This is a genomic window from Mesorhizobium sp. M0923, from assembly GCF_040319365.1.
Classification (GTDB): domain Bacteria; phylum Pseudomonadota; class Alphaproteobacteria; order Rhizobiales; family Rhizobiaceae; genus Mesorhizobium.
Genome location: NZ_JAMYNW010000001.1, coordinates 1 through 113,335 on the forward strand (window position 1 = coordinate 1; position 113,335 = coordinate 113,335).

At 63.2% G+C, this 113,335-nt stretch carries 106 protein-coding genes, 1 tRNA gene and 2 riboswitches (1 of these 109 cut by a window edge); of the genes, 59 read left to right on the forward strand and 48 right to left on the reverse strand.

Going from position 1 to position 113,335, the window contains the following annotated elements; translation table 11 throughout:
- The 7 genes from NKH89_RS00005 to NKH89_RS00035 all read right to left on the reverse strand — a co-directional run.
- Positions 1–216 (reverse strand): SAM-dependent methyltransferase (locus tag NKH89_RS00005; protein WP_352908284.1); only part of this gene is annotated, 216 nt, incomplete at its 3' end.
- Entirely contained in the window at positions 213–866 is a 654-nt protein-coding gene (locus NKH89_RS00010) for a precorrin-8X methylmutase (protein WP_156948158.1), read from the reverse strand. The genes NKH89_RS00005 and NKH89_RS00010, both read right to left, overlap by 4 nt.
- The gene (cobG, locus tag NKH89_RS00015) at positions 863–2,332 is read right to left on the reverse strand and encodes a precorrin-3B synthase (protein WP_023720755.1); all 1,470 of its coding nucleotides are present in this window, start codon (positions 2,330–2,332) and stop codon (positions 863–865) included. The genes NKH89_RS00010 and cobG overlap by 4 nt, the downstream gene beginning before the upstream one ends.
- Complete coding sequence (locus NKH89_RS00020) at positions 2,329–6,063, reverse strand: cobaltochelatase subunit CobN (protein WP_352844441.1); 3,735 nt, start codon at positions 6,061–6,063, stop codon at positions 2,329–2,331. Before NKH89_RS00020 ends, cobG begins: the two co-directional genes overlap by 4 nt.
- Positions 6,064–6,081: 18 nt before the next feature.
- On the reverse strand, positions 6,082–7,134 hold the full coding sequence (gene cobW, locus NKH89_RS00025) for a cobalamin biosynthesis protein CobW (protein ID WP_023720753.1): 1,053 nt from the start codon (positions 7,132–7,134) through the stop codon (positions 6,082–6,084).
- Complete coding sequence (locus tag NKH89_RS00030) at positions 7,131–7,565, reverse strand: DUF1636 family protein (protein ID WP_352908285.1); 435 nt, start codon at positions 7,563–7,565, stop codon at positions 7,131–7,133. Before NKH89_RS00030 ends, cobW begins: the two co-directional genes overlap by 4 nt.
- A gap of 38 nt (positions 7,566–7,603) precedes the next feature.
- A riboswitch (cobalamin riboswitch) is annotated at positions 7,604–7,807 on the reverse strand.
- 29 nt (positions 7,808–7,836) lie between these two features.
- Entirely contained in the window at positions 7,837–9,036 is a 1,200-nt protein-coding gene (locus NKH89_RS00035; protein ID WP_023720751.1) for a winged helix-turn-helix domain-containing protein, read from the reverse strand.
- 336 nt (positions 9,037–9,372) lie between these two features.
- Here NKH89_RS00035 and NKH89_RS00040 point away from each other — a divergent pair, with 336 nt between their 5' ends.
- The 23 genes from NKH89_RS00040 (at position 9,373) to NKH89_RS00150 (ending at position 32,610) form a co-directional block, all read left to right on the forward strand.
- Positions 9,373–9,738: an NADH-quinone oxidoreductase subunit A gene (locus tag NKH89_RS00040; RefSeq protein ID WP_023720750.1), complete on the forward strand. Its 366-nt coding sequence runs from the start codon at positions 9,373–9,375 to the stop codon at positions 9,736–9,738.
- Positions 9,729–10,310: a NuoB/complex I 20 kDa subunit family protein gene (locus NKH89_RS00045; protein WP_023720749.1), complete on the forward strand. Its 582-nt coding sequence runs from the start codon at positions 9,729–9,731 to the stop codon at positions 10,308–10,310. Before NKH89_RS00040 ends, NKH89_RS00045 begins: the two co-directional genes overlap by 10 nt.
- Before the next feature lie 5 nt (positions 10,311–10,315).
- A complete protein-coding gene (locus tag NKH89_RS00050) occupies positions 10,316–10,918 on the forward strand; it encodes an NADH-quinone oxidoreductase subunit C (RefSeq protein WP_023720748.1) in 603 nt (200 codons plus the stop codon).
- Entirely contained in the window at positions 10,919–12,109 is a 1,191-nt protein-coding gene (locus NKH89_RS00055) for an NADH-quinone oxidoreductase subunit D (RefSeq protein WP_023720747.1), read from the forward strand. It abuts the gene before it with no gap.
- Positions 12,106–12,513, forward strand: a complete 408-nt coding sequence (locus NKH89_RS00060) for a hypothetical protein (RefSeq protein ID WP_352483044.1) — start codon at positions 12,106–12,108, stop codon at positions 12,511–12,513. The genes NKH89_RS00055 and NKH89_RS00060 overlap by 4 nt, the downstream gene beginning before the upstream one ends.
- A gap of 35 nt (positions 12,514–12,548) precedes the next feature.
- Positions 12,549–13,619 (forward strand): NADH-quinone oxidoreductase subunit NuoE, encoded by a 1,071-nt coding sequence (gene nuoE / locus NKH89_RS00065; RefSeq protein WP_352496386.1) that lies wholly within the window; start codon positions 12,549–12,551, stop codon positions 13,617–13,619.
- A gap of 10 nt (positions 13,620–13,629) precedes the next feature.
- Positions 13,630–14,934, forward strand: coding sequence for an NADH-quinone oxidoreductase subunit NuoF (nuoF, locus tag NKH89_RS00070; RefSeq protein WP_352496387.1), 1,305 nt, complete (start codon positions 13,630–13,632; stop codon positions 14,932–14,934).
- A gap of 78 nt (positions 14,935–15,012) precedes the next feature.
- Positions 15,013–15,708 (forward strand): helix-hairpin-helix domain-containing protein, encoded by a 696-nt coding sequence (locus tag NKH89_RS00075; RefSeq protein ID WP_352483048.1) that lies wholly within the window; start codon positions 15,013–15,015, stop codon positions 15,706–15,708.
- 74 nt (positions 15,709–15,782) lie between these two features.
- Complete coding sequence (gene nuoG / locus NKH89_RS00080) at positions 15,783–17,864, forward strand: NADH-quinone oxidoreductase subunit NuoG (RefSeq protein ID WP_352483050.1); 2,082 nt, start codon at positions 15,783–15,785, stop codon at positions 17,862–17,864.
- A 2-nt stretch (positions 17,865–17,866) separates the two neighbouring features.
- On the forward strand, positions 17,867–18,910 hold the full coding sequence (gene nuoH / locus NKH89_RS00085) for an NADH-quinone oxidoreductase subunit NuoH (protein WP_352483051.1): 1,044 nt from the start codon (positions 17,867–17,869) through the stop codon (positions 18,908–18,910).
- A complete protein-coding gene (gene nuoI / locus NKH89_RS00090) occupies positions 18,910–19,401 on the forward strand; it encodes an NADH-quinone oxidoreductase subunit NuoI (RefSeq protein WP_023676622.1) in 492 nt (163 codons plus the stop codon). Before nuoH ends, nuoI begins: the two co-directional genes overlap by 1 nt.
- A 118-nt stretch (positions 19,402–19,519) precedes the next feature.
- Positions 19,520–20,140: an NADH-quinone oxidoreductase subunit J gene (locus tag NKH89_RS00095; protein ID WP_352483053.1), complete on the forward strand. Its 621-nt coding sequence runs from the start codon at positions 19,520–19,522 to the stop codon at positions 20,138–20,140.
- A gap of 1 nt (position 20,141) precedes the next feature.
- Complete coding sequence (gene nuoK / locus NKH89_RS00100; RefSeq protein WP_023676620.1) at positions 20,142–20,450, forward strand: NADH-quinone oxidoreductase subunit NuoK; 309 nt, start codon at positions 20,142–20,144, stop codon at positions 20,448–20,450.
- A 10-nt stretch (positions 20,451–20,460) separates the two neighbouring features.
- Positions 20,461–22,434: an NADH-quinone oxidoreductase subunit L gene (gene nuoL, locus NKH89_RS00105; RefSeq protein WP_023720739.1), complete on the forward strand. Its 1,974-nt coding sequence runs from the start codon at positions 20,461–20,463 to the stop codon at positions 22,432–22,434.
- Positions 22,434–23,939, forward strand: coding sequence for an NADH-quinone oxidoreductase subunit M (locus NKH89_RS00110; protein ID WP_352908286.1), 1,506 nt, complete (start codon positions 22,434–22,436; stop codon positions 23,937–23,939). The genes nuoL and NKH89_RS00110 overlap by 1 nt, the downstream gene beginning before the upstream one ends.
- A gap of 17 nt (positions 23,940–23,956) precedes the next feature.
- Entirely contained in the window at positions 23,957–25,393 is a 1,437-nt protein-coding gene (nuoN, locus tag NKH89_RS00115; protein ID WP_023720737.1) for an NADH-quinone oxidoreductase subunit NuoN, read from the forward strand.
- 4 nt (positions 25,394–25,397) lie between these two features.
- Entirely contained in the window at positions 25,398–26,219 is an 822-nt protein-coding gene (locus NKH89_RS00120) for a biotin--[acetyl-CoA-carboxylase] ligase (protein WP_023720736.1), read from the forward strand.
- A gap of 84 nt (positions 26,220–26,303) precedes the next feature.
- Positions 26,304–27,974, forward strand: coding sequence for a ribonuclease J (locus NKH89_RS00125; protein ID WP_352908287.1), 1,671 nt, complete (start codon positions 26,304–26,306; stop codon positions 27,972–27,974).
- A 97-nt stretch (positions 27,975–28,071) separates the two neighbouring features.
- Positions 28,072–28,476, forward strand: a complete 405-nt coding sequence (mce, locus tag NKH89_RS00130) for a methylmalonyl-CoA epimerase (RefSeq protein ID WP_352483057.1) — start codon at positions 28,072–28,074, stop codon at positions 28,474–28,476.
- Positions 28,473–28,757 (forward strand): DUF1467 family protein, encoded by a 285-nt coding sequence (locus NKH89_RS00135; protein WP_352590101.1) that lies wholly within the window; start codon positions 28,473–28,475, stop codon positions 28,755–28,757. The genes mce and NKH89_RS00135 overlap by 4 nt, the downstream gene beginning before the upstream one ends.
- A 561-nt stretch (positions 28,758–29,318) precedes the next feature.
- Positions 29,319–30,647 carry a proline--tRNA ligase gene (gene proS, locus NKH89_RS00140; RefSeq protein ID WP_352908288.1) on the forward strand — a complete coding sequence of 443 codons (1,329 nt, stop codon included), beginning with the start codon at positions 29,319–29,321 and terminating at the stop codon, positions 30,645–30,647.
- Positions 30,644–31,930 carry a lipoprotein-releasing ABC transporter permease subunit gene (locus NKH89_RS00145; protein ID WP_352791256.1) on the forward strand — a complete coding sequence of 429 codons (1,287 nt, stop codon included), beginning with the start codon at positions 30,644–30,646 and terminating at the stop codon, positions 31,928–31,930. Before proS ends, NKH89_RS00145 begins: the two co-directional genes overlap by 4 nt.
- Positions 31,927–32,610 carry an ABC transporter ATP-binding protein gene (locus NKH89_RS00150; RefSeq protein WP_352908289.1) on the forward strand — a complete coding sequence of 228 codons (684 nt, stop codon included), beginning with the start codon at positions 31,927–31,929 and terminating at the stop codon, positions 32,608–32,610. The genes NKH89_RS00145 and NKH89_RS00150 overlap by 4 nt, the downstream gene beginning before the upstream one ends.
- A gap of 404 nt (positions 32,611–33,014) precedes the next feature.
- Here NKH89_RS00150 and lipB read toward each other — a convergent pair whose 3' ends face one another.
- A complete protein-coding gene (gene lipB, locus NKH89_RS00155; RefSeq protein ID WP_352814647.1) occupies positions 33,015–33,758 on the reverse strand; it encodes a lipoyl(octanoyl) transferase LipB in 744 nt (247 codons plus the stop codon).
- Between the two features lie 177 nt (positions 33,759–33,935).
- Here lipB and NKH89_RS00160 point away from each other — a divergent pair.
- A tRNA-Leu gene (locus NKH89_RS00160) sits at positions 33,936–34,020 on the forward strand.
- A gap of 143 nt (positions 34,021–34,163) precedes the next feature.
- Here NKH89_RS00160 and NKH89_RS00165 read toward each other — a convergent pair.
- Complete coding sequence (locus tag NKH89_RS00165; RefSeq protein ID WP_352908290.1) at positions 34,164–34,985, reverse strand: phosphatase PAP2 family protein; 822 nt, start codon at positions 34,983–34,985, stop codon at positions 34,164–34,166.
- 429 nt (positions 34,986–35,414) lie between these two features.
- On the opposite strand from NKH89_RS00165, the gene NKH89_RS00170 reads away from it, so the two are divergent.
- Together NKH89_RS00170 and NKH89_RS00175 are read left to right on the forward strand one after the other, a co-directional pair.
- A complete protein-coding gene (locus NKH89_RS00170; protein ID WP_023720727.1) occupies positions 35,415–35,732 on the forward strand; it encodes an ArsR/SmtB family transcription factor in 318 nt (105 codons plus the stop codon).
- Positions 35,729–36,211: an SRPBCC family protein gene (locus tag NKH89_RS00175; RefSeq protein WP_031194498.1), complete on the forward strand. Its 483-nt coding sequence runs from the start codon at positions 35,729–35,731 to the stop codon at positions 36,209–36,211. The genes NKH89_RS00170 and NKH89_RS00175 overlap by 4 nt, the downstream gene beginning before the upstream one ends.
- Positions 36,212–36,408: 197 nt before the next feature.
- On the opposite strand, the gene NKH89_RS00180 is transcribed toward NKH89_RS00175, so the two are convergent.
- On the reverse strand, positions 36,409–36,630 hold the full coding sequence (locus NKH89_RS00180; protein WP_156948157.1) for a hypothetical protein: 222 nt from the start codon (positions 36,628–36,630) through the stop codon (positions 36,409–36,411).
- Positions 36,631–36,928: 298 nt separating this feature from the next.
- Between NKH89_RS00180 and mgtE the strand changes: the two genes are divergently transcribed.
- A complete protein-coding gene (gene mgtE, locus NKH89_RS00185) occupies positions 36,929–38,326 on the forward strand; it encodes a magnesium transporter (protein ID WP_036245326.1) in 1,398 nt (465 codons plus the stop codon).
- A gap of 139 nt (positions 38,327–38,465) precedes the next feature.
- Positions 38,466–38,852, forward strand: a complete 387-nt coding sequence (locus tag NKH89_RS00190) for a MerR family transcriptional regulator (RefSeq protein WP_023676566.1) — start codon at positions 38,466–38,468, stop codon at positions 38,850–38,852.
- A gap of 19 nt (positions 38,853–38,871) precedes the next feature.
- On the opposite strand, the gene NKH89_RS00195 is transcribed toward NKH89_RS00190, so the two are convergent.
- Together NKH89_RS00195 and NKH89_RS00200 are read right to left on the reverse strand one after the other, a co-directional pair.
- Positions 38,872–39,378, reverse strand: coding sequence for a methyltransferase family protein (locus NKH89_RS00195; RefSeq protein ID WP_352495929.1), 507 nt, complete (start codon positions 39,376–39,378; stop codon positions 38,872–38,874).
- Between the two features lie 16 nt (positions 39,379–39,394).
- Positions 39,395–40,393, reverse strand: coding sequence for a heparan-alpha-glucosaminide N-acetyltransferase (locus tag NKH89_RS00200; RefSeq protein WP_352844408.1), 999 nt, complete (start codon positions 40,391–40,393; stop codon positions 39,395–39,397).
- Between the two features lie 246 nt (positions 40,394–40,639).
- Between NKH89_RS00200 and NKH89_RS00205 the strand changes: the two genes are divergently transcribed.
- Entirely contained in the window at positions 40,640–41,839 is a 1,200-nt protein-coding gene (locus NKH89_RS00205) for an MFS transporter (protein WP_352495931.1), read from the forward strand.
- Here the strand turns inward: NKH89_RS00205 and NKH89_RS00210 are convergent.
- Entirely contained in the window at positions 41,818–43,011 is a 1,194-nt protein-coding gene (locus NKH89_RS00210; protein WP_352495932.1) for an aromatic ring-hydroxylating oxygenase subunit alpha, read from the reverse strand. The two genes, NKH89_RS00205 and NKH89_RS00210, sit on opposite strands and share 22 nt — an antisense overlap.
- 140 nt (positions 43,012–43,151) lie before the next feature.
- Positions 43,152–43,347: riboswitch (cobalamin riboswitch) on the forward strand.
- Positions 43,348–43,383: 36 nt separating this feature from the next.
- On the opposite strand from NKH89_RS00210, the gene NKH89_RS00215 reads away from it, so the two are divergent.
- Genes NKH89_RS00215 through cobO form a run of 4 tightly spaced genes read left to right on the forward strand, consistent with a single transcriptional unit; the run spans position 43,384 to position 45,500 of the window.
- A complete protein-coding gene (locus NKH89_RS00215; protein WP_023720718.1) occupies positions 43,384–43,563 on the forward strand; it encodes a CbtB domain-containing protein in 180 nt (59 codons plus the stop codon).
- Between the two features lie 15 nt (positions 43,564–43,578).
- Positions 43,579–44,361, forward strand: a complete 783-nt coding sequence (locus tag NKH89_RS00220) for a CbtA family protein (RefSeq protein WP_352495933.1) — start codon at positions 43,579–43,581, stop codon at positions 44,359–44,361.
- Positions 44,354–44,875 (forward strand): bifunctional adenosylcobinamide kinase/adenosylcobinamide-phosphate guanylyltransferase, encoded by a 522-nt coding sequence (gene cobU / locus NKH89_RS00225; RefSeq protein ID WP_352483069.1) that lies wholly within the window; start codon positions 44,354–44,356, stop codon positions 44,873–44,875. The genes NKH89_RS00220 and cobU overlap by 8 nt, the downstream gene beginning before the upstream one ends.
- A gap of 1 nt (position 44,876) precedes the next feature.
- On the forward strand, positions 44,877–45,500 hold the full coding sequence (cobO, locus tag NKH89_RS00230; protein ID WP_352483070.1) for a cob(I)yrinic acid a,c-diamide adenosyltransferase: 624 nt from the start codon (positions 44,877–44,879) through the stop codon (positions 45,498–45,500).
- 439 nt (positions 45,501–45,939) lie between these two features.
- Here cobO and cbiB read toward each other — a convergent pair whose 3' ends face one another.
- The gene (cbiB, locus tag NKH89_RS00235) at positions 45,940–46,911 is read right to left on the reverse strand and encodes an adenosylcobinamide-phosphate synthase CbiB (protein ID WP_352495935.1); all 972 of its coding nucleotides are present in this window, start codon (positions 46,909–46,911) and stop codon (positions 45,940–45,942) included.
- Between cbiB and cobD the strand changes: the two genes are divergently transcribed.
- A complete protein-coding gene (cobD, locus tag NKH89_RS00240; protein ID WP_352484504.1) occupies positions 46,910–47,968 on the forward strand; it encodes a threonine-phosphate decarboxylase CobD in 1,059 nt (352 codons plus the stop codon). The genes cbiB and cobD overlap by 2 nt on opposite strands.
- The gene (locus NKH89_RS00245; protein ID WP_023719902.1) at positions 47,965–48,474 is read left to right on the forward strand and encodes a tyrosine phosphatase family protein; all 510 of its coding nucleotides are present in this window, start codon (positions 47,965–47,967) and stop codon (positions 48,472–48,474) included. Before cobD ends, NKH89_RS00245 begins: the two co-directional genes overlap by 4 nt.
- On the opposite strand, the gene NKH89_RS00250 is transcribed toward NKH89_RS00245, so the two are convergent.
- The gene (locus NKH89_RS00250) at positions 48,475–49,278 is read right to left on the reverse strand and encodes a creatininase family protein (RefSeq protein ID WP_023719903.1); all 804 of its coding nucleotides are present in this window, start codon (positions 49,276–49,278) and stop codon (positions 48,475–48,477) included.
- Between the two features lie 108 nt (positions 49,279–49,386).
- Positions 49,387–49,770, reverse strand: coding sequence for a RidA family protein (locus NKH89_RS00255; protein WP_352484505.1), 384 nt, complete (start codon positions 49,768–49,770; stop codon positions 49,387–49,389).
- A gap of 276 nt (positions 49,771–50,046) precedes the next feature.
- On the opposite strand from NKH89_RS00255, the gene NKH89_RS00260 reads away from it, so the two are divergent.
- From NKH89_RS00260 to NKH89_RS00285, 6 genes are all read left to right on the forward strand, one after another.
- Positions 50,047–51,051: an ABC transporter substrate-binding protein gene (locus tag NKH89_RS00260; RefSeq protein WP_023719905.1), complete on the forward strand. Its 1,005-nt coding sequence runs from the start codon at positions 50,047–50,049 to the stop codon at positions 51,049–51,051.
- A 3-nt stretch (positions 51,052–51,054) separates the two neighbouring features.
- Positions 51,055–51,897 (forward strand): ABC transporter ATP-binding protein, encoded by an 843-nt coding sequence (locus NKH89_RS00265; protein WP_352908291.1) that lies wholly within the window; start codon positions 51,055–51,057, stop codon positions 51,895–51,897.
- A complete protein-coding gene (locus NKH89_RS00270) occupies positions 51,884–52,735 on the forward strand; it encodes an ABC transporter permease (protein WP_352495936.1) in 852 nt (283 codons plus the stop codon). Before NKH89_RS00265 ends, NKH89_RS00270 begins: the two co-directional genes overlap by 14 nt.
- Positions 52,736–52,752: 17 nt before the next feature.
- Positions 52,753–54,051 carry a cytosine deaminase gene (locus NKH89_RS00275; RefSeq protein WP_352495954.1) on the forward strand — a complete coding sequence of 433 codons (1,299 nt, stop codon included), beginning with the start codon at positions 52,753–52,755 and terminating at the stop codon, positions 54,049–54,051.
- Positions 54,051–55,448 carry an FAD-binding oxidoreductase gene (locus tag NKH89_RS00280; protein ID WP_352495955.1) on the forward strand — a complete coding sequence of 466 codons (1,398 nt, stop codon included), beginning with the start codon at positions 54,051–54,053 and terminating at the stop codon, positions 55,446–55,448. Before NKH89_RS00275 ends, NKH89_RS00280 begins: the two co-directional genes overlap by 1 nt.
- A gap of 202 nt (positions 55,449–55,650) precedes the next feature.
- Positions 55,651–56,232 carry an NAD(P)H-dependent oxidoreductase gene (locus NKH89_RS00285; RefSeq protein ID WP_352495937.1) on the forward strand — a complete coding sequence of 194 codons (582 nt, stop codon included), beginning with the start codon at positions 55,651–55,653 and terminating at the stop codon, positions 56,230–56,232.
- Position 56,233: 1 nt separating this feature from the next.
- Here the strand turns inward: NKH89_RS00285 and NKH89_RS00290 are convergent, their stop codons facing one another.
- From NKH89_RS00290 to NKH89_RS00310, 5 genes are read right to left on the reverse strand one after another with little or no spacing between them, the layout of a single operon-like run.
- Positions 56,234–58,708 carry a GcvT family protein gene (locus tag NKH89_RS00290; RefSeq protein WP_352640492.1) on the reverse strand — a complete coding sequence of 825 codons (2,475 nt, stop codon included), beginning with the start codon at positions 58,706–58,708 and terminating at the stop codon, positions 56,234–56,236.
- Entirely contained in the window at positions 58,705–59,886 is a 1,182-nt protein-coding gene (locus NKH89_RS00295; protein ID WP_023719911.1) for a pyridoxal phosphate-dependent aminotransferase, read from the reverse strand. Before NKH89_RS00295 ends, NKH89_RS00290 begins: the two co-directional genes overlap by 4 nt.
- The gene (locus tag NKH89_RS00300) at positions 59,886–60,785 is read right to left on the reverse strand and encodes a homocysteine S-methyltransferase family protein (RefSeq protein WP_352590136.1); all 900 of its coding nucleotides are present in this window, start codon (positions 60,783–60,785) and stop codon (positions 59,886–59,888) included. Before NKH89_RS00300 ends, NKH89_RS00295 begins: the two co-directional genes overlap by 1 nt.
- On the reverse strand, positions 60,782–63,235 hold the full coding sequence (locus tag NKH89_RS00305) for a GcvT family protein (protein WP_352908292.1): 2,454 nt from the start codon (positions 63,233–63,235) through the stop codon (positions 60,782–60,784). The genes NKH89_RS00300 and NKH89_RS00305 overlap by 4 nt, the downstream gene beginning before the upstream one ends.
- A gap of 13 nt (positions 63,236–63,248) precedes the next feature.
- Positions 63,249–63,842: a helix-turn-helix domain-containing protein gene (locus tag NKH89_RS00310; protein ID WP_352908293.1), complete on the reverse strand. Its 594-nt coding sequence runs from the start codon at positions 63,840–63,842 to the stop codon at positions 63,249–63,251.
- A 273-nt stretch (positions 63,843–64,115) separates the two neighbouring features.
- Between NKH89_RS00310 and NKH89_RS00315 the strand changes: the two genes are divergently transcribed.
- Complete coding sequence (locus NKH89_RS00315; protein WP_023719914.1) at positions 64,116–64,814, forward strand: nitroreductase; 699 nt, start codon at positions 64,116–64,118, stop codon at positions 64,812–64,814.
- 20 nt (positions 64,815–64,834) lie between these two features.
- Here NKH89_RS00315 and NKH89_RS00320 read toward each other — a convergent pair whose 3' ends face one another.
- The 4 genes from NKH89_RS00320 to NKH89_RS00335 form a co-directional block, all read right to left on the reverse strand.
- Positions 64,835–65,422, reverse strand: a complete 588-nt coding sequence (locus tag NKH89_RS00320) for a sarcosine oxidase subunit gamma (protein ID WP_023719915.1) — start codon at positions 65,420–65,422, stop codon at positions 64,835–64,837.
- Complete coding sequence (locus tag NKH89_RS00325) at positions 65,415–68,411, reverse strand: sarcosine oxidase subunit alpha (RefSeq protein WP_352908294.1); 2,997 nt, start codon at positions 68,409–68,411, stop codon at positions 65,415–65,417. The genes NKH89_RS00320 and NKH89_RS00325 overlap by 8 nt, the downstream gene beginning before the upstream one ends.
- Positions 68,408–68,704, reverse strand: coding sequence for a sarcosine oxidase subunit delta (locus NKH89_RS00330; RefSeq protein WP_023719917.1), 297 nt, complete (start codon positions 68,702–68,704; stop codon positions 68,408–68,410). Before NKH89_RS00330 ends, NKH89_RS00325 begins: the two co-directional genes overlap by 4 nt.
- Positions 68,705–68,795: 91 nt before the next feature.
- The gene (locus tag NKH89_RS00335) at positions 68,796–70,055 is read right to left on the reverse strand and encodes a sarcosine oxidase subunit beta (RefSeq protein WP_023719918.1); all 1,260 of its coding nucleotides are present in this window, start codon (positions 70,053–70,055) and stop codon (positions 68,796–68,798) included.
- A gap of 216 nt (positions 70,056–70,271) precedes the next feature.
- On the opposite strand from NKH89_RS00335, the gene NKH89_RS00340 reads away from it, so the two are divergent.
- The 7 genes from NKH89_RS00340 to NKH89_RS00370 all read left to right on the forward strand — a co-directional run bounded on the left by NKH89_RS00340 (position 70,272) and on the right by NKH89_RS00370 (position 79,652).
- Positions 70,272–72,761 (forward strand): mechanosensitive ion channel family protein, encoded by a 2,490-nt coding sequence (locus tag NKH89_RS00340; RefSeq protein ID WP_352484517.1) that lies wholly within the window; start codon positions 70,272–70,274, stop codon positions 72,759–72,761.
- Between the two features lie 156 nt (positions 72,762–72,917).
- The gene (locus NKH89_RS00345) at positions 72,918–73,181 is read left to right on the forward strand and encodes a hypothetical protein (protein ID WP_023676533.1); all 264 of its coding nucleotides are present in this window, start codon (positions 72,918–72,920) and stop codon (positions 73,179–73,181) included.
- 268 nt (positions 73,182–73,449) lie between these two features.
- Entirely contained in the window at positions 73,450–76,011 is a 2,562-nt protein-coding gene (locus tag NKH89_RS00350) for a GcvT family protein (protein ID WP_352856330.1), read from the forward strand.
- Between the two features lie 96 nt (positions 76,012–76,107).
- Entirely contained in the window at positions 76,108–76,959 is an 852-nt protein-coding gene (locus NKH89_RS00355; RefSeq protein ID WP_352908295.1) for a DUF1194 domain-containing protein, read from the forward strand.
- A gap of 111 nt (positions 76,960–77,070) precedes the next feature.
- Positions 77,071–78,021: an ABC transporter substrate-binding protein gene (locus NKH89_RS00360; RefSeq protein ID WP_352908296.1), complete on the forward strand. Its 951-nt coding sequence runs from the start codon at positions 77,071–77,073 to the stop codon at positions 78,019–78,021.
- Between the two features lie 72 nt (positions 78,022–78,093).
- Positions 78,094–78,870, forward strand: coding sequence for an ABC transporter permease (locus NKH89_RS00365; protein ID WP_352484520.1), 777 nt, complete (start codon positions 78,094–78,096; stop codon positions 78,868–78,870).
- Positions 78,867–79,652 (forward strand): ABC transporter ATP-binding protein, encoded by a 786-nt coding sequence (locus tag NKH89_RS00370; RefSeq protein WP_352791112.1) that lies wholly within the window; start codon positions 78,867–78,869, stop codon positions 79,650–79,652. Before NKH89_RS00365 ends, NKH89_RS00370 begins: the two co-directional genes overlap by 4 nt.
- Before the next feature lie 32 nt (positions 79,653–79,684).
- Here the strand turns inward: NKH89_RS00370 and NKH89_RS00375 are convergent, their stop codons facing one another.
- From NKH89_RS00375 to NKH89_RS00385, 3 genes are all read right to left on the reverse strand, one after another.
- Positions 79,685–80,623 (reverse strand): GlxA family transcriptional regulator, encoded by a 939-nt coding sequence (locus NKH89_RS00375; protein ID WP_302895626.1) that lies wholly within the window; start codon positions 80,621–80,623, stop codon positions 79,685–79,687.
- 348 nt (positions 80,624–80,971) lie between these two features.
- The gene (locus NKH89_RS00380; RefSeq protein WP_198030510.1) at positions 80,972–81,118 is read right to left on the reverse strand and encodes a hypothetical protein; all 147 of its coding nucleotides are present in this window, start codon (positions 81,116–81,118) and stop codon (positions 80,972–80,974) included.
- Positions 81,119–81,440: 322 nt separating this feature from the next.
- Complete coding sequence (locus tag NKH89_RS00385) at positions 81,441–81,626, reverse strand: hypothetical protein (protein ID WP_023719925.1); 186 nt, start codon at positions 81,624–81,626, stop codon at positions 81,441–81,443.
- 230 nt (positions 81,627–81,856) lie between these two features.
- Between NKH89_RS00385 and NKH89_RS00390 the strand changes: the two genes are divergently transcribed.
- Entirely contained in the window at positions 81,857–82,756 is a 900-nt protein-coding gene (locus NKH89_RS00390) for a LysR substrate-binding domain-containing protein (RefSeq protein ID WP_023676521.1), read from the forward strand.
- 6 nt (positions 82,757–82,762) lie between these two features.
- Here NKH89_RS00390 and NKH89_RS00395 read toward each other — a convergent pair whose 3' ends face one another.
- The 10 genes from NKH89_RS00395 to NKH89_RS00440 form a co-directional block, all read right to left on the reverse strand.
- Entirely contained in the window at positions 82,763–83,746 is a 984-nt protein-coding gene (locus tag NKH89_RS00395) for an alpha/beta hydrolase (RefSeq protein WP_023719926.1), read from the reverse strand.
- A gap of 269 nt (positions 83,747–84,015) precedes the next feature.
- Positions 84,016–84,198, reverse strand: a complete 183-nt coding sequence (locus tag NKH89_RS00400) for a hypothetical protein (protein WP_023719927.1) — start codon at positions 84,196–84,198, stop codon at positions 84,016–84,018.
- A gap of 188 nt (positions 84,199–84,386) precedes the next feature.
- Positions 84,387–86,456 (reverse strand): ASKHA domain-containing protein, encoded by a 2,070-nt coding sequence (locus NKH89_RS00405; RefSeq protein WP_023719928.1) that lies wholly within the window; start codon positions 86,454–86,456, stop codon positions 84,387–84,389.
- A gap of 113 nt (positions 86,457–86,569) precedes the next feature.
- The gene (locus NKH89_RS00410; protein ID WP_023719929.1) at positions 86,570–87,544 is read right to left on the reverse strand and encodes a methyltetrahydrofolate cobalamin methyltransferase; all 975 of its coding nucleotides are present in this window, start codon (positions 87,542–87,544) and stop codon (positions 86,570–86,572) included.
- Positions 87,545–87,624: 80 nt separating this feature from the next.
- Complete coding sequence (locus tag NKH89_RS00415) at positions 87,625–88,716, reverse strand: methylenetetrahydrofolate reductase (RefSeq protein ID WP_023719930.1); 1,092 nt, start codon at positions 88,714–88,716, stop codon at positions 87,625–87,627.
- Positions 88,713–89,336, reverse strand: a complete 624-nt coding sequence (locus NKH89_RS00420) for a methylenetetrahydrofolate reductase C-terminal domain-containing protein (protein WP_023719931.1) — start codon at positions 89,334–89,336, stop codon at positions 88,713–88,715. Before NKH89_RS00420 ends, NKH89_RS00415 begins: the two co-directional genes overlap by 4 nt.
- Complete coding sequence (locus NKH89_RS00425) at positions 89,329–89,631, reverse strand: virulence factor (protein ID WP_023719932.1); 303 nt, start codon at positions 89,629–89,631, stop codon at positions 89,329–89,331. The genes NKH89_RS00420 and NKH89_RS00425 overlap by 8 nt, the downstream gene beginning before the upstream one ends.
- Before the next feature lie 236 nt (positions 89,632–89,867).
- Positions 89,868–90,779, reverse strand: coding sequence for a fatty acid desaturase (locus NKH89_RS00430; RefSeq protein ID WP_245278621.1), 912 nt, complete (start codon positions 90,777–90,779; stop codon positions 89,868–89,870).
- A 47-nt stretch (positions 90,780–90,826) separates the two neighbouring features.
- Positions 90,827–91,609 carry a formyl transferase gene (locus tag NKH89_RS00435; RefSeq protein WP_023719934.1) on the reverse strand — a complete coding sequence of 261 codons (783 nt, stop codon included), beginning with the start codon at positions 91,607–91,609 and terminating at the stop codon, positions 90,827–90,829.
- Positions 91,610–91,691: 82 nt separating this feature from the next.
- Positions 91,692–92,267 carry a DUF4893 domain-containing protein gene (locus NKH89_RS00440; protein WP_023719935.1) on the reverse strand — a complete coding sequence of 192 codons (576 nt, stop codon included), beginning with the start codon at positions 92,265–92,267 and terminating at the stop codon, positions 91,692–91,694.
- A 121-nt stretch (positions 92,268–92,388) separates the two neighbouring features.
- Here NKH89_RS00440 and NKH89_RS00445 point away from each other — a divergent pair, with 121 nt between their 5' ends.
- Positions 92,389–93,303 (forward strand): NAD-dependent epimerase/dehydratase family protein, encoded by a 915-nt coding sequence (locus NKH89_RS00445; protein WP_023719936.1) that lies wholly within the window; start codon positions 92,389–92,391, stop codon positions 93,301–93,303.
- Between the two features lie 4 nt (positions 93,304–93,307).
- On the opposite strand, the gene NKH89_RS00450 is transcribed toward NKH89_RS00445, so the two are convergent.
- Complete coding sequence (locus tag NKH89_RS00450) at positions 93,308–93,937, reverse strand: DUF1638 domain-containing protein (RefSeq protein WP_023719937.1); 630 nt, start codon at positions 93,935–93,937, stop codon at positions 93,308–93,310.
- Between the two features lie 64 nt (positions 93,938–94,001).
- Here NKH89_RS00450 and NKH89_RS00455 point away from each other — a divergent pair, with 64 nt between their 5' ends.
- Positions 94,002–94,142: an entericidin A/B family lipoprotein gene (locus tag NKH89_RS00455; protein WP_023676507.1), complete on the forward strand. Its 141-nt coding sequence runs from the start codon at positions 94,002–94,004 to the stop codon at positions 94,140–94,142.
- 81 nt (positions 94,143–94,223) lie between these two features.
- Here the strand turns inward: NKH89_RS00455 and NKH89_RS00460 are convergent, their stop codons facing one another.
- Positions 94,224–94,922 (reverse strand): cobalamin B12-binding domain-containing protein, encoded by a 699-nt coding sequence (locus NKH89_RS00460; protein WP_023676506.1) that lies wholly within the window; start codon positions 94,920–94,922, stop codon positions 94,224–94,226.
- Positions 94,923–95,230: 308 nt separating this feature from the next.
- Here NKH89_RS00460 and NKH89_RS00465 point away from each other — a divergent pair, with 308 nt between their 5' ends.
- Positions 95,231–96,805: a trimethylamine methyltransferase family protein gene (locus NKH89_RS00465; protein ID WP_023719938.1), complete on the forward strand. Its 1,575-nt coding sequence runs from the start codon at positions 95,231–95,233 to the stop codon at positions 96,803–96,805.
- Between the two features lie 89 nt (positions 96,806–96,894).
- Positions 96,895–97,581, forward strand: coding sequence for a hypothetical protein (locus NKH89_RS00470; RefSeq protein ID WP_352590155.1), 687 nt, complete (start codon positions 96,895–96,897; stop codon positions 97,579–97,581).
- Between the two features lie 45 nt (positions 97,582–97,626).
- Here NKH89_RS00470 and NKH89_RS00475 read toward each other — a convergent pair whose 3' ends face one another.
- Positions 97,627–97,911 (reverse strand): hypothetical protein, encoded by a 285-nt coding sequence (locus tag NKH89_RS00475; RefSeq protein ID WP_352590158.1) that lies wholly within the window; start codon positions 97,909–97,911, stop codon positions 97,627–97,629.
- 305 nt (positions 97,912–98,216) lie between these two features.
- Here NKH89_RS00475 and NKH89_RS00480 point away from each other — a divergent pair, with 305 nt between their 5' ends.
- Positions 98,217–98,777: an RNA polymerase sigma factor gene (locus NKH89_RS00480; RefSeq protein ID WP_023719942.1), complete on the forward strand. Its 561-nt coding sequence runs from the start codon at positions 98,217–98,219 to the stop codon at positions 98,775–98,777.
- A gap of 2 nt (positions 98,778–98,779) precedes the next feature.
- On the forward strand, positions 98,780–100,900 hold the full coding sequence (locus tag NKH89_RS00485; protein WP_352495950.1) for a vWA domain-containing protein: 2,121 nt from the start codon (positions 98,780–98,782) through the stop codon (positions 100,898–100,900).
- Positions 100,901–101,047: 147 nt separating this feature from the next.
- Here NKH89_RS00485 and bmt read toward each other — a convergent pair whose 3' ends face one another.
- Both bmt and NKH89_RS00495 read right to left on the reverse strand, forming a co-directional pair.
- Positions 101,048–102,064 (reverse strand): betaine--homocysteine S-methyltransferase, encoded by a 1,017-nt coding sequence (gene bmt / locus NKH89_RS00490; RefSeq protein WP_023719944.1) that lies wholly within the window; start codon positions 102,062–102,064, stop codon positions 101,048–101,050.
- Positions 102,065–102,152: 88 nt separating this feature from the next.
- Positions 102,153–102,995 carry a helix-turn-helix domain-containing protein gene (locus tag NKH89_RS00495; protein ID WP_023719945.1) on the reverse strand — a complete coding sequence of 281 codons (843 nt, stop codon included), beginning with the start codon at positions 102,993–102,995 and terminating at the stop codon, positions 102,153–102,155.
- 228 nt (positions 102,996–103,223) lie between these two features.
- On the opposite strand from NKH89_RS00495, the gene NKH89_RS00500 reads away from it, so the two are divergent.
- Entirely contained in the window at positions 103,224–104,234 is a 1,011-nt protein-coding gene (locus tag NKH89_RS00500) for a fatty acid desaturase (RefSeq protein ID WP_031194273.1), read from the forward strand.
- Positions 104,235–104,317: 83 nt separating this feature from the next.
- Complete coding sequence (locus NKH89_RS00505) at positions 104,318–105,118, forward strand: phosphate/phosphite/phosphonate ABC transporter substrate-binding protein (RefSeq protein WP_023719947.1); 801 nt, start codon at positions 104,318–104,320, stop codon at positions 105,116–105,118.
- A 107-nt stretch (positions 105,119–105,225) separates the two neighbouring features.
- Here the strand turns inward: NKH89_RS00505 and NKH89_RS00510 are convergent, their stop codons facing one another.
- The 5 genes from NKH89_RS00510 to NKH89_RS00530 all read right to left on the reverse strand — a co-directional run bounded on the left by NKH89_RS00510 (position 105,226) and on the right by NKH89_RS00530 (position 112,998).
- Entirely contained in the window at positions 105,226–106,539 is a 1,314-nt protein-coding gene (locus tag NKH89_RS00510; RefSeq protein WP_023719948.1) for a M24 family metallopeptidase, read from the reverse strand.
- A 25-nt stretch (positions 106,540–106,564) separates the two neighbouring features.
- Positions 106,565–108,136, reverse strand: a complete 1,572-nt coding sequence (locus NKH89_RS00515; protein ID WP_352908297.1) for a glycosyltransferase family 39 protein — start codon at positions 108,134–108,136, stop codon at positions 106,565–106,567.
- 86 nt (positions 108,137–108,222) lie between these two features.
- Positions 108,223–110,808: a GcvT family protein gene (locus NKH89_RS00520; RefSeq protein ID WP_352908298.1), complete on the reverse strand. Its 2,586-nt coding sequence runs from the start codon at positions 110,806–110,808 to the stop codon at positions 108,223–108,225.
- The gene (locus tag NKH89_RS00525) at positions 110,805–111,290 is read right to left on the reverse strand and encodes an endonuclease domain-containing protein (RefSeq protein ID WP_352590169.1); all 486 of its coding nucleotides are present in this window, start codon (positions 111,288–111,290) and stop codon (positions 110,805–110,807) included. The genes NKH89_RS00520 and NKH89_RS00525 overlap by 4 nt, the downstream gene beginning before the upstream one ends.
- A gap of 130 nt (positions 111,291–111,420) precedes the next feature.
- Positions 111,421–112,998 (reverse strand): trimethylamine methyltransferase family protein, encoded by a 1,578-nt coding sequence (locus tag NKH89_RS00530; protein ID WP_352484532.1) that lies wholly within the window; start codon positions 112,996–112,998, stop codon positions 111,421–111,423.
- A gap of 210 nt (positions 112,999–113,208) precedes the next feature.
- Here NKH89_RS00530 and NKH89_RS00535 point away from each other — a divergent pair, with 210 nt between their 5' ends.
- Positions 113,209–113,335: the 5' portion of an MFS transporter gene (locus tag NKH89_RS00535; protein ID WP_352484533.1), read on the forward strand. Its footprint extends 1,034 nt past the window's final position; the window shows 127 of its 1,161 coding nt (coding positions 1–127); the start codon lies at positions 113,209–113,211; its stop codon lies off the right edge, out of view.

Genomic DNA, 113,335 nt, shown 5'->3' on the forward strand with positions numbered 1-113,335 from the left:
CTCGGTGGTCACCGGATAGAGCAGCGGCAACTCTATCAAATCAGGGCGAAAATGGGTTCCGACGATGGCACGCGCGTTGCTGTTGTTGCCGCGCTTGGCGAAATGCGCAACGACATCGGCCTCCGCCAGCGCGCGCACTGCCTTCAGCGTCAAGAGTTCTGGGTCGCCAGGACCGGTGCCAACGCCGACCAGCCGACCTCTTGCGATCGCATTCATAGGCCCGGCCTCGCCAGTGCGTTGAGTGCGGCGGCGGTCATGGCGCTGCCGCCCAGCCGGCCGCGCACGATGGCGTAAGGCACGCCATAGGAATTTTCGGCCAGCGCATCCTTCGATTCGGCGGCACCGACAAACCCGACCGGCATACCGATGATCGCCGCCGGCTTCGGCGCACCATCGCGCAGCTTTTCCAGCAGATAAAACAGGGCGGTCGGCGCATTGCCGATGGCGACGACCGAACCGGCCATGCGCTCGCCCCACAAATCGATCGCCGCGGCCGAGCGGGTGTTGCCGATTTTTCTCGCGATGTCGGCGGTCCGCGGATCGCGCAGCGTGCAGATCACTTCGTTGCCGGCCGGCAGCCGCGCGCGCGTGACGCCATGCGAGACCATCTGTGCGTCGCAGAAGATCGGCGCGCCGGCGCTCAACGCTGTGCGCGCAGCGGCGACGAAATCGCGTGAGAAAACGAAATGCCGCGCAGCCTCGACCTGGCCGCATGCATGGATCATGCGGATAGCGACGTCGGCCTCGGCTTCGGAAAAGCGCGACAGGTCGGCCTCGGCGCGGATGATGGCGAAGGAGCGCTCATAGATCGCTGTGCCATCATGAATATAGTCGTAGGTGATGGGGTTCTGGGCGGGCATGCTCATTCCTGTCGGTAAGCTTTGACGACGCCGGCCGTGCCAAGCCTTGCAAGGCAGGCGGCGGCAGTCTGGCCTCGAAGTCGTTTTCTGCGGATTGCCGCTGCAATGCCGCCGATGCCGCGCGAGGCGTCATCGCCCGGCCTGTATCCGGCAGGAAACATCTTAGCCGTCCCGTCCACGACAAGTCCGGCTCCGTTTTCGCTACCGACCAATGTCAGCGCCGCCGGACCGGGATGGGCGCAGCCCTTGGCGCAGCCGGAGATGTGCAGCGTCAAGGAAGAATCGAAGATGTCGCGGTTTTCCACGGCGATGGTCTCGGCGATTTCGCGCGTCGCGATGCGGCCGGAGGCACAGGCGGGAGCACCCGGGCAAGCGGCGATCCTGGTGCGCGGGTCGGCGGCGTCGGTGACGAAGCCGAGGGTTGCGGCGGCTTGGTGGAGCGGCGGGCAGGCCGCTGGCGCGAGGCCGAGGAAAACCAGCGCGCGGCCCGGCGCCAGGCGGATTTCGGTGGCGCCAAGGGCCAGCGCGCTCTGCGCGAGAGCGATGATCTGGTTCGCCGGCATGCTGCCGAAGGGTAGGCCGATGCCGAGGGCGGTTCCGGCTGCAGCCAAGTCGAAAACTCCGATGGGCCGGCGATCCTTCGCGCCCCCCTCTGTCCTGCCGGACATCTCCCCCACTTGGGGGGAGATCGGCAGCTTCGCCGGTGGCTCACTCTTAGCATGCTTATCGATTGGCGAAAGCTGAGATGAGGGCGCAATCTCCCCCCAAGTGGGGGAGATGTCCGGCAGGACAGAGGGGGGCGCGAAGGATCGCCAATTTGCCAGAGATCTCAGCTGTCTTTCTGTCAAATCCCGCGCATGGGCATCGCGCCCCTTTTCGGCAACCATCCTTAGGATCGCAACGGCGATGTCGCAGGCCGCATCTTCCTCGGCCATGACGAGTAGCGTCGCAGTCTGACCGCCGCCGGCGATAGCCACCTGCCATTGCGTCCCCGCATCGGTCCGCACCGCAGCCAGCCTGGCATCGGCCGTCACTGCATCCAAGGTCAGCTGTCCGCCACCGTCGACAATCACCGAGACCTTCGGGCCAAGACGCTGCGTGACGCCGGCGTCCTCGATTGCCGCCCGAATCCGCTCCGCTAGCGGGCGCGGATCGGCGATTTCCTGCGGGTCGAGCCCGGCCAGCGGACCAGTCTCGACCGGCACGCCGGTGCGAACGGCAACACCCAGCGCATCGACCTCCATCGCCAGCAGCCGGGCGCTTTCGGGCGTCAGGCCGCGTATCTGCAAGCTGCCGCGGGCGGTCACTTCCATAATGCCGTTGCCGTGGCGCAGGGCGGATTCGCAGAGTCCGATCAACGACTTCGGCAACAGTCCTCCAGCGACCGGATTGAGCCGCACCAGCAGCCCGTCGCCGGTTTGCATCGGTGCCGACAAAGCAGGGCAGGCGCTGCGTCGGGAGAAAGCGTTCATGCCGCCACCCCAAGCGCCTGGGCTTCGGCAATCAGTGCGGCGAGATCGTCATCGATCGAATTGCGCAGCGGATGCCACAGACCGCGCCGTCGTGCCGACATGAAACGTTCGGCCATGACCTTCGCCGCCGACGGGTTCTCGCGCAGGATGAAGGCGCGGACAACGGGGTCGCCGAGATAGGCGTCGTGCACGGCCTCGATCAGCGCGCCAGATATGGCATGAGTGGTCTCGGCAAAGCCGACAAGCCGGTCGACCGTCTCGGCGAATTCCGAGGCGCCGCGCGGCCCGTGGCGCATCTGGCCGGCAATGAAGCGCGGATTGACGGCGCGTGCCCGTACGACGCGGGATACGGCGTCCCCAACCGAGCGTGGCTTGGGCTTTTGCGGATCCGTGGTGTCGAGCACGATCACGTCAGCGTTTTTGCCGAGCGCGGCAAGCGCTGCCGAAAAGCCGCCGATAAAGGCGACGTCGGCCGAGCCTTCGAGGATGTCGCGGCCGGGATCGTCGCCGGTATGAACCAGAAGGTCGGCCTCAGCGATGCGGCCCTCAAAAGCGCCGGGCGCCGAAATGCCTTCGCCCTCGGCGCCGCCATAGGCATGCGAGGTGGCGGCGAGATAGGCGCGGCCGATCTCTTCGCGCGCGGCCCAGTCGCCGCTTGATAGCAAGTCCTCGATGCCGGCGCCGTAAGTGCCGGGCGAGGTGCCGAATATGCGCGGGCTGATCTTGCCGTCTGCACGGGTTCTCGCCGCCAGCGGGTTTTCCGAATCGTCCTCGTCGCGGGTCGCGACGGCGTTGGCGGCGGCATCGATCAGCGCGATCTGGGTTGGGAACATGTCGCGGAACAGGCCGGATATGCGCCAGGTGACGTCGACGCGCGGGCGGCCGAGCGTTGCCGGCGGCAGCACCTCGATGCCGGTGATGCGGCCGGTGGCGGAATCCCATTGCGGCCGGCAGCCCATCAGCGCCAGGCCTTGCGCGATCTCCTCACCGCCGGTGCGCAGCGAGGCCGAGCCCCAGAGGTCGATGACCAGCGAGCGCGGCCAGTCGCCATGCGATTGCATGTAGCTGCGGACGACTTCTTCCGCTGCCACCTTGCCCAGATCATAGGCGGTCGGCGTCGGCATGGTGCGTGGGTCGGCGGTAAACAAATTGCGGCCGGTGGGCAGCACATCGCGCCGGCCACGCGCCGGTGCACCGGCCGGACCGGCGGCGACATGGCGGCCGTCGAGGGCCGCGATGAGTGCTACTTTCTCGGCTGCCGCACTCTGCTCGCGCAAAGGATCGGTTTCGCCCTCAGGCGAGCGACCGTAGATATGCAGGCCGTCCTTGATGGCGAAATCCTTGAGATCGCAGAGCCAGGCGTCGATGCGGCGCAAGGCTTCGTCGGCTGCGTCGGTCCTGGCGACGCCGGCCTCTGAGGCGAGGCCGGTCTTTTCCGCAGTCTCGACGATCAGCTTCGCCAGGCGGTCGCGGCGGCGGCGGTCGAGCCCGTCGGCCTGGGCATATTCGTCAACCAGTCGCTCGAGTTTATGCTGCTCTTCGTCCAGCCCGGCGCCGGTCAGCGGCGGCGGCAGATGGCCAAGCGTGACGGCGGCAATGCGTCGCTTGGCTTGTGCTGCCTCGCCGGGGTTGGAGACGATGAAAGGATAAATGACGGGCAGGGGGCCGGTGACGATTTCGGGAAAGCAGTTTTCGCTGAGCGCCACGGTCTTGCCGGGCAGCCACTCCAGCGTGCCGTGGGCGCCGACATGGATAATTGCATGGATGCCGAGCGACTTACGCAGCCACAAGCCAAAGGCGATCAGTGCATGGCGCGGCGGCAGTGTCGGGTCGTGATAGTCGGCGCGGCGGTCGGCTGAGCGCCCGCGATCAGGGGCGAGGGCTACGGTGATATTGCCGAAGGTGGCGGCGCGGAAGGGGAATTTTGCGGTGGTGGGCGCTTGGACACCCCCCTCTGCCCTGCCGGACATCTCCCCTTCAAGGGGGAAGATTGGCAGTTCGGCTGCCGGCTCTCCCTTAACGCCCTTGGTAGTTGGCGAAAGCAGAGACAACAGCGCAATCTCCCCCCTTGAAGGGGAGATGTCCGGCAGCACAGAGGGGGGTGCCTCGCGCGAACCTGTCTCATCATCCGTATTCCCCCATGCGGCCTCCACCGCAGCGATGGCCGCCGGCGGCAATTCCTTCGAGAAGGTCAGATAATCCTGCAAAGCCAGTCCCTGGTCGGCTGGCTCCAGCACCTCCAGCAACTGACGCGGCGTTTGCGGAATCCCTTCAACGGCGTAGCCCTGTTCGCTCAGGTCGTGCAGCATCGCCAGCACGCTGGACGGCACGTCGAGACCGACGGCATAGCCGGTGCGGCCGGGCGCGCTCGGATAGTCGGGGATCAGGATGGCGAGCTTGCGCTCCGCACGCGGCGTCCGCTGCAGACGCACGAAGGCCTCGATACGGTTCGCGACCTGCGCCACGCGGTCAGGCTCTGGCCGGTTGGCGAAGGCGCGGAAGGCCAATGCCGGATCGATCTCGCTTTCGCTCTTGAAGGAAATGGCGCCGGCCAGGATGCGGCCGTCGAGCTCGGGCAGGACGACATGCATGGCAAGGTCGGCGGGCGCCAGGCCGCGCTGGTTGTTCTGCCAGATGTCGCGGCGGGTGGTCGCGACGACGACCTGGAACACCGGCACTCCGGCGCGGTCGAACAGCGTCTCGACGCCGGGTTCGGCGCCCGAGGCGAAAGCTGTGGCGGTGATGATGGCGGCAGGGTTCAGCGCGGCAAACGCGGTTTCGACAACGGCGAGCGATGCCGCGTCCTTGAGGCTGGAGACGAAGATGGGGACCGGCGCTATGCCACGCTGCCCGAGCGCCTCGACAAGCGCATCGATGGGCGCGACATCGGCGGCGAGCAGCATCGAGCGGTAGAACAGGATGGGGATGATGGGGGCGGGTTCGGCGGACGGTAGATTTAGGCTGCGTTCCGTCGCGCCCCCCTCTGTCCTGCCGGACATCTCCCCCACAAGGGGGGAGATCGCCTGGTCATCGTCGCCTTCGTCAATGTTCGATGTTGCAGAAGTCGCGAGACGGTCAGTGACAGCCGATCTCCCCCCTTGTGGGGGAGATGTCCGGCAGGACAGAGGGGGGCGCGAAGGAATGCCGACGCTTGATAAGTCCATTCTTTCTATAACGCCGCGTCCCGGCTCGTAAAATCCCGCCTTTGGCACGCTGACAGGTTCAGCGACCGCCGCACCCGATCCGGCGAGACTTGCCAACCTCTGCACCAGCGCCGTCATATTCGCCGGGCCACCTTCGCGGAAATAGTCGAGCAGACCATCAAGTTCCTGGCGCGGCAGCGTCGAGCCTTCGATCAGCCGCAAATCCTCGTCGTGGCTCTCGCCCGGTAGGAGCGCCAGCTTAATACCGCGATTTCGCGCGACAACGGCAAGCTGGTCGCAGCCGTAGCGCCACCAGTCGTAACCGCCGAGGATGCGGACCAGGACGACCTTGGCGTGGCGGGCGACGCTGTCGATCCAGAGGTCGACGGACATCGGGTGGCGCAGGTCGCGCAAGGCGGCGAGCCGCATCGACGGCAGGCGGTCCGCATCTGCCTTCCACGCCGCCGCCAGCCCGGCGAGGTCGCTGTCGGTGAAGGACAGCGCCACGACATCCGCAGGCGTTTGCCTGAGATCGACAGGCTCGGCGAGATCGTCGAGCGAGGCGGATGTGGTGGTGAGGATGTGCATCGCGGCTCGTACCTGGGATCAGCCGGCGAGGATACGCTCGATCGCCGGGCGGTTCAGCCCTTTCAGGCCGATGACGACGAGGCGCGAGCGGCGATCGTCTTCAGCGGTCCAGGCGCGGTCGTAATAGTGGTTGACGCGCGGACCGACGGCCTGCAGCAAGAGCCGCATCGGCTTGCCGCCGACGTCGACGAAACCCTTGACGCGCAATACGTTTTCTTCCTCCGCCGCCGTGGCGACGCGTTGTGCCAGCTCGTCCGGATCGGACACCGACGCAATGTCGATGACGAACGAGTCAAAGTCGTCATGTTCGTGGTCGAGCTCGTCGTCGTGATGGGTCTTGCGGTTCTCGATGTCGTCCTCGACGGCGAGACCAAGGCCGAGCAGCACCGACGGATCGACCTTGCCTTGCGAGGTCGGCACGATCTTCACCGCCCGCGCAACATGCTTGCCGATGACGGCATTGGCGCGCGCCGCGCCGGCTGCGTCCAGCAGGTCGCTCTTCGACAGGATGATCAGGTCGGCACAAGCGAGCTGGTCTTCGAACACCTCCTCGACAGGATCGTCATGGTCGAGCGTCTCGTCCTGCGCGCGCTGCGCCTGCAGGGCGTCCATGTCGTTGGCAACGCGGCCATCAGCCAGCGCCGGCCCGTCGACGACGGCGATGACGCCATCGACCGTGACGCGGCTTTTCACCGACGGCCACTGGAAGGCCTGGACCAGCGGCTTGGGCAGGGCCAGCCCGGACGTCTCGATCAGGATGTGGTCGACCTTCGGCGTCAGCGACAGGATCTGGTCGAGCGCGGGGACAAAGTCGTCGGCGACAGTGCAGCAGATGCAGCCATTGGCCAGCTCGACGATGTTTTCCTCGGGGCAAGTGTCGATGCCGCAGCCCTTCAGGATCTCGCCGTCGATGCCGATATCGCCGAACTCGTTGACGATGATGGCCAGGCGCTTGCCTTTGGCGTTTTCGAGCAAATGGCGGATCAGCGTCGTCTTGCCGGCGCCGAGAAAGCCGGTGACGACGGTGCAGGGGACGCGCGAAACGTTGGCGGCCGAATCTGGGGAAGTCATATCAAGTCCTTCAAAAGGTCGAGGGGAGGGATGCGGGCAACCAAGCCGCGCTTCAGGCAATCGGGACGGCCGCGCCACGGAATGAGGCCGTCCGTCGAAGTAGCGAACAGCTTTGCCCCCGTCACCAGATCGGTGCCGCTGGTCGTGGTCAGGTCGCCGAAGACATAGCTCCAGCAGCCGTCGCGCAGCATCGCGGCGCTGAGCCGGCGCTTGCAATTGCCGAGGCATTCGACGGTGCGGATTTTAATGTTTTCGCTGGAAGCGGCGCGGCGCGTGTGCTCGGCGAGCAGTTCGCCGGCGCGGGGATAAGCGTCCGAACCGGTCTCGTCACGGCAGGACGAGCAGACGATGACGGTAACGCCGGCCGGGGAATCACCATGGCCGGACAATAAATCCGCTGTCTCAGCCGGAAAACTGTTGTCGCGTTCCAAATCAGGCTCCTTGCCCGGAAAACCCGCCAGGCGATCGGATTCTTATGTCCTAGACGGCAGGTCTCCTGGCTCGCGGGTCATCGCCTGGGTGCCGCCTTCCCGGGAATATCCCAGTGGTTTTCGGCCTTGGCTCGTCGCTTACAGTTGCGGGGACAGCCGCGGATTTGAAATCGAGATTTCGCACCGCATTCCCTCTTGGCCCTTGCCGTTGCGGGCAGGGGACCGTCTGGAACGGATTTAGGCTTGTGAAGGCAGTCGTGTCAACGCACGTCTATGACGCGGCGATATCTGCGAGCGGCTGGCCGAGGTCGCCGGCAGCCGTCACCTCGATGCGCTCGAGCCCGAGCCAACCCTGCATCTGCTTCAATTCCTCGAAAAGGGCGGCGGCAGTTTGCGGCGGGGCGCCGGGCTCCGAATAGGCGGCATGGACGCGCAATACGCCGGCCGGGCGGTCGGCCCTGAGGTCGACGCGCCCGACGATGCTGTCGCCGAGCAGGAACGGCAGCACATAATAGCCATACTGGCGCTTTTCGGCCGGCGTGTAGATCTCGATGCGGTAGTGGAAGTCGAACAACCGCTCGGTGCGCGACCGCTCGAAGACGACGGGATCGAACGGCGCAAGCAAGGCGCGCGCCTCGATCCTGCGCGGCAAACGGGCGTCCTTGTGGAGATAGGCTGTTTTGCTCCAGCCTTCGACGCTCACCGGCAACAGGTCGCCAGCCTCGACCAGTTCCTCGATGCGGCCCTTGATGTCGGCGGGCGAGAGGCGGAAATAGTCGCGCAGATCGCCCGCCGTGGCGACGCCATGGGCGCGGGCGGAGATGCGCAGCAGTTCGCGGTGGGCGTCCGCGGGGGACGGAACTGGCAAAGCGAGTACCGTTGGCGGCAGCACGCGCTCCGGCAGATCGTAGAACCGCTCGAAACCACGCCGGTGCGCCGTGGTGATGCGGCCCGCCCAGAACAGCCATTCGAAGGCATGCTTGGCATGGCTCCAGCCCCACCAGCCGCCCGAGCCCTTCTGGCCTTCGAAAGCCGACGCCGCGATCGGGCCTCGTTCAGCGACCTCGCGATAGATGTCCTCAATGTAGGCGGCGTGCTCGCGGCCCCATTTTGCCAGTCCGCTGTACATTTCCTCGCCGCGCTCGGCCCGCCGCATGCGCCAGCGCATCAGCGGATAGGTCTCGACGGGCAAGAACGAGGCTTCATGCGCCCAATATTCGAAGACCATGCGCTTGCGTGTCACCGCGGCGTCGTCGAGCAGCGCCAGCTTGTAGGGGCCAAGCCGCGAATAGAGCGGCATATAATGGGCGCGAACCACGGCGCTGACGGAATCGATCTGCAGCAGGCCGGTACGTGCAAGCACCCGGGCCAGATGCCGGCGGTCAGGCGTGCCGCTGGGGCGCGGGTCATTGAATCCCTGTGCCGCAAGCGCAATGCGACGGGCCAGGGCAAGCGAGATTTTTTCTTTCATGAAGGCGGTATCCGGACGATGTTAGACAGAGAAAATGACCTGCGATTCCGCCCCATGCTAGCAAGGTTTTGGCGGCATCTATGTCAGGAGAGAAAAGTGGAGTGAAAAGTGAAGGAAATCAAACAGGAGCGGATCGGACCAGTTTTCCCGGATATGCCGTCCAGCACCGCGATTTGAACAAGGTTTGACTTGCTTCGCCGAAAGCGCTGCGCTAACCCTCGCCGCGTTGCAGCATAGAGCCCCCTTAAAACGGTTCAGTGGTTAATCTGTCACGCTTCCGCAAGTGGGTCCGGTGCTGTAATCAGAGTGGATTGGCCGCCAACGGAAAACTGCAGCATGAACGCACTTTTAGGTTCGTACCTGCCCATCGTCCTGTTCATCGGCGTGGCGCTGGTCGTCGGCCTGGCGCTGCTCGCCGCACCGTTCCTGGTGGCTTACCGCAACCCCGATCCGGAAAAGCTTTCCGCCTATGAGTGCGGCTTCAACTCGTTCGACGACGCCCGCATGAAGTTCGACATCCGCTTCTACCTGGTGTCGATCCTGTTCATCATCTTCGATCTGGAGGTGGCCTTCCTGTTTCCTTGGGCAGTGTCGTTCAGTCAGATCGGCATGCTCGGTTTCTGGTCGATGATGGTGTTTTTGGCGGTGCTGACCATCGGCTTTGCCTATGAATGGAAAAAAGGAGCGCTGGAATGGGATTGAACGACAGTTCCGGCACGCTCGTCGCGCCGAAGCCCAAGGGCCTCATCGACCCCAACACCGGCAGACCGGTGGGGGAGGATGATCCGTTCTTCCTGGAGATCAACAACGAACTCGCCGACAAGGGTTTTCTCGTCACTTCGACCGAGGCGCTGATCACCTGGGCGCGCAGCGGCTCGTTGATGTTCATGACCTTTGGCCTCGCCTGCTGCGCCGTCGAGATGATCCACACCTCGATGCCACGCTACGACAGCGAGCGTTTCGGTGTCGCGCCGCGCGCGTCTCCGCGCCAGTCCGACATCATGATCGTCGCCGGCACGCTGACCAACAAGATGGCGCCGGCGCTGCGCAAGGTCTACGACCAGATGCCGGAGCCGCGCTACGTCATCTCGATGGGCTCCTGTGCCAATGGCGGCGGCTATTATCATTATTCCTATTCGGTGGTGCGCGGCTGCGACCGCATCGTGCCGGTCGACATCTACGTGCCCGGCTGCCCACCGAGCGCTGAAGCGCTGCTCTACGGCATCCTTCTGCTGCAGAAGAAGATCCGCCGCACCGGCACGATCGAACGGTGAGCGGCATGACCCAGGCGTTGAATGACCTCTCGACCTATCTTGGCGAGAAGCTGACCGGCCGGATCGGCGAAGCGGTGCTCGCCTATGGCGAACTCACTATCTCGGTCGAGCCGCGCGACCTGATCGAGGTGGTGACCTTCCTGCGCGACGACCCGAAATGCCAGTTCATTTCGATCATCGACGTTTGCGGCGCAGATTATCCGTCGCGGGCAAAGCGCTTCGACGTGGTCTATCACCTGCTGTCGCCGAGGCAGAATATCCGCATCCGCATCAAGGTCCAGGCCGACGAAGAGACGCTGGTGCCGTCGATCACCGGCATATATCCCGGCGCGGACTGGTTCGAGCGCGAGACCTACGACCTCTATGGCGTGCTGTTTTCGGGCCATCCCGATCTGCGCCGGATCCTGACCGACTACGGCTTCGAGGGCCATCCGCTGCGCAAGGACTTTCCGCTGACCGGCTTCGTCGAGGTGCGCTACGACGACGAAGCCAAGCGCGTCATCTACGAGCCGGTCGAGCTCAAGCAGGAATTCCGCAATTTCGATTTTCTGTCTCCGTGGGAAGGTACGGATTACGTGCTTCCGGGAGATGAGAAGGCAAAGCAGTAAATGGCTGAAACCTCCGTTCGCAACTTCAATATCAATTTCGGCCCGCAACACCCTGCTGCGCATGGCGTTTTGCGCCTTGTGCTGGAGCTTGACGGAGAAGTCGTCGATCGCGTCGATCCGCATATCGGGCTTTTGCATCGCGGCACGGAAAAGCTGATCGAGCACAAGACTTATCTGCAGGCCGTGCCCTATCTCGACCGGCTCGACTATTGCGCGCCGATGAACCAGGAGCATGCCTTTGCGCTCGCCGCCGAGCGGCTGCTCGGTATCGAGGTGCCGAAGCGCGGGCAGCTTATTCGAGTTCTCTACTCCGAGATCGGCCGCATTATGTCGCACATCCTCAATGTGACGACGCAGGCGATGGATGTCGGCGCGCTGACGCCGCCGCTCTGGGGTTTTGTCGAGCGCGAAAAGCTGATGGTGTTCTATGAGCGCGCCTCGGGCTCGCGCATGCACGCGGCCTATTTCCGGCCGGGCGGCGTCCACCAGGACCTGCCGCAGAAGCTGATCGAGGACATCGGCAAGTGGATCGACCCGTTCCTGAAGTCGGTCGACGACCTCGACGCGCTTTTGACCGGCAACCGCATCTTCAAGCAGCGCAATGTCGACATCGCTACCGTCTCCCTGGCCGACGCTTGGGCCTGGGGCTTTTCCGGCGTCATGGTGCGCGGCTCGGGTGCGCCGTGGGATCTGCGCAAATCGCAGCCCTACGAATGCTATGCCGAGCTGGACTTCGACATTCCGATCGGCAAGAACGGCGACTGCTTCGACCGTTATCTGGTGCGTATGGAAGAGATGCGGCAGTCGGCGAAAATCATGCGCCAGTGCGTCGACCTGTTGCTCGGTAAGGAGGGCAGCGGGCCGGTGTCTAACCTCGACGGCAAGGTGGTGCCGCCGAAGCGCGCGGCGATGAAGCGCTCGATGGAAGCGCTGATCCATCACTTCAAGCTCTACACCGAAGGCTACCGCGTTCCGGCCGGCGAGGTCTATGCCGCGGTCGAGGCGCCGAAGGGCGAGTTCGGTGTCTATCTCGTCTCCGACGGCACCAACAAGCCCTACCGCTGCAAGCTGCGCGCCCCCGGCTTTGCGCATCTGCAAGCGATGGACTTTTTGTGCCGCGGCCACATGTTGGCCGACGTCACCGCCGTTCTCGGCTCCCTCGACATCGTGTTTGGTGAGGTCGATCGGTGAATCGCATTCTGAGCCTCATGTTAATCGTCATTGCTGTCGCAATGCACCCTGCATATGCAATCGAGTGCGGAGCGTCTATCGATGCTTCCGATCTTGTGAAGCAGCACTTCAAGCTGAGCTACGTCACGCTTGGCATGCAAGAAAGTGCGACAGCAGAATCCGCCGATGTCGATGCTTTCTATTTCAAGAGAGATACATGCGAGTGTAGCGTCGCAGCGCCGGATGGCGCGAGTTTCTCTAAGGCGGAGGTATCGGCAGCCGCTTCCGGCAAAACAGGGTTCGCGCGGCTTGTTGCTCGCTTGGCTGGTAAATCCGGCGTTTGCCCGCCTGTCATGACAAATTCGCCGACTTTCCAATGTTTCGACGGTACGGCGAAACTTTGTAAGGAGGCCGCAGCAAGATGACGAACCTATACGTCTTTGGTGAGGTCGATCGCTAAATGTCAGTCCGCCGTCTCGCAGAAGCCAGCCTCCAGCCAGCCTCCTTCGCCTTCAACCGGGCGAATGCGGCAGCGGCGAAGCAGTGGATCAAGCAATATCCGAAGGGGCGCGAGCAATCCGCGATCATCCCCTTGCTGATGCTGGCGCAGGAGCAGGAAGGCTGGGTGACCAAGGCGGCGATCGAGACGATCTCCGACATGCTCGGCATGCCCTATATTCGCGGGCTAGAAGTCGCCACCTTCTATACGCAATACCAGCTCAATCCGGTCGGCACCCGCGCGCATGTCCAGGTCTGCGGCACCACGCCCTGCATGCTGCGCGGCTCGGAATCGCTGATGGATGTGTGCCGCTCGAAGATCCATCACGACCAGTTCCACACCAACGACAAGGGCACGCTGTCGTGGGAGGAGGTCGAATGCCTCGGCGCCTGCGTCAACGCACCGATGGTTATGGTCTTCAAGGACACATACGAGGATTTGACGCCGGAGCGGCTTGCCGAGATCATCGACCTCTATGACGCCGGCAAGGGTGCTTCGGTGACGCCAGGACCGCAAAACGGCCGCGTCACCTCAGAGCCGGCCAGTGGCCTGACGACCCTCAAGAGTGAAAAGGCGATCCTGAAGGCGACCCGCGACCGGGAAACCAGGGCGGCGACCAAGGCCGCCAAGGAAGCGGCGCCGGCGGCTGCCGCCGCAGCACCCGCGGCGCCGGCCCCGCCAGCCGCTTCTGCCGCGCCGGCGCCGGTTGCGCCCTCGAATGCCAGCAAGCCGAAGACCGACGCTGTCGAGACCAGTCCGGCGCTGAAATCGCCATCGGCGACAAAAGTCGCGCCCGCGGCGGAAAAGGCGGCGAGCGTTGCAGCGCCGCTGCATTCGGCCGCCAATGCCAACAAGGCCGAGCCGCAGGTCGAGGACGTCTCGAAACAGCGCAAAGGCCCCAAGAACAAGGCCGAGCCGGCGTCTGCGTTCAAAGCGCCGGAGGCCAAGGTTAAACCGGCGAAGACTGCCGCCAAGGCGGCCACGCCGTCGCCCGGAAACAAAAGCCGGCCGACCGGCAAGAAGCCGGTCTGAGGAACGAGCAATGCTTCAGGACAGAGACCGCATCTTCAACAATATCTACGGCCGCTTCGACAAGTCGCTGGCCGGCGCCATGGCGCGCGGTGCCTGGGACAACACGCCCGGCATCATCGCCAAGGGGCGCGAGTGGATCGTCAATGAGATGAAGGCCAGCGGCCTGCGCGGACGTGGCGGCGCGGGCTTCCCGACCGGGCTGAAATGGTCGTTCATGCCCAAGCAAAGCGACGGCCGGCCGAGCTATCTCGTCGTCAATGCCGACGAGTCCGAGCCCGGCACCTGCAAGGACCGCGACATACTGCGCCACGACCCGCACACGCTGGTCGAAGGCTGCCTGCTTGCGGGCTTCGCCATGGGCGCGGTCGCCGCCTACATCTATGTGCGCGGCGAGTTCATCCGCGAGCGCGAGGCGCTGCAACGCGCCATCGACGAGGCCTATGCGGCCAAGCTGATCGGCAAGAACAACACCTCCGGCTATGATTTCGACATCTACATGCATCATGGCGCCGGCGCCTATATCTGTGGCGAGGAAACGGCGCTGCTCGAAAGCCTCGAGGGCAAGAAGGGCCAGCCACGGCTTAAGCCGCCATTTCCGGCCAATGTCGGCCTCTATGGCTGCCCGACGACGGTCAACAATGTCGAGTCCATCGCTGTCGCGCCGACCATCCTGCGCCGCGGTGCCGCCTGGTTCTCGTCCTTCGGCCGGCCCAACAATGTCGGCACCAAGCTGTTCTGCATCTCCGGCCACGTCAACAATCCGTGCACCGTCGAAGAGGCGATGTCGATCCCGTTCCGCGAGCTGATCGAGACGCATTGCGGCGGCATTCGTGGCGGCTGGGATAATCTGCTGGCGGTCATTCCGGGCGGAGCGTCGGTGCCGCTGGTGCCGACCGAGCAGATCATCGACGCGCCGATGGATTTCGACGCGCTGCGCGACCTGAAATCGGGCCTCGGCACGGCAGCTGTCATCGTCATGGACAAATCGACCGATATCGTGAAAGCGATCGCGCGGCTTTCCTATTTCTACAAGCACGAAAGCTGCGGCCAGTGCACGCCCTGCCGTGAGGGCACCGGCTGGATGTGGCGGGTGATGGAACGGCTGGTGCGCGGCGAGGCGCAGAAGCGCGAGATCGACATGCTGCTCGACGTGACCAAGCAGGTCGAGGGCCACACGATCTGCGCGCTTGGCGATGCGGCGGCATGGCCGATCCAGGGCCTGATGCGGCATTTCCGCGGCGAGGTGGAGCGGCGCATCGACGAGTTTTCGCGCAACGCACACCGCGCCGAACCGGTGCTGGCGGCGGCAGAATAGAAGAATTCAAAAATGCGGGCGAATGTCCGAGACGAGGAAACGAGCGCGGGGCAGACGGAAACGACCAGGAGACCACCTATGTCGCTGTTTTCGACACCCGACGATTTTACGCCCGATATGGACCCGTTGTTGAAGATGAACCAGGATCTGACCAGGATGATGCCGAAGGAGATGGCCAATGCCGTCAATCTCCTGGCGCATCCTGTCGCGAGTGCGGCGGCGATGGCGGCACTCGGCATCGGTCTTGCCAACCACGCCTTTGGCATCTGGATGGGCGTGCTTTCGGGCGCGGCCGAAACTTCGCAGCGGCTTTGGCAGCCGGTCGCCGAGGATTTCGAGGCCAGGACGGAACGCTTTTCCGCGACCGGCAAAAGCTCCTCGACAAAGGCGCGCGCAGCGACCAAAACCCTGATTGCCGAGGCGCAGTCCTTCGCCAATGACGTGACCGACATTGCGACGAGCACCGCGGCGCGGAGCTTGGCGAATGCGAGCACCGTTGCAGCGGATGCCTCGGCCGGGCTGATGCCGGAAGATTTCAAGCAGCCCAAAGCGATGGACCGGCCAGCTGAGCCGGCCGACCTCAAGGCGATATCGGGCATCGGGCCGAAACTGGAAAAGGTGCTGAACGGCCTTGGCATCTGGACATACGCCCAGATCGCCGCGTGGACGCCGCAAGAGATCGCCTGGGTCGAAGATTACCTGTCGTTGAAGGGCCGCATCGGCCGTGACGGCTGGATCGGTCAGGCGGCCGCGTTGGCCGGGGTCAAAAAGTGAATTCAATATCGTGCGCGGTCTCGGCTGCGTCCGGAAGGAAAGATTGCGGAACGTCCGCAGGGGTTTGAGGCGAAATGGCAAAGCTCAAGGTCGACGGGAAAGAGATCACTGTACCCGACCATTACACGCTGCTGCAGGCGGCCGAGGACGCCGGCGCGGAAGTTCCGCGCTTTTGCTTCCACGAGCGGCTGTCGATCGCCGGCAATTGCCGCATGTGCCTGATCGAGGTCAAGGGCGGGCCGCCCAAGCCGCAGGCGTCTTGCGCCATGGGCGTGCGCGACCTGCGCCCCGGCCCGAACGGCGAGCCGCCGGAAATCTTCACCAACACGCCGATGGTCAAGAAGGCGCGCGAAGGCGTGATGGAATTCCTGCTGATCAACCATCCGCTGGATTGCCCGATCTGCGATCAGGGCGGCGAGTGCGACCTGCAGGACCAGGCGATGGCGTTCGGCGTCGATTCCTCGCGCTACCACGAGAACAAGCGGGCGGTCGAAGACAAGTATATCGGGCCGCTGGTCAAGACGATCATGAACCGCTGCATCCATTGCACGCGCTGCGTCCGCTTCACCACCGAGATTGCCGGCATATCGGAACTCGGTCTGATCGGCCGCGGCGAGGATGCCGAGATCACCACCTATCTCGAAAGCGCGATGACTTCGGAACTGCAGGGCAATGTCATCGACCTTTGCCCGGTCGGTGCGCTGACTTCCAAACCCTACGCCTTCCAGGCACGGCCGTGGGAACTGACCAAGACCGAATCCATCGACGTCATGGACGCCGTCGGCTCGGCGATCCGCGTCGATAGCCGAGGCCGCGAAGTGATGCGCATCCTGCCGCGTACCAACGAGGCGGTGAACGAGGAATGGATTTCCGACAAGACCCGCTTCATTTGGGACGGCTTGCGCACGCAGCGCCTCGACCGGCCCTATGTGCGCAAGGACGGCAGACTGGCCCCCGCAAGCTGGGCCGAGGCTTTTGCCGCGATCAAGGAAGCGGTGTCGAATGCCGCACCCGAAAAGATCGGTGCCATTGCCGGCGATCTTGCCGCCGTCGAGGAGATCTACGCGCTGAAGCTTCTGATGGCTTCGCTTGGCTCGAAGAACACCGACTGCCGCCAGGACGGTGCCGCACTCGATCCGTCGCTCGGCCGGGCGAGCTATGTCTTCAACCCGACCATCGAAGGCATCGAACAGGCCGATGCGGTGCTGATCATCGGCGCCAATCCGCGCTTCGAGGCGTCCTTGCTCAACGCCCGCATCCGCAAGCGCTGGCGGGCCGGTAATCTGCCGGTCGGCGTCATCGGCGATGTCGGCGATACGCGCTATGATTACGAGCAGCTCGGCGCCGGGCCGGAATCGCTGAAGGATCTTGCCGATGGCAACGGCAAATTCTTTCAACTGCTGAAGAAGGCGACGCATCCGCTGATCATCGTCGGCCAGGGTGCGCTGGCGCGTCCGGACGGCGCGGCCGTGCTCGGCCAGGCGGCGAAGCTCGCCGTCGCCGTCAACGCCGCAAGGGCCGACTGGAACGGCTTTGCCGTACTGCACACCGCGGCGGCGCGGGTCGGCGGCCTCGATGTCGGCTTTGTGCCGGGCGAGGGCGGCAGGAACGTCGCCGGCATGCTGGGCGAGACCGATGTGCTGTTCCTGCTCGGCGCCGACGAAATCGACATGGCCAAGACCGGCGGCGCTTTCGTCGTCTATATCGGCACGCATGGCGACAAGGGCGCGCATCGCGCCAACGTCATCCTGCCGGGTGCCGCCTATACCGAGAAGTCGGGCACCTTCGTCAACACCGAAGGCCGCGTGCAGCAGACCAACCGGGCCGGCTTCGCGCCCGGCGAGGCGCGCGAGGACTGGGCGATCCTTCGGGCACTGTCGGATGTGCTCGGCAAGAAGCTGCCGTTCGATTCGCTGCCGCAATTGCGCGCTAGGCTCTATGCGGAATACCCGCATCTTGCCCGCATCGACCATGTCGCGGCCGGCGACCCGGCCGACATCGCCAGGGTGGCCAAGCTCGGCGGGCGGCTGAACAAGGGCACCTTCACCTCGCCGGTCAAGGATTTCTACCTGACCAACCCGATCGCGCGGGCTTCCGCGGTGATGGCCGAGTGCTCGGCTTTGGCGAAGAACGGCTTCAGGCAGGCGGCGGAGTAGACATGGACACCTTCTTCTCCTTCTACGTGCTGCCGGCGCTGCTGATCCTTTTGAAGTCGGTCGTGCTGATCGTCGTTCTGTTGATCTTCGTCGCCTATGTGCTTTACGCCGACCGCAAGATCTGGGCGGCGGTGCAATTGCGCCGCGGACCGAACGTCGTCGGCCCATGGGGCACGCTGCAGGCCTTCGCTGACCTTTTGAAATTCGTCTTCAAGGAGCCGGTGATTCCGTCCGGCGCCAACAAGGGCGTTTTCCTGCTGGCGCCGCTGGTGTCGGCGGTGCTTGCGATCTCAGCCTGGGCGGTGATCCCGGTCAATGAGGGCTGGGCCATCGCCAACGTCAATGTCGGCATCCTCTACGTCTTCGCCATCTCCTCGCTCGAGGTCTATGGCGTGATCATGGGCGGCTGGGCGTCCAATTCGAAATACCCGTTCCTCGGTGCGCTGCGCTCGGCGGCGCAGATGGTGTCCTACGAAGTCTCCATCGGTTTCGTCATCGTCACCGTGCTGCTTTGCGTCGGCTCGCTCAACCTGACCGATATCGTTTTGTCGCAGCAGGATGGGCTGGGCACGAGGATCGGCCTGCCCAATACCTTCCTCGACTGGCATTGGCTGTCCCTGTTTCCGATGTTCATCGTCTTCTTCATCTCGGCGCTGGCGGAAACCAACCGTCCGCCCTTCGACCTCGTGGAAGCCGAATCGGAACTCGTCGCCGGCCATATGGTCGAATATTCCTCGACGCCGTTCCTGTTGTTCTTCCTGGGCGAATATGTCGCCGTCGTCCTGATGTGCGCACTGGCCACCATCCTGTTCCTTGGCGGCTGGCTGCCGCCCTTCAATTTCGCGCCGTTCACCTGGGTGCCGGGGCTGATCTGGTTCGTGCTCAAGGTCTGCCTGGTGTTCTTCATGTTCTCGATGGTGAAGGCGTTCGTGCCGCGCTATCGCTACGACCAGCTGATGCGGCTCGGCTGGAAGGTCTTCCTGCCGATCTCGCTGTTCATGGTGGTCGCCACCGCCGCCTTCCTCAAGATCACGGGGTTTGCCTGATGTCAGCATTGTCCCAGGCCGCCAAGTCACTGCTATTGCAGGATTTCGTCAGTGCTTTCTTCCTGTCGATGCGCCAGTTCTTCGCGCCGAAGGAGACGATCAATTATCCGCATGAGAAGGGGCCGGTCAGCCCGCGCTTCCGTGGCGAACATGCGCTGCGCCGCTATCCGAACGGCGAGGAACGTTGCATCGCCTGCAAATTGTGCGAGGCGATCTGCCCGGCGCAGGCCATTACCATCGAAGCCGGCCCGCGCCGCAATGACGGCACGCGGCGCACCGTGCGCTACGACATCGACATGGTGAAATGCATTTATTGCGGCTTCTGCCAGGAAGCCTGCCCGGTCGACGCTATCGTCGAGGGGCCGAATTTCGAATTCGCGACGGAGACGCGCGAGGAGCTTTATTACGACAAGGACAGGCTTCTGGCCAATGGCGACCGCTGGGAGCGTGAACTTGCGCGCAACATCTCGCTGGATGCGCCTTACCGCTGATATTTGACGCATGGACGGGGCGAGGGGCCTCGTTTAAGGAACACGCAACTTGCCGGCCGGAGGCGGTGGCAAAAAACAGGACGAATGTCCTGTTCGGACAGGAAACCCGGGGGAACCCATGCTGAGTGGACTAGAGGCGGCCTTTTTCTACCTCTTCGCCTTTGTCGCGGTGGCGTCGGCGTTCATGGTCATTTCGGCGCGCAATCCTGTGCATTCGGTGCTGTTCCTGATCCTGACCTTCTTCAACGCCGCCGGCCTGTTCATGCTGACCGGCGCCGAGTTCCTGGCGATGATCCTGCTCGTCGTCTATGTCGGCGCGGTTATGGTGCTGTTCCTGTTCGTCGTGATGATGCTCGACGTCGATTTCGCCGAGATGAAGGAAGGCGCCCTGCAATACGCGCCGATCGGCGCGCTGGTCGGCCTGATCCTGGCAGCGGAGCTGATCATCGTGCTCGGCGGCTACACATTTGCGCCGAAACTGGCGGCGACGGTTTCGAAGCCCATCCCGGACCTGGCCGCGCGCTCCAACACGGCGGCGCTCGGCGACATCCTCTATACGGATTACCTCTATTACTTCCAGGTGGCGGGGCTGGTGCTGCTGGTCGCCATGATCGGCGCCATCGTGCTGACGCTGCGCCACAAGCCGGGCGTCAAGCGGCAGTCGATCGCCGCCCAGGTCGGCCGCACGCCGGTAACCGGAGTGGAAATCCGCAAGGTCAAGACGGGCGAAGGAGTCTGACATGGTCGTCGGCATCGCGCACTACCTGACCGTATCGGCGATCCTGTTCACGCTCGGCGTGTTCGGCATCTTCCTGAACCGTAGGAACGTCATCGTCATCCTGATGTCGATCGAGCTGATCCTGCTTGCGGTCAACATCAATTTCGTCGCCTTTTCGGCGGCGCTCGGCGATCTGGTCGGCCAGGTGTTCGCACTGTTCGTGCTGACCGTCGCGGCGGCCGAGGCGGCGATCGGCCTTGCCATTCTCGTCGTCTTCTTCCGCAACCGCGGCTCGATCGCGGTTGAAGACGTGAACATGATGAAGGGTTGACGGAACCACCATGTATCAGGCCATCGTCTTCCTTCCGCTGCTCGGCTTCCTGATCGTCGGCCTGTTCGGCACCTCGCTCGGCGCCAAGGCTTCCGAATACATCACCTCCGGCTTCCTGGTGATCGCGGCTGTGCTGTCGTGGGTCGCCTTCTTCTCGGTCGGCTTCGGCGGCGGCGAGGTGTTCACCGTGCCGGTGATGCGCTGGATCCAGTCGGGAGGCCTCGAAGCGTCGTGGGCGCTGCGGATCGACACGCTGACCGTAGTGATGCTGGTCGTCGTCAATACGGTGTCGGCGCTGGTCCATATCTACTCGATCGGCTACATGCATCACGACCCGGACCGGCCCCGCTTCTTCGCTTATCTGTCGCTGTTCACCTTCGCCATGCTGATGCTGGTGACGGCCGACAACCTCGTGCAGATGTTCTTCGGCTGGGAAGGTGTCGGTCTGGCCTCCTATCTGCTGATCGGCTTCTGGTACAAGAAGCCGTCGGCCAATGCGGCTGCGATCAAGGCCTTCGTCGTCAACCGCGTCGGCGATTTCGGCTTCGCGCTTGGCATATTCGGCGTGTTCGTGCTTTTCGGCTCGGTCAATCTCGGCACCATCTTCGCCAATGCGGCGACGTTCATTCCGGCCGAAGGCGCGCAGCAGGGTCCGGCCGTACTGACCTTCCTCGGCTATGCGCTTGATAAGCAAGCCGCGATGACAGTCGTCTGCCTGCTCCTGTTCATGGGCGCCATGGGCAAGTCGGCGCAGGTGCCGCTGCACACCTGGCTGCCGGATGCCATGGAAGGCCCGACGCCGGTCTCGGCGCTGATCCATGCCGCTACCATGGTGACGGCAGGCGTGTTCATGCTGGCGCGGCTGTCGCCGCTGTTCGAGCTGTCGCATTCGGCGCTGACCGTGGTCACCTTCATCGGCGCCTTCACCGCCTTCTTCGCGGCGACAGTTGGCCTCGTCCAGAACGACATCAAGCGTGTCATCGCCTATTCGACCTGTTCGCAGCTCGGCTACATGTTCGTGGCGCTCGGCGTCGGCGCCTATGGCGCGGCGATCTTCCATCTGTTCACGCACGCCTTCTTCAAGGCGCTACTGTTCCTCGGCTCGGGTTCGGTCATCCACGCCGTCTCCGACGAGCAGGACATGCGCAAGATGGGCGGCCTGAGGACGCTCATCCCGACGACCTACTGGATGATGGTGATCGGCACGTTGGCGCTGACCGGCGTCGGCATCCCGGTGACGATCATCGGCACGGCCGGTTTCTTCTCCAAGGACGCCATCATCGAAGCCGCTTTTGCCAGCCACAATGCGGTCGCCGGGTTTGCCTTCATATTGCTGGTCGTTGCCGCCTGCTTCACCTCCTTCTATTCCTGGCGGCTGATCTTCATGACCTTCCATGGCGAGCCGCGGGCCAGCCATGAGGTGATGCACCATGTCCATGAATCGCCGCCGGTCATGCTGGTGCCGCTGTTCATCCTGGCGGCAGGCGCCCTGTTCGCCGGCGTGATCTTCCACGGCGCCTTCATCGGCGAGGGCTATGCCGAATTCTGGAAGGTGTCGCTGTTCACGCTGCCTGACAACCACATCCTGCACGAGATCCACGAACTGCCGCTTTGGGTCGAGCTCGCGCCGTTCATCGCCATGCTGATCGGCTTTGCGATAGCCTGGCAATTCTACATTCGCGCGCCGGAAATGCCTCGGAGCGTCGCGGCCAACCATCGCCTGCTCTATGCCTTCCTGCTCAACAAATGGTATTTCGACGAGCTCTACGACTTCCTGTTCGTGCGGCCGGCAAAGCGCCTCGGCAGCTTCCTGTGGAAGACCGGCGACGGCACTATCATCGACGGGCTCGGGCCGGACGGCATCTCGGCGCGCGTCGTCGACGTCACCAACCGCGTCGTCAAGCTGCAGACCGGCTATCTCTATCACTATGCCTTCGCCATGCTGATCGGCGTTGCCGCACTCGTCACCTGGATGATGCTCTGATGACCGCCTGGCCGATCCTATCGCTGGTCACCTTCCTGCCGCTGGTTGGTGTGTTGCTCATCCTTTTCGTGCGTGACGACAGCGACAATGCGCGCCGCAACATCCGCGCCATTGCGCTGTTCACGACCGCCTTCACCTTCGTGGTTTCGCTGTTCATCTGGACCGGCTTCGACAATTCGCAGCCCGGCTTCCAGTTCGTCGAGAAGTTTGCCTGGCTGGATTCCGGCATCTCCTACCATATGGGCGTAGATGGCATCTCCATGCTGTTCGTCATCCTGACCACCTTCCTGATGCCGCTCTGCATCCTCGCTTCGTGGGAATCGATCGAGAAGCGCGTCAAGGCTTACATGATCGCCTTCCTGTTGCTCGAGACGCTGATGATCGGCGTGTTCTGCGCGCTCGACATCGTCCTGTTCTATGTCTTCTTCGAAGCCGGCCTGATCCCGATGTTCATTATCATCGGCGTGTGGGGCGGCAAGCGGCGCGTCTATGCCTCGTTCAAGTTCTTCCTCTATACGCTGGCCGGCTCGGTGCTGATGCTGCTCGCCATCATGGCGATGTTCTTCCAGTCCGGCACCACCGACATCCCGACGCTTCTGACCCACAACTTCCCGGCCAATATGCAGACCTGGCTATGGCTTGCCTTCTTCGCTTCCTTTGCGGTGAAGATGCCGATGTGGCCGGTGCATACCTGGCTGCCGGACGCCCATGTCGAAGCGCCGACGGCCGGCTCGGTGATCCTGGCCGCCATCCTGCTCAAGATGGGCGGATATGGCTTCCTGCGTTTTTCGCTGCCGATGTTTCCGATCGCATCCGAAATGTTCGCGCCGCTGATCTTCACGCTCTCCGGCGTCGCCATCATCTACACCTCGCTGGTGGCGCTGATGCAGGAGGACATGAAGAAGCTGATCGCCTATTCGTCGGTCGCCCACATGGGCTTCGTTACCATGGGCATCTTCGCGATGAACCAGGAAGGCGTCCAGGGTTCGATCTTCCAGATGCTTTCGCACGGCCTGGTCTCAGGCGCGCTGTTCCTCTGCGTCGGCGTCGTCTACGACCGCATGCACACGCGTGACATCGACGCCTATGGCGGGTTGGTCAACAACATGCCGAAATATGCAACCGTGTTCATGATCTTCACCATGGCCAATGTCGGCCTGCCCGGCACCAGCGGCTTCGTCGGCGAGTTCCTGACCATGCTCGGCGTGTTCCGGGTCAACACCTGGGTGGCGTTCTTCGCCGCCACCGGCGTCATCCTGTCGGCGGCCTATGCGCTCTGGCTCTACCGCAAGGTGATCTTCGGCGCATTGACCAAGGAAAGCCTGAAAGGCCTGCTGGACCTGTCGACACGCGAGAAGGTGATCATCTATCCGCTGGTCGCGCTGGTCATCTTCTTCGGCGTCTATCCGGCGCCGATCTTCGACGCGACGGCCGAATCGGTCAAGGCGCTCGTCACCAATGTCACTGCATCCATCGGCGCCGCGCAGACCGCGGCGGCGAACTGACTGGGGTTTTGCGAACCATGACGCCGGACCTTCTCTCCAGCCTGTCGCTCTCGACGCCAGAGCTGATCCTCGCCATCGGCGCCTTGGCGCTGTTGATGCTCGGCGCCTATTCGCGCGCCAACACCACCGTCACAGTGAGCGGCCTTGCCGTCGCCGTGCTGGTGATCGCTGGCGCCTGGCTGATCTTTTCCCCGGGGCAGGGCAACGCCTATGGCGAAGCCTTCATCCAGGATCCGTTCGCCCGCTTCATGAAGGTGTTGGCGCTAATCGGCTCGGCGGTGACGCTGGTCATGTCGGTCCGCTTTGCCCAGGCGGAGCATTTCGACAAGTTCGAATATCCGGTGCTGATCCTGCTCTGCACGCTCGGCATGATGCTGATGATCTCGGCCAACGGCATGATCGGGCTCTATCTCGGCCTCGAGCTGCAGTCGCTGGCGATCTACGTGCTGGCGGCGATCAACCGCGACAGTCTGCGTTCGACCGAGGCCGGCCTGAAGTATTTCGTCCTTGGCGCGCTGTCTTCGGGCATGCTGCTTTACGGCATCTCGCTGGTCTACGGCTACACCGGCAATACCGGCTTCCAGGAGATCGCCGCGGCGCTGAGCGGCGGCGAGCGCCAGCTCGGCCTCGTCTTCGGCCTGGTTTTCGTGCTGGCCGGCCTTGCCTTCAAGATCTCGGCGGTGCCGTTCCATATGTGGACGCCCGACGTCTATGAAGGTGCGCCGACGCCGGTGACGGCTTTTCTAGCGGCGGCACCCAAAATGGCGGCGATGGCGCTGATGGTGCGCGTCACCATGGGCGCCTTCAAGCCGATCGCCGCCGACTGGCAGCAGATCATCGTCTTCATCTCGATCGCGTCGATGGCGCTCGGCGCCTTTGCGGCGATCGGCCAGACCAACATCAAGCGGCTGATGGCCTATTCCTCCATCGGCCATATGGGCTATGCGCTGGTCGGCCTTGCCGCCAACAGCCAGGACGGCGTGCGTGGCGTCGCCATCTACATGCTGATCTACCTGGTGATGACGCTCGGCACCTTCGCCTTCATCCTCGCCATGCGGCGCAAGGAGGGCAATGTCGAGCAGATCAGCGATCTCGCCGGCCTGTCGGCGACCAACCCGATCATGGCGACGATCCTCACCATCCTGATGTTCTCGCTGGCCGGTATCCCGCCGCTCGCCGGCTTCTGGGGAAAATGGTACGTGTTCCTTGCCGCCATCAATGCCAATCTCTACGCGCTGGCGATCATCGGCGTGCTGGCCTCGGTGGTGGGCGCCTATTATTATCTGCGCATCATCAAGATCATGTGGTTCGACGAACCGGTCGGCGGCTTCGTTCCGATGGCGACCGAACTGCGCGTCGTGCTCGGCGTCTGCGGCGCCTTCGTGCTGTTCTATGTGCTGATCGGCGGCCCGATCGGAACCTATGCCGCTGCCGCAGCCAAGACCTTCTTCTGACGGAATGACATTCAGGCTGGCTCCAACCGCGGCTTCGGAAGGGTTCCGGCTCGAGGCGCACGACACGGTCGGCTCCACCAATGCGCTGGCGCTGGAGCACGCGCGGGCCGGCGATCCGGGCAAGCTCTGGGTCGTCTCAAAAAAGCAGGAAGCCGGGCGTGGCCGCCGTGGCCGCGCCTGGGCGACGCCCGAAGGCAATCTGGCAGCGACGCTGCTGGTGATAACCAACACCGAGCTTCGGCTTGCCGCGACGCTCGGCTTCGTTGCCGGACTGGCGCTGGCCGACGCGCTCGACGCTGTCGTGCCGAAGGGCAGGATCGCGATCGGCCTCGATGGTGCGAGCCAAGGCAAGAACCGTTTCGAGCTGAAATGGCCGAACGATGTGCTTGCCTCGGGCGCCAAGCTCGCCGGCATCCTACTGGAATCGGCGATGCTGGAGGGGGGCCGTTCCGCAGTGGCTGTCGGCATCGGCGTCAATGTGGTGGCTTATCCCAGGGATTTGCCCTATCCAGCGACGTCGCTCAACGCGCTGGGGTCTGCTTGCGATGCCGAGACGCTGTTTCTGGCGCTGTCGGATGCATGGAGCGAGAATGCTCGGCTGTGGAACGAAGGGCGTGGGCTTGCCGCCGTCAGGCAGCGGTGGCTGGCGCGTGCGGCGGGGCTTGGCGGGCAGGTTGCTGTCAGAATTGACGGTAATGTGGTGCGCGGCACCTTCGAGACCATTGACGAGGACTGCCGTTTCGTGATCCGCGACGATGAAGGTTCGGTTCTGACGATCGCCGCCGGCGACGTGCATTTCGGCGCGGTTGCCTCGGCCGGCGGTTGACTGGCCAATACGTTTGACTGGCCTGTATTTGACCAGCTTGAATTTGACCGGCCCAAGAGTTTGACGGGCAAGGAAGGAAAGATCATGGCGAAAGCGGAAAACGCCGAACTTGTCTTCGTGCCGCTCGGCGGTGTCGGTGAGATCGGCATGAACTTCGCCCTCTACGGCTATGGCCCGGCCAATGCGCGCGAATGGATCGTCGTCGATGTCGGCGTCACCTTTCCCGATGCAACCCTGCCCGGCGTCGACCTGGTGCTGCCCGACACGCGCTTCATCGAGGAGAATGTCGCCAATCTGCGCGGGATCGTCATCACCCATGCGCATGAGGACCACTACGGTGCGCTGCACGACATCTGGCCGAAGCTCAAGGCGCCGGTGTGGATGACGCCGTTCAGCGCCGGCCTGCTGGAAGCCAAGCGGCAGGGCGAGCAAGGGGCGCCGAAAATTCCGGTGACGATCTACCGGGCCGGCGAGAAATTCACCGTCGGTCCGTTCGAGATCGAGGCCATCCCCGTCGCGCACTCCATTCCCGAGCCGATGTCGCTGGCGATCACCACTCCGGCCGGCGTCGTCATCCATACCGGCGACTGGAAGATCGATCCGGCGCCGACGGTGGGGCCGATGACCGACGAGTCACGCTTCCGCGCCTATGGCGACAAGGGCGTGCTGGCGCTGATCTGCGATTCCACCAATGCGTTGCGGGAAGGGGAATCGCCGTCCGAAGTGGCGGTGGGCGAGGGCATCAAGAGCGTCATCCAGAACGCCAAGGGCCGCGTCGCCGTCACCAGCTTCTCCTCCAATGTCGGGCGCATCGTCTCCATCGCCAAGGCAGCGCGGGATGCCGGCCGCCAGTGCCTGGTGCTTGGCCGCTCGATGAAGCGCGTCATCGATGTGGCTGATGAACTCGGCTATATGGACGGCTTGCCGGAATTCATCGCCGAGGAAGATTACGGCTTCATCCCGCGCGAAAACCTCGTCATCATCTGTACCGGCAGCCAGGGCGAGCCGCTTGCCGCACTCGCCAAGCTGTCGCGCGACGAGATGAAGTCGGTGGCGCTGACTGCCGGCGACACGGTGGTGTTTTCCTCGCGCACCATTCCCGGCAATGAGAAGGCGATCCTCGAGATCAAGAACCGCCTGATCGATCTCGGCATCAAGATCATTGAGGACGGCGATGCGCTGGTGCATGTCTCCGGTCATCCGCGCCGCAGCGAATTGCGCAAGATGTATGAATGGGTGCGGCCGCAGATCGGCGTTCCCGTGCATGGCGAGGCGGCGCATCTGGTGGCGCAGGGCTCGCTGATGTCGACGTCCGGCATCGGCCAGGTGGCGCAGGTGCGCGACGGCGACATGCTCAGGCTCTATCCGGGTGCGGCTGCGATCATCGACCAGGTGTCGTTCGGCCGCATCTACAAGGACGGAAGGCTGGTCGGCACCGACCAGGCGATGGGCATTCGCGACCGGCGCAAGCTGTCCTTCGCCGGCCACGTCGCCGTCAATGTCGTGCTCGACGACAAATACGAACTCGCCGGCGATCCCGATCTCGTCGCCATCGGCGTCGCCGAGGCCGATGGCAGCGGCGAGAGCCTGGAAGACCTGATGATCGATGCGGCAATCGGCGCCGTGGACTCCATCCCCCGCCAGCGCCGAAAAGACCTCGACCTGGTCCAGGAGGCGGTGCGGCGCGCGGTGCGCGGCGCGGCCAACGAAGCCTGGGGCAAGAAGCCGCTGGTGACGGTGTTCGTCACGCGGTAAGGGAATAGGGGAGTAGGGCAGTACGGCAGTAGGGGAGAAAGTAGTTTTCCCTACTCCCATACTGCCCTATTGCCTTACTGCCCTAAGGACGCAGTCAATGCTCGGACGCCTCAACCATGTCGCGCTTGCCGTGCCGGATCTGGCTGCGGCGGCGGCGGCCTATCGGGATACGCTTGGCGCCCGCGTGACCGCGCCGCAGGCGCTGCCGGAGCATGGCGTGACGGTGGTGTTCGTCGACGTCGGCAATACCAGGATCGAGTTGCTGGAGCCGCTCGGCGAAGGCTCGCCGATCGCGGCATTCCTCGAGAAGAATCCGTCCGGCGGCATGCACCATGTCTGCTACGAGGTTGACGACATTGTTGCGGCGCGCGACCGTCTCAAGGCCAGCGGCGCGCGCGTGCTGGGCGATGGCAATCCGAAGACCGGCGCGCATGGCAAACCCGTATTGTTTCTGCACCCCAAGGACTTTTTCGGCACGCTGGTCGAACTGGAGCAAGCATGAGCTGGGTCTCTTTCATCGCCCTGTTCTTCGCCACATGGTGGGTGGTGTTGTTCGCCGTCTTGCCGTTCAGCATGCGGACGCAGGACGAGGACCAGGATGTGACGCTGGGTACGGTTCCGAGCGCGCCGCGCGGACCGCATATGCTGCGCGCCGCACTGCGCACGACGATCGCCACACTGGTCCTGATGGGCATCTTCTACGGCATCACGAGAGGGCTTGGTCTCGGCATCGACGACATCCCGCACATCGTGCCGGATTTCAACCAGAGCCCAGCGCATTAGCCGGCTACCCAATGTCCGGCTATCCAAGACCTATGCCGACGCCCTGAAATCAAGCTCAGCCAGCAAGGTCAACCCAAGTAAAGGCCGTGGGCCGGATTTGGGCTGACGCAACGTAATGTAGTTTGGCAATCTGTCTTGCTAACCAAATGATTGCACAAAAAAAATGCAAGGCGCGAGGCCTTGCAATTTAAACGCGTCCGATCTGTTTCCGGTGTCCGGCGGCAGCGAGTTACCGCGCCTAGATCGCATCCTCCCAAGACTTTGACCGCGTAGGAGGGCAGATTTTTCTCCGCCCTCTCGGTTATCGGGGCACACTAGCCTAAGGCGGGTGAAAATGTCACGAAGAATTTTGCCCGGAAACAGGCAATCTCGTGCTGCAGTGCACAATAGTACGGCAGGCGTTGCTTGCGAAACGCCCAGCAAGCCGTGTGCGGCAATTGCGGCGTCTGTGCAGCGCCTGGGCCGGGTTTCCATTCCGCCATGAAATGGCTATGAAGCTGGGGCAAGCAAGCCTGCGCTGCGCCGATTCCGGCGCCGCCATCCTCTCTCACGGACCAGTTCATGCGTTTGTCGCGCTATTTCCTGCCCATCCTCAAAGAAAATCCGCGCGAGGCCGAGATCGTCTCGCATCGGCTGATGCTGCGCGCCGGCATGATCCGCCAGCAGGGGCAAGGCAGCTTCTCCTGGCTGCCGCTCGGCAAGCGGGTACTGGACAAGGTCTGCCGGATCATTCGCGAGGAGCAGAATCGCGCCGGCGCGCTCGAAATCCTGATGCCGACCATCCAATCGGCCGAGCTGTGGCGCGAAAGCGGCCGCTACGAAGACTACGGCAAGGAGATGCTGCGCATCAAGGACCGGCAAGATCGCGACATGCTCTACGGCCCGACCAACGAGGAGATGGTCACCGAGATCTTCCGCTCCTACGTCAAGTCCTACAAGGACCTGCCGCTCAACCTCTATCATATCCAGTGGAAGTTTCGCGACGAGGTGCGCCCGCGCTTTGGCGTCATGCGTTCGCGCGAATTCCTAATGAAGGACGCCTATTCCTTCGACCTCGATTATGGAGGCGCCAAGGCCGCTTATAACCGTATGTTCGTGTCCTATCTCAGGACGTTCACGCGCATGGGGCTGCAGGCGATCCCGATGCGCGCCGACACCGGGCCGATCGGCGGCGACCTCAGCCATGAGTTCATCATCCTGGCCGACACCGGCGAGAGCCAGGTGTTTTGCCATCGCGACTATCTCTCGCTTGATGTACCGGGGGCGAATACCGACTTTTCGAATGACGCCGAGATTGCCGAGATCGTCAAGACATGGACGACGCCCTATGCCGCCACCGACGAAATGCATGACGAGGCGGCATGGGAAAAGCTCACCGAAGCCGACAAGGTCTCGGCGCGCGGCATCGAGGTCGGCCATATCTTCCATTTCGGCGACAAATATTCCAAGCCGATGGGCGCCAAGGTGACCGGGCCGGACGGCAAGGATCATTTCGTCTCTGGCGGTTCCTACGGCATCGGTCCGTCGCGGCTGGTCGCGGCGATCATCGAGGCCAGCCATGACGATAACGGCATCATCTGGCCGGAAGCGGTGGCGCCGTTCGACATCGGCCTGATCAACATGAAGGCTGGCGATGCCGAATGCGACCGCGTCTGCGGCGAGCTGCATGCCGCCTTTGCCGCCGCCGGCAAGGAGGTGCTCTACGATGACACCGACCAGCGGCCGGGAGGCAAGTTCGCTACCGCCGACCTGATCGGACTTCCGTGGCAGGTGATCGTGGGGCCGCGCGGCGTCGCAGCCGGCGAGGTCGAGATCAAGAACCGCAGGACCGGCGAGCGCGAGACGCTGCCGATCGGCGACGTGAAAAAGCGTTTCGGTGCCGCCGCATGAACGAAGCGGCAGCAGCCAAACCTTCGGGGGCAGGACCCTTTTCCGGCTTTGAGCGTATGGTTGCGTGGCGCTATCTGCGCTCGCGCCGCAAGGAGACGGTGATCTCGGTCATCGCCTCGATCTCCTTCCTCGGCATCATGCTGGGCGTTGCCACGCTGATCGTCGTCATGGCGGTCATGAACGGCTTTCGCGCCGAACTGCTGACGCGCATCCTCGGCGTCAACGGGCACCTGATCGTGCAGCCGCTCGACATGCCGCTGGAGGACTATGCCCAGGTCGCCGGCCGCATCAACGGCGTGCCCGGCGTCAAATACGCCATTCCGCTGATCGACGGGCAGGTGCTGGCGCAAGGCAATGTCGGCGGCGGCACCGGCGCGCTGGTGCGCGGCATACGCGGCGAGGACCTCGGCAAGATCACCATCGTCGCCAACAACATCAAGGAGGGCTCGATCGTCGGCTTCGACACCGGCGAGGGCGTCGCCATCGGCAGCCGCATGGCCGAGAATCTCGGCCTTGTGCTTGGCGATACGATCACGCTGATCTCGCCCGAGGGCGACGTCACGCCGCTCGGCACGACGCCGCGCATGAAGGGCTATCCGGTCACCGCGATCTTCGAGGTCGGCATGTCGGAATATGACAGCTCCATCGTTTACATGCCGTTCTCGGAATCGCAGCTTTATTTCAACATGGACGGCCGGGCGCAGACGATCGAGATCTACACCGACAATCCCGACAATATCGACGCGCTGAAGCCGAAGGTCGAAGAGGCGGCGCAGCGGCCGATCAGCCTTGTCGATTGGCGGCAACGCAACAAGACGTTCTTCGACGCGCTGCAGGTCGAGCGCAACGTCATGTTCATGATCCTGACGCTGATCGTGCTGGTGGCGGCGCTCAACATCATTTCGGGCCTGATCATGCTGGTGAAGGACAAGGGCCACGACATCGCCATCCTGCGCACCATGGGAGCGACGCGCGGCGCGATCCTGCGCATCTTCCTGATGACAGGCGCTGCGATCGGCGTTGTCGGCACCATCGCCGGCGTGCTGCTCGGTATCTTGATCTGCCTCAACGTCGAGCGCATCCGCCAGTTCTTCTCCTGGCTGGCCGACGAGCGGCTGTTCAATCCCGAGCTTTATTTCCTAAGCCAGCTGCCGGCCCGCATGGATGCCAGCGAGACGATCTCGGTCGTTCTCATGGCTTTGGCGCTGTCGTTCCTGGCGACACTGTTTCCGGCGTGGCGGGCGGCCAGGCTCGATCCGGTCGAAGCGCTGAGGTACGAATGATGGCCGAGGCCATTATCGAGCTGAAGAGCGTCGAACGGCACTATGTGCAGGGGCCGCGCAAGCTGACCATCCTGAACGGCGCCGATTTTTCGCTTAAGCGTGGCGAGATGGTGGCGCTGGTGGCGCCTTCGGGCACCGGCAAGTCGACGCTGCTCCACACCGCCGGGCTGCTGGAGCGGCCGGACGCCGGCGACGTGATCCTGGCGGGGCGCGCCTGCGGTCGGCTTTCCGACGACGAGCGCACGGCGATCCGCCGCAACGATGTCGGCTTCGTCTATCAGTTCCATCACTTGCTGCCGGAATTCTCGGCGCTGGAAAACATCATGATGCCGCAGCTGATAAAAGGGCTGGCGCGCAAGGAGGCGGCCGAGCGGGCGGCGCAATTGCTCGACTACATGCAGATCGGCAAGCGGGCGCATCATCGCCCTTCCGAGCTCTCCGGCGGTGAGCAGCAGCGCGTCGCCATTGCGCGCGCCGTCGCCAATGCGCCGCTGGTGCTTTTGGCCGACGAGCCGACCGGCAATCTCGACCCGGTGACCGCTTCCTACGTGTTCGAGGCGCTGGCAGCGCTGGTCCGGCAATCGGGCCTGGCGGCACTGATCGCCACCCATAATCACGAGCTTGCCTCGCGCATGGATCGCCGCGTGACGCTTGCCGACGGCAAGGTCGTCCCGCTTTAGGGTGTGCTAAGACCGAGGTGATGCCGGCCTGCGAACTGGCGTGCGCCGTCCGCTATTTTTCGTGCGCGCTCTCGGCCCGAAACCGTCGGCAATCTGCCTCTCAACCCTTTCTTAACCCTGCCGAAACTGACCGCACGCAATTCCGGCCATGCCGGGATTGCGATCGTTGACATTCGAACAAAACTAGAACAAAATACGAACATACTAACAACAGGAGAGAGCTATGACCGATCTTGTTCAGGATGTCGTCTCGCTGGTGTGCATGAGCACGTTCCTCATTTCCATGGCAATCTGGATCGGCGCGATGTGAGGATGCGCTGAAAGACATGGCTAGAACGCTGACGAGCCGTTCTTCGCGGAGGAGAGGGGCGCAGCGTAGGAATTCGGTCTTCAGTGAGGTCCTGTCAGCCGACTTTGCGGGCCGCCTCGACCTGCAAAGGCGCTGCCGGGCCGAAGACATCTTCGAAGGCTGATTTCAGCGCCAGGTCGAGATCGGCCATTGTCACGGGAAGGCCGAGATCGATGAGGCTGGTGACGCCGTGATCCTGGACGCCGCACGGCACGATGCCGCTGAAATGGCTGAGGTCCGGTTCGACATTGATGGCAATGCCGTGGAAGCTCACCCAGCGCCTCAGCCTGATGCCGATGGCAGCGATCTTGTCCTCGGCGACCGAGCCGTCGGGCAAAGCGGGGCGATCCGGCCGCACCACCCAGACGCCGACGCGGTCCTCGCGGCGTTCGCCGCGTACGTTGAAGGCGGCCAGCGTGCCGATGATCCATTGTTCGAGTGCCGCGACGAAGGCGCGGACATCCTCGCGCCGCCGCTTGAGGTCGAGCATGACATAGGCGACGCGCTGGCCCGGCCCATGATAGGTGTATTCGCCGCCGCGCCCGGCGGCAAAGACCGGGAAGCGGTCCGGCTCGATCAGGTCCTCGAAACGGGCGCTGGTGCCGGCGGTATAGAGCGGCGGATGCTCGACCAGCCAGACCATCTCGCCAGCCGCGCCGCTGCGGATTGCTTCGGCGCGCGCCTCCATCACGGCGAGCGCATCGGGATAGGCGGTGAGCCCGGGCTCAATGCGCCATTCGACCGGCGCCGAGCCGGGCGAGGGCAGGAACGACGTGGCGATCTGGCTGCGTTCTGTCATGATATCTCGTCTCGCCCCTCATATGGCGGCAATCGGTACAAACGTCCAGTTCCGGGCACGTTCGGCGCTTTGCAGAGTTAAGCCGATATCCGGCCGATTATTGCTGGCCGCGCACTTGTTTCACCGGAAACGATTTGCTACACGCCGCGGGCCGGTTCGTTCTGGCTCCTACCACGTGCGGTCGTGGCGGAATTGGTAGACGCGCAGCGTTGAGGTCGCTGTGGGGCAACCCGTGGAAGTTCGAGTCTTCTCGACCGCACCATTAAATTCGAAAGCGCCCCGTTGAGTTCGAGCACGGCAAAGAGCGTCTTTGTCAGGCGCGAGGCTTTTTTGCCTGCGATCGCGAGTTTGGCCGATGCGGAAACACCATCGGCGCGTAACCATATATGCGGTTTGCGTGGATAATTATTCGCGCACCAGGCGTCCGGTTGCCCACCAGATCACAGATACAGCAGCGATCGATACGTAGCCGTCCAGGGCATAGTGCCATCCAGTGTACACCGATCCGTACAGGATCAGGGCTGCAAACGCCCAACCCAGAGCGCCCAGCCAGAGATTGATCGAGGACAGCAAATAGGCGTTCAGTGCGGCAAAGGCGACATGCATGCTTGGCATGGCCGAGATGCCGCCGCCAAGGCTTGGCCGGCCACTCCGGTAAGCCATCAGGAGATATGCTGCGGGTTCCCGCACCATGTAATTATGGTCCAGTCTGTCCAAGGCGGCATTCAATCCGTGGAAGCGATCCACGCCAACAAACTGGTGGTAGTAAACCGGCCCGACCGATGCCAGCGCCAAAGCCAAGACAGTTCCGAGGATGCACAACGTCAGCGCTGCCGCGCTGAGATAGCGGATGCGCGCAATCTCGTCCGACCAGAGCGCCACGAAAAGGATGGTGCCGAACCACTGGTAGAACCAAATGACTTCATAGCTGTTGAAGACGACGAGCGACCACCCGTTGCTGTCGAGCTTATGGGCGATCTGCCACGGCGGCATCCCGTGCAACCATTCATCAGCGTCGGCTAACCAGTGGTCGGCATAGTATGGGACGACGGACGGGATGGCGATCTTGTAGGTGGAGAACGCGGTCAAGCTGGCAAAGAAGAACAGCAGCACCAACAGACAGCCGCGCCAGCGCCCTTGAACCAAATCCCGGGCGTAGCGAACCGGTTGCCGTCGGCCATGGATGAGCGCGGCACAACAGACGCCACCGATAAACAAGACCGGCATGCCAATAAGAAACTTGTGAGAATAGATTAGGGCTGATGTACGGAATACTTCTGGATATAGTGCAGATGCACCTAACACGTACATTGCCATAAACAAGGAGAGGCGCAATTGCCATATGGCTGAGGGCCTGTGGCGAGAGGCTTCCGTAGTTAGGGCCAAGCCAATTTACCCGTTCTTAATGTTTCGCCGGAGAGACATATACACCGATAAGGTAAAAACCTTGCCGTCAGGTTTACTTTTCCCCGGTGGTCGACACCTGCCGGCTCGCATGCGGTGGATTGATTCCCTGAGCAATCTTGCATCCGCATTGCTGTCCATGCCCCGCGCGAAGGAATTGCCCGGAGCCTCGGGGTCGAACCGGCCGGTGCTTAAACACGGGCCCGCCACTCCCTCGGTTGACCTATCATAAGTTTTAGCTTATCATAAGTCATGGTTTATGATTACGCAGGAATGGTGGCCTTGGCCGATCCGACACGCCGCAAGGTGTTCGAGCTCATCGCCGATCGGCCGCGCTCGGTCATCGATCTGACGCGGGTGCTTCCGGTCTCGCAGCCGGCGGTATCGCAGCACCTCAAAGTGCTGAAGGAAGCCCGACTGGTCCGTGCCGAGCCCAAGGGCGCCAGCAATATCTATCATCTCGACCCGCATGGGCTCGGCGAGATGCGCGCCTGGCTCGATCGCATGTGGGGCGATGCGCTCGACGCCTTCAAACGGGAAGTCGACAACAGCAAGGAGAAGAGGAAATGACGACTATGATCAAGCCCGCACCGGTCAGGAAGTCGGTGACCGTGGAGGTGCCGCTCGACAAGGCATTCGATGTGTTCACGACAGGGTTCGGACGGTGGTGGCCGGCTTCGCACTCAATCGGCAAATCCGCCCTGACGACCGCGGTGATCGAACCGAAAGCCGGCGGCCGCTGGTACGAGATCGGCGAGGATGGGTCAGAATGCGATTGGGGCGAGGTTCTCGCCTGGGATCCGCCGTCGAGGCTGACGCTCGCCTGGCGTATCGGGGCCGACTGGCGCTACGATCCGGCATTGCTGACCGAGGTCGACATCCGCTTTGTCGCGCTCGGCGAGAATTCGACGCGGGTGGAACTCGAGCACCGGCTTCTGGAGAACATGGGCGAGACCGCAGAAGCAGCGCGCCAGGCCTTCGAATCGGAGCGTGGCTGGAGCGGTGTCCTTGGCGCCTACGCGGCTGAGGCCAAACGCTACGCTGCCTGATCGGCAGGCCTCTAAGCCCGATATCCAGCGAGGCCGTCGCACCGTCGGCCTCGCCTCATTCCCGGTGCAGCATATGCCGTTCTGCCCGACCACCGGGACTGTTGTTGTTGGGCGACCGATTCCCCGACCGGGGCACACCACACCTGGCGTTGTCGCGGACTGCCCGGCGGTTGGTCGGCGGCGATGGCAGAGCTGGATTACCGGTGCTTCTCGACGAAAGCCTTGCAGGCGGGTGACAACTGCTCGATCATGCTCTGAAGGTCGCATTTGCCGATCGGTGTCATTGGGCAAAGCCGTTTGTAGTCAGGCTTGCATTCCTTGCCCTGAAAAGATTTGAAGGCCTTTGCATCGGCGGTAATCGGGTTCAAAAGTATTCCCGAACAAACCAACGCAAGACTGGTAAACAGATACTTCCCCATAAACACCCTCCCTTTATTACCGGTAATTATAGAGATGCTAAATTAGAATCCTCTAATTATCAATCTTGAATTATCAATCTTGGGCAACCGGCAGCTCGCAAGGTCGCCTGATATCCGTCGGTTGCGCACAGAGAGGCCGATGCTCAAGCCAAATCGCGCCGCCGCTCCATCCTTGTGTTTGACCATGATCTTTTCGGAAAACCGGTTTCCACTTTTCAGGATCATGGTCTAGACCTGACAGGCACCTTATCCGGAAATCCGATGGCGGGAGGCGCTGGTGGAAGGCCAGGACGAACACATGACCGGCGCCAGGGCCGCTGAGGAGCGCCGCGCCGACATCTATGACGAGGACGGCGTCATCCTGTCGTCGTTTCTCACCCAGATCGGTGCCGCGATCGCCGATCGCGATACGCTGACGCTGAAGCGCGAAGTCGACGATCTGCACCAGTCGGAACTCGGCCACCTGCTCGAGGCGCTGCACCCGGAACAGCGCCGCGCCCTGGTCGAATTGCTGGGCAAGGATTTCGATTTTTCCGCGCTGACCGAGGTCGACGAGGCGATCAGGCGCGACATCGTCGACAATCTGCCCAATGCGCAGATCGCCCAGGCCGTGCAGGAGCTCGATTCCGACGATGCCGTCTACATCCTCGAGGACCTCGACCAGGAGGACCAGGACGAGATCCTGTCGCAACTGCCGTTCACCGAGCGGATCAGGCTGCGGCGCTCGCTCGACTATCCCGAAGAGACCGCCGGCCGCCGCATGCAGACGGAGTTCGTCGCGGTGCCGCCATTCTGGACGATCGGCCAGACCATCGACTACATGCGCGAGGACAACAACCTTCCCGACCGTTTCAGCCAGATCTTCGTCATCGATCCGAGCTTCAAGCTGCTCGGCGCCATCGACCTCGACCAGATCCTGCGCACCAAGCGCTCGGTCAAGGTCGAAGAGGTCATGCATGAGACCAGGCATGCCATCCCGGCCACCATGGACCAGGAGGAGGCGGCACGCGAATTCGAACAATACGATCTTCTGTCCGCTGCCGTCGTCGACGAGAACGAGCGGCTGGTCGGCGTGCTGACCATCGACGACGTCGTCGACGTCATCCAGCAGGAGGCCGAGGAAGATCTGCTGCGCATGGGCGGCGTCGGCGACGAAGAACTCTCGGACAGCATCCTTTCGACTTCGCGCTCGCGTGTGCCGTGGCTGCTGGTCAACCTTTTGACGGCCTTCCTCGCGGCTTCGGTGATCGGCCTGTTCGACCGCACCATCGAGCATATCGTGGCGCTGGCGGTGCTGATGCCGATCGTCGCCGGCATGGGCGGCAATGCCGGCTCGCAGACCATGACCGTCACCGTGCGGGCGCTGGCGACGAGGGACCTCGATATCTACAATGCCGGCCGCATCATCCGCCGCGAAATCGGGGTGGGCTTCATCAACGGCATCATCTTCGCCATCCTGATCGGCATCGTCGCGGCTGCCTGGTTCCACGATCGCAATCTCGGCGGCATCATCGCGGCGGCGATGATCATCAACATGTTCGTGGCGGCTCTGGCGGGCATCCTGATCCCGCTGCTGCTCGACCGCTTCAAGATCGACCCGGCTGTGGCTTCGGCGGTTTTCGTCACTACGGTCACCGATGTCGTCGGTTTCTTTGCCTTTCTCGGGCTTGCCACATGGTGGTTCGGCGTAGGCTGAACGGCACCTCAATTGACTTTTACGTAAATGCCATGCGAGGCTTTGAAAGGTGCCTTGTCCGCCGATTCTGGTACGCGCCTGGGCGCCGGCGGCGCCGGCCAGTTGGAACTCGCGGCGTGGCCGGGGCATTGGAGTGACGATGCGGGAATATTATTCGATCACGGAGCTGACCCGCGAATTCGACGTGTCGACGCGGACGTTGCGCTTCTACGAGGACGAAGGGCTGGTGCAGCCGGTAAGGCGCGGCCGCACCCGGCTGTTCCGTCCGTCGGACCGGCATCTCATCCGCCAGATCATGCGCGGCAAGAGGCTCGGCTTCTCGATCAACGAGATCCGCGAAATCATCCAGATGTACAGGGAGCCGCCCGGCGAGGTCGGCCAACTCAAGCTGATGATCAAGCGCATCGAGGAAAAGCGCGAGGATCTTCGCCAGAAACGCCGCGACCTCGAGGAGACCCTGGCCGAGCTCGACCAGGCCGAGGAATCCTGCGTCGAGCGGCTGGTTGAACTCGGCGTCACCACGTAAGCGCGGTGTCAGCCCCGGCTCAAATCCAGCGCCGCACCCTTTTGGCGTAGTCCCGGTACTTCTTGCCGAATTTGGCCGTCAGCACCTTCTCCTCGCTCTCGATCGTCAGCTTCTGCGTCAGGAACGCCGCGATGACCGCCAGCGGCAGGAACCAGGCGATCCCCGAGACAAAGGCGAGGCTGACCAGCAGCAATGTGTTGGCGAGGTAGATCGGGTTGCGGCTGACGGCGAAGGGTCCGGTGGTCACCAGATGGTCCGGCACGCCGTTGGGGTTAAGCGTCGTTTTGGCGCGGATCATGATGCGGATCGCGGTGAACCAGAGCGCGGCGACCGCCAACAGCCCCACAAGCCCGGCGGCGAACAGGATGTCGCCGAGAAGATCGCCGATCCACGGCAGTGGATAGAAAAACCCTAGCGCGACGCTGACGATGATGGCGGCGATATAGATCAGCGGCGGCCATGGGATGTGCCCCAGCTTCGGCTGCCCAGGATTTTGCTGCACGGGTTTCGGGTGACTGTCGCTCATTGTTGTCCTCCCTCGATTAGCGCGTTCTCGGTTCCGCCGTCTCGGTTTGGGCGGTGCAGGTGCCGGCGAGCTCGCCAATATGCGCCTTCCACTCCGGGGACTGGTCGTTGCTGTAGAGCCGGTCAAGCGAGGCTTCGCCCTGGAGAGTGTCCAGCATGCAGGCACAATAGCTGGAGCAGAACTCGGTGTCGCGCGCCTGCTCGCAGGATATTTGGCAGGATTTCAGAAAGTTCACCTCCCTGCTTTCGACCCGCGCCGGCATGAATTGCGAAAACAGCCAGACCGAGCCGATCAGCAGCGGCTGATGGATCAGATAAAAGGCAAGGCTGTGCCGGCCGATGAAGACCAGCGGGTTTGCCCAGCGGCCTGGCGTCATGGCCGACAGCCGGGTCAGCACGCCGGAGGTGGCGGCGAGTTTGGTAACCGCGATGCCGGCAAGCACGGCGCCGAACCAGGGCAGCAGCGGAACATAGTCGTTGGAGTGCGGATTGGTCGCCGATAGACCGACCCACCACAAAGCCGGATGATCGAAGGCCTCGGATCTGAGGTAGAAGGGCGCCGCGATGACAAACGCCGCGACAAGCAGTGTCAGCAGCGCCGGCAGCCGCAGGAACGCCAGGCCGAGCAGGCTGGCGAGCGCGATCTCGTGCAATATGCCGAAAAAAATGAAGCCGTCGGGCGTGGCGATTCGGGTGACCAGCGATATTGCGAGAGCCGCCCCGGCAACCATGGCGAAGCGCTTCCAGAAGCCTGTCCAGCGGATTTTCTTGCCATGGGCGAGATAGAGGCTGACGCCGACCAGGAACAGGAAGCTCGAGGCGATGCAGCGCGCGTAGATTTTCCACCAGCCGAAGGCGGTGAGGCCGGGATCGGTGTAGCCGAAAAATTCGAGATCCCAGGTGAAATGATAGCTCGCCATGGCAAGCAAAGCGATGCCGCGTGCGATGTCGATGGCGGCGATGCGCTTCGCCTTCGGTTGATCCTGAACGGCGGTGGTCGGCGTGGCGATGCTCATCGGTCTCGCTGTCTTGGTTCAGCCCCGGCAAGACGACTATCACGGTTGCCACCGTCAAAAGAAGCAGTCCTCGCGTCGCGTTGGCGCGGGTCAGCATTAGAACTCGCTTTAGGCCAGAGCCGGAAAGCCTTTGGCCGGCTTCGCTTTTTGCCGTGAAGGCGTCGGTTTCCTGTTACCCGGCCAGGAATCGCCGCGGCAGATTTGTGCTCCAAACCCTGCTTTGGGCGATTCTGTTCGGGGAAAGCAATGGCTACCCATGTGCGCCATCCTATCTGGCTTGCGGCCTTGCGGCCGGCGGATGCACGCACCTTCGCCTCGCTTTATGCGGTCGAATCGTTCGCGCGCGCCACCGTCTCCAGCGTCATCCCGATCCAGGCCTATGAGATCCTGCACAACGAGCAGATCGTCTCGATCCTCTACACGGTCGTGGCAATGCTCGGCCTCTCGGCGACGCTGTTCATGCCGATGCTGATCCGGCGCTTTGCCCGGCGCTGGGTCTATACCGCCGGTGCCTGCCTGCTGGCCGTCGGCTCGCTGTTCTTCGTCACTCATACGCTTGCTGGCCAAACGGTCGGCATGCTCTGCCGCGTCATCGGCGCCAGCGCGCTGGCGATCACGCTCAACCTCTACATCATGGACCATATCCGCAAGACCGATTTCATGCAGGCCGAGTCGCTGCGCATGGCGTGGTCGATGCTTGCCTGGACCGCCGGGCCGACGCTCGGCATTTTCCTCTACACGCGTTTCGGCATCTATGCCGCGCATAGCGCGGTGGCCGTCTTCGCCATGGCCCTGCTGGCGCTGTTCTGGACCTACCGGCTTGGCGACAACCCGTCGATCCGCCCGGGCAAGACGCGGCCGGTCAATCCGCTGGCCAATATCGGCCGCTTCGTCGCGCAGCCAAGGCTGAGGCTGGCCTGGCTGATCGCCTTCGGCCGTTCCTGCTTCTGGACGACGTTCTTTGTCTATGGGCCGCTGTTCATGGTGATCACCGGCGAGGGCAAGCTCGCCGGCGGCCTCTTGATTTCGGCCGGCAATGCGCTTTTGTTCATGGCCATCTTCTGGGGCAGGGCGGGAAAGCGTTTCGGCGGCCGGCGCACCATGACGTTTGCCTATTTCGCCATGTCGGCGACGCTGCTGGCGGCCGGCGCCGTCGGCGAGGCCGCGCCGCTCGTCACCGGCGCGTTGCTGCTTTGCGGTGCCTTCTTCACCATCGCGCTCGATGCGCTGGGCTCGACCGCGTTCATGCGCTCGGTGCGCTCGTATGAGCGGGCGCAGATGGCGGCGGTCTACCGCACCTATCTCGACTTTTCCGAGCTGACGCCGCCGCTGGTCTATTCGGTGGTGCTGGCGTTCTGCGGCCTGGGCGCGGTTTTCGCGACGCTCGGCCTGCTGGCGGCGGTCTGCGGCTTCGTCACCTGGCGCTATCTGCCCAAATCGCTTTGATGTTCAAGCGCCGCATGCCGCTCGAGCACCCAGTTGTGGAAGCGGTGCAAGTCATATTCCTCGGGCATCAGCACGCCGGCCTTGTGGCGCATCGAGCGCAGGCCCTTCTGGTTGACCTCGCAGATATCAGCATCTTCCTCCAGCACCTGGGTGCCGAAGGCGACGATGTTGTCGATATCCGCTGCCGGATCGGCGAGCGCTTCGGGCGAAAAAAGCCATTCGGCGGTGAGTTCGGTCTGCTCCGGCCCAAGCGGCACCAGCCGCACGGTCCTGACATAGTCGACATGGCCGACGACGAACATCGACGGCAAGTTGGTGGCATAGGTCTGCCCGGCAGCACGCTCGGCCGGCGTCAGGCTCGAAAAGACCGAGCCGTGGACGCGCCCGTCGCGCGACCAGGTTTCGGCCCCGGCCCGCAAGCCGCCGGCAAATTCCGGCGCGTCATTGTCGGCGTGGCGCGCCCATTCGGGGTCGTCGTGCCGGCCCATCAGGCCGCGGCCATAGATCGGCACCAGCCGCGACAGGTCCTTGTGGACGCCAGGGCAGTGCAGGCACTCGTTGAAGTTCTCCCAAAATATCTTCCAGTTGCAGTTCATAACCTTGCGCAGCACATGGCCGCTCAGCAGCGTTTCCAGCGGCCAGTTGGCGAGGTTGCCGGATGCCGGATCGAAGGATGTTTCAGCCGAACCGGCAGCGTCTTGCGCGAGGTTGACGAAAACGAAACCGCGCCACACCGACAGTGCTACGCGGTAGAGCGGATGATCGGCCTTGTCGAAACCGTCCGGCAGCGATTTCGATGGCACGCGCACCAGATCGCCGCGCAGCGAATAGGACCAGGCGTGGTAGGGGCAGGTGATGAGCCGCGCCTTCAGCCGTCCTTCGCTCTGCTGGCAAAGCTGCGAGCCGCGATGCCGGCAGGTGTTGTGGAAGGCGCGCAATTCGCCGGTCTCGTCGCGCAGCACGACGATCTCCTGCGTGCCTATGCGAAACGTCCTGAATGCCAGCGGCTGGGCAAGGTCGGCCTCGCGGCAGACCAGCAGCCAGTTGCGATACCAGATGGCCTCGAGATCGCGCTGATAGCCTGCGATGTCCCAATAGGCCGATGACGGCAGCGTCGGCTCGGCCCGCGTCAGGCCGTTATAGGGACCGCGCTCATTCGGGCTGGGTTGCATGCCGGCTTCCTCCCCATCCGCCAGCCGACACCCGGCTGTGAGAATTGTCAATTGCGGCGCCGGCCGGCGAGCTTGGCGAGGCGGCGCATTCGCCACACGATCCGGCGGAATTTGGTTTGCCGGGCGCGGCGATTCTGCCTATAGTCGCTGATGTCGTCGGTTCCGTTTGGAACCAAGAGGGAATGCGGTGCGGGCGAAATTCTTGCCCAATGCCGTGGCTGCCCCCGCAACTGTGTGCGGTAGTCCTCTCCATATGCCACTGAAGATTTTCTTCGGGAAGGTGGGGAAGGGCGCTGATCCGCGAGCCAGGAGACCTGCCGGCGACAGGAAACTGACTTCTATGCCCTCGGGTGGAGGGCGAAAGGACAAGACATGAATACCGCTTCCGTCTCGCTCGGCGCTTCCGTCTCCTCGCAGTCGCGTTTCATGCAGCTGGCGCTTGCTGCATTCCTCGGCATTTTCGTCATGGGCTTTGTCGGCTTCTCGCACATCGATGCGGTCCACAATGCCGCCCACGACTATCGCCACTCGATGGGCTTTCCCTGCCACTGACAAGGGGCTGACATCATGACACTGTTTCGCAACGTCGTGTTCATCGCGGCGATCGCAGGGCTCGTGGCCGGCGTCGTTCTCGCCTGCATGCAGGCCTATGCCACGGTGCCGCTGATCCTGAACGCGGAAGTCTACGAACAGGCCGGCGGCGGCCATGACCATGCCGCGGCACCTGCGGCACCGGTCGAAAACGCCGGGGGCACGATGGCTATAAGCAGCGCCGCGCCGGCACCGGCTGAAGCAATGGCTCCGGCGGAGGACGAAGGCTGGGCGCCGGCCGACGGTTTCGAACGCTTTGCCTTCAGCGTCGTTGCCAATATCGTCACCGGCATCGGCTTCGCGTTGGTCCTGGTTGCGGTTTCGGAGTTCGCCGGCGGCATCGGCAATTGGCGCCAGGGCCTGTTCTGGGGGCTTGCCGGCTTTGCCGTGTTCACGCTGGCGCCGGGCCTCGGCCTGCCGCCGGAATTGCCGGCAATGCCGGCGGCCGACCTTGTCCAACGCCAGATCTGGTGGTGGGCAACGGTGGTGGCGACCGCCGCCGGTCTCGGCCTGCTCGCCTTCCGCAGATCGCTGCCGCTGGCGGTCCTTGCCGTGGCGTTGATGGTGGCGCCGCATATTGTCGGCGCGCCGCAGCCCGACAGCTTCGAGACGACAATCCCGGAAGGCCTGCATCATCAGTTCGTGGTGGCGGTGACGCTGACCAATCTGGTGTTCTGGCTGGTGCTCGGCGCGGTCGTCGGCGTGGTGCGCGGCCGCTTCACCGGCACGGCGACCAGCCTGCGCGACAGCTTTGCCTGACCGCGCTGCCGGGGCGCTGACCCTGATCATCGGCGGTGCGCGCTCCGGCAAGAGCGTGCATGCCGAGAGGCTGGTGAGTGCCTGTCCGGCGCCATGGAGCTATATCGCGACGGCGCAAGCCTATGACGAGGAGATGCGCGAACGGATCGCGCTGCACCGCTCGCGCCGCAGCGCCGGCTGGACGACCATCGAGGCGCCGCTCGACCTTGCCGGCGCGATCGAGGCACTGCCTGACGGCCAGCCGGTGCTGATCGATTGCCTGACGCTGTGGCTGACCAACCATATGCTGGCCGAACATGATGTCGAGGCCGAATGCCGAAGGCTGGCAGATGTGCTGTCGCGGCCGCGTGGACCCTGGTTCGTGGTGTCCAACGAGGTCGGCCAGGGCATCGTGCCGGAGAATGCGCTGGCAAGACGGTTTCGCGACGCGGCCGGCCGGTTGAACCAGGACGTTGCCGCCGTCGCTGACACCGTGCTTTTGATGGTGGCGGGGCTGCCGCTCAGGGTGAAATGACATGGCTGATACCGACCACATCGATCCCAAGGACGAGGAACGCCACCGCGCGAAGATGGCCAAGCGCAAGGCGGTGCAGGACGCCGAGGTTGCAGCCAAGACGGTCGAGAAAGGGCTGTTGATCGTCAACACCGGTCCGGGCAAGGGCAAGACCACGGCCGCCTTCGGGCTGGCGCTCAGAATGCTCGGCTACGGCAAGCGCGTCGGCGTCGTCCAGTTCATCAAAGGCAAATGGCACACCGGCGAGAAGGATGCTTTTGCCTGCTTCGGCGACCGCGTCGTCTGGCACGCCATGGGCGAGGGCTTTACCTGGGAAACGCAGGACCTGAAGCGCGACATCGCGGCGGCCGAGGCCGCCTGGGCCAAGGCGCTCGAGCTGATGGCCGAGCCGTCGATCAGCCTCGTGGTGCTCGACGAACTCAACATCGCGTTGCGCTACGATTATCTCGACCTCGAAAAGGTGGTCGCAGCGCTGAAGGCGCGTCGCGAGGGCCTGCATGTCGTCGTCACCGGCCGCAATGCCAAGCCGGTATTGGTCGAGGCAGCCGATCTGGTCACCGAGATGGGCGTGACCAAGCACCACTTCTCCGCCGGCGTGAAGGCGCAGCAAGGGATAGAGTTCTGAGGGGTTTGGCGATCGGGGAAGGGCGTTTCGGAGCAGGCGGCGCCGGCGAAGCTGCCGATCTCCCCCCTTGTGGGGGAGATGCCCGGCAGGGCAAAGGGGGGCACTGTCCCTCGGCCTGTCAGTCGGAGACAACTACGTCGTCAGACCGTCATTAGCAGGTGAACGGTCAAGAGGCTGGCGATCCTTCGCGCCCCCCTCTGTCCTGCCGGACATCTCCCCCGCGAGGGGGGAGATTGGATGGCGCTTCGGATTTCGCCAACCTCGAACGTCAAAGGCAGGGAATGAGAAGCGCAAAGCTGGGGCGATTATTCTTTGGGCACAGCAATTTTGTTCTTGCTTTGTGCCGGCAGCTATGGTACTAATCTCGCTATGGTGCTAACTGGCTCCAACGACCCGCCGCTTGGCGGGTTTTTTGTTTCCGCTCGATCTCGGGCGCAGGTCACGCCAAGATAACAACCACTGCGATCACCCCGAACAGCGCGATCAGCAGTAAGTCGGCGACCCGGTAAAGTTTCAGCGCCCGTCGGATGTCGGTGCTCTCGATATCGTCGCGGCGGCCGCCTTCGCCCATCAACGCGTCTTCGACCATGACGCCGTCATAGGAACGGGGGCCGGCGAGCGCCAGGCCGAGCGCACCGGCCATCGCTGCTTCCGGCCAGCCGGCATTGGGCGAGCGGTGTTTTTTCGCATCGCGCCGCACAGCATGCCAGGCGGCTTTGGCATCGGCGCCCTTGACCAGGAAAGCGGCAAGCACGATCAGCAGCGCCGTCAGCCGTGATGCCGGCAGGTTGATCCAATCGTCGAAGCGCGCCGCCGCCCAGCCGAAGGCCTCGTGGCGCGGGGTGCGGTGGCCGATCATCGAATCGGCGGTGTTGGCGGCCTTGTAGGCGACGCCGCCGGCGAGCCCGCCAACGCCGATCCAGAACGCCGGCGCGACGACGCCGTCGGAGAAGTTCTCGGCCAGGCTTTCGATCGCGGCGCGGCAGACAGCGGCCCTGTCGAGCTTTTCCGGGTCGCGGCCGACGATCCGCGAGACGGCAATGCGGCCCATGTCCAGTCCGCCGCTGTCGAGGGCGTCGGCCACCGCTTCGACATGCTCGGCCAGGCTCTTCTGCGACAGCAGCGACGTCGCCAGGATTGCGATGACCAACAAGCCGAGGGGAATGCTCCAAAGCATGGCTTCGATCCAGAAGGCGAGGGCGGCCGGCACCAGCACGATGACCAGCAGCGCGAAGACGCCCCAGCGGCGACGGTGGGCGTCGGAATCAGTGGCGCGGTTGAGCCTGCCGTCGAGAAAGGATATCAGCCTGCCGAACCAGGTGACGGGATGGCCAATGGCATCGAAGAGCTGGGCCGGGTAGCCGAGTACAAGTTCGATGGCCAGCGACAGGAAAGTGATCAGGATCGACATGAAGTCTCTTGATGGAGTGACGGCGGCAGTGGACCACGGCGGAAGCCTTGGCCGGGCGAGGGCGCTTTTCCCTCACGCGCCGCTGCCTTTCGTCGACCTCTCGACCGGGATCAATCCGCACTCCTACCCGCTTTTCGATTTGCCCGCCACCGCCCTGTCGCGATTGCCGGAAGCAGCGCGTGCCCGCGAATTGGCCGAAGTCGCGGCAAGCGCCTATGGCGCTCCATCGGCGGCGAATGTCGCAGCGGCGCCCGGCACGCAGATCCTGTTGCCGCGCGTCGCTTCGCTGGTCAGCCCGGGCAGGGCGCTGGTGCTCGGGCCGACTTATGCCGAGCATCGGCGGGCAGCGGCGATCGCCGGCCATGCGGCGGCTGAAGTCGATGATTTCGAAGCCTTGGCGGCGGCCGACCTTGCCGTCGTCGTCAATCCCAACAACCCGGACGGGCGCGTCGTCGAGCGCGAAAGATTGCTTCGACTTGCCGCAAAATTGCGCGCCAGAGGCGGGCTGCTGGTCGTCGACGAGGCCTTCATGGATGTCGGCCCACGCAGCGAAAGTCTCGCTGGCGACGTCGACCAGGGCGGCATCGTCGTGCTGCGCTCGTTCGGCAAGTTCTTCGGCCTGGCCGGCCTGCGGCTTGGCTTTGCATTGACCGAGGCGCTGACGGTCGAGCGGCTGCAGGCGCAATTCGGGCCATGGGCGATTTCCGGGCCGGCGCTCGAATATGGCATAAGGGCGCTTGCCGATACCGGCTGGCAGGCCGGGATGCGGCGCCGATTGGCCGAGGATGCCGCACGGCTCGATGCGCTGTTCGGCCGGTTCGGCGTGCCTGTCGCCGCTGGCACCGCGCTGTTCCGCTATATCAGGCTGGCGAACGCCGCCCGCCTGTTTTCGGTGCTCGGCCAGCGCGGCATCCTGCTTCGGCATTTCGCCGACCGGCCGGATGTGTTGCGCGCCGGCCTGCCGGGAGCCGACGAAGAATGGCGGCGGCTCGAATCAGCGCTTGCCGGCTGGGCCTCGCGGCGCGACGATGATGCCAAGGGAGAAACGATCCAATGATCCATGTCTGCTCGCTGTCCAAAGTCGAGGAAACGGTGACGAAGACCGGGGCCGGGCGGCTGCTTTCGCTGCTCGCTGCCGGCACGGAGGTGATGCGGCCGGCCTCGATCACCAGGGAAAACCATCTGCACCTGGTCATGCACGACATTGCGGTAGCGCAGGAGGGCATGACCATGCCGGGCGAGGAGCATGTCTTGAACCTGCTCGATTTCGCCCGCCAATGGGATCGCTCGCGGCCGCTGGTGGTGCATTGCTATGCCGGCATCAGCCGGTCGACCGCCTCGGCCTACATTATCGCGGCAGCGCTGGCGCCGAAGCGCGACGAAGCCGAACTGGCCAAGACGCTGCGCGCGCTGTCGCCCACGGCGACACCCAATCCGCGGCTGATCGCAATTGCCGACGCACTGCTCGAGCGCGACGGCCGCATGAGCCGCGCCATCGAGGCGATCGGGCGCGGCGCCGAAGCGTTTGAGGGCACGCCGTTTGCGCTGAGGATCGAGGGCTAGTTACGCCAGCCAATCCGCCAGCTTTGCCTTGCGCACGTCCTTCAGCAAGCTGATGAAGCCGTCGGCTTGATGCTCGGCGGTGAGCCGGCCTTTTTCGGCGGTTGCAATGCTGGCGTCGCCGACCACGCCATTCGGGTTGAGGTCGCTGGCGATCCAGGCGAAGGCGTGCGTTCCGGTGTGGCGCAGCAGCGAAAATTCCTTTTCGGCGCGCGCAACCTTGGAGACGAAATTATCGGCCTTGGCCATGTCGACGAGGTCGGGCCGGAAGTGCAGCATCAGCGAGGTCTCGACGTCGCCGCCATGAATGCCGTGGCGGTCTTCGAGGTCGGTGTACATGCCGGCCGGCCGGCCAAACCGTTGCCAGCTGGTCTTTACCGCCAGCATCTTTGCCCGCACGCGCAATTCGCGGGTGACGATGCCCATGATCTCCTCATTGCCGCCATGCGAGTTGACGACAATCAGTTTTCGGACGCCGGCGCGTGCGACCGACAGGCCAAGTTCGGTCCACGCCTCGACCAGGGTCGTCGCCGGCAGAGTGAGGGTGCCGGGCGCATGCAAATGCTCGTTCGACTTGCCCACCGCCTGAACCGGCAGGATGCGGATGTCGAGATCGCCGGGCAGGCGCGCGATCACCGTTTCCAGCATGCCGTTCATGATCGAGGTGTCGGTCGAAACCGGCAGATGGGGCCCGTGCTGCTCGATCGCCGCCAGTGGCAGAACGGCAATGGTCGCCTCAGGATCGACGGTCGCGTATTCGGTGGTCCGGTAGTCACCCCACCATACGCGTTTTTTTGTTCCGGCCATTTTTTACCTCGAAGAGACTGGATGCGCGCTTGATGAGGGGCGGCACCAACCTTTGTCGTGTAACTTGAGATCATCGGCCTGTCGATTCCAGCCGCTGGCCAGCGCTCCTCAACCCGACGCGATGACCTCGATCTCGACCTTAAACTCCGGCCGGGCAAAGCCGGACACGATCATCAGCGTCGAGGCCGGCGCCGGACTGGCGAACAGCCGGTCGCGAACCTCCATATAGGGCCGCAGGAAGGCGCGGTCGGTGACGTAGGCGTTGATGCGGACGATGTCGGACAGGCCGAGCCCGGCCTCGCCGAGAATCGCCGCTATGTTCTGGAAACAGAGCTCGGCCTGTGCGCCGGCCTCCTCGGGGATCTGGTCGTCCGCTGTGATCGCGACCTGGCCCGAACACAGCACCAGCCGCTTGCCGGGCGGCAGCTCGACGCCATGGCTGTAGCGGGCGAAGGGCGGCTTGATCGACTTCGGCGTGAGAAATTTGAACATGGCAATCTCCGTTCACGGCAGCGTAAAGCTGGATGTAGGCGGGCATCAAGATGGCGGTGCATGTCACGAGGGCGATTGTGGACAGGCGATCAAAAAATAGGCACGATGCCTTCCGTACAGCATGACCCGTCCGGCCTTCGCGCCGCCATTGCACAGGCGGGCATTGCACAAGCGGGCGGTCCCGACGCAACGCGCCGGTGGCATGTGTCTTGCTTCTTGAAACAATGGTGTCGAGCCCGGCGCGTGATGCGCCGGAGCGAACAAAGGGTGGTGTGGATGTACGGAAGACTCAAGATTTCGGCGGGCGTGATCGTGCTGCTTGGCGCAGGTACGCTTGCCGCGGCAGCGAACGAAAAAGTCACCTTCGGCACCAACTGGCTGGCCGAGCCGGAACATGGCGGTTACTACCAAGCCGTGGTGGATGGTACCTATGCCGCATGCGGCATCGACGTGACGATCATGCAGGGCGGCCCACAGGTCAGCGGCCGGCCGCTGCTGCTCGCAGGTAAGATCGATTTCTACATGGGCGGCAATCTGCTGTCGGCCTTCGATGCCGTGCAGCAAGGCATACCGATGCGCGTCGTGGCCGCCGACTTCCAGAAGGACCCGCAGGTCATCATGTCCCATCCCGGCCAGGGGCTGGACAAATGGGAAGACCTGAAGAACGCCGACCAGTACATCCTCGGCGACGAAGGTGCGCAGACCTTCTTCCAGTGGATGGTCACCGACCTCGGCTTCGATGCCGCAAAACGCGTGCCCTACACTTTCAACCCGGCTCCGTTCATCGCCAACAAGAAGTCGATCCAGCAGGGCTACGTCACCTCGGAGCCATTCGCCGTCCAGAAGCAGGGCGGTTTCACGCCGAACCAGTTCCTGCTGGCCGACTATGGCTGGGACACATATGCAACGACGGTCGAAACCATGCAGGAGACGGTCGACAAGCGGCCCGAGGTGGTCCAGTGCTTCGTCGATGGCTCGGCCAAGGGCTGGTACAATTATCTCTACGGCGACAACAAGGCCGCCAACGAGATGATCAAGAAGGAAAATCCGGACATGACGGATGAGCAGATCGCCTTCTCGATCGAGCAGCTGAAGAAGTTCGGCGTGGTCGATTCCGGCGACAGCGAAAAGCTCGGCATCGGCGCCATGACCGATGCGCGCATCCAGAGTTTTTACGACAAGATGGTCAAGGCCAAGGTAACGCCGGCGGGCATCGACATCAAGAAGGCCTACACGCTGGCCTTCGTCAACAAGAGCGTCGGGCTCGACCTGAAGAAGTAGGCCGTGAAGCTGGAGAAAGTGGCGCAACAGCCAGGAAGCGTATCGGGGCCGACGCTGTTGGCGCTGCGTGGCGTCGGCAAGGTGTTTTCCAACGGCGTCACCGCGCTCAGCAATGTCGAGCTGACGATCCGGGAAGGCGATTTCCTCAGCCTGCTCGGACCGTCGGGCTGCGGCAAATCGACGGCGCTGCGGCTGATTGCCGGCCTGTCGACGCCGACTTCGGGCGTGCTCGACTGGCGCGGCAGCGGTGCCCTCGATCGTTCGAATATCGGCGGCCGCTCGAATATCGGCTTCGTCTTCCAGGAGCCGACGCTGCTGCCCTGGGCCGACGTCTTCGACAATGTCTGGCTGCCGCTGCGGCTGAAGGGCGTGTCGCGGGCCAAGGCGGCGCCGGCGGTGATGGAGATGCTGGCGCGGGTTCACCTGACCGGCTTCGAGAATGCCGTGCCGCGCGAATTGTCGGGCGGCATGAAGATGCGCGTCTCGATTGCCCGGGCCATGGTGACCAAGCCGCGGATTCTGTTGATGGACGAGCCGTTCGCAGCACTCGACGAGATCACCCGCTTCAAGCTCAACAACGATCTGCTGGAGCTGTGGCAGGATGAACGTTTCACCGTCGTTTTCGTCACCCACAGCGTCTTCGAAAGCGTTTTCCTCTCCAACCGCGTCGTCGTCATGGCGGCGCGGCCGGGCCGGGTGTTCGCCGAGCTTGCCGTCGATGCGCCCTATCCGCGCGACGAGGCGTTTCGCACCTCGCCTGACTATGCCGCGCTCTGCCGCCAGGCATCCGACGTGCTGATCGGCGCCATCAACTCAACTGCCGGACCGCATCATGACGGCCATTGAAGAACAAGTGCTGGCGCTCGACCCGGAGGAGGCGCGTCGCGTCCGCCAGGAGCGCTTCGAGCGCATCGGCAGATGGCTGCTGCCGCTGGCGATCATGATCCTGGCGATCTGGCTGTGGGACCGCGTCTGCGTCTGGAACGACATCCCGAAATATATCCTGCCGCGTCCCGGCGTGGTGCTGCAGACGCTGCACGACGATGCCGGGCTGCTGTTCTCCTCGCTGCTGGTGACACTCAGGATCACCTTCTTGAGCCTGCTTCTCGCCGTCATCGGCGGCGTCGGGCTGGCAGTGCTGTTCGCGCAGTCGAAATGGGTGGAGATGTCGTTCTTTCCCTTCGCCATCGTGCTGCAGGTGACGCCGATCGTCGCGATCTTTCCGCTGATCAATATCTATGTCGACAACCAGACGACAAAGCTTTTGCTTTGCGCCTGGATCGTCGCCTTCTTCCCGATCCTCTCCAACACCACGCTCGGCCTCAATTCCGTCGACCGCAATCTGCGCGATTTGTTCAAGCTCAACGGCGCCACCCGCTGGCAGCAATTGCGCTATCTGCGGCTGCCGGCGGCGATGCCTTATTTCCTCGGCGGGCTGAAGATCGCCGGCGGCCTGTCGCTGATCGGTGCGGTGGTGGCCGAGTTCGTCGCCGGCGCCACCGGCCAGTCGTCCGGCCTCGCCTCGCGCATAATCGAGGCCGGCTACCGGCTCAACGCGCCGAGGCTGTTCGCGGCGCTGATCCTGATCTCGCTCACCGGCATCCTGATCTTCCTGGTGCTGTCGCTGATTTCGCATCTCATTTTGCGGCGCTGGCACGAGAGCGCGCTGAGGCAGGAGCGGTGATGGTGGACAGCGCCGCCTTGATACCAGCTTCTGGTTCCTACCATCTCGCCAAGGTTCGGCTTCATGCCTCACTGACGCCGGGCTTTTCTGGAGCCTTCGATACCGACGGGTTTGGGCTCGCGGATATCGCCATCGCCGATGGCAAGATCTCCGGGATTACGGCGCATCGATCCAACGCACAGGCAGGCGCCATCGACCTTGGCGGCCGGATCGTCTTGCCCTGCTTCGTCGACTGCCACACGCATATCGACAAGGGCCATATCTGGCCTCGAAAGCCGAACCCGGACGGCACCTTCATGGGCGCGCTGAACGCAACGGGCGCCGACCGCGCGGCGCACTGGAGCGCCGACGACGTTGCCCGCCGCATGGATTTTTCGCTGCGCTCTGCCTATGCGCATGGCACCAAGGCGCTGCGTACGCATCTCGACAGCGTTGCGCCGCAGGAAGAGATCTCCTGGCCGGTGTTCGAGACGATGCGGGAGAAATGGCGCGGCCGCATCGAGCTGCAGGCGGCCTGCCTGCTCGGCATCGAAGGCGTGCGCGACAGGAAATGGTTCGAGAGGCTGGCCAAGCGGGTGGCTGCCGCCAAGGGCGTGCTCGGCGTCGTCACCTATATGGTGCCGGACCTCGAGGAACTGCTTGACCAGGTGTTTGCGCAGGCGATCAAGCATGGCCTCGACCTCGATTTCCATGCCGACGAGACCGACGATGTCTCGGCGATCTCGCTCAAGAAGATTGCCGAAGCCGCCCTCTGGAACGGTTTTGACGGGAACATCCTGGTCGGCCATTGCTGCTCGCTGGCGCGCCAGCCCGATCTCGAGGTGCTCGACACGCTGGACAAGGTCGCCAAGGCCGGCCTGGCGGTGGTGTCGCTGCCAATGTGCAATCTCTATTTGCAGGACCGGCGCGGCGATAACACCACGCCGCGCTGGCGCGGGGTGACGCTGCTGCACGAGATGAAGGCGCGCGGCATCGCCGTCGCCGTCGCCTCCGACAATACGCGCGACCCGTTCTACGCCTATGGCGATCTCGATATGCTGGAGGTCTATCGCATGGCGACGCGCATCCTGCATCTCGACCATCCCGTCGCTGACTGGCCGCAAGCGGTAACAGCGACGCCGGCCAAGGTGATGCGGCTCGATGGTTTCGGCACGCTTGCCGCCGGAGGGCCGGCCGATTTCGTCGTCTTCAAGGGGCGAAGCTGGACGGAATTGCTGTCACGGCCCGAATCGGATCGCATCGTGGTGCGCGACGGCCAGGCGATCGAACGCCAGCTGCCCGATTATGCCGAACTCGATGATCTGATGGTGGAATGATGGATATTGCGGCGCTCAAGCGCGACCTGGACGGCCTCAAGGTCGACGACCATCCGGCGATCGTCCAGCAGAAGAGCCGCGACTTCTACTGGTACAGCCCGGTGCTGAAGCAGCAGCTCGAGCATGTCACCGGCGACCTGATCGTGACGCCGAAAACGGAAGATGAGGTCGTCCGCGTGCTCGCCGCCTGCCACCGGCATGGCGTGCCGGTGACGCCGCGCGGCAGCGGCACCGGCAATTACGGGCAGGCGATGCCTCTGTCCGGCGGCGTCGTGCTCAATCTCGCCGAGATGAACGCGATCAAGGCGATCGCGCCCGGTCGTGTCGTCACCGGTCCCGGCGCCGTGCTCGCCGACATCGACAAGGCGACTCGGGCGCATTCCGGCCAGGAGCTCCGCATGTCGCCGTCGACCTACAACACGGCATCGATCGGCGGCTTCGTCGCCGGCGGCTCCGGCGGTATTGGCTCGATCCGCTGGGGCGGCTTGCGCGACCTCGGCAACGTCATCCGGCTGAGGACCGTGACGATGGAGGCACAGCCCCGCGTCATGGAGCTCACCGGCGAGGACGTGCTGAAAGTGATGCACGCCTACGGCACCAACGGCATCATCACCGAAGTCGAGATGCCGCTAACCGCCAGTTATGACTGGATCGACGTCATCGTCGGCTTCGACGATTTCATGGATGCGGCCGGCTTCGGCAACGATCTCGCCATCCAGGACGGCATCCTGGCGAAGCTGATCACGCCGATAGCAGCACCCATCCCCTACGATTACTTCAAGCGCCACCAGCGGTTTTTCCGGCGCGGCCAAAGCATCGTCGTCCTGATGATCGCGCCGCATGCGATGGATGCCTTCCTCGCCTTCACTGCGCGCAGTAAGGGCGAGATCGTCTTTCGCGCCGATAAGGAGGCCGATCTCAAGGGGCTGCCGCCGGCCTATGAGCTGACCTGGAACCACACCACGCTGCGCGCCATCCGGGTCGACCCGACGATCACCTATCTGCAGACCCGCTACCCGTCGCCGGACCACCTCGGCCACGTCAAGGCAATGGTCGAACGCTTCGGCGACGAGGTGCCGGCGCATCTCGAATTCATCCGCTTCGACGGCGCCATCGGCATCGCAGGGCTGCCGCTAGTGCGCTTCACCACGGCGGAGCGGCTGGACGAGATCATTCGCATCCACGAGGACAATGGCTGCTGGATCTTCAACCCGCACCGCTACACGCTGGAAGAGGGCGGCATGAAGCGCACCGACGAGGTGCAGCTCGCCTTCAAGCGCGAGACCGACCCGCAGGGGCTGCTCAATCCGGGCAAGATGATCGCCTGGGAAAATCCGGACTATGATTATCGCTCAGGCAAGTCGTTCCTGTTCAAGGGGCTGGAGAAGACGGGTTGAGGAGAGGTTTGCGCTTGAACACCCCCCTCTGGCCTGCCGGCCATCTCCCCCTCAAGGGGGGAGATCGGCTGTCGGTATCGCTTTCGCCAGTTGACGACGTTGGAAGATGGTCGAGACGATGGAACCGCCAATCTCCCCCCTTGAGGGGGAGATGCCCGGTAGGGCAGAGGGGGGTGCCTCGCGCCGACCTGCGAGGACTTGGGTGAACATCCTCGTCCTCTACGCTCATCCGGTCGAGACCAGCTTCAATGCCGGTCTGCACCGGACCATCGTCGAGCGGCTGAAGGCCGCCGGCCATGCCGTCGACGATTGCGATCTCTATGCCGAGGGGTTCGATCCCAGGCTGACGCGGGCCGAACGGCTCTCCTATCACGACGCGCGCAGTGACGGCGATCCTGCAGCGGCTTACGTCGAGCGCTTGCTGCGGGCCGAGGCGCTGGTGCTATCGTTTCCGGTGTGGAACTTCGGCTATCCGGCCATTCTGAAAGGCTTTTTCGATCGCGTCTTCCTGCCCGGCGTGTCGTTCAAATTGGTTGACGGCAAGGTGCAGCCGTCGCTGCACAACATTCGCAAGGTCGCCGCGGTCGCCACCTATGGCGGCAGTCGGTTCCGAGCCATGCTGATGGGCGACCCGCCGCGCAAGCTGGTCAAGCGGGTGCTGCGTGCGACCATCAAGCCTGGCGGGTCGGTTTCCTACCTCGCGCAGTACTCGATGAACCTATCGACCGACGAGAGGCGGACGAGATTCGTGGCGAAGGTCGCGGCCGAGATGGATGCGTTCTGAGCTACATCCGCACTCGCTCGGCCTTCGGATCGTACATCGGCTTGAGCGAGGCCTCGGCGGCAAAGCGCTCGCCGGCGATCTCGATCTCGTAGGACGACGACAGCACATCCGCCTCGCTCTCACCCTTGCAAGGCACGTAGCCAAGCCCGATTGCGCCGCCGAGATGATGGCCGTAATTGCCCGAGGTGATCGGACCGACGATCTTGCCGTCGCGCAGGATCGCCTCGTTGTGGAAGAGCAGCGGCTCGGGGTCGTTCAGGCGGAACTGCACCAGCCGGCGTGACAGGCCGGTTTCTTTCTTCTTCAGCACCGCATCGCGGCCGAGGAAATAGCTCTTGGCCGTCTTCACGGCGAAGCCAAGGCCGGCCTCCAGCACATTGTCTTCGTCGGTGATGTCGTGGCCGAAATGCCGGAACGCCTTTTCGATGCGGCAGGAGTCCAGCGTGTGCAGGCCGCATAGCTTCAGACCGACATCGGCGCCGGCCTCTTCTATCGCCTCGAAGACGTGGGCGGCCTGATCGGTCGAGACATAAAGCTCCCAGCCGAGCTCGCCGACATAGGTGACGCGGTGGGCGCGGGCCAGGCCCATGCCGATCTCGATCTCCTGAAACGTCCCGAACGGATTGTTGTCATTGGAGAAATCATTCGGGCTGACCTTTTGGATCAGCTTCCTCGAATCCGGGCCCATCAGGCAAAGCACCGCTTCGGCAGCGGTCACATCGGTAATGACGACGAACTCGTCGGCAAGATGTTTTTTCAGCCAGGCCAGATCGCGCTGCAGCGTGGCGCCCGGCACGACGAGGAAGAAGGCTGTTTCGGACAATCGCGAGACGGTCAGATCGCTCTCGATACCGCCGCGCTGGTTGAGCATCTGGGTGTAGACGATCTTGCCCGGCGCCACGTCCATGTCGTTGGCGCAGAGCCTTTGCAGGAAGGCGCAGGCGTCGCGGCCTTCGACGCGGATCTTGCCGAACGAGGTCATGTCGAACAGGCCGACGCCGTTCCGGACCGCCAGATGCTCCTCGCGCTGGTTGTCGAACCAGTTCTGCCGTTTCCACGAATAGCGGTATTCGCGCTCCTGGCCGGGCCTAGCGAACCAGTTGGCGCGCTCCCAGCCGGCGACCTCGCCGAACACCGCGCCGCGCGTCTTCAGGTGCTCGTGCAGCGGCGAACGCCTCACGTTCCGCGAGGTTGCCATCTGCCGGTAAGGAAAATGATCGGCGTAGAGCAGGCCGAGCGTTTCGGAGACGCGCTCCTTGAGATAGCGGCGGTTCTTCTGGAACGGCTGGGCGCGGCGGATGTCGACCTCCCAGAGATCGAACGGCGCCTCGCCGTCATTGATCCATTGCGCCAGCGCCATGCCGGCGCCGCCGGAGGAGACGATGCCGATCGAATTGTAGCCGGTCGCCATCCAGTAGCCGGAAAGCTCCGGCGCCTCGCCGAGATAATAACGGTCGTCGGGGGTAAAACTCTCTGGGCCGTTGAAGAAGGTGTGGATGCCGGCGGTGGCCAGCATCGGCATGCGGTTGACGCCCATTTCGAGGATCGGCTCGAAATGGTCCATGTCCTGCGGCAACTGGTCGAAGCAGAACTCCTCGCTTATGCCGTTCATGCCCCACGGCTTGGCCACCGGCTCGAAAGCGCCGAGCATCATCTTGCCGGCATCTTCCTTGTAGTAGGCGCATTCGTCCGGCACGCGCAGCACCGGCAGGCGGGAGAGCCCCGGGATCGGCTCGGTGACGAGATAGAAATGCTCGCAGGCGTGCAGCGGGATGGTGACGCCGTTCTGGGCGCCAAGTTCGCGTGCCCACATGCCGGCGCAGTTGACGACGATATCGGCTTCGATCGTGCCTTGCTCGTCGCCTTGCGCCCAGGAGACGCCGGTGACGCGGCCGGCCCTGGTATGAACCTTGGTGACCTTCACGTTCTCCAGGATGGTCGCACCGCGCTGACGTGCGCCCTTGGCCAAGGCCATGGCGATGTTGGCCGGATCGCACTGGCCGTCGAGCGGCAGATGCACGGCGCCGACAACATCCGAAACATTGAGATGCGGGTACATCTCCTTGACTTCACCTGGCGAAATCTCGCGCACGTCGACATCGAAGGCGCGGGCGAGAGACGCCTGCCGATAGATCTCGTGCTTGCGCTCCTCGGTAAGCGCCACCGTGATCGAGCCAACCTGGCGCATGCCGGTGCCGACATCGGTCTCGGCCTCGAGCTTGACGTAGAGATCGGCCGAATACTTCGCCAGCCGGGTCATGTTCTGCGAGCCGCGCAGCTGGCCGATCAGGCCGGCAGCGTGCCATGTCGTGCCCGATGTCAGCTGCTTGCGCTCGAGCAGAACGATGTCGGTCCAGCCGAGCTTGGCCAGATGATAGGCGACCGAGCAGCCGGAGACGCCGCCACCGATGATGACCGCCCTTGCTTTGGGAGGAATGGCCTTGGTCGGTATGGTTTTGGCGGGCGGCGAGTTCATGCGGCTTCGCGGCGGTAGCTGGAGGCGAAGCGGCGCAGGCGCGTGGCAGCCTCCATCAGCACCGGCTCAGGCTGGCAGAGGCTGAAGCGGATGTGGCCGGCTGCAGCTTCGCCGAAGCTCGAGCCGGGCATGACGCCGACCTTCTCCTGGTCGAGGAACGCCCAGGCGAATTTCTCATCGTCCGGCTCGATCGCCGATATGTCGAGCATCACGTACATGCCGCCCTCGGAGCCGCGCACGGTGATGTTGTTCATGCCGCGCATGGCATCGAGAACGACGGCGCGCCTTGCGGCATAGCGCTCGGCGATCTCCTTGACGCCGTAGCCGTTTTCGAGCGCCTCGGCGCAGGCGAGGCTGATGAAGGCCGGCAGGCCGTAGGTCATCACCAGATTGAGGTCGGTCAGCAGCGAGACCATTGGTTCGGGCCCGGTCAGCCAGCCCATGCGCCAGCCGGTCATGCCGTGGCTCTTGGACATCGAATTGATGACCAGCGTACGTTCGGCCATGCCGGGCAGCGAGCGTGGTGAGACGTGCTCGCCGCCACCCAGCGTCCAGTAGACCTCGTCCGACAGCAGCCATAGGTCATGCTCGCGGCAGATCTGCGCCAGCTCTTCCAGGCGCTCGCGCAAATAGACGGCACCGGTCGGGTTGTTCGGCGTGTTGATCAGAATGGCGCGGGTGTTCGGCCGTAGGGCGGCGCGGATCTCGGCGGCGCGCGGCTGAAAGCCATCCTCGGCGGGTGTCTCGACGACGCTGAACGCGGCGCCCGCCGCGCTGAAGGTATTGGGATAGGTGGCGTAATAGGGCGCGACGACGATGGCATGGTCGCCCTGGTCGAGAACAGCTTGAATAGCTGCGTAAAGCGCGGCCTGCCCGCCCGGCGTGGCGATGACCTGGTCGGGGCTGGTCGCAACACCGGTGCAGAGCGTCGAGGCCGCCGCCATCGCCTTGCGCAGCCGCGGAACGCCGGCAAGTGGGGTGTAGTGGTGATTGCTGGCGCGGACCGCCGTCACGCAGGCTTCGATCGTCTCGCTCGGCGTGTCGAAATCATGGTCGCCGACCGACAGCATGATGATGTCCTCGCCGGCCTGCTTGCGCGCCCAGGCAGCGGAATGAACCTCCCAGCCATCCTTGCCCGAAGGCACGATGCCGGAAATGCGCGATGATGGCCTGGGCATTATGCTACTCCCGAAATTTCGTAGCCGGCCTGTTCGAGCCGGTCGCGCAAGGCGGCGATGTGGGCCGGTCCGACTTCGCAGCAGCCGCCGACGATGCCGGCGCCGGCCTCGACCCAGCCGATCGCCTGGCCGGCATAGGCGTCCGGATCGAGGTCGTGGCGGGCGTGCAGCACTTCGACGGTGCCGCCATGCTTGAGCGCCTCGACCGAGGTGAAGCCATTGGCATAGGCGCCGACCGCACCGCCGAGAGCGATCAGTCCGGGCAGCGCTGCAGCGATTGCTTCGGGCCGACAGCAATTGATCAGCCGGGCCGCGACGGGTAGGCCGTCAAGAGCGCCCGACGCCGCCGCAATGGCTTCGCCGCTGCGCAGGCGCGGCATGCCGTGATCCGCGAGCGTCCACGACACCCAGACAGGCTTGCCGCTTTCCGATGCCGCGGTGACGGCGGCGCGCGCCTCTTCGGCCGACGCCATGGTTTCGCACAGAAACAGATCGACGCCGTCCGCCTGCTCGGCAACTATACGGCGATAGATGTCGAGCGTATCCTGGAAGGATATCGTCAGCGCCGGCGCATAGCTGCCGAACAGCGGCGACAGGCAGCCGGCGATCGCCGCGTCGCCGGTCTGGTCGCGTGCTTGCCTTGCCAGTTCGATGCTGCGCTTCTGCAAAGGCTTGAACAGCTCTTCCGCGCCCTCGCGCGCCAGCCGCTCCGGCGTTGCGGAATAAGTGTTGATGGTGATGACGCGGGCTCCGGCGCGGATGAATTCCGCATGCAGGTCGCGCACCAGATCCGGTTCGTCGATCAGCACCCTGGCCGACCAGAGCGGCGTCGGCTCGGAGCTGCTGCGGCGGACCAGCTCCTGGCCCATGCCGCCATCGGTGAGGATGACTTTCTTCATGCTTTGAGCCTCTCGTTCTTCGGATCCCATAACGGCTCATCCTTCTGCACGATCGCCCGAAAACGTTCGCCGAAGATATCGACCTCGACCGCGGTTCCCGGCTCGGTGAGGTCGGCGCGCAGCATGCCGAGCGCGATCGACTTGTCGATGCGATGACCCCAGCCGCCGGATGTCGTCTCGCCGACGATCCGGCCGTCATGCCAAAGCGTCGACATGTAAGGTGTGTCGCAGTCGCCGGGATTTTCGACGACCAGCGTGACGAAGCGTTTCTTGACGCCTTGCTGCTTTTCGCTCTGCAACGCCGCCTTACCGCGGAAGTCGGGCTTGTCCCATCTGACGAAGCGCTCCAGCCCGCCCTGCAGGATCGAGTAGTCGGTCGACAGATCGCCCTTCCACGTACGGTAGCCTTTTTCGAGCCGCAGCGAATCCAGCGCGTACATGCCGAATGGTTTCAGGCCGTGCCTCTGGCCGGCCGCCCAGACAGCGTCGAAGATGACTGCGGTATCGTCGACCTTGCTGTGGATTTCCCAGCCGAGCTCGCCAGCGAAGGATACGCGCACCAGCTTGGCCCAGCGCCCGGCGATCGATGTTTCCTGATGCGTCAGCCAGGGCAGGGTGAGGTCGGCCGCGCAGAGTTCGGCGAGGATGTTTCGCGAGTTGGGTCCGGCGAGGATCTGGGTCGAATACTCTTCTGTCCGGTCAGTCAACTTGAACGTCGCGTCCTTCGGCATGCGCGATTTCAGCCATTCGAAATCGTGCCACTGCGCCACCGCGGCGGTGATCAGCGTCATGTGATCTTCGTCGTGACGCACCACCGACATCTCGGTGACGACGCGGCCCTTGTCGTCGGCAAAGTAGACGAGGCCGATGCGGCCGGGTTTCGGCACCAGGCCTATCACCTGGAGGCTCAGCCATTCGGCGGCACCCGGACCGTCTAGATTGAACCGGGAAAATCCCGGCAGGTCCAGAATGCCGGCGGCATCGCGGACGGCGAGGCATTCCTCGCGCACACGATGCTGCCAGGGGCCGTCACGGCGGAAGGTCAGCGTGGATTGTTCGGAGATGTCGTCGCCTGGCTTCGCATACCAGGTGGCGCGTTCCCAGCCATTATAGGCGTCGAACTGGGCGCCGAGCGCCTTGATGCGGCCGTGGAGCGGCGACAGCTTGCGGTCGCGCCCAGCCGGCCAGGCGTGGCGCGGGAATTGGATGGCATACTCGTTGCCGTAGATCTCCATGCCCTTGGCGACGCAGTAATCCGGCGCCGACGCAAAGGCGGTGAAACGGCGTGGATCGCAGGACCACATGTCCCATTCGGTCTGGCCCTCGGTCACCCACTCGGCCAGCACTTTGCCGGCGCCGCCGCCCTGGGCGATGCCGAAGGTGAAGACGCAGGCCTCGAAGGCGTTGGGCACGCCAGGCATCGGGCCGATCAGCGGGTTGCCGTCCGGCGCATAGGGGATCGGCCCGTTGATGACCTTGGACAGCCCGGCGGTGCCGAGGATCGGCACGCGGGCGACGGCATCGGCCAGGTAATGTTCCAGCCGGTCGAGGTCGTCGGGAAACAGCTGGAACGAAAAGTCGTCCGGCATCGGGTCGTTGTGGCCGACCCAATGGGCGCGGCAATTGCGCTCATAGGGGCCGAGGTTCATGCCGTTCTTTTCCTGGCGCAGATAATAGGACGTATCGACGTCGCGCAGCAGCGGCAGCTTCTTGCCTTGTTCCTTCGACCACGCCGCCAGTTCGGGGATTTCCTCAAACAGGATGTATTGATGGCTCATCACCATCATCGGCACCTCGCGGCCGAACATCCTGCCGACTTCGGCGGCGCGGTAGCCGGCGGCGTTGACGACAATCTCGCAGCGAATCTCGCCTTGCGGCGTCTCGACCACCCACTCGTCGTTCTCGCGGCGCACGCCGGTGACCGGGCAGAAGCGGATGATCTTCGCACCCATGTCGCGCGCGCCCTTGGCCAGCGCCTGGGTCAATTGCGCCGGGTCGATGTCGCCGTCGCTCGGATCGTAGAGCGCGCCCTTCAGCTCATGCGTTTCGATGAAGGGGTAGCGGCGCTTGATCTCGTCGGGGCCGACGACATTGATGTCCATGCCCTGATAGCGGCCCATGCCCTTGGCGCGCTGGAATTCCTGCATACGCTCGATCGTATGGGCGAGCCTGAGCGAGCCGGTGACATGATAGTTCATGGGATAGCCGACCTCGTCGGCCAACCGGCGATAGAGCTCGGTCGAATAGCGCTGCATGTTCATCAGCGACCATGACGAGGAGAACGTCGGCACGTTGCCGGCGGCATGCCAGGTCGAGCCGGAAGTCAGCTCGTTCTTCTCCAGAAGCACGCAGTCGGTCCAGCCCGCCTTGGCGAGATGATAGAGCGAGGAGGCGCCGACGGCACCGCCTCCGATGATCACCACGCGTGCCGTGGTCGGCAAACTGGCCATGTTCTTCTCCAGATCAATAGACGGGCGGCGAAACCACCCAGATCACCACAGCCGGTTCCGCTCCAGGATTGCGCCAGCGGAACGGCTTGCCGTCAAAGCGGAAGGAGTCGCCTGCTCCAAGCCGGTGCCAGACGCCGGCAATTTCGATGTCGAAGCTGCCGGACGCGACGTAGCCGGCTTCCTCGGTCGGCCGGCGGGCCTCGGTCTTCAGCTCGGCACCGGGGGCGAAGACCGAACGCAGCATCTCGAAGCTACCGCCGAGATCCGGCGACAGAAGCTCCTCCACCAGGCCGGAATCGCTTGTGCCAAGGGTGCGCCGGTTGCCGGCGCGCACGACCACGCCGCGTTCGGTCTCGACAGGCACGTCATGGCTGAAGAACAGGCTGACCGGCACGCCGAACAATTCGGCGAAGGCCCTGAGATCGCCGAGCGACGGGATCGACAGGCCGCGCTCGACCTGACTGAGCCAGCCGACGGAACGGCCGAGCTTCAGCCCGATTTCGGCAAGCGTCAGGCCGCGCGCCTTGCGCAACGCGCGAATGTCGCCGGCCAGCAGCCGTTCGCCGTTATCTTGTTCCGGTGTTGCGGCGGTTGAGGGCAAAGCCATCCCTGTCTCGATGAAAAATTCCCAGCAAATTTCATGTGACCGCAGGTCTGTGAAAAAATCAAGATGATTTTCATGAACCCACAAGATTTACTTGCGCCATTTTGACGGTTCAGGCAAAGGCTCGGCACACGAGCGGCGAGTGGGGCGTCCGGTCGAGGCGGATAGGGCGTCGAGCGTTCATAGAAACTCGCAAGGATGCTCCATCACTTCTAGTCGGCGCATGATCCTTTCCGGAAAAGCCGGGTTCCAGGATTATGCGCAAAGGGACGGCCCATGCTGGAAAACAACTCCCGGATTGCGGCGGCGATCGTCGATGACGCGATCACCTCGCGCCGGTCCGTACGCGCCTTCTTGCCTGACATGGTCGATGACGACACCATCCGCGATATTCTCGCCGTTGCCGCGCGCGCGCCTTCAGGCACCAACATGCAACCCTGGAAGGTCTATGTGACCAAGGGCGAGGTCAAGCAGCGCATCACCGACGCCATTCTCAGTTCGGGCATCCGCGCCGAAAAGGCGGAGTGGGACGAGTACCGCTACTATCCTGACCAGTTCTTCGAACCCTATCTGACGCGACGGCGGGCCAACGGCTTCGGCCTCTACGGCGTGCTCGGCATCGGCCGGCGCGAGGTCGACAGGATGCGTGCGCAACACGACCGCAATTTCGTCTTCTTCGATGCGCCGGTCGGCTTGATCTTCACCGTCGACCGGCGGCTGAACAAGGGGTCGTGGATCGACTACGGCATGTTCCTGCAGAACATCATGGTCGCGGCGCGGGGCAGGGGCCTACACACCTGCCCGCAGGCCGCCTTCGCGCCCTATCACCGGCAGATCAGGCCCGTGCTCGACATTCCCGACGAGGAGATCGTCGTGTGCGGCATGGCGCTCGGCCACGAGGATACGTCCAAGCCTGAAAATGCCTTCCGCACCGATCGCGCGCCGCTGGAAGAGTGGGTGACGTTCGCCGAGTAAGGTGACGACGCGCCGTCTAGCTACTGCACTTCGTAGCCGACTTCCTCGCTGGCGTGGCAGAGTGCCTTCCAGAACGAGCGTGCGAACGAGCGGAACACATAGATGTCGAACTGATCGGCACCGGTGCGCTGGATCTGGGCGAAGACGTCGTGATGCATGGTTGAGCGGCCGGCGCCGATCGGGAAGGCCGGCAGCGCGAAGTCGATGGCGAAGAATTTTGCCAGGACCCACTCGGCCTTTGGCCCGGCGATACGGATCGCGGTGCGGCCGTGCGAAAGGTCGGTCACCGTACCGATGGACGGAGTGACGACGTCGGCAAAGGCCGATGCCAATCCCTCGGCCTCATCGACCATTGTGAACTTTCCCGGCGCAAAGCCGAACACCGACCTGACGCCGTCCGTGACACCGCCGCCGGCGCCGTCGGGCAAAGCCAGGCCGGTAACAGTGCGGATGCCGGCCATCAACGCCTTCTCCTGGCCGGGCCAGGCGGCGAGCTGCAGGATCGAACCCGGCCTGGTTTCGGAGAGGATGATTTCGACACCGTGCTCGAAATTGCCATGCGAGCCTGGATGCAGCACCGGCTCAAGCGGTGATTGGCGCTCAACCATGCATGCGGCTCCCGTCCGGATCGAAGAAATGGTTGGAGACGATCTCGACCGGCCCGAACCGGTTGCGCAACGGGTCGGAGACATAAGCGCGCGTGCCGCGCCGCGCCTTGCCGCCCTTGACCAAGGCAAGCGCTATATATTTGCCGAGCGCCGGCGAATAGCAGCAAGCGGTGATGTGACCGAGCGAGCCGTGCGGATTGGCTTCGTCAAGCTCCTCGACGATGTGTGCGCCGCCGTTTAGCGGCTGGTTGTCGAGCGAAACAATACCGACGAGTTCCAGGCGGTCGGGCGCGATCAGCCCCTCGCGATCCATCATCGCCGAACCGATAAACGGCTTCTTCTTCGACAGCATCCAGTCGAGATGCAGGTCGCGCCCCGTGGTACGACCGTCGATCTCGGCGCCGGTGACGTGGCCCTTCTCGATGCGCAGGGTGCCCAGCGCCTCCAGTCCGTAGGTCACCAGCCCGAACGGCTTGCCGGCTTCGATCAGCGCCTCCCAGACATGGGTGCCGTAACCGGCGCCGGAATAGACCTCGAAGGCCATTTCGCCGGAGAAGGACAGCCGGCAGATCATCACCGGCACGCCGGCGATTTCGCCGTGGACGATGCCCATGAAGGGCAGGGCGGCATTGTCGACAGCGGTGCCGCTGACGCAAGCAGCCAATATCTGCCTGGCGTTCGGCCCGCCGATGGCGGCACCGGCCCATTGGTCGGTGACCGAGGTGACGTGGACCTTCAGCTCCGGCCAGATCACGTCGAGAAAATACTCCAGATGCTGCATTACCTTGCCGGCATTGGCGGTGGTGGTGGTCATCAGGAAATCCTGCTCGCCAAGCCGCCAGGTGGTGCCGTCGTCGAAGGCGAGGCCGTCCTCGCGCAGCATTAGCCCATAACGCGCCTTGCCGACGGCCAGCGTCGAAAACATGTTGGTGTAGACGCGGTCGAGGAATTCCGCCGCGTCCGGGCCTTGCACCGCGATCTTGCCCAGTGTCGAGACGTCGACAATGCCGGCGCTCTCGCGCGTGGCTCTCGCCTCGCGCACATAGGCCTGCTCGATCGTTTCACCGGGATGGCCGTAGATCATCGGCCGGTACCAGAGGCCGGCCGAATACATGGTGGCGCCGTTGGCGACGTGCCAGTCATGCATCGGCGTCAGCCGCTCGGGCTTCAGATCGCCGAAGCGTTCGGCGGCAAGCGAGCCGATCGACACCGCCGAAAAAGGCGGACGAAAGCGCGTCGTGCCGACCTGCGGGATCGGCTTGCCCAGCGCCTCGGCCATGATGGCGAGGCCTGGTATGTTGGAACTCTTGCCCTGGTCGGTCGCCATGCCGAGCGTGGTGTAGCGCTTCAGATGCTCGACCGAGACGAAGCCTTCGCGATGCGCCAGCCGCACGTCGTCGGCCGTCACGTCATGCTGGAAGTCGACGAAGCTTTTTCCTGCGGCCTTGATCTCGAACACCGGTGCCGGATCGGGATCGCCAGGTGCTGCCCCGACGGCAGGCAAGGCCGCCGGCGTGGCTGTTGCGCCCGCAGCGGAAAGGCCGGCGGCGCGACCTTCGGCGATCGCCTCGGCGGTGGAGAAACTGCCGGTGAAGGCGCCGGCGCCGATCCATTGCCGTGTTGTCGGTTTCGGCGGCAGGAACGCTTGTAACGCTTCGTTCCATTCCGCTTTGGCTCCGGCCTGGCTGGCCAGATGGATGGTCGGCGACCAGCCGCCCGACATCAGCAGGCAATCGGCGTGGATGCTGCGCGCATCGCCGGAAAGCGCACCACTGGCCATGTCGAAGCGCTGCACCTTGAAGCCGGAAAGCGCCTTGCCGCCCTCGGTGGCTATCACCGCGTGGCCAGAAAAGATCTCGGCTTCGGTCTCGCCGGCCAGCTTGCGCATTTCGCTCGAAAGCTCCGGGCGCGCGTCGACGATGGCGACGACCGCGGCACCGGCCTTCTTCAACGCCAGTGCTGCGCGATAGGCGCTGTCATTGTTGGTGAACAGCGCGACCCTGTGACCCGGCAGCACGCCATATTCATTGGCATAGCGCTCGGCCGCATGCGCCAGCATCACGCCTGGCCGATCATTGCCAGGAAAGACCAAGGGACGCTCCAGGGAGCCGGTGGCCAGCACCACCGATTTGGCGCGGATGGTCCAGTAGCGATGGCGCGGCTCGCCTTTGTCCGGCGTTTCCTTATGGTCGGTGACGCGTTCGATCGCGGCAAGCGTGTTGCCGTCGTAATAGCCCCAGACGGTGGTGCGCGGCAGCAGGCGAACATTGTCATGGCCTTCAAGCTGGCCGGCGGCGCGCGCCGCCCAATCGGCGGCCGGCATGCCATCGATCGTCTCGCCCGACCAATTGGCCGAGCCGCCGAAATGCGGCTCGAGCTCGGCCAGGATGACGCGTGCACCCTGATCGGCGGCCGCCCTGGCGGCCATCAGCCCGGCCGGGCCGGAACCGACTACCAGCACGTCGCAAAACGCGTTCATGCGTTCGTAGCGCGCCGTATCGGGAGCCGTGCCTGCCTTGCCCAGGCCGGCGGCACGGCGGATGAAATGCTCGCAGAACATCCAGAAGCGCGTGCCCTTCAGCGGACCGACCACGGGTCCCATGAAGGTCTTGTAGTAGAAGCCGGCCGACAATAGCTTGCCGCCGAGCTGGTTGATGGCATTGACGTCCCAGGCAAGCGAGGGGAAGCGGTTCTGGCTCATTGCGGCCAGCCCGTCATAGATCTCGACCATGGTGGCGGGAATGTTCGGCTCGCGAACCTCGCCCCTCAACACAGTCACGAGCGCGTTTGGCTCCTCGACGCCGGCAGTCAGCACGCCGCGCGGGCGGTGATATTTGAACGAACGCCCAAACAGGGTGACGCCGTTGGCCAGCAGCGCCGAAGCCAGCGTGTGGCCGGCATGGCCGGTATAAGGCGCGCCGTCGAAGGTGAAGCGGATGGTCCGCAGCCGGTCGATGCGGCCGCCGGTCTCGGTACGGCGCGGGCTCATGACTTGTCCTCGGCCCTGTGCCGCGCAACCGAGTTGTGGTCGCCGCGCGCGAAGGCAGTGCTGGAGATCTCGTGCGTCAGCGTGTTGCGCACCACCCTGAGATGGGCGCGGCAGCCGCCGGAATGCTGCCAGATCTCATTGTGGTCGCCGGCGGGGTTCAGCCGGTCGTAGACATAAGCGTTCCAGGCGTCGAGGTTTTGCGACGCGGGCTGTGGGCGCTGGCGATTGCCGTCGCCCTGATAGGTGAATTCGATAACGTCGCGCGGGCCGCAATAGGGGCAGGTGATGAGCATGGATCTCTTAAACTTCTCGTTTGACCATGATCTTGTCCGAAAACCGGTTTCCACTTTTCGCTGACGCGGACCTGCGGTTCGGGATCATGGCCTAATGCAGCCGGGGCGTGGCGCCCTGGCCCTTGTCGTCGATCACCATGCCACGGTAAAAGCGGTCGAGCGTGAAGGCCGCGTTGAGATCGTGCGGCTCGTCCTTGGCAATGGTCCAGGCAAAGCACCAGCCGGAAGCCGGCGTCGCCTTGAAGCCGCCATAGCACCAGCCGCAGTTGAGATACATGCCCGGCAGCGGACCGGTGGTGATGATTGGCGAGCCGTCCATCGACATGTCGCAGACGCCGCCCCATGAGCGCAGCATGCGGACGCGGGCGAGCCCCGGGAACAGCGCCAGCATCTCGCTCATCACCTCATCGACGATCGGCAGGCTGCCGCGCTGGGCGTAGCTGTTGTAGCCGTCGAGGTCGCCGCCATAGACAAGGCCGCCCTTGTCCGATTGCGACATATAGAAATGGCCCATGCCGAAGGTCAGGACCGTATCGATAAACGGTTTCAGCGATTCCGTAACGAAGGCCTGCAGCACGTGGCTCTCGATCGGCATTGTCTCGATGCCGGCAAGCCGCATGACCCGCCCGGTGCTGCCGGCCACCGCGACCGCTACCTTTTTAGCGCGGATTTCGCCGCGGGTCGTCGTGACGCCGGTGATGCGGTCGCCGTCGCGCAGGAAGCCGGTGACCTCGCAGTTTTCGACGATGTCGACGCCGCGGCGATCTGCGCCACGCGCATATCCCCAGGCGACCGCATCGTGGCGGGCGGTGCCGGCGCGTCGCTGCATCAGGCCGCCGACGATCGGGAAACGCGCCGTGGCGGAGACGTCCAGCGCCGGCACCAGGCGGGCGATCTCCGCCGTGGTCATCAGTTCCGCGTCGACGCCGAGATGGCGCATGGCGTTGCCGCGCCGGGCATAGTCGTCGAGCTGAGCAGGTGTGTGGGCGAGGTTCAGGCAGCCGCGCTGCGAGAACATGACGTTATAGTTGAGGTCATGCGACAGGTTCTCCCACAGCTTCATCGAATGTTCGTAGAAGCGCGTGTTGGCGGGCAGCAGGTAGTTGGAGCGGACGGCCGTCGTGTTGCGGCCGACATTGCCGGAACCGAGCCAGCCCTTCTCCAGCACCGCGACATTGGTGATGCCGTGCTCCTTGGCGAGATAGTAAGCGGTCGACAGGCCATGGCCGCCGCCGCCGATGACGATGACATCGTAGGACGCCTTCGGGTCGGGCTTGCGCCAGGCCGGCCTCCAGTCCTTGTTTCCGGTCAGCGCGTTCTTGAGAAGCGAAAAGGCCGAATATTCCGCCATTCTTATTGTCATCCATTTCAGGCTTGGCGGCAGACTATAGAGCAGGCGGCCAACGCAAAGCCAAGATTGCGCCATCGCTTTTCGACTCCCCGACTTCGATTGGATATGGCCGACTTCGAAAGCGGGCCGTCAGGGACGGCTTGCCCCCAGATATGTCGGTCTTTATCAAGAGCGGGCCTTTAGAACGCCTTATCGCCCGTGAGTCGCCAGACAATCATGTTTTTCCGACTGCTCCGCTTCGTTCTGGTCCTGATGCTTGTCGCCTCGGCGCCGCTTTCGTTGCGAGCGGTGGCGCAAGGGCTTGGCCAGGCGCCCGCGGGACTGGTCAGTGATCAGCAGAAAATCCTCCAGGACCTGACGACGAAGACCGACAATCTCGAAACGAAGTTCCAGCAGGACGGCGACGATGACGCCAGCCTTGTCGATATTCGGCTGCAGCTGGAAGAAATGTCGCGTGCCTCGCTCAACAGCGCGCTCGCTTTCCGGCCGCGGCTGAGCGAGATCAACAGCCGGCTAGAGCAGCTAGGCCCGCCGCCGGCCGCGGGCCAGCCGGCCGAGCCCGATATCGTGACCGGCGAACGCCAGGCGCTGGCCTCCGAAAAAGCCGAGATCAATGCCGTCATCGCCACGGCGCAAAACCTGTCGATCCGCATCAGCGGGCTGATCGAGAAGATCGGCAATATGCGCAGCGAGCTTTTCCGCAACCAGCTCACCAAGCGCTACGTGCTGTCCGATGCATTGAGCCCGGAGGTCATTTCCGATGCCAACAACGAATTTACCAGTTTCTACAAGGCGGTGTCGTCCTGGCTGAGCTTTGCCTTCAAGTTCAAGTTCCAGGCCGTTCTTGCCGCGGCCTTGATGGCGCTTGCCTTGGCCGCCGTGCTTTTCGTCGGCGGGCGGCGCCTGTTCGGCCGTGTGTTCGAAGCGGACCCCTCGGTGGAGGATCCCTCCTATCTCAGCCGGCTGTCGGTGGCGTTCTGGTCGACATTGCTGCCGACGCTGGCAGTCGGCGTCTTCCTTGCCTCGACCATTTTCTTTTTCAATTATTACAACGTCTTGCGCGGCGATATCGGCATCTTCCTGAATGCGCTGGCTGCCGTTGTCGCGGGTGTGTTCTGCGTCAACCGGCTGACCAATGCGGCGCTTGAGCCGCGACTGCCGAACTGGCGTCTGATCCCTGTCGAAACCGGCCCGGCGCGCTGGCTGGTGCGGCTGACGACGGCCATGGCCGTCGCCATCGGCATCAATTATTTCCTGTCGGTCGTGAACGACAAGATGGGCTCGCCGCTGTCGCTGACCATCGCCAGAAGCTTTGTCGCCACCATCATCGTCGGCGTCATCCTGATCCTGATGGGCCTGCTGAAGCCGTTCAAGGCCGCCGACGGGATCTGGCGGCCGTGGCCGGCGTGGCTGCGTTACACCGCCGTGGCGCTGGGGCTGTTCACCATCGCGTCGGCGCTGTTCGGCTATATCGGCCTTGCCATGTTCGTCTCGGTGCAGGTCGTGATCACCGGCACCATCCTGGTCACCGCCTATATCGGCTTCCTGTCGGCGCGGGCGATCGGCGAGGAAGGCGGCTTCGCCAATAGCTCGATCGGCCGTTGGCTATCCGCCAATTCAAGCTATGAGCCGACCGCGCTCGACCAGCTCGGCCTGGTCGTCAGCGTCGCCATCAACGTGATGATCGTGCTGGTGTTCCTGCCGCTGATCCTGTTGACGTGGGGCTTCCAGCCCGGCGACATCCAGGCTTGGGCCTACAAGCTGGCAACGGGGCTGACCATCGGCTCGGTGACGATCTCGATCACCGGCATCCTCTCAGGCGTCGTTGTCTTCATCATCGGCTATTTCCTGACGCGCTGGTTCCAGGGATGGCTGGACGGCTCGGTGATGGCGCGCGGCCGCGTCGACACCGGCGTGCGCAATTCGATCCGGCTGGCGGTCGGCTATGCCGGCGTCGCCGTCGCGGCACTGGTCGGCATCTCGGCCGCCGGCATCGACCTCTCCAGCCTCGCGCTGGTCGCCGGTGCGCTGTCCCTCGGCATCGGCTTCGGCCTGCAGAATGTCGTCTCGAACTTCGTCTCGGGCCTGATCCTGTTGGCCGAGCGGCCGTTCAAGGTCGGCGACTGGATCGTCGCCGGCGACATCAGCGGCACTGTCAAGAAGATCAGCGTGCGCGCCACCGAGATCGAGACGTTCCAACGGCAATCGGTGATCCTGCCCAATTCAAACCTGATCAACAATGCGGTCGGCAACTGGACGCACCGCAACAAGCTCGGCCGCGTCGACATCAAGGTCGGCGTTGCCTATGGTAGCGACGTCAAGCACGTGCATGGCGTCCTTTTGGAGATCGCACGCAGCCATCCGCTGGTGCTGAAGAACCCGGAACCCTTTGTGCTGTTTTCCAATTTCGGCCCGGCCGCACTCGAATTCGAGATTCGCGTGTTCCTGGCAGACGTTCTTAGTGGCAATATCGTCCAGAACGACATCCGCTTTGCAATCTTCGATGTGTTCGCCGACCAGCATATCGAAATTCCGTCGGCGCCGCGCGCCGTCGTCGAGACCAAAAAGCACGAGGCGTGGCCGATCGACGACGACAAGATCGAAGTCGAATTCGCCGAGCGAGAGCAAGCAAAAGCACTGGCAGTGGCGGAGGCGAAACGTCTCGCCAAGTCGGGACGCAAGGTGCGGAAGCCTGATCCTGACTAGCTGTTTGGAGCTTGCCTTCAAGCCTTCGGAAACCAATTGCGGCATGAATGCGGCATTCAGTTGCCGTTCAGCTTGCATTGCATATAAGCTCACCTGCAAACGGCGAGAATGCCTTGCAAAATGCAACAGAGGCGGTGGCAACACCGATACTGCAAAATGTGGAAGTCTCTCGTCGCCGCCATCGCTTTTCTGGCCGTGGGCGGTTCGGCCCATGCCGCCAGCGCGGTCAACAAGGACGCTGAGACCCGCACGCTGATCGTGACCGAAGGCGGCGGCAAGACCGAGCTGGCGCTGGCCGCCGGCGAAACCGTGGAATTTTGCCCGAGCGGCTGTTTTGTTACCTTGCCGAATGGCGACCTCGAGGCGCTGACCGGTTCGGAGACCATTGAGATCTCGGGCGGCGTCGCGCGCATCAAGTAAAGTCGACGCCATGATTTTTTGAAGGCCGGGCAAACGCCCGGCCTTTTATTTGCTTCCGGTAATCGGCGATGAAGGTATGCACTTTTCTTCGAAGCTGCGCAGGACGGGCTCTAGCAGCGCCTTCGTACTGAGCAGGGCGAAGGCGTAGGTCTAACTGCATTCGACGGGCTGGTGGCGCGGGCTTTTTTGGCGATGTCGCAAACAGGCTGCAAGCGCGGCGCGGCGCCGCCCTATAGTCTGGCGCAATAGCATCTTGGAGTCGCGGGCAATGGCAGGGTTTCCGGAAAAGGCGAAGGTCGTCATCGTCGGGCTTGGCGGCATCGTCGGCGCATCGGTCGCCCATCACCTGATCGAGCGCGGATGGGACGATATTGTCGGCATCGACAAATCAGGCATCCCGACGGATATCGGCTCGACGGCGCATGCCTCCGACTTCTGCTACACGACCAGCCACGATTTCCTGTCGTGCTGGACGACGCTCTATTCCATCGATTTCTACGAAAAGATGGGCCATTACGCGCGCATCGGCGGCCTCGAGGTCGCCCGCGTCGGCGACGACGCCCGCATGGCGGAGATCAAGCGCAAGATCGCCTCGGCGAAGGCCTTCGGCACACGCGCCCGCCTGATCGATCCCGCCGAGATCAAGGAAAAATTCCCGCTGATCGAAGAACAGATGGTACAGGGCGGCCTGTGGGATCCCGACGCCGGCCTCGTCATCCCGCGCTCGCAGACGGTCGCCGGCAAGCTGGTCGACCAGGCGGAAGCCTCCGGCAAAGTCAGGGCGTTTGCCAATACCTCCGCCAAGTCGCTCGTCATCGAGAACGGCCGCATCAAGGCCGTGGTGACCGACCGCGGCACTATCGAAGCCGACTATGTCGTGGTCTGCACCGGAATCTGGGGACGGCTTATTGCGGAAATGGCGGGCGAGGACCTGCCCGTGATGCCGATCGACCATCCGCTTACCTTCTTCGGGCCGTACACCGAGTTCGCCGGCACCGGCAAGGAGATCGGCTGGCCGCTGCTGCGCGACCAGGGCAACTCGGCTTACATGCGCGATACCGGCGATCCCAAGACGGCCGAAGGCGGGCAGATCGAGTGGGGCTACTACGAAGAGACCAATCCGCGCCTTTGCCATCCGCGCGACATTCTCGAGAAAAACGAGGCACGGCTTTCGCCGTCGCAGCGCGATCTCGACATGGAGCAGATCATGGCGCCGCTCGAGCGCGCCATGGAACTGACGCCGATCCTGGGCGAGTTGGGCTACAATGAGAGCCATTCCTTCAACGGCCTGCTGCAGGTGACGGCGGACGGCGGCCCGTCGATGGGCGAAAGCCAGAAGGTGAGGGGCCTCTGGTATGCCGTTGCCATCTGGGTCAAGGATGGCCCCGGCATGGGCAAGCTCATCGCCGACTGGATGACGGACGGCCGCACGGCGATCGACCACCACGCCATCGACTATTCGCGTTTCTATCCGCACCAGACGAAAGAGCAGTTCATCTGGGACCGCTGCACCGAAACCGCGATGAAGGTCTACAACCCGGCTGTCCATCCGCGCGAACCCTTCTCTAAGGCCCGCAACGTCCGCCGTTCGCCCTTCTGGGAGCGCGAGAAGGAACTCGGCGGCTATTTCATGGAGCTCGGCGGCTGGGAGCGCGCCCATGGCTACGCCGCCAACGAGCATCTGCTCGAGAAATACGGCAACCGGGTGCCGATGCGTCAAAACGAATGGGATAACCGCCATTTCTGGCGCGTCTCGAATGCCGAGCATCTCGCCATGAGCGAGGATTGCGGCATCGTCAACCTGTCGCATTTCGCCATGTACGACGTCGAAGGCCCCGATCACGTCGCGCTGATGGAATGGCTGTGCGCGGCAAAGATCGGCGGCGACGGCAATATCGGCAAGGGCATCTATACCCATTTCCTCGATGAGGAAGGCATGGTGCGCGCCGACCTGACCGTCATCCGCATGGCCGACCGCTGCCGCGTGATCGACGGCGCCGATGCCGGACCGCGCGACTTCCAGTACATGCGCCGGACGGCAGAAGACAAAGGCTTCGACGTTACCGTCACCGACGTGACCGAGAAGTACGTGACCGTCGGCATCTGGGGTCCGAATGCGCGGGCGGCATTGAGCAAGGTCGTGGAAAATCCCGACGGACTGACGCCGGAGAATTTTCCCTTTGCCGCCATCAAGCCTGTCAGGATCGCCGGCAAGGACGTGACCGCCTTCCGCATCTCCTATGTCGGCGAGCAAGGCTGGGAACTGCATATGCGCTACGAGGACGGCCTGGCCGTCTGGGACGCCCTGCGGTCGACCGGCGTAATGGCCTTTGGCGTCGAGACCTATGCCAACAGCCGCCGCATGGAGAAGAGCCTGCGCCTGCAGAACGCGGATCTCTTGACCGAGTACAATCTGCTGGAGGCTGATCTTGCCCGGCCGAAGGTCAAGGAGGCCGATTTCTGCGGCAAGGCAAAGCATCTGGAATATCGCGCCCGGGCGCATCAGCCGGCCATGCTTTGCACCCTTGTGATGACGGACAATACCGATTCCAAAGGCGTTCCCCGCTATCCGGTCGGCACGATGCCGGTGATGGACCCGCAAACCGGTGAGACGCTGGTCGACGAGCTCGGCCGTCGGTCGTTCACGACCTCGGTGGCCTATGGTCCGACCCTCGGCAAGAATATCGCACTCGCCTACCTGCCCTGGGCTTACTGCCAGGAGAGCCGCAAGTTGAGCGTCGAATATTTCGGCGAGAAATACCCGGTCGAAGTGGCCGCCGTCGGCTACAGGCCGCTCTACGACCCGGAGAACCTCAATCCGCGCAGCTGAACTTAGAGACGTGCTCGCAAAAACGTGACTGGAACAGCCGCGCTCTCGGCCGGGCTTTCCTCTTTGTCGGTCGTCGATTTTAGCTTACCGTGCGGCATGTCTGCTTTTGCCTGTGCAAGACATCTCGTCTCGGGTGCCGCCGCGCTGGCGTCGGTGCTATGGCCGGCGGCAATCTCCCGCGCCGCCGAGCCGGTTGACGTCGAACTGGTGCTGGCAGTCGACGTGTCCTTGTCCATGTCGCCCGACGAGCTCGAAATCCAGCGCCACGGCTATGCGGCGGCGCTGACGCACGACGACGTGCTGCAGGCAATCGGCGACGGCGCTCACGGCAAGATTGCCGTCACCTACGTCGAATGGGCAGGCGCGACCTGGCAGCAGGTCGTTGTGCCGTGGACGGTAATCGCCAACCGTGCCGACGCCGAGCGGCTGGCAGCGCAGCTTTCCGCTCATCCGCCGGCCAGTGCCAGGCGCACCTCCATCTCCGGCGCGCTGGAATTCGCCAGCGATCTGTTCGCCGAAAGCGGCTTCCAGGGCGTCAAGCGGGTGATCGACATTTCGGGCGACGGCCCCAACAACCAGGGCGCACCTGTCGACATCACCCGCGACGCCGTGATCAAGCAGGGCATCACTGTCAACGGCCTGCCGCTGATGACCAAGGGCGGCGGGTTCAGCAGCGCTTACGATGTCAACAATCTCGACCGTTACTACAGCGATTGCGTCATCGGTGGGCCAGGTTCCTTCATGATCCCGGTCAATGACTGGACGCAGTTTCCGGAGGCCATCCGCCGCAAGCTGGTGCTGGAGCTTGCCGGTCCGGCCTCGCCGCAGCGAGCGGCGGAAGAGGCGGCGCATCCGCCATTGGTGCTGGCACAGGACATCCCCGTCACCGACTGCCTAGTCGGCGAAAAAATGTGGCGCGACCGCAGCTGGATGTACAACAGCCGCTAATGGCGAAGTTTGCTGCCGGCGGCCACATACCGCAGTGCAGCATCGGCTTCATTGACAAGCCTGCGGGCGTCTGTGACACAATTCCCATCCGAACAAAAAAGGGGAACCGACATGAACAGGATCGGAATTCTTGCCACAGGCTTGGCGCTTGCCGCTGGGTTGTGCGCGCCGGCGATAGCCGCCACATCGGTCAGCATCGGCATCAGCGGATGGACGGGCTTTGCGCCGCTGACGCTCGCCAAGCAGGCCGGCATCTTCGAAAAGCATGGCCTCGACGTCACCTTGAAGAAGGTGCCGCAAGCCAGCCGGCCGCTCGCCATCGCCAGCGGCGACCTGCAATGCGCCGCCACCACGGTCGAGACCTGGCTGGTCTGGAACGCCAACGGCGTGACGACCAAGCAGATATTCCAGCTCGACAAATCCTACGGCGCCGACGGCATCGTCGCCCGCAACGACATCAAGACCGTTGCCGATCTCAAGGGTAAGTCGGTCGCGTCTTCGGCGCCGGGCACGTCACCCTATTTCATGCTGGCCTGGGTGCTCAACAAGAATGGCATGTCGACCAAGGACGTGACGGTCGTCAATCTGGAGCCGGATGCCGCGGCGCAGGCGTTTCTTGCCGGACAGAACGATGCGGCAGTCACCTATGAGCCGTTCATCTCGGCGGTGCGCGAAAAATCCGAGCAGGGGCATATCCTCGTGACCACTCTCGACTATCCGATGGTGCTCGACACCGTCGGCTGCACGCCGGAGTTCCTCAAGGCCAATCCGGATGCGGCCAAGGCGCTTGCCGACAGCTATTTCGAGGCGCTCGACCTGATCAAGAGCGATCCGGCGAAATCCTATGAGACGATGGGCGCCGACGTGAAGCAGTCGGCCAAGGAGTTCGAAGAGTCGGCCAAATACCTGAAATGGGCCGACAAGGCTGAAAACAAGCAGTTCTTCACCAAGGAGTTCCAGGACTTTTCCAAGACCGCCGGCGAGCTTCTGCTGCAGATGGGCCTGATCAAGGAAGCGCCCGACGTCTCGACATTGGCCGACACCAGCGCCGTCGCCGACTGACCGGCAGGATTGTCGCCCGGCGGCGGTGCCCTGCGCCGCCGCTTTTTCATTCAGATCAAAGGACGGTTGACGATGCCGCGCCCCTTGCATCCGGTCTCGCCCGGCATTCGAACCGTGCTCGGCATCTCGTTCTTCGTGCTGTTCGTGGCGTTCTGGGCGTGGATCACGCTTGGCGGCCACGTCAATCGCATCTTCCTTGCCGATCCGCTTTCGATGCTGAGAGACGGCTGGCGGCTGCTGGTCGAGGACCGCTTCTGGCTCGACATCCTCATCACCATCTGGCGCGTCTTCGGCGGGTTTCTGATGGCAGCCATCGTTGCCGTCCCGCTCGGCATCGTGATGGGCGCCTGGAAGCCCGTGGAGGCGTTCCTGGAGCCGTTCGTCTCCTTCGCCCGCTATCTGCCGGCATCGGCCTTCATCCCGCTGCTCATCCTGTGGGCGGGCGTCGGCGAACTCGAAAAACTGCTGGTGATCTTCGTCGGCTCGGTGTTCCAGATCATTCTGATCATCGCGGTCAAGGTCGGCGGCACACGGCGCGACCTGGTCGAGGCGGCCTACACGCTGGGCTCGTCCGACAACGGCATCGTGCGGCGCGTGATCATGCCGGCCAATGCGCCGGAGATTGCCGAGACCCTGCGCCTGGTGCTCGGCTGGGCCTGGACCTATGTCATCGTCGCCGAGCTGATCGGCTCGTCGTCGGGCATCGGTTACATGATCATCAACAGCCAATCGCGGCTGGCGACGGGGCAGATCATCTTCGGCATCATCGTCATCGGCCTGATTGGGCTGTTGTCCGATTTCGCCTTCAAGGCGCTCAACCGTTGGCTGTTTCCATGGAGCCTGGCGTGAGCAAGCTTCTTATTGAAGGCGTCTCGCGCACGTTTGCCGGTGTCGGCGGCGGGCAACCGGTCCAGGCGCTGATGCCGATCGATCTGGCGGTCGCCGCCAACGACTTCATCACCATCCTCGGGCCGTCCGGCTGTGGAAAATCGACGCTGCTCAGGATCGTCGCCGGCCTCGAAGCGCCGAGTGAGGGCCGCGTGTTGCTCGACGGCAAGGCGGTGGACCGGCCGGGTCCAGACCGTGGCATGGTTTTCCAGTCCTATACGCTGTTCCCGTGGCTGACGGTCGCCGAGAACATCGCCTTCGGCCTGCGCGAACGTGGAATGGCCGAGCGCGAGCGCAGCGACATCGTCGCGTCCTATGTCGATCTGGTCGGTCTGAAAGGTTTTGAGAACCATTGGCCGAAGCAGCTTTCCGGCGGCATGCAGCAACGCACGGCGATTGCCCGGGCACTGGCCAACGATCCGGAGATCCTGCTGCTCGACGAGCCGTTCGGCGCACTCGACAACCAGACCCGCGGGCTGATGCAGGAACTGCTTCTCGGCATCTGGGAGCGCCGGCAAAAGACGGTGCTGTTCGTCACCCACGACATCGAGGAGGCGATCTTCATGGCGTCGCGCGTGGTGGTGATGACGGCGCGGCCCGGCCGCATCAAGTCGGACGTTGCCGTCGACCTGCCGCATCCGCGCCACTATACGCTGAAGACCAGCCCGGAGTTTTCGGCACTGAAGGCGCGGCTGACGGAAGACATCCGCGTCGAGGCAATGCGCACGGCCGAAGCGCATTAACTCAGTGGACTTTCTTCAGCTGATGGCTCGGATCAAGCCGCCAGAAGCTGCTTGCGGTCGACGCGTTCTTGTTGCGGCGAGCGGGCATAGAGTTCGCGATAGCATTTGGAGAAATGCGAGGCGGAAACAAAGCCGCAGGCGACTGCCACTTCGACCACCGGCAACGACGACTGGATCAGCAGGTGCCGGGCGCGGTCGAGGCGGATTTCCAGATAGTAACGGGCAGGGGAGCGCCCCATCTCGGTGCGGAACAGGCGCTCGATCTGCCGACGCGACAGGTCGACATGGTCAGCGATCTCGATCAGCGAGAGCGGCTCGGAGAGATTGGCCTCCATCAGCTCGATAATGGTCAGAACCTTGGAATTCTGCACGCCGAGACGGGCGCGTAGCGGCAGGCGCTGGCGGTCGGTCGGGCTGCGCACGCGATCGGTCAGCACCTGCTCGCAGACGCGGTTGACGAGGCTCTCGTCGAAATCGTCGCCGATCAGCTTCAGCATCATGTCGAGCGCGGCGGTGCCGCCGGCGCAGGTGTAGATGTTCTGGTCGATCTCGAAGAGGTCGGCGAAGACATTGGCCTTGGGGAACGCCTCGGAAAAGCCCGGCAGGTTCTCCCAATGGATGGCGCAGCGCTTGTTGGACAGCAGGCCGGCGGCGGCCAGGATATGTGCGCCGGTGCACAGGCCACCGACGGCAACGCCGCGATTGTACTCCTCGCGCAGCCAGGCAAAGGCCGATTTGTTCTGGTAGCGCTCGACATTGATGCCGCTGCAGACGATGGCCATGTTCGGCCGGTCCGGTCCGGACATTTTCTTGCGCTCTTCCTCCAGCGAGGTGTTGACGGCGCATTCGACGCCATTCGAGGCGCGCACCGGCTTGCCGTCGATGCTGGCGAGCCGCCAGCGATAGGCTTCATAGCCGAGCATGCGGTTGGCCGAACGCAACGGATCAAGCGCCGTCGCGAAGGCGATCATGGTGAAATCGGGGATCAGGAAGAATACAAACGATCGCCGGATCGGGTGCTTTACGACGTTCACGGGTAGATCCTCACGCTGCAATGGCGCGAACAGGATGTCGCGATCAGCATAGCGACATCAGGAAAAACGTTTCCTGTCAATTGGCTAGATGGCAACGGAAAGACTTTATTTGCGACATGGGTCGCAAATGGGCAATCGCTATGCGGCGAAGGGCACAACGTGCCGCCGGATTGTCCAAACGAACCGAACAGTCTGCGCACACGAAAACGCCGCCTCGGCAAAGCCGAAGCGGCGCTGGATCGACTTCGAAGCAGCGCTAGGCTGCTTCTGCCAAGATTTGCTGTTTCAGGCGACAAAGCCGAGGCGCGCGGCGGCCATGGCACCGGTCTGGCCAGGCATGGTGTTAGCCAGGCGCTGGCGCTCGAGCGCGGTCGTCAGGTTCATTTCGCGGCGGGCAAAGAGGCGGGCAAAAAGCTTCATGATCATCTCCATTCGGTTGCTCAGACGGGTCGCCTTCGCTTGATGGAGTGGGGCAGCTCGTTTGTTGATGATGATATAGGCTTAGGTGAGGGGAAACTAAATCGCAAAAGCGAAGCACTTGATATGAAAAGCGACACGGAATGCGACAAATTTGGGCATTCTGCCCAGGATTTACGATTATTTACAACGTGTTGATTGCCGGCGCGGGCTGCTATGCGACTTGCTCATATGCGTCATGCGGCGGCGACATGGCTCGGGGAAATCATTTGAATACAAACAAAAAGGCCTGCCGGGCTGATCTGCGCGGCAGGCCTTCAGCTGTTGATACACACGGTTACTTTGCTCCGGCCCAAGATCCCACACCATGGCGAGTGCCAGTCTTGGCATCGGCAGCTTCGGGCCAGCCGATATCCTTCTGCAGTTCAATCGGCAGCGCGCGGATGGCGCGTTCCGTCTGGTAGCGGGCACGGGCCTCGCTGAACTCGGTCGCGATCCGACCGATGGATGACAGGATAGACATCTCATTCTCCTTCGCGTTGGGCCGGGATTGTCCCGGCGCTTGCAGCGTCAGGCGGTACACCGGGTTTGTTTCAGCTTCATTTCGTGTCGATTGCAGGTCCGTGTCATGGTTGTTTCGGGACCACTTCTACGTGTCTTGCCTTCGATGGAGTTGACTATCCTCCCAAACTGATGTTCAATCAAACGAAATGGAATGATGGTTTGCATCAGAAAAATTGAAGGTCGCTCCCCATGAACGCCCCACTCAATCATCCACTGCCGCTGCTCGATCTCGATGTTCTGCGCACTTTCGTCGCAATCGCCGAGACCGGCAGTTTCACCACTGCGGCCAATGCGGTCTTCCGCACGCCGTCGGCCGTCTCCATGCAGATCAAGAAGCTGGAGGACATTCTCGGCCGCTCGGTGTTCGCGCGCGACGCCCGTTCGGTGACGCTGACCACCGATGGCGAGATGCTGCTCGGCTATGCGCGCCGGCTGCTGTCGATCAATCGCGAGGTGGTGTCGAAGTTCATCATTCCAGACATTGTCGGGGTGGTGCGGCTCGGCTCGCCGGACGATTACGGCGAACGTGTGCTGCCGCATGTGCTGAAGCGGTTCGCACAATCGCATCCATCGATCGCAGTCGACGTCACCATCGACCAGAGCGTCAATTTGCGCCGGCGCATGGACGACCGGGCGCTCGACATCACGCTGCTCACCAACTCCTACAAGACCAGCGCGATCGGCGCCGAAGTGCTGCTCACAGAGCCGATCGTCTGGGCCGGTGCCAAGGGCGGTTGCGCGCATCTGCGCGAGCCGCTGCCGGTCTCATTGTGGGAAGAGGGCTGTGCCTGGCGGGCAGGGGCATTGGAGGCGCTTGGCCGCGAGGGCCGCAACTACCGCATCGCCTATATGAGCGCACACACGGCCGGCCAGCGCGCCGCGATCATGGCGGATCTTGCAGTCGCGCCGCTGCCGAAATCGTTCCTCGGCAGTGACATGGTCGAGTTGTGCCCGAAGGACGGTATGCCTGACATCGGCACCTACAATCTCGCCATGGTGGTGACGCCAGACGCCAGCGCGCCGGTGAAGGCAGTCGCCGACCATATCCGCGCGACGTTTGAGATGTTCAGGGAAACTGGGAAGTTCTGACCCAAACTACGACCTGAGCGGCGCAACCAGATCGCGAGGGGTTCCGTCGCGGTCTGTCCTCTGCAGCGACAACACGCCTGCCGTGGCATGATAACTGTCAGTTTCGTTGGTCAAGAAGGCCACTATACTGTCCCGCGCGCGTCGCGCCTCCGGCATGTCGATCAACGGCCAGACATGGAACATGCCTTGCTCGTGGACGACCTCAATTTCGACGCCGGCCGCGCGTGCCTTTTCAGCGAAGATCAGATTGTCGGGGGTGAGCAGATCGCGTGAACCGGTCAGCAGCAACGTTTTGGGCAGCACCGACAGGTCGCCGTAAACCGGGCTGATGCGCCAGTCGGTGGGATCTATACCGGCGCTGTAAAGCCGGATCGCCTCGCGGCCGCCAGCAATGCCCAGCCACGGATCGTTGCGTTCAGCCTCATACATTTCTGGGTTGGCGAGCGACACGTCGAGGCCGGGCGAAATCAGCACGTGGCGTGATGGCAAGGGCAGGCCGTCTTGCGCAGCCATCATGGTCAGCACGACGGCCATGTTTCCGCCGGCGGAATCGCCCATGAAGATGATGTCATTCGCCCCGGTTTCGCCGAACATCTGGCGGTAGACGGCGCCGACCATGCCGAACATGGCGTGGAAATCGTGTTCGGGAGCAATGGGATAGATCGGCACAGTGATGCCGAACCCGAGACGGTCGGCCATGTCCGCGATCAGCCGCCAATGATAGGGTGTGATTTCAAAGACGTAAGCGCCGCCGTGCAGGTAGAGAATCCGCCTCCGCTCGCCAGCCTTGGGCGCGATCTCGTAGACGGGGAAGCCGCTGATCGTGCGGGTTGTGATCTCCAGGCGCGACTGCAGCGACGCAGGCGGCTGATGGTTTTCAGTCTTGCGCGCATAGGCGATCCAGCGCTGCAGGTTCTCCGGGCTGGAAAACGCCTTCTTGCGGCTGTACCTGAGGACGAACGACACGACGTGGCTTTTGAGGCTGGGCATACAGATACACGGACTTCGGCTGAGCCGACTAAGAGAACCCCCGACTATTTCGAAGATTGTGTCGCCACCAAAAAAGTCAAGATTTATGCGATCTCAACACGGTGGTTTGATCCCGGCCGGCGACAAAGTGTCCGGCCTATGGAGTCCCTGGCCCAGCGGCGCAGCTCAACGCCGGGGCAGTAATGCGGCGCGCAGCCAATTGCTGGGTGCAGCCGGAGCCGCATTGCGGCCCCGGCGAATACCGAGCAGCTTGCATTTGTCGGTGAATTTCATCCGCGCTGCATGCCCCAGCCGACCGAAAGCTGCTTTTTGCTCGATCGCGGCGACACCGGCCAGCCAATGTCCTTCTGGATCTCAGGCGGCAGGCTGTTCAGGATGCGCAGTGACTTGCGCGCTTCGCGTGCTTTCTTGAAGGCCGCACCATAGCGGCCGAGGCTTTCGAACATCGACATCTTGATCTCCTTTGGAGCGTTGCGGTGGCCGGAAACTGGTTCTGCCTGCCGTTCGATGCCGGTTAAATGCACCGCCTATGTATCTGGCGGATTTCACGAAAACGCGATTTCGTTTCCAGATCGGCGCGATCTGGAAACATTTGCATACAAATGAAAATGGAAGGTATGACAGGCCTAGCGGGGGCGAGTCATCCCCGCCCGCGCCGCGCGGCGTGGCCTTCGCGCGAACGCCGCCGCGGGGCGGCGTCGCCGGCAATGCCGTCTTCGCTCACCGTCTTGCGCGGCGGCAGTTTGACCGCCGCCGAAAGCTTGGGGAACGGGTCGATCTTGTTCGGCAGCGCCATGGCGTAGACGAAATGCTCCTGGAATTTCGGCTCCAGGGCCGTCTCAATCTTCTCGATCCTGCTGACGGTTTCCTCGATCTCGCGGCGATAGCCGCGGTTCAACAGCGCCATGCGGGCACCGGCGCCGGCCGCATTGCCAACGGCCGAGACCTTGTCGAGGTCGCAATCCGGGATCAGGCCCAGCACCATTGCGTATTTCGGGTCGATGAACGAGCCGAATGCACCGGCGAAGTGGATGCGGTCGACATGATCAGTGTGCTGCTTTTCCATCAAAAGCTTGGTGCCGGCATAAAGGGCGGCCTTGGCAAGCTGGATAGCGCGCACGTCGGTCTGGGTGATGGTGATCTTGGGCCCGCCTTCCTTCAGCACATAGGAGAAGGTGCGGCCGTTGGCGACGACGCGCGGCGAGCGGGCGCTCAGCGATCCGTCGACGACACCGTCCTCGGAGATGACGCCGGCGAGATACATCTCGGCGACTACCTCGATGATGCCGGAGCCGCAGATGCCGGTGACGCCGGTCGCCTGCACGCTGTCGAGGAAGCCCGGCTCGTCGGACCAGAGTTCCGAGCCGATGACGCGATATTTGGGCTCCAGCGTTTCGGGATCGATACGGACGCGCTCGATGGCACCCGGTGCGGCGCGCTGGCCGCCGGAGATTTCCGCGCCCTCAAAGGCCGGGCCGGTCGGCGAGGATGCCGCCACGACCCGCTGGCGATTGCCGAGCACGATCTCGGCATTAGTGCCGACATCGACGATCAGCATCATTTCGTCCTGGCGGTGCGGCCCCTCCGACAGCGTCACCGCCGCCGCATCGGCGCCGACATGGCCGGCAATGCAAGGCAGCATATAAAGCCTGGCGCCCTGGTTGAGCTTCAGGCCGATATCCGATGCCTTGATGTGGACGGCGCCGGAGATCGCTAGCGCGAAGGGAGCGCCGCCGAGCTCGGTCGGATCGATGCCGAGGAACAGATGGTGCATGATCGGATTACCGACGAAAATGGAATCCAGTATGTCGTTGCGCTGGACGCTGCCTTCGGCGCAGACCTTGTCGACGAGGCCCGAAATGGCCTCGCGCACGGCGACTGTCATGCCTTCGCGGCCGTCCGGGTTCATCATCACGTAAGAGACGCGGCTCATCAGATCCTCGCCGAAGCGGATCTGCGGATTGGATGTACCCGACGAGGCGGCGACGCGGCCCGATAGCAACGACACCAGATGCATGGCGATCGTGGTCGAGCCGATATCGCAGGCAAGCCCGTACGCCTCGTTCTTGAGGCCTGGCCACAAGGCGATGACCCGTGCGGTCTCGCTGTCGGTGTCCTTGTGGATGGCGGCGGTCGCTGCCCAGTTGCCTTTGCGCAAAATGCCTTGCACCTGCGGCAACAGATGGAAATCGAAATCGAGGCTCTTGAGGCCCCAGTCCTTCATCAGCGCGATTTTCAGGCGGTCGAGGTCGCCGAGCGGCTTGTGCATGTCGGGTTCTTCGATCTCGACATAGCACATGCGGATTGCCGCATCGCGGGCGATGACCCTGGTGTCGGCGTCTTTGCGGATGGTTTGCGCGTTGATGACGGTGTCCTGCGGCACGTCGACGACGAGATCGCCGAGAATCTGCGCCGAGCAGGACAGGCGGCGGCGTTCGGGCAGCCCACGAACGCGCTCGTAGCGCTCTTCCTTTGCGCCCTTGGGCGAGATGTGGTCGTTGGAGGAAACGATCTTGTGCTTGGCGAAATTGCCTTCCTGCACCTCAATCTGGCAACGCCCACAAGTGGCACGCCCGCCGCACACGCTCTCGACATAGACACCGAGCTGGCGCGCGGCATCCAGCACCGGCGTGCCGACCGGAAACCGCCCCCGCTTGCCAGACGGCATGAACAGCACGAGCGGATCGGTGATGTTGACGGGAGAGTTCATACGTTCCAGACTTTACTTTCTACGCTGCTCAGGTCTTGGCCGCGGCAGCGATGCCGCAGTGTTTCGGTTCCTCCCCAGTCCTAAGCCCCATATCGTGTCGGCCAAGCCATGGCTCAACCCCGGGCCATCCGCGCTTCGCGGCCGCCGCGCCTGCGTCCGCCATTGCCATTGCCATCGCCCGGCGCGTTGACCTGCGTCCGGGCGGCAACGGCCTGGCCGCCTTCGGCAGGCTTGTAATCCTTGTAGGTCCTGATCCAGTTGGTGCAGTTCTCATCGGTGCCGTTCAGCACATTGGCGCCACGCACCGCTTCCATTTCCTGCGGCCGCACCGGGTTCATGATCGCCGAGGTCATGCCGGCGCCGATCACCATCGGAATGAAGGCGGCGTTGATGCCATGACGGTGCGGCAGGCCGAACGAGATGTTAGAGAGGCCGCAGGTGGTGTTGACCTTGAGCTCCTCGCGCAGGCGGCGTAGCAGTGCAAACACCTGGCGGCCGGCATCGCCCAACGCGCCGATCGGCATGACCAGCGGGTCGACGACCACGTCATGCGCCGGAATACCGAAGTCTGCGCAGCGCTGAACGATCTTCTTGGCGACGGCAAAGCGCACGTCGGGGTCCATCGAAATACCGGTCTCGTCGTTGGAAATGGCGACGACCGGAACGTTGTATTTCTTGACCAGAGGCAGGATGGCCTCGAGCTTTTCCTCCTCGCCAGTGACGGAGTTGACCAGCGGTCGGCCCTTGGCGACTTTCAGCGCCGCTTCGATCGCCGCGGTCACCGAGGAGTCGATCGACAGCGGCAGGTCGACCAGGCCCTGCACGATCTCCAGGGTCTGCACCAGCAGGCCGGGTTCGGTCTCGTTCGGGTTGACCGAGGTGACGCCGGCATTGACGTCGAGCATGGTTGCGCCGCAGGCGGCCTGTTCCAGCGCATCCCTGATGACGGTCTCAAAATTGCCCGCGATCATTTCGGCGGCCAGCTTTTTGCGGCCGGTCGGGTTGATGCGCTCGCCGATCACGCAGAAGGGCTGATCGAAGCCGATGATGATTTCTCGTGTCGCCGAGGCGACGATGGTCCGGGTCATGAAATCTCTCCATCGTGATATAAAGAGTTCTTTATATCGTTATCTGTTTCTGATCAAGCGAATGCTGACGATTCGCGCTGTCAATGCGCGGTCTTGACCATGTCGACCTGGGTTTCGGTGAGGTCGTCATGCAGTATGTGGTCGAGCCGGTCGGCAACGAGCTGGTCGTCGCGGCGGATTTCGCGCTTCCACGGCCGGCGGCCCTTCAGCACGCCGGACTCGTCGACGATCTCGGCGACATACTCTTCCTGGCGATAGGCCATCACATGGACGCCGGACACACCTGGAATTTCCTTCACCTCATTGATGATGTCGATGCAGAGCTGCTTGCCTTCCTTCTTCTGATCCTGAGCGCCTTCCAGGCGCTTGACGATCTGATCGGGAATGTGAATGCCCGGCACGTTGGAGCGGACCCATCTGGCCGTCTTGGCCGAGGCCAGCGGCCCGACTCCGCACAGGATGAAGCATTTCTCGGTATAGCCGAGGTCGCGGACCTTCTGCATGTAGGTGCGGAACATCGGTACGTCGAAGCAGTACTGGCTCTGCACGAACTGCGCGCCGGCGGCGATCTTCTTGCCCAGCCGATACGGCCGGAAATCGATCGGCGGCGCGAACGGGTTGATGGCCGCGCCAAGGAAAAGCTGCGGCGGCGTGGTGAGTTTGCGGCCGGACAGGAATTTGCCGTTATCGCGCATGATGCGGCAGGTTTCGAGCAGCGACATGCAGTCGAGATCGAACACCGGCTTGGCGCCGGGCTGGTCGCCGGCCTGCACGCCGTCGCCAGTCAGGCACAGCATGTTGGCAACACCCATCGCGGCACCCCCCAGCACGTCGCCCTGGATGGCGATGCGGTTCCGGTCGCGGCAGGCGATTTGCATGATCGGGGCATAACCCATGCGGGTCAGCAGCGCGCAAATACCGACCGACGACATGTGGCAGTTGGCCCCGGAAGCGTCGACGGCATTGATCGCGTCGACCCAGCCGTCGAAAATCCTGGCGCGGTTGTAGACGTCTTCCGGATCGGCGCTGTCGGGCGGATTGAGCTCGGTCGTCACTGCGAACTCGCCGCGCCGCAGGACCCGCTCAAGCCGGCCGCGCGAGGTGTGACCGGGCAGGGGATCGAGCGGCAAATGGATGCCGGCCGGATTCTCGTCTGGCTGACGGCCGATCATGCCGACGCTCCGGTGTTCGTAGTATTCTGGGCCGCATTGCGGGCGGCCGCGGCCTGCGCGGTCACCCGCAGCCAGGCGGAGGTTTCGCGCAAGGACTGATCCACCGGCTTCTGCACGTCCAAAATCTTGTCGCCATGCACCATGTTCTGCGAGCCTTCCCAGGCCTTGACCCAGACGCAAGGCATATCAGGCTCGACCTCGCAATTGCCGTTGGCGCGCACACCGCCGCAAGGGCCGTTGCGCAATTGCTTAGGGCAGTTCATCGGGCACGACATGCCGGTCGAGGAAAGAATGCACTGACCGCACATGCGGCAGTCGAACATGAAGCCCTTGACGCGCTTCTCGACGAATTTCACCGGCCCTTCGACACGGCTGTAGCCGATGCCTTTCCATAGCGGGTGGAGAGTCAGGAACATGTCGGCGAATTTGGCGTAGAACCACTCGAGCAGCCGCGAATGCCGCACCGACCAAAGCCGCACCGCAAACGAGCGCTGCACGCGCCGCTGCGGCGACACGTCAGCCGGCTTGTAGTCGGATTTCGGCGCCGCCTTCTTGACGATTGTCGCCTGGGTCACGCCGCCTTGAGCCGTCGTCGCCGGCATTGATTGGGGATCAGACATTTTCTTTGCCGCCCGCCTTGACCAGAGCGACCAGCCGCTCACGGTCGTATTTCGCATCGAGCTCCTGAAGAGCCTTCTCGGCCTCGACTTCAAGATCGTCACTGACTGGGACGGGCTCTGCCTTGCGCCATTCGGCAAGATAGTCGTCGGTGCCGCCGGCGCCGGTGCGCATGGCGCACATGTCGATCGCCTCGGTGAAGCGCAGCGGCAGTTCGCGCTTGGCGTTCTGCCGGCCCTTCTTGATGATGACCTGGGCGGGGATGTCGCGCCAGTAGACGACGATCAGATCGGCCATGAATTCCTGCTCCTGGAGAGCGCCGCGCGTCCAATCGAACGCACAAACGATGCTCTACCACCTAACTCCGCTGCATCGTGCCCTCCGAAGATCGATTCCGATCCTTTGGGCCGATGCAGTGGTTTCGAGCATTGCCGGAAGCGCTGTTGGGCTGCTTGTTATGGGACGACGCGGGGGCCTTCAAAAGCGACGCAATCGACGGCTGCGGCTGAAAGCGGAGTCTCTTCCAGCACTGGTCAGCCGGCGCGGCCATCGAAGCTGCCGACCAGTTTCCTGTGGAAGCGCACGTAACCTCGTTCGGTCGTGCGTAAATGCTCCGCGATGATCTCATGGAAGCGCGGCAGGCGATGGAAGGGAACGGCCGGATAGGAATGGTGCTCGGAATGGTACGGCATGTTCCAAGCCACGAAGCGCACCAGCCTTGTGGTGAAGGTGGTGCGGGTGTTCTCGAGCATGTTGGCGACATGCGGGCACAATGCGTGCTCGGCCAGCAGGTAGGCCCGCAAAAACGGCTGTGCGACCAGCACCGGCACGATCCAGACCCACAACAGCAGCGCCGACTGTGCGGCGAGCGATGCGGCCAGCAACACCGCATAGCCGATCAGGAACAGCCGCGCTTCAATAACCACCTTGCCGCGGCCCTTTTCCGGCACAAAGCCGTCGCGGTTGCGGCCCGCCGCATTGGTTGCGATCACACGAGCCATGCCTATCCAATAGGGGCCGCCGGACAGATAGCGCAGATATTGGCTGATGGTCTCCGGCTTCGGCGCCATCAGTTCGGGGTCGTTGTCCGGGTCGTGGGTGTGGCGGTGATGGGCGAAATGGAAATAGCGGAACCATGCGGGCGGCAGCAGGATCAAGAAGCCGGCCACGGCGGCAACAGCGCGATTGAGCCACGCCGTTCTGAACGCCGTTTCATGGATGGTCTCGTGCAACAGCGTGAAGAAGAAGACGATCAGGATCCCCTGCGGCAAGACGAGAAGCGGCCAGAACGGGATGCGGGCGGCGATCAGTGCGCCCAGCACGACAACCAGCCCGCCATGGACGGCCAGCCGGACAATGCCTGGCCCGTCGACCCGGGCGGTGAGGTCGCGACGTTCCTCAACCGAAAGACCGGCAATGATGGTGCGGTGGTCGATGTCGCTCATGATGCAATGTTAGCGGCGGGTGGCTGTCGGGTAAATCGGCGCGCGTGTCACCAGACGCCGTTTCTTATCCCGGTCCAGAGATAGAACCAGACCGTCGGATGATACCATTGTCTCGAAGGCAGACCGGGATCGACCGTGCCGAGCTTGCCGGCCAGCGCATCCCTGACCGCCTCGACGCAGATGTCGCGCGAGAATGCCGCCTGCCGCAACGCGTAGCTTGAAATAGTGTCGCTAGGTTGGGGTTTGCCGCGTGCCTGCCGCAACACCCCGCCAGTGTCGACGCCGGCGTCGACCAGATGCACGGTGGTGCCGAAGTTTTCCGCATCGCCTGAAGCCAGCGCCCAATAGCCGCCGTTCATGCCACGATATTTCGGGGCGATGCCGGCATGGTAGTTGAGGACCGGGCAAGGGATTTTCGCCAGCGTCTGCCGCGACAGCAAGCGGCAGCCGGCGAGCAGCACGACACCCGGCTGGATTTTCTCGATCGCCTGCAGGCACTCCGGCGCGTTGGCCGACGAGACCTGGACGATCTTTTGCCCAGGCTTCGGTTCGGTTTGCAGCTTTTGCTCGGCGGCGAGCCGTGCTGCGTGGCCGGCGAAGAAGCGCTTGCCGAGCCGGGTCAGCATCATCGTGCCGAGTTGACCGATGGCCGAGGTCCAGCCTTGCCGCCGCGCCCGCCCGAGAAGCAATTGCCTTTTGGATTCAGGGGTTTCGAGGATGACGCTGACAGGCGCGAGGTGGTCGGCGATGGCGTTGACGATCGCCCAGATATGCGGGCCGCCTTCGGTGACGACGACGATCGGCCGTTGGTTTGTTTTCGACCGTGCCATGCTTCGCGACCCCCGCAAAGAGCTGTTCTTTGTGCGCGAATGCTAGGTTGACCGGGTTAACCCTTGGTGATCGGGGGCGGGCTCAGCGCTTGAATTCGAGGATGTCGAGCTTCGATTCGTAGTGGGGCGCCGGGAACTCGATGCGCCATTCGCTGGCGCTGTGGCGGAAGGCATAGCCGACCTGATCGCTTTCCGGGCCGCTGCCGTAGGGCTTTGCCGGATCGTCGTTGACGTAGAAGGAACCTAGATAGATCGCGCGTTTCTCGCCATCGTCGAAGAAGCGGCCCTTGGTGCGCTGCGAACCGGTGATCTTTTCCAGTCTCCAGCCGGAACCGTCGTCGCTCACCTTGCATTTGAACCAGCCATAGATGACGAGCGGGCTCAATCCGCCGGCCTTGATGGTGCGGCATTGCCAATTGCCGGTCAGGTCCTTGTCGGAGAAGGAAACCAGCGGCTTTGCCAGCAAGGCGTCGAGCTGCTTGACCTCGGCGGGATCGCCGGCCTTCGCCTCGTCAAGCGCTGCCTTGCGCGTCTCGCCATATTTGTCGAGGCGCGCCTTGTCGGCAGCGGTGATCAGCTTCTGCACTTCGCCATCGGCGAACGCGGGCAACGTCAAGCAGAGGACAGCTGCTACGGCAAACATAAGGCGAGCGATCATTGGTGGCGTTTCCCTTTTGATGACTGGAGCAGCCTGTTTTCTTGTCTGGCGCATACCTTAATGTTTCGCCGCGCTCTGTCATCCTTGCTTGAGCATCGACAGCAGAAACGAGGTGGAAAGAATGCGGATCTTGCTGACGGGATCGTCGGGTTGGCTGGGCAGGGCCTTGGCGCCACGCCTGCGGACTCTCGGCCATGACGTCACTGGCCTCGATCCCGTCCCATCCTCGGAAACGCGAATCGTCGGCTCAGTCGCCGATCGCGACCTGGTCATGAGGGCGGTCGAGGAGAACCGCATCGAGGCCATCATCCATAGTGGCGCGCTGCACAAGCCTGACATCGAACATCATCGCAACGAGAATTTCGTCGAGACGAATGTGCGCGGCACGCTCAACCTGCTCGATGCGGCGGCAACTTTCGGCGTTCAGCGCTTCATCTTCACGTCGACGACATCGCTGATGATTACCCAGGCCATCCGCGCCGGCTTGCCCGGCAGGGCGGCTTGGCTAACGGAAGACATGTCGCCTGAACCGCGCAACATCTACGGCGTGACAAAGCTTGCGGCGGAACATCTTTGTCGGCTCTACCATATCCAGTTCGGCCTGCCGGTGATCGTACTGCGCACCGCCCGCTTCTTTCCCGAAGCAGACGATATGGCGCATGTGATCGAACAGTCGGACGCCAACACCAAGGCCAATGAGCTGTTGTTTCGCCGGCTGACGGTGGAGGATGCTGCCGACGCCCACATCGCTGCCTTGGAGAAAGCGCCGCAATTGGGCTTCGACACCTTCATCATCTCGGCACCGACACCTTTCCAGCCCGACGATTGCGCGGCATTGATCGCCGACGCACCGTCGATCGTCGCGCGCTATTTTCCGGATTATCCGGCACTCTACTTGAAGAAAGGCTGGACGATGTTTTCGTCGATCAACCGGGTCTACGATGCGTCCCGGGCGAGGGACCGGCTGGATTTCGTCTGCAAGACGAGCTTTGCCGATGTGCTCGCTGGGCTCGAAGCTGAAGAAAACGGTGCCTAAAGTGTCAGGCCAGGGCTGAGGCCCCAGCCAGTTCCTTCGTCAGGTCGCCGTAGCCGGTCGAGCGGCGCTCATAGGCGAGGCCGAGCATTTTCGCCGCCTTTTCGGCGACCTTGTCGAGTTCCGGGTCGTCGGTCTGGGCGATGTAGATCAGCTTCTCGTAATTGCCGAAATAGTCCTTGATCAGCTCCGGGTGCTTGTCGAGGCCGAGCGGCTTCATGAAGAAGGCATCGAATTGCCGGCAGAGGAAATCGGTCATGTAGAACGACATCATGTCGTCATCGGCAACCTTCGCATAGGCATCCATGCCTTGGTAGAAGGCAAAGCAATGCGGCCCGGCCATGCGCTCGACGCCATGCTTCTCGCAGATCCGGTCGAGCAGGCCACCCGTGCCGCAATCGGCATAGCCGACGAAGATGTGTTTGTAGCCGTCAGCCCTGGCCTTGGCGATTGCCTTGTCCATGGCCGGCGCAATGCGGTCCGGATAGAAATGGAACTCCGCCGGGAGGCAGGTCAGGTCGAGATGGTCGAGCCCGAGCTGCTCCTTGACCGCCAGAACTTCGCGCGCAATCATCCCGCAGGCGATGACGAGCAGCCTGTCGCCTTGATCGGATTGTTGTTTTCGCGCGGTAGTCATGGAACCAGTCTAATCCATCTTCGTTGCTGTCCAGCGAATTTATATTCTGAGGGAGACACCAATCATGAAATTGTTCCGCGTTGCGCCAATCGCTATTCTCGCCTGCGCCCTGGCTGTTTCGGCCTGCGCCAACACGGTGCGCGGCGTCGGTAAGGATATCAAATCCACTGCGAAGGCGGTTGACGATACCGTCAAGAAACCCTGATCTGCACGATTTCAAACATTTGGGAATAAAAAAGCCGCACTGCAAGGCGCGGCTTTTCTCGTCGGTGCCGAATTTATTGACTCAGGCCGAAGCGCGGACGTTGTGCTTGCGCTTCATGAAGTCCTTGGCGGTCTCGACCGCCACCGCGGCGTCGCGGCAATAGGCGTCGGCGCCGACGGCTTTGCCGAATTCCTCGTTGAGCGGCGCGCCGCCGACCAGCACGACATAATCATCGCGAATGCCTTTTTCCTTCATCGTATCGATGACGACCTTCATGTAAGGCATGGTCGTCGTCAGCAGGGCCGACATGCCGATGATGTCGGGCTGATGCTTTTCGATGGCATCGAGATATTTTTCGACCGCATTGTTGATGCCGAGGTCGATGACATCGAAGCCGGCGCCTTCCATCATCATGCCGACGAGGTTCTTGCCGATGTCGTGGATGTCGCCCTTAACGGTGCCGATCACCATCTTGCCCTGCTTCGGCGCGCCGGTGGCGACAAGCAACGGACGCAGGATGAACATGCCGGCCTTCATCGCGTTGGCCGACAGCAGCACTTCCGGAACGAACAGAATGCCGTCGCGAAAATCCTCGCCGACGATGCGCATGCCTTCGACCAGAGCCTCGGTCAGCACCTTGTAAGGCGCCCAGCCGCGCTCGAGAAGGATGTTGGTGCCTTCCTCGATTTCTTCCTTCAACCCATCATAAAGGTCGTCGTGCATCTGCTGCACCAACTCGTCGTCGGAGAGTTCCGAAAGGATGATCTCGTCGTCGGCCATTTTTTCTCAGGCTCCTTGCCGGCTACAACTATCGCGGCAGCTTAAAAATATCGCGCCATTACCTAACCCGCGCGGGCCGGTTGTCCATAGCTGATTTGCGACTTCCCGCAAAACGAAAGCGACCGTAAATCTCTTGGAATTCTTGTCGATTTTGCGACAGGCGTTGGCGCTGGCGGGCCGTTTCGAATAAGGTGCATGGCTACGATCCGGCCAGAGACCGCAATATGCGGCTGCAAATGGATTTCAGGCCGGAACAAGAGCCCGGCCAAAGCAAATCAGGCCAGAACGAAAGCCAGGGAAGAACGATTATGAGTGAGAACGCGCCGGTCGATCAGGAAGCGTCAAACGCACGGCGCGGGCGCGCTGCCAGCGGTGGCGCCGCAGCGCGCCGGGCTGCACGTTCGGGCGGCGGCCCCGGTACACAGCTCACCTATATCAAGCGCAAGATCAACGTCTATGAAGTGCTGGACGAGGAAGGCCTGGCGCTGATCGAAAAGAACACCGACACGGTGCTGGAAGAGATCGGCATCATCTTCCGCGACGACGCCGAGGCACTGCAGCTTTGGAAAGAGGCGGGCGCCGACGTCAAGGGCGAGCGGGTGCATTTCCCCAAGGGCCTCTGCCGCTCGCTGTTGAAGACCGCTCCGTCCGTCTATACCCAGCACGCCCGCAACGGCGAGCGCTCGGTGCAGATCGGCGGCAACGCGACCGTGTTCGCGCCGGTCTATGGACCGCCCTTCGTGCGCGATCTCGACGGCGTCAGGCGCTACGCGACGATCGAGGATTTCCGGAATTTCGTAAAACTTGCCTATATGGCGCCATCGATCCACCATTCGGGCGGCACGGTTTGCGAGCCGGTCGACGTGCCGGTCAACAAGCGCCATCTCGACATGGTCTACAGCCATATCAAATATTCGGACAAGCCGTTCATGGGCTCGGTGACCGCGCCCGAGCGCGCCGAAGATACGGTGGCGATGGCCAAGATCGTGTTTGGTGACGATTTCGTCGAGAACAACACGGTGTTGACCAGCCTGATCAACGCCAACTCGCCGATGGTCTTCGACGAGACCATGCTGGGAGCGCTGAAAGTTTACTCGCGCCATAACCAGGCGTGCATCGTCACGCCGTTCATCCTTGCCGGGGCGATGAGCCCGGTGACGGTCGCCGGCACACTGACCCAGGTTTTGGCCGAGGTTCTGGCCGGGGCGTCGTTCACACAGCTGATCCGGCCGGGTGCGCCGGTACTGTTCGGCACCTTCGCCTCGTCGATCTCAATGCAGTCGGGCGCGCCGACCTTCGGCACGCCGGAGCCGTCGCTGGTCTCCTATGGCGCCGCCCAGCTTGCTCGCAGGCTCGGGCTGCCGTTCCGCACCGGCGGCTCGCTTTGTGCTTCGAAAATCCCCGATGCGCAGGCGGCCTATGAGAGCGCCAACACGCTGAATTCGACGATCCTCGCCGGCACCAATTTCGTGCTGCATTCGGCCGGCTGGCTCGAGGGCGGGCTCGCCTCCTGCTACGAAAAGTTCATGATGGATATCGACCAACTCGGCATGACGCAGAAGTTCTCCGAGGGTGTCGACCTGTCGGAAAACGGTCAGGCGATGGATGCCATCCGCCAGGTGGGTCCGGGCAGCCATTACCTCGGCTGCGATCACACCCAGGCCAATTTCCAGACCGCGTTCTACCGCTCCAACATCGCCGATAACAATTCCTACGAGCAGTGGCTGGCCGAAGGCGAAAAAACCGCGCCGCAGCGCGCCAACGAGCTCGCCCGCCGCTGGCTGGAGAGCTACGAGGCGCCTTATCTCGACCAGGGCATCGACGACGGGCTGAAGGACTTCATCGCCAGGAAGAAGGCGTCGATGGCCGACGCCTTCACCTGAAAGGAGCCCGAATCAGGCGGGGCTAAAGTCGCCAACATCATCCACAAGGAAGTCTGGCGGAGCGCCTTCTCCGACCCGGACAAGAAGGGATGATTCTCGAGCGCGGCATGGTCGAAACCATCGCGGCCGCGCTTTCCGCCCACGGCCTCATCCTGCGCGGCGGCTTCAATTTTGCGGGCGGTGAGGGGACACCTTCCGGTCTCTCCGGCGCCGCCGCCAGATCCGTCCTGCTGGTGGGGCAGGCAGGCGCCGCACCTTGGCCGCACTTCCTGCGCTGGTTGGAGAAACAGTCACAGCCGATCGACGATCCGCTCGACAGATGGTCGCGCGGAGTGATCGGCGCTGTGGCCGAAAAATTCGGGGCACGCGCGGTGTCACCGTCCGACAGGCCTTATCTGCCGTTCCAGCAATGGGCGATGCAGGCGGAGGGGCTGAAGCCGTCGCCGCTCGGCATCCTCATGCATCCGCAATACGGGCTCTGGCATGCCTATCGCGGCGCGCTGTTGTTCGAGAACGAGATTGCGCTCCACGAACGTCGCGACGTGATTCACCTTTGCGACACATGTTTGGAAAAACCTTGCCTGAAATCCTGTCCGGTCGCGGCTTATTCTGCGGATGGTTTTGTGCATGAAACCTGTCTGGCGCATGTGCGTGGGCAAAACGGCGGACCTTGCCGGACCGGCGGCTGCCTTGATCGCAACGCCTGTCCTTACGGCATCGATTATCGCTATCCGGCCGAGGTTCAGGCCTTTCACATGGCAGCATTCGCGCGCTAGCCAGACAAGACCCCGCTGCACGCAAAGACGTCGACCGTTCCGATCTCAGGATTTTTGGCCGAAAGCCAGCCCCGCCGCGTGAAAGAGACCCATCAGCAGCACCCCGATGGCACCAGAGACCAACGAGACGATGGGATACTGTGCGAAGTTGGCCCCGTACGCGAAGAGGGTTGCCACCACGAAGCTCGCCCAGCCGGCTATCAGATTGGGCACGGCGGAGTTACCGAAGACGCACGGGTAGGAACCCTTGGTTATCCCACTCACGAAATGTGGGACGCCATTGGCGCCAAAAACACCCGCGAAAAAAGCAAGGAATGCCGTCAGCCACATATGAGCTCCGTCCCTTGGCAAATTGAAGCGCGCCGTTCACTTCAGGCCGCCATAGCATGGCAGGCAGTCGGCGAAATTGTGCACAAAGCCAGCGTAAAGCAACCCCGATACGCATTTGTGAACGTGGCGGCTCCACATAGTGCCTTCGATGCAGCCGGCGCCGAACGCCACTGGAAGCGGCTGACGATGCTGTTTGCGGAGACGCTCGGCCAAGGCGCGCCAACCATTACGACGTGACTGCCCGCCAAAAAATTCTTTCCATCGCCCCAAGGAACCGCCATTAGCCTTCGTCCAACAGGCAAATGATGGCGATGATGCTGGACGAAAGCGAAGCCTCCGACGCCGAATTGATCGGACGGGCGAAGGGCGGAGACCGGGGTGCTTTCGGCAAGTTGCTCGAAAGGCACTATGGTTTCGTCTATCGCGCCGCCTATCGGTGGTGTGGAAAAAAGGCCGACGCCGAGGATATCGCCCAGGAAGTCTGCGTCCGGCTCGGCCGCGCGATCCGCGACTATCACGGCAGCGGTGCCTTCACGACGTGGCTCTACACCATGACGCTGAATGCGGCGCGCGACATGATGCGCAAGACCGCCCGCGATACGGCCAAGACCGAGGCCTATGGCGCCTATGCGCTGATTTCGGGGGAAACCTCGTCCGAGGCGGAAGACCCGGTCGAGGCGCTCTGGGCAGCGGTGCGCAAGCTGCCGGACAAGCAGCGCGACGCGGTGCTGCTGGTCTATGGCGAAGGGCTGAGCCACGCAGCCGCCGCCGAGGCGATGGCGATCTCGGAGACGACGGTTTCCTGGCACATCCATGAGGCGAAGAAACGGTTGAAGACGCTGATGCGTTCAGCCGGGGAAGTGTGACCATGGTCGACGACAAGCAACTGAACAGGCTGCGCGATATCGCAGCACCGGCGCCTGACGCGGATGCAAAGGCGCGTGCCCTCCAGGCCGCGCTGCGCGCCTATGACATGGAAGAAAAAACTTTACCGGCCGCCCAAGGATCGGCAGGCGGGCTTCGTCTCACAGAGCGAGCACAAAGGCTCTGGAGCGAAATCATGCAAAAGAAACTCTTCGCCACGCCGGCCATTGCCGGGCTCGTTGCCCTGCCGATCGCCGGATACGCCACCATCTATATGCTTGGGGAATCCAAATTCGGCGGGCCCGAATTCGGCGGCGACGATAAGATCACCGAAACGCTGGCTGACAAGCCGGCGACCGTCAAACCGCCGGTTGTTGCCGAAGCAGATAAGCAGAAGAAGGCGGACGCCGACAGCGAAAGCCGCGACGCCGGCGAGGCGCTTGTGGCGCCGACATCGCCGCCGAAAGCGGAATCGACCGCGGTCGGCGGGTTGACGCAGCAGGATGTGCTCACCCGCAATGCACCCGAACCGGCGCAGAGCGGCGAGTTTGCGCTGGATGGCGGTGCAAACTCCGTGGCTCCGGCAGTCGATGGTGGCGCGCGGGTCGGACGCATGCCTGGCACGGTTGCCGAGTCCAAGCTGATGGCACAGCAGCCTGCCGCTGCGCCGGCCGACCAGATGCTGCCGCGAGAGGAAAACCGTGACCGGGTCGAGGATTTCAAGACCAATCCGGTGCATGCCGCACTCGAAGACCCGGTCTCGACGTTCTCTATCGATGTCGACACCGCTTCCTATTCCTTCGTCCGGCGCTCGCTGAAGGAAGGTTTTATCCCGCAGGCCGATACGGTGCGCGTCGAGGAGATGGTCAACTACTTCCCCTATGACTGGAAAGGCCCGGACTCCGCCTCGACGCCGTTCAACTCGACCGTCAGCGTCATGCCGACTCCGTGGAACGAGCACACCAGGCTGATGCATGTCGCCATCAAGGGTTTCGACGTGAAGCCGGCCGAGCAGCCCAAGGCCAATCTGGTCTTTCTGATCGATGTGTCGGGCTCGATGAACGAGCAGGACAAGCTGCCGCTCCTGCAGTCGGCCTTTCGGCTGCTGGTCAACAAGCTGAGACCCGACGATACCGTCTCGATCGTCACCTATGCGGGCGATGCCGGTACCGTGCTGGAGCCCACCAAGGCTTCGGAAAAGGACAAGATCCTCGCTGCCATCGACAACCTGACATCCGGCGGCTCGACGGCAGGCGAGGCGGGCATCAAGGAAGCCTACAGGCTGGCGCAGAAATCCTTCGTCAAGGACGGTATCAACCGGGTGATGCTCGCCACCGATGGTGATTTCAATGTCGGCCAGACCGACGACGACGACCTGAAGCGGCTGATCGAAAAGGAGCGCAAGACAGGCGTGTTCCTGTCGGTGTTCGGCTTCGGCCGCGGCAACCTGAACGACCAGATGATGCAGACCATCGCCCAGAACGGCAACGGCACCGCCGCCTATATCGACACTTTGGCGGAGGCCGAGAAGGTGCTGGTCGAGGATGCCTCCTCGACACTGTTCACCATTGCCAAGGACGTGAAGATCCAGGTCGAGTTCAACCCGAACAAGGTCTCGGAATACCGGCTGATCGGCTACGAGACCCGCGCCTTGAACCGCGAGGATTTCAACAACGACCGCGTCGACGCCGGCGAGATCGGCTCAGGCCATTCGGTCACCGCGATCTACGAGATCACGCCTAAGGGCAGCGGCGGCGAACAGATCGATCAGCTGCGCTATGGCCAGGCCTCGGTGAACAATGGCGGTGTCGCCAATGCCGACGAATATGCCTTCGTCAAAATCCGCTACAAGCTGCCGAACGAGGACACTTCGAAGCTGATCACCACGCCGGTGACGTCAGCCAACGAGGTGGCGTCGTTCGACCAGGCCAGCACCGACCAGCGTTTCTCCGTTGCCGTCGCTGCCTTCGGCCAGAAGCTGCGCGACGAGGATGCGACCGCGAAGTTCGGCTACGACAAGATCATGGAGATTGCCACCGCCGCCAGAGGAGCCGACCCGTTTGGGTACCGGTCCGAGTTCCTCTCGCTTGTGCGCCTTGCCTCGGCGCTCGGCGGTAACCGGTAGTGGCAATGATGGCCGGTTTCTTTCAGATGGGATCGTTCTGACAGGGGGAACCGGCCTACGGGCGGGTGAGGCAGGCCGGCGAGGGAAACCTTGCCGGCCTTTTTTCGTGGCTGCACCGCTTCGCGGACCGCGTCGCAGCCGAAAGCGTCAGGCGCGTCCGCGGCGCCGTTCGCGGCGGGCTTCGCTGGTCTCGGCGACGTTGACCGTCGCCTGCTTGTTGCGCATCGGGCCGATGCGTTCGACGATCTGCTCGACGGTCGGGCGATCCGACCTGGTGTGCGCATCGAGCGCCTTGCGCATGGCGGCAAGGTGCTGGAACGAGGTACCGCAGCAGCCGCCGACGATCTTGGCGCCGGCATCGACGGCCAGGCGCACATAATCGGCCATCAGCTCGGGCGTGCCCGAATAGTAGATCTCGGCACCGCGAAATTCGGGGATGCCGCAATTGCCCTTGACGATCACCGTTGCCTCGGGCTTCGCCTCGGTCATGTCGAGCAGCGAAGCGAGAATATCGGAGGCGCCGACACCGCAATTTGCGCCGACACCGAGCGGCGTCTGCGACAGGCCGTCGACGACACCGTGGATGTCCTTCGGCAGCAGCCCCATCATGGTGCGGCCGGCGGTGTCGAAGGAGCCGGTATAGGTATAGGGCAAGCCGACGCGGATGGCGGCTTCGGCGGCGGCACGGATCTCGTCCGGCGCCGACATGGTTTCGATCCAGGCGACTTCGGCGCCGCCGGCCTTCAGGCCCTCGATCTGCTCGGCAAAGGCCTCGACCGCCTCGTCATAGGTCATGGCGCCGAGCGGCACCAGCAATTCGCCGGTCGGGCCGACTGAGCCGGCCACGATCACCTTGCGGCCGGCCTTGCCGGCGACGGCGCTTGCGATCTCGGCGGCGCGCTTGTTCAGTGCGTGGACGCGGTCCTGCGCATGGTGCAGCTTGAGCCGATGGCGGGTCCCGCCAAAAGAGTTGGTCAGGATGATGTCGGCGCCGGCATCGACAAAGTTCTGGTGCAGGCTGGTGATGGTGTCGGGCGCGGTCTCGTTCAAGAGCTCAGGAGCCTCTCCGGCCTCAAGGCCCATCGCGAACAGATTGGTGCCGGTGGCGCCATCGGCGAGCAGGACGCCCTTTTCGGCAAGCAGAGCGTCGATCGGATTGGTCATGTGAAATACGCCTTCCCGGAAGAATAACTGAGATAAGGATATAAAGAATTCTTTATGTGCCGTCAACGTCGACACGGAGAGCAACCGGTCAAAATCGCATCTCCGCCAGCTTTCGTGTGAAGCTGGCCGCTTCATGCGCGTTGACGTCCGCGGCACGGATCAGATTGTCGAAATGGCTGGTCAGGATGCGGATCGGCTGCGTGGCGTTCAGCACCAGATACATGTCGCCGACGTAAATGGCTGCGCGATAGGGCCCGAAGATGGTGTACGGGATCGAATAGCGCATCCGCCCGTCATAGAGAAACAGGCGGAAGGTGGGATAGAGGTCGTCGAGTAGCGTCGCCATGTGCAGGAGCTGCTGGTGGCGGTCGGCCTCCGGAAAGCGGTCCCACACGCCCAGCCCGCGCGCGAAGATCTCCAGCGTGTGGCGCGGCATACAGACTTCCATGTCGGTTTCGGGCCGTCGGTTGTAGTCGATGCGGTACTGCGTTTCGCCGGCCTGTGCCTCGCGGCTCTTGTTGGCGATGACGGCTTCATAGTCGACAAGCGCCTCGGTGCGCAGAAGATCGGGAATGCCGGCCGGGACGTAGCGGATTTTCGTTCCCGCCGCCTCGGCATGCCAGCGAGCCAGCAGCGTGCGGTCGAAGCCGTCCGGCGCCTCCTCGATCTCAAGGCTCTCGCGGATTTCACCGGTGACGCCCTCGTCCTGGCTGAGGCCGAGCAGCCAGTCGAGCGAGACTTTGAATTCGGCGGCGATGTTGAGCAGCGTTTCGGCGCGGGGAAGGCGGGTCGAGGCGCCGGAGAGCAGCTGCGACAGCGCCGAACGGTCGATGCCAACCGCGGCGGCGAAGGCCGACTGGTTCAGATCGGACCTTGTCAAGAGCATTTTCAGGCGCTCGCGAAAGATCGTCGACAGGTCGCGCTTGTCCAAATCGCCACCCCACCCGATAGGAGGAAAAATTTGCGCTGAAGCCGCGAACGCGGAGCTTCAGGCGTAAATGAATCCGGTGCGTTGTTTACAATGCATAACATATGCAGCTGAAAATGCGCAATCGCAACAGTTTGTGCGCTTTATCGCGTTGCAGCAATGCAACGCTCCTGACACAATGCTGTCAGGAATCAAACGGGTTCCGGCGACTGGAAGGCAGTGGTCGATAGCATGACGAGCATGGGCAACAGGCGACATGGCGCGGCGACCATCGAATGGCCGACGGTGTTTCTCGCACTTTTCTGCTACGGCGGCTGGCTCGCTACCGGCTTTCTGCTCTGGCCATCCTACCCGCTGTTGGCGCTCGCCCTTCTGGCCCTGATTGCGGCGCTGCAATCCTCGCTGATGCACGAGGCCCTGCACGGCCACCCAACCCGGAACGCGCGGCTCAACGAAGCCGTTGTGTTCCTGCCGATTGGCCTTGTCTGGCCGTTTCGCCGGTTCAAGACCATTCATCTGCGCCACCATGCAGACGAGCGCCTGACCGATCCGCTCGACGATCCCGAAAGCTATTACAAGGCGCTCTGGCAGCACGAAGAGCTGCCGTCGGCTATGAAGTTCCTGCTGAAGGTCAACAACACGATGCTCGGGCGTTTGGTGCTCGGTCCGTGGCTCTCCTGCATCGGCTTCTTCATCGACGACGCCAGGCAGGTTGCCGCGGGCGACAATTCCATCTGCAAGGCATGGCTGCTGCATGCGATCGGCCTCGCCGTAGTGTTGCCTGTCGTGCAGTTCGGCTTCGGCATGCCGTTGTGGCTCTACATACTGGTGCCGGTGTGGCTTGGGCAGTCGCTGATTTCGATCCGCACCTACGCCGAGCATCAATGGTCTGAACATCCGGAAGGCCGCACGATCATCGTCGAGCGCTCGCCGCTGTCCTTCCTGTTCCTCAACAACAATCTGCATTTCGTCCATCACAAGAGCCCGACGGTGGCCTGGTACAGGCTGCCGAAGCTGTTTCGCGACCGCCGCGACGAGTGGCTGCGGATGAACAATGGCTACGCCTATCCGAACTATTTCGCGCTGCTCAAGGCCTATGCCTTCAAGGCGAAGGAACCGATCGTCCATCCCGTGCTGCGGCGCATGCCGGAACCAGGACGCGCGTTCAAGCCGCGCGTCAGGGCACGCAGCCTCAATGGGCTTGGCAGCGCACCGGTACCCGCCGAGCCGCCGAAGGAATGATCCTCGCGGCATTGCAGGCGCTGCCGCGCGGGCAACGCTTTCCTGACCTTGTCAATTTCCCTGCATAACGGTCAAATCCCGGCATGAGCGAATTCATTGCGGCTTTGCCGATGTACGACTGGCCGGAAGCGCGGGACGAGGTCGACGCAGAATGGGCGCGGCTGCGCGATGCTTTCAGACAAAAAGGCATCGATGCGCCGGAGACGATTATCCGCCGCAATGGCGATTTGCCCCCGGTGCCTGGCGGTATTCGCGACGATAAGGGAAAACTCATCGCGCCCGATCCGGCGACATTGCCGCTGGACGAACTGGATTTTCACCGGCTCTGGCTGCACCCGGCGCTGCTCTTTGCGCAAACCTGCTGGGGACCGATGGAACTCGGCCTGTCGCAGCGTGTCCACCTCGTCGGCCAGCCGCGCTACGACGCCTTTGAGGGCGGACAGGGCGAACTCTATTCGAGCGCCATCGTCATGAGGGCGGGCGAGGCACCGCCGGCAAGGTCGCCGGCCGACGGCGGCGCCGTCATTCCGCTCGATCAGCTTCGCGGCAAACGTTTCACCTTCAACAGCCTCGATTCCATGTCGGGCATCATCGCGCCGACACGCGACCTGCAAGCACTGGGCGAGAGTTTGGATATCTTTTCCGCGCTGAGCGAAAGCTGGGGGCACCGCGCTTCGATTGTTGCTGTTGCCGAGGGCAGGGCCGACGTCGCGGCGATCGACTGCGAGAGCTGGGCGCTGGCGCAGCGTTTCGAGCCTGCAGCGCAGAAGATGACGGTCGTCGGCTGGACAAGGCGGCGCAAAGGATTGCCGTTCATCACGGCCAGCAGGACGCCGGAAACGATCGTCGCCATGATGCGCGAGGCGATCGAGGCGCTCACATAAAGCGCGTCGCGTCCGGTCGGCCTCATGCGACGCTTTAAATTCTTGTTTTACGCATGTCGTTATCGCAAAACCGCTGCACACTTTTGCGCGACATGCATTAGGTTCGCTCAGCCCCCAAGCAGCCGATTGTCGAGCGGATAGGTCGAAAGCTTCTCGTTGCCGGTGTCGGTGATCAGGATCTGTTCCTCGATCTTGACGCCTTCGTAGGCGCCAAGCCTGCCGATGTAGCTCTCGACGCACAGCACCATGCCTGACACAAGCACGCCGTCCGGCGTGTCGTCGGTCCAGTCGCCGGCATGCGGCAATGTCGGGTATTCGTCGGCCAGGCCGACGCCGTGATAGAGCACCCCGTAGCGCGCCGGGAAGCAGTCTCCCGGCGGCACCGACGAGCCCTCGACGAGATCGCGGAAGGATATGCCCGGCCGCATCAGTTCGGTGTTGTGGGCGATCTGGTCGGCAGCGATCTGAAACAGGTCACGCTGTTCCTGCGACGGCGGCGCGTCACCGCAAAGCCAGGTGCGCGACAGGTCGGCGCAGAAGCCGTAAGGACCGATCAGGTCGGTGTCGAAGGCGACGAGATCGCCGGCCTCGATCGTCCGCGACGAACACTCCTGGAACCACGGATTGGTGCGCGGACCCGACGACAGGAGCCGGGTTTCGATCCATTCGCCGCCGCGCGCGATGTTGCCGCGATGGAGTTCGGCCCACAATTCGTTCTCGGAAATACCAGGTCTCAGCGCCTGCTCCATCTCGCCCATCGCCGCCTCGCAAGCGACGATCGCCCGGCGCATGGCAAGGATCTCGTCGGGCGATTTGATCAGCCGCGCATTTTCCATCACCGCCTCGCCATTGCCGGTCGAAATGCCGAGACGGGCGAGTTCCTCGATGCCCTCGGGATTGATGTGATCGACCGCGATACGGCGATTGCCGCCGCCATGTTCCAGTACCAGCTCGGCGATGCCGGCTGCCCAGCGGCGGACTTTTTGCCCGGTCAACTCGCCGCTGTAGAGATACGCCCACGACACCGCCGGCCGCACCTCGTCGACGACGCCGGAATGGTCGGAAAGGTGCTCACAGGAAAAATAGTCGAACAGTACCACCGGCCCATCGGTGGCGACGAAACAATGCCTGGTCGGATTGTGCGCGACCCAGAGCTGCATGTTGGTCGCATCGGTCGCGTAGCGGATGTTGACCGGATCGTAGAGCAGGGCTCCCGCATAGTCGCGGCGCTTCAGCTCGGCGCGGATGCGCTCGAGCCGGTATCGGCGCATGGCGGGCAAGTCAGGAGCGTCAATACCCGCCGCCTGCCACTCGGCTTCCGCCAGCGCACCATAGCCCAGCAGATGCTGGTTGAGTTCAGCGGCCTTCAGGCGCGATTTTTTGCGCAGCGCATCGATCGAGTCCTCCGGCTCGAACGGCATGATCTTGCGATGATGACGGGGCCGGTCAGTCGGATTCCTGTCCACCCTCGACTCCTTCGCCAGCGCCTTCCTTGGGCGCCATGGCTCCTTCCATTCTCTTCAGTCGGACGAATGCGCCGGGCCGGGCGGACTTGTCGGTGCCACGCAACAGCGGAACCATGATTTGCCGCGGTTGGCCGTCCGGCTCATAGCCGGCCGCTTTGAGCTGGTCCAAAATGACCGGCCGCGGATCGTCGTGATCAAGCCAGACGAGTACGGCCGGCCCCCGCATCAGCGTTTCGAAATTAGGCACTTCCTGGTCAAGTGCGACCAGTTTTTCGTCGACCAGCCGCAGGTTGCCGACCCATGCACCGTCGGATATTGCAGTTTTCACCGGTCCGTCCGCGGTCAGTTGGCGATAGAGGGCCGGGTAATCCAAGCGGATCATGCGGGAGAGGCCACTGGTCCCGTTTATCTGGACGTACCAAGTGGCGGGCGCGAGCAACACGGCGATGATCGCTCCAGCCGCGATCACCAGGAGCTGCGCATTCCTGCCGCGCGGCGCCAGCCGTTCCATAGTGGCGACGATGGCCAGCGGCAACATGAACAGGACCGGCAGCAGCCAGCGGTCCTTGACAACCGTCACGCCGGTGGCCAGCACAAGTATTGCCAGCATAGCCAAGCCGAGCGCCAAGCTACGCCACAACAGAATTTCCCTGGCCGGACGTTTCGGGTGCCGCTCGGAGAAACGGAACTTCGCCACCCCGAAGGCCAGCGCGGAAACGAGCACCGGCAAGACCGCGAAATTGAAGGTCCCCATGACAAACTTGCCGGCGCCGACAAAGGCCGCCGCGATGCGCCCTTGTTGCGGGTCTATTCCGAACTTCTCGCCTCTCGACAATAAATCGGCGGGATGCATGAGGCTCCAATAGGTGGTTGGTGCCAGCACCAATATCGCGACCGCTATGCTGATTGCGAACTTTGGATCAAGGATGGCGCTGCGCAATTCGCGCAGCGACAGCGCTGCCGCAACAAGGGCCACCACGAGGAAGACGTCGTTATACTTGGCAAGAATTGCCGCCGCCGTGGCCAGGCCAAACGCCGCATAGGCAATCATGCTACGCCGCTCGAGAAGATAGGCCATGGTGAGCAGGAGCAGCGAGCAGAAGCCGACGACGGCGACGGAATGCGACAAAGCGCGCTGCGATTCCCAGACGACCTGCGGGATCGTAAACAGGCCGAACATGGCCGCCGCCGCTGTCGCCTTGGTGTAGCCGAACCGCCGCATGGCGGCGAACACGCTGCAGGCGGCGAGGAACAGCACTGAGTATTTGACGAGCTTCAGCGTGAAGATACTGGTGCCGAAAACATGCGCGGCCAGCCAATTGATCCAGGTGTAGAGAGGTGGTTGCGAGCCGCCATATCCAGCCCAGAGATACGGTACATAGATCAGCTGCTCCGCATCGTCGATGCCGACGCCGGTTCCCGCCCAAGAGCTCAACAGGGACAGTATGATGGTCTGCAAGGCAAAATAAGCCGCGACCATGGCGATCGCCGCCGGGAAGGGGCCGATCCGTCCCTCGGCCAGCCACTCGGCCCATTTCATGTCGTACTTCAAGGAAGTCTCATCGCCCCTGCCGGCACAGTTGCCGGCTGGGCTAGCATGAAGAGCGTGCTCCGCACAATGCGACCGGCTGGCTGCACCTACGTTCGCATCTTTTCGCCACTCGGATCGAAGGGCGGCTCGACGTTGATGCGCGCCGACCGCCGGTGTCCAAGGATCTCGATCTCGAACAGCCCGGCGCTCTCGTTTTCGGCAAGCACTGCCGGTACGTAGCCTTGCGCCATCGACTTCTCGACATAATGCGCATAGCCGCCGGAGGTGACCCAGCCGACCACGCGCCAGTTGCCGTCGACAATACCGCGCACGGCAGACGCGGCTTCAGCGGCGTTCGAGCCGCGCACTTCCTTGCCGCCCGCGTCGAAGCGCGGCGCGCCATAGCCATGCGGCTTTTCTACCGTGCCGAAATCCTTGTCGCCGACCTTGGCCCAGATCGGCTCGTCGCCCATGACGTCGGCATCCGCAGCATCGACGATAAAGGAAACGCGGCGCAGCTTCGGCCCTGCCGCCTGTTCCTTGGCCGCTGCCTCGCGGCCGATGAAATCGTTCTTCTCCAGCTTGATAAAGCGGTCCATCGAACCTTCGAACGGTCCGTAGATCGGACGTAGCTCGCGGAACCAGGTCGGAAAGTTCTTTTCAAGCCGCATCGAGAGCAGGGCGCGCATGCCGAAATCAACAAGTCCGAACTCTTCGCCGGCCTCCTTGATCGCCTTGTAGACCAGACGCTGATAGGCCGGCGCCATCCAGATCTCATAGCCGAGATCGCCGGTGTAGGTGATGCGGTTGACCATGCAGGGCGCGCCGCCGACCGCCATCTCGCGGAAATCCATGAAGCGGAAGGCCTTGGTCGAGATGTCGACGTCGACCAGTTTCTGCAGCAGGTCGCGCGATTTCGGCCCGGCGATGGAGAGGCCAACCAGCGTCTGGTCGAAGCGGTGGATGCGCACCTCCGACGCCCTTGGACCGTCCTTCGGCAGATGCTTCTCGAACCAGCGCATGTGATATTTTTGCGCGGCCGAAGAACCCCAGATCATGAAGCGTTCTTCGCCCGCCTTGGCGATGGTGAAGTCGCCGATCAGTCTGCCGAACTCGTTCAGCATCGGCGTCAGCACGATGCGGCCGGTCTTCGGCATGCGGTTGGTCATCAGCCGGTTGAGGAAATCCTCGGCCCCAGGTCCGGAGACTTCGTATTTGGCGAAGTTGGCGATCTCGGTGACGCCGACCCTCTCGCGGGTGGCGCACACTTCCTCGCCGATCGCGCCGAAATCATTCGAGCGGTGGAAGGACACGATGTCCTTCGGCTCCGAGCCTTTCGGCGCGAACCAGAGCGGGGTTTCGAGACCCCAGCTGTCGCCCATGACGGCGTTGTTGGCGAGCATGGTGTCGTAAAGCGGGGTCGTCTGCGCCGGTCTTGCCGCCGGCAATTCCTCGTTGGGAAAGCGGATGGAGAAACGGCGCGAATAATTTTCGCGCACCTTTGCGTTGGTATAGCGCAGCGTTGCCCATTCGCCGAAGCGCGCAACGTCCATGCCCCAGACGTCGAAGCCGGGGTCGCCATGGACCATCCAGTTCGACAGCGCCAAGCCGACGCCGCCGCCTTGGCTGAAGCCGGCCATGACGGCGCAGGCGCACCAGAAATTGGTCAGGCCCTGCACAGGGCCAACGAGCGGGTTGCCGTCGAGCGCGAAGGTGAAGGGGCCGTTGATGATCTGCTTGATGCCGGCTTTCTCGATGCCGGGAAAATGCTTGAAGCCGATCTCGAGCGACGGCGCGATGCGGTCGATGTCGGGCTGCAGCAGCTCGTGGCCGAAATCCCATGGCGTGTTGACCGGCGACCACGGCTTGCAGGCTTTTTCATAGGTGCCGAGCAGGATGCCGTTGCGTTCCTGGCGGGTATAGATCTCGCCCTTGAAGTCGAGCACGCCGATCATCTCGCGCCCGGTCGACTTGTTGAATTCCTCGACCTCCGGCATCGGCTCGGTCAGGAGATACATGTGCTCCATCGCCAGCACCGGCAGCTCGACGCCGACCATGCGACCGATCTCGCGCGCCCAAAGGCCGCCGCAGTTGACGACATGCTCGGCTTTGATCGTGCCTTGCTCGGTGACGACGTTCCAGGTGCCGTCGACCTCCTGCGTCAGTTCGACGACGCGGTTGCGCAGCACGATCTCGGCGCCGAGCTTCCGGGCGGCTTTGGCATAGGCGTGGGTGGTGCCGGAAGGGTCGAGGTGGCCCTCGACTGGATCCCACATAGCGCCGACGAAATTCGTCTCGTCCATCAGCGGGAACATCGCCTTGGCTTCGGACGGCGTGATCAGTTCGGTGTCCATGCCGAGATAGCGGCCCTTGGCATGGGCGAGGCGAAGGAAGTCCATGCGCTCTGGCGTGTCGGCCATCATGACGCCGCCGGTCAGGTGCAGCGAGCAGGATTGGCCGGAAATCTCCTCGATCTCCTTGTAAAGCTGCACCGTATAGGCCTGCAGCTTGGCGACGTTGGGATCGCCGTTCAGCGTATGAAAGCCGCCCGCCGCATGCCAGGACGAGCCGGAGGTGAGCTCCGAACGCTCGATCAGCATGATGTCGGTCCAGCCGGCCTTGGCCAGATGATAGAGCACCGAGCAGCCAACGACGCCGCCGCCGATAACAACCGCTTTTGCATGAGATTTCATGAAGATAGTTCCGTTTTTGAAGAGATTGAATCGAGTGAGCGGGGCGCGAAAACAAAGCGGAGATCGAATACAGCGATGTTTTCGGCCAGCCTGCCATCAAGCGCGGCAAGAATGGTTTCACAGACGGAAGTACGATGTTTCAGGACGTCATGGCTCCAAAGACGCAGGATCGAGTAGCCTTGGGCGCGCATGAAATCATCGCGGCGGCGGTCATATGAACTGCCGGCGTGCTGTTGTCCGTCGACTTCAACAACAAGCCATTTTTCGCGGCAGACAAAGTCTGCAAAAAAGGCGCCGATGGAGAACTGACGCGTAAAGCGATAGCCGCCAAGCTTGCGCGCCTTTAGTTCAGGCCAAAGCAGTGCTTCGGCCTGATTGCCTGCTTGCCGCAGGCTACGCGCTCGCTGGGTTGTGCCTGTTTTGCGGCGGCTGCGCGTTTCATGAACGGCTTCCCCCACTCCGTCGCCGCTTCGCGGCGCCACCTCTCCCCCCTCCGGGGGGAAAGGAAGGGCGCCAACTGGAATCGTTTCGCGCCCTTCCTCTACCCCGTCGATCGGGGGAGAGGTGTCGAGCGAAGCTCGACGGAGTGGGGGTCGACTACTCATCAGATGATCAGAAATCGGTCGGGGCGCCGCCTTCGGCCCGGCGCTTGTCGACGAAAGCATTGAGCTCCTCGCGGATCGCCGGGTCCATATAAGGCTCTTCATAGGAGGCCAGCCGCTCCTTCCAGACGCGATTGGCTTTTTCGAGCGCGGTCGGTGACCCAGCCTCCGCCCAACTCTCGAAATTGCGCCAGTCCGAAATGATCGGCGCATAGAAGGCGGTCTTGTAGCGGTCCTGCGTGTGCTGGGTGCCGAAGAAATGGCCGCCGGGGCCGACCGACTGGATGGCGTCGAAACCGAGCGCCTCGTCGGAAAGATCGAGCGGCGTCAGGAACTCGGCGACCATCTGCAACAGGTCTATGTCGAGGATGGTCTTCTCATAGGAGCAGCGCAGGCCGCCTTCGAGCCAGCCGGCGGCATGCATCATCAGATTACCGCCGCCCTGGATGGCACCCCACAGCGAGAACACGCTTTCATAGGCGGCTTGCGCGTCGACGGTGTTGGCGGCGCAGGTGTTGGAGGTGCGGTAGGGGATGTTGTAGCGGCGGGCGAGCTGGCCGCCGACCAGCTGCGCCTTCATATATTCCGGCGTGCCGAAGGCCGGCGCGCCGGACTTCATGTCGACATTCGAGGTGAAGCCGCCGTAGCCGACAGGCGCGCCCTTGCGCACCATCTGTGCGAAGGCGATGCCGGACAGCGCCTCGGCATTCTGTTGCACCAGCGCGCCGGCAATCGTCACCGGCGCCATGGCGCCCGACAGGGTGAACGGCGTCACGATGACCACCTGGCCCTTGCTCGACATCTGGATGATGCCTTCCATCATCGGCACGTCGAGCTTGAGCGGCGAATTGGTGTTGATGATGGTGAACACCGACGGCTCCGCAAGCAACTGCTCGTGGCTGATGCCACGTGCGATTCTGGTGATCTCGATGCCATCGACGTTGCGCTCTTTGCCGAGCGAATAGATGTGGAACATCTTGTCGGTCAGCGTGGCGAGGTCACGGATGCATTCGAGGTGGCGCACGGACGGATGGATGTCGATCGGCTCCACCGGATAACCGCCCGTGCAATTCAATATGTTGTGCATCTGCGCAAGCTTGAGAAAGTTGCGATAGTCCTGCTGGTTGCCCGGCCGGCGGCCGCGGTCGACGTCGGAGCAATTGGGTGCCGACGCCATCATCGAGATGATCAGATTATCGCCACCGAAGCGCACATTGTGCGCCGGGTTGCGGGCGTGGATGGTGAATTCCGGCGGGCAGTGCGCAACCAGTTCCAGGATCATGTCGCTGTCGAAGCGCACCCGCTCGCTGCCTTCGCGGACATCGGCGCCATGCGCCTTCATGATGCGCCGCGCTTCGTCATGCAGCACGTCGACGCCGATTTCCCGCAGCACGCGCAGAGAGGCGAGGTGGATGGATTCCAGCTCGTCCTCGGAAACCAGCCGGGTCGGCGTCAGCGGGTTCTTCAACTGGCGAAACGGCGGCTGGTCGAACGCCGCCGATCCGCCGGCACGCTTCCCCGCGCGGCCGCCGCGACGGGCGCGGTCGTTTGCCAGTGCCGGTTCGGCGGGCTGAAGGGCGGCGGTCATGATAGTCCTCGTACGCTGCGGCAATGCGGCGGCATAATGGACTGCCGGCCCTCCGGCCATTGCGGAGGCGGCGACCACTAGGACGAGGGAAGCGACATGCCCTGGGGGCAGCCGGCGGGATCGTCAGCCTCTTGATCGCGTTCCGGCTGGCGCAAGCGGTTTTCGTTGCCGGTGCTTACTGCGACGGAACCGAAACGCTAATCCTGCATCATGGACCGGGCGGAACAGAACAGCGGCGAGACAGTGCAATGGGCGGCCATCACCGGCGTGATCGCAACCGTCTCGGTGTTCGCCATTGCGCAAGGGCTGAGCTATCCGCTGTTGAGCTTCATCCTGC

What these genes read in the sequence shown, in the direction of transcription:
- NKH89_RS00010 (WP_156948158.1), bottom strand. Translation starts at nt 866, where the DNA reads ATGAGCATGCCCGCCCAGAACCCCATCACCTACGACTATATTCATGAT.
- cobG (WP_023720755.1), bottom strand. Translation starts at nt 2,332, where the DNA reads ATGAACGCTTTCTCCCGACGCAGCGCCTGCCCTGCTTTGTCGGCACCG.
- NKH89_RS00020 (WP_352844441.1), bottom strand. Translation starts at nt 6,063, where the DNA reads ATGCACATCCTCACCACCACATCCGCCTCGCTCGACGATCTCGCCGAG.
- cobW (WP_023720753.1), bottom strand. Translation starts at nt 7,134, where the DNA reads ATGACTTCCCCAGATTCGGCCGCCAACGTTTCGCGCGTCCCCTGCACC.
- NKH89_RS00035 (WP_023720751.1), bottom strand. Translation starts at nt 9,036, where the DNA reads ATGAAAGAAAAAATCTCGCTTGCCCTGGCCCGTCGCATTGCGCTTGCG.
- NKH89_RS00040 (WP_023720750.1), top strand. Translation starts at nt 9,373, where the DNA reads ATGAACGCACTTTTAGGTTCGTACCTGCCCATCGTCCTGTTCATCGGC.
- NKH89_RS00045 (WP_023720749.1), top strand. Translation starts at nt 9,729, where the DNA reads ATGGGATTGAACGACAGTTCCGGCACGCTCGTCGCGCCGAAGCCCAAG.
- NKH89_RS00050 (WP_023720748.1), top strand. Translation starts at nt 10,316, where the DNA reads ATGACCCAGGCGTTGAATGACCTCTCGACCTATCTTGGCGAGAAGCTG.
- NKH89_RS00055 (WP_023720747.1), top strand. Translation starts at nt 10,919, where the DNA reads ATGGCTGAAACCTCCGTTCGCAACTTCAATATCAATTTCGGCCCGCAA.
- nuoE (WP_352496386.1), top strand. Translation starts at nt 12,549, where the DNA reads ATGTCAGTCCGCCGTCTCGCAGAAGCCAGCCTCCAGCCAGCCTCCTTC.
- nuoF (WP_352496387.1), top strand. Translation starts at nt 13,630, where the DNA reads ATGCTTCAGGACAGAGACCGCATCTTCAACAATATCTACGGCCGCTTC.
- NKH89_RS00075 (WP_352483048.1), top strand. Translation starts at nt 15,013, where the DNA reads ATGTCGCTGTTTTCGACACCCGACGATTTTACGCCCGATATGGACCCG.
- nuoG (WP_352483050.1), top strand. Translation starts at nt 15,783, where the DNA reads ATGGCAAAGCTCAAGGTCGACGGGAAAGAGATCACTGTACCCGACCAT.
- nuoH (WP_352483051.1), top strand. Translation starts at nt 17,867, where the DNA reads ATGGACACCTTCTTCTCCTTCTACGTGCTGCCGGCGCTGCTGATCCTT.
- nuoI (WP_023676622.1), top strand. Translation starts at nt 18,910, where the DNA reads ATGTCAGCATTGTCCCAGGCCGCCAAGTCACTGCTATTGCAGGATTTC.
- NKH89_RS00095 (WP_352483053.1), top strand. Translation starts at nt 19,520, where the DNA reads ATGCTGAGTGGACTAGAGGCGGCCTTTTTCTACCTCTTCGCCTTTGTC.
- nuoK (WP_023676620.1), top strand. Translation starts at nt 20,142, where the DNA reads ATGGTCGTCGGCATCGCGCACTACCTGACCGTATCGGCGATCCTGTTC.
- nuoL (WP_023720739.1), top strand. Translation starts at nt 20,461, where the DNA reads ATGTATCAGGCCATCGTCTTCCTTCCGCTGCTCGGCTTCCTGATCGTC.
- NKH89_RS00110 (WP_352908286.1), top strand. Translation starts at nt 22,434, where the DNA reads ATGACCGCCTGGCCGATCCTATCGCTGGTCACCTTCCTGCCGCTGGTT.
- nuoN (WP_023720737.1), top strand. Translation starts at nt 23,957, where the DNA reads ATGACGCCGGACCTTCTCTCCAGCCTGTCGCTCTCGACGCCAGAGCTG.
- NKH89_RS00120 (WP_023720736.1), top strand. Translation starts at nt 25,398, where the DNA reads ATGACATTCAGGCTGGCTCCAACCGCGGCTTCGGAAGGGTTCCGGCTC.
- NKH89_RS00125 (WP_352908287.1), top strand. Translation starts at nt 26,304, where the DNA reads ATGGCGAAAGCGGAAAACGCCGAACTTGTCTTCGTGCCGCTCGGCGGT.
- mce (WP_352483057.1), top strand. Translation starts at nt 28,072, where the DNA reads ATGCTCGGACGCCTCAACCATGTCGCGCTTGCCGTGCCGGATCTGGCT.
- NKH89_RS00135 (WP_352590101.1), top strand. Translation starts at nt 28,473, where the DNA reads ATGAGCTGGGTCTCTTTCATCGCCCTGTTCTTCGCCACATGGTGGGTG.
- proS (WP_352908288.1), top strand. Translation starts at nt 29,319, where the DNA reads ATGCGTTTGTCGCGCTATTTCCTGCCCATCCTCAAAGAAAATCCGCGC.
- NKH89_RS00145 (WP_352791256.1), top strand. Translation starts at nt 30,644, where the DNA reads ATGAACGAAGCGGCAGCAGCCAAACCTTCGGGGGCAGGACCCTTTTCC.
- NKH89_RS00150 (WP_352908289.1), top strand. Translation starts at nt 31,927, where the DNA reads ATGATGGCCGAGGCCATTATCGAGCTGAAGAGCGTCGAACGGCACTAT.
- lipB (WP_352814647.1), bottom strand. Translation starts at nt 33,758, where the DNA reads ATGACAGAACGCAGCCAGATCGCCACGTCGTTCCTGCCCTCGCCCGGC.
- NKH89_RS00165 (WP_352908290.1), bottom strand. Translation starts at nt 34,985, where the DNA reads ATGCCGGTCTTGTTTATCGGTGGCGTCTGTTGTGCCGCGCTCATCCAT.
- NKH89_RS00170 (WP_023720727.1), top strand. Translation starts at nt 35,415, where the DNA reads ATGGTTTATGATTACGCAGGAATGGTGGCCTTGGCCGATCCGACACGC.
- NKH89_RS00175 (WP_031194498.1), top strand. Translation starts at nt 35,729, where the DNA reads ATGACGACTATGATCAAGCCCGCACCGGTCAGGAAGTCGGTGACCGTG.
- NKH89_RS00180 (WP_156948157.1), bottom strand. Translation starts at nt 36,630, where the DNA reads ATGGGGAAGTATCTGTTTACCAGTCTTGCGTTGGTTTGTTCGGGAATA.
- mgtE (WP_036245326.1), top strand. Translation starts at nt 36,929, where the DNA reads ATGACCGGCGCCAGGGCCGCTGAGGAGCGCCGCGCCGACATCTATGAC.
- NKH89_RS00190 (WP_023676566.1), top strand. Translation starts at nt 38,466, where the DNA reads ATGCGGGAATATTATTCGATCACGGAGCTGACCCGCGAATTCGACGTG.
- NKH89_RS00195 (WP_352495929.1), bottom strand. Translation starts at nt 39,378, where the DNA reads ATGAGCGACAGTCACCCGAAACCCGTGCAGCAAAATCCTGGGCAGCCG.
- NKH89_RS00200 (WP_352844408.1), bottom strand. Translation starts at nt 40,393, where the DNA reads ATGAGCATCGCCACGCCGACCACCGCCGTTCAGGATCAACCGAAGGCG.
- NKH89_RS00205 (WP_352495931.1), top strand. Translation starts at nt 40,640, where the DNA reads ATGGCTACCCATGTGCGCCATCCTATCTGGCTTGCGGCCTTGCGGCCG.
- NKH89_RS00210 (WP_352495932.1), bottom strand. Translation starts at nt 43,011, where the DNA reads ATGCAACCCAGCCCGAATGAGCGCGGTCCCTATAACGGCCTGACGCGG.
- NKH89_RS00215 (WP_023720718.1), top strand. Translation starts at nt 43,384, where the DNA reads ATGAATACCGCTTCCGTCTCGCTCGGCGCTTCCGTCTCCTCGCAGTCG.
- NKH89_RS00220 (WP_352495933.1), top strand. Translation starts at nt 43,579, where the DNA reads ATGACACTGTTTCGCAACGTCGTGTTCATCGCGGCGATCGCAGGGCTC.
- cobO (WP_352483070.1), top strand. Translation starts at nt 44,877, where the DNA reads ATGGCTGATACCGACCACATCGATCCCAAGGACGAGGAACGCCACCGC.
- cobD (WP_352484504.1), top strand. Translation starts at nt 46,910, where the DNA reads ATGAAGTCTCTTGATGGAGTGACGGCGGCAGTGGACCACGGCGGAAGC.
- cbiB (WP_352495935.1), bottom strand. Translation starts at nt 46,911, where the DNA reads ATGTCGATCCTGATCACTTTCCTGTCGCTGGCCATCGAACTTGTACTC.
- NKH89_RS00245 (WP_023719902.1), top strand. Translation starts at nt 47,965, where the DNA reads ATGATCCATGTCTGCTCGCTGTCCAAAGTCGAGGAAACGGTGACGAAG.
- NKH89_RS00250 (WP_023719903.1), bottom strand. Translation starts at nt 49,278, where the DNA reads ATGGCCGGAACAAAAAAACGCGTATGGTGGGGTGACTACCGGACCACC.
- NKH89_RS00255 (WP_352484505.1), bottom strand. Translation starts at nt 49,770, where the DNA reads ATGTTCAAATTTCTCACGCCGAAGTCGATCAAGCCGCCCTTCGCCCGC.
- NKH89_RS00260 (WP_023719905.1), top strand. Translation starts at nt 50,047, where the DNA reads ATGTACGGAAGACTCAAGATTTCGGCGGGCGTGATCGTGCTGCTTGGC.
- NKH89_RS00270 (WP_352495936.1), top strand. Translation starts at nt 51,884, where the DNA reads ATGACGGCCATTGAAGAACAAGTGCTGGCGCTCGACCCGGAGGAGGCG.
- NKH89_RS00280 (WP_352495955.1), top strand. Translation starts at nt 54,051, where the DNA reads ATGGATATTGCGGCGCTCAAGCGCGACCTGGACGGCCTCAAGGTCGAC.
- NKH89_RS00290 (WP_352640492.1), bottom strand. Translation starts at nt 58,708, where the DNA reads ATGAACTCGCCGCCCGCCAAAACCATACCGACCAAGGCCATTCCTCCC.
- NKH89_RS00295 (WP_023719911.1), bottom strand. Translation starts at nt 59,886, where the DNA reads ATGCCCAGGCCATCATCGCGCATTTCCGGCATCGTGCCTTCGGGCAAG.
- NKH89_RS00300 (WP_352590136.1), bottom strand. Translation starts at nt 60,785, where the DNA reads ATGAAGAAAGTCATCCTCACCGATGGCGGCATGGGCCAGGAGCTGGTC.
- NKH89_RS00305 (WP_352908292.1), bottom strand. Translation starts at nt 63,235, where the DNA reads ATGGCCAGTTTGCCGACCACGGCACGCGTGGTGATCATCGGAGGCGGT.
- NKH89_RS00310 (WP_352908293.1), bottom strand. Translation starts at nt 63,842, where the DNA reads ATGGCTTTGCCCTCAACCGCCGCAACACCGGAACAAGATAACGGCGAA.
- NKH89_RS00315 (WP_023719914.1), top strand. Translation starts at nt 64,116, where the DNA reads ATGCTGGAAAACAACTCCCGGATTGCGGCGGCGATCGTCGATGACGCG.
- NKH89_RS00320 (WP_023719915.1), bottom strand. Translation starts at nt 65,422, where the DNA reads ATGGTTGAGCGCCAATCACCGCTTGAGCCGGTGCTGCATCCAGGCTCG.
- NKH89_RS00325 (WP_352908294.1), bottom strand. Translation starts at nt 68,411, where the DNA reads ATGAGCCCGCGCCGTACCGAGACCGGCGGCCGCATCGACCGGCTGCGG.
- NKH89_RS00330 (WP_023719917.1), bottom strand. Translation starts at nt 68,704, where the DNA reads ATGCTCATCACCTGCCCCTATTGCGGCCCGCGCGACGTTATCGAATTC.
- NKH89_RS00335 (WP_023719918.1), bottom strand. Translation starts at nt 70,055, where the DNA reads ATGGCGGAATATTCGGCCTTTTCGCTTCTCAAGAACGCGCTGACCGGA.
- NKH89_RS00340 (WP_352484517.1), top strand. Translation starts at nt 70,272, where the DNA reads ATGTTTTTCCGACTGCTCCGCTTCGTTCTGGTCCTGATGCTTGTCGCC.
- NKH89_RS00345 (WP_023676533.1), top strand. Translation starts at nt 72,918, where the DNA reads ATGTGGAAGTCTCTCGTCGCCGCCATCGCTTTTCTGGCCGTGGGCGGT.
- NKH89_RS00350 (WP_352856330.1), top strand. Translation starts at nt 73,450, where the DNA reads ATGGCAGGGTTTCCGGAAAAGGCGAAGGTCGTCATCGTCGGGCTTGGC.
- NKH89_RS00355 (WP_352908295.1), top strand. Translation starts at nt 76,108, where the DNA reads ATGTCTGCTTTTGCCTGTGCAAGACATCTCGTCTCGGGTGCCGCCGCG.
- NKH89_RS00360 (WP_352908296.1), top strand. Translation starts at nt 77,071, where the DNA reads ATGAACAGGATCGGAATTCTTGCCACAGGCTTGGCGCTTGCCGCTGGG.
- NKH89_RS00365 (WP_352484520.1), top strand. Translation starts at nt 78,094, where the DNA reads ATGCCGCGCCCCTTGCATCCGGTCTCGCCCGGCATTCGAACCGTGCTC.
- NKH89_RS00375 (WP_302895626.1), bottom strand. Translation starts at nt 80,623, where the DNA reads ATGATCGCCTTCGCGACGGCGCTTGATCCGTTGCGTTCGGCCAACCGC.
- NKH89_RS00380 (WP_198030510.1), bottom strand. Translation starts at nt 81,118, where the DNA reads ATGGAGATGATCATGAAGCTTTTTGCCCGCCTCTTTGCCCGCCGCGAA.
- NKH89_RS00385 (WP_023719925.1), bottom strand. Translation starts at nt 81,626, where the DNA reads ATGTCTATCCTGTCATCCATCGGTCGGATCGCGACCGAGTTCAGCGAG.
- NKH89_RS00390 (WP_023676521.1), top strand. Translation starts at nt 81,857, where the DNA reads ATGAACGCCCCACTCAATCATCCACTGCCGCTGCTCGATCTCGATGTT.
- NKH89_RS00395 (WP_023719926.1), bottom strand. Translation starts at nt 83,746, where the DNA reads ATGCCCAGCCTCAAAAGCCACGTCGTGTCGTTCGTCCTCAGGTACAGC.
- NKH89_RS00400 (WP_023719927.1), bottom strand. Translation starts at nt 84,198, where the DNA reads ATGTCGATGTTCGAAAGCCTCGGCCGCTATGGTGCGGCCTTCAAGAAA.
- NKH89_RS00405 (WP_023719928.1), bottom strand. Translation starts at nt 86,456, where the DNA reads ATGAACTCTCCCGTCAACATCACCGATCCGCTCGTGCTGTTCATGCCG.
- NKH89_RS00410 (WP_023719929.1), bottom strand. Translation starts at nt 87,544, where the DNA reads ATGACCCGGACCATCGTCGCCTCGGCGACACGAGAAATCATCATCGGC.
- NKH89_RS00415 (WP_023719930.1), bottom strand. Translation starts at nt 88,716, where the DNA reads ATGATCGGCCGTCAGCCAGACGAGAATCCGGCCGGCATCCATTTGCCG.
- NKH89_RS00420 (WP_023719931.1), bottom strand. Translation starts at nt 89,336, where the DNA reads ATGTCTGATCCCCAATCAATGCCGGCGACGACGGCTCAAGGCGGCGTG.
- NKH89_RS00425 (WP_023719932.1), bottom strand. Translation starts at nt 89,631, where the DNA reads ATGGCCGATCTGATCGTCGTCTACTGGCGCGACATCCCCGCCCAGGTC.
- NKH89_RS00430 (WP_245278621.1), bottom strand. Translation starts at nt 90,779, where the DNA reads ATGAGCGACATCGACCACCGCACCATCATTGCCGGTCTTTCGGTTGAG.
- NKH89_RS00435 (WP_023719934.1), bottom strand. Translation starts at nt 91,609, where the DNA reads ATGGCACGGTCGAAAACAAACCAACGGCCGATCGTCGTCGTCACCGAA.
- NKH89_RS00440 (WP_023719935.1), bottom strand. Translation starts at nt 92,267, where the DNA reads ATGATCGCTCGCCTTATGTTTGCCGTAGCAGCTGTCCTCTGCTTGACG.
- NKH89_RS00445 (WP_023719936.1), top strand. Translation starts at nt 92,389, where the DNA reads ATGCGGATCTTGCTGACGGGATCGTCGGGTTGGCTGGGCAGGGCCTTG.
- NKH89_RS00450 (WP_023719937.1), bottom strand. Translation starts at nt 93,937, where the DNA reads ATGACTACCGCGCGAAAACAACAATCCGATCAAGGCGACAGGCTGCTC.
- NKH89_RS00455 (WP_023676507.1), top strand. Translation starts at nt 94,002, where the DNA reads ATGAAATTGTTCCGCGTTGCGCCAATCGCTATTCTCGCCTGCGCCCTG.
- NKH89_RS00460 (WP_023676506.1), bottom strand. Translation starts at nt 94,922, where the DNA reads ATGGCCGACGACGAGATCATCCTTTCGGAACTCTCCGACGACGAGTTG.
- NKH89_RS00465 (WP_023719938.1), top strand. Translation starts at nt 95,231, where the DNA reads ATGAGTGAGAACGCGCCGGTCGATCAGGAAGCGTCAAACGCACGGCGC.
- NKH89_RS00470 (WP_352590155.1), top strand. Translation starts at nt 96,895, where the DNA reads ATGATTCTCGAGCGCGGCATGGTCGAAACCATCGCGGCCGCGCTTTCC.
- NKH89_RS00475 (WP_352590158.1), bottom strand. Translation starts at nt 97,911, where the DNA reads ATGTGGCTGACGGCATTCCTTGCTTTTTTCGCGGGTGTTTTTGGCGCC.
- NKH89_RS00480 (WP_023719942.1), top strand. Translation starts at nt 98,217, where the DNA reads ATGGCGATGATGCTGGACGAAAGCGAAGCCTCCGACGCCGAATTGATC.
- NKH89_RS00485 (WP_352495950.1), top strand. Translation starts at nt 98,780, where the DNA reads ATGGTCGACGACAAGCAACTGAACAGGCTGCGCGATATCGCAGCACCG.
- bmt (WP_023719944.1), bottom strand. Translation starts at nt 102,064, where the DNA reads ATGACCAATCCGATCGACGCTCTGCTTGCCGAAAAGGGCGTCCTGCTC.
- NKH89_RS00500 (WP_031194273.1), top strand. Translation starts at nt 103,224, where the DNA reads ATGACGAGCATGGGCAACAGGCGACATGGCGCGGCGACCATCGAATGG.
- NKH89_RS00505 (WP_023719947.1), top strand. Translation starts at nt 104,318, where the DNA reads ATGAGCGAATTCATTGCGGCTTTGCCGATGTACGACTGGCCGGAAGCG.
- NKH89_RS00510 (WP_023719948.1), bottom strand. Translation starts at nt 106,539, where the DNA reads ATGCCGTTCGAGCCGGAGGACTCGATCGATGCGCTGCGCAAAAAATCG.
- NKH89_RS00520 (WP_352908298.1), bottom strand. Translation starts at nt 110,808, where the DNA reads ATGAAATCTCATGCAAAAGCGGTTGTTATCGGCGGCGGCGTCGTTGGC.
- NKH89_RS00530 (WP_352484532.1), bottom strand. Translation starts at nt 112,998, where the DNA reads ATGACCGCCGCCCTTCAGCCCGCCGAACCGGCACTGGCAAACGACCGC.